The sequence below is a fragment of the Winogradskyella sediminis genome (assembly GCF_003387355.1).
In the GTDB taxonomy this organism is placed as follows: Bacteria; Bacteroidota; Bacteroidia; order Flavobacteriales; family Flavobacteriaceae; genus Winogradskyella; species Winogradskyella sediminis.
The window spans coordinates 387,634-502,976 of sequence record NZ_QUNH01000002.1 but is presented as its reverse complement, the minus strand read 5'-3'; the positions used below and the strand labels follow the sequence as shown (position 1 = coordinate 502,976).

At 34.1% G+C, this 115,343-nt stretch carries 89 protein-coding genes and 6 tRNA genes (2 of these 95 only partly in view); 25 read left to right on the top strand and 70 right to left on the bottom strand.

Translation table 11 applies throughout. The features are described from left to right. The 25 genes from rpoB to C8N41_RS09430 form a co-directional block, all read right to left on the bottom strand. On the bottom strand, nucleotides 1-1,939 hold the 5' portion of the coding sequence (gene rpoB, locus C8N41_RS09550) for a DNA-directed RNA polymerase subunit beta (RefSeq protein ID WP_115839096.1). 1,874 nt of this gene lie to the left of the window's left edge; the window shows 1,939 of its 3,813 coding nt (coding positions 1-1,939); its start codon is at nucleotides 1,937-1,939; its stop codon lies beyond the left edge, outside the window. Nucleotides 1,940-2,061: 122 nt separating this feature from the next. Further along, a complete protein-coding gene (rplL, locus tag C8N41_RS09545) occupies nucleotides 2,062-2,436 on the bottom strand; it encodes a 50S ribosomal protein L7/L12 (protein WP_092446939.1) in 375 nt (124 codons plus the stop codon). Between the two features lie 58 nt (nucleotides 2,437-2,494). Next, the gene (gene rplJ / locus C8N41_RS09540) at nucleotides 2,495-3,016 is read right to left on the bottom strand and encodes a 50S ribosomal protein L10 (protein WP_092446938.1); all 522 of its coding nucleotides are present in this window, start codon (nucleotides 3,014-3,016) and stop codon (nucleotides 2,495-2,497) included. A 19-nt stretch (nucleotides 3,017-3,035) separates the two neighbouring features. Continuing rightward, nucleotides 3,036-3,725, bottom strand: coding sequence for a 50S ribosomal protein L1 (rplA, locus tag C8N41_RS09535; RefSeq protein WP_092446937.1), 690 nt, complete (start codon nucleotides 3,723-3,725; stop codon nucleotides 3,036-3,038). Between the two features lie 10 nt (nucleotides 3,726-3,735). Next, nucleotides 3,736-4,176, bottom strand: a complete 441-nt coding sequence (gene rplK, locus C8N41_RS09530; protein ID WP_092446936.1) for a 50S ribosomal protein L11 — start codon at nucleotides 4,174-4,176, stop codon at nucleotides 3,736-3,738. A gap of 66 nt (nucleotides 4,177-4,242) precedes the next feature. Then, nucleotides 4,243-4,788, bottom strand: a complete 546-nt coding sequence (gene nusG, locus C8N41_RS09525; RefSeq protein ID WP_092446935.1) for a transcription termination/antitermination protein NusG — start codon at nucleotides 4,786-4,788, stop codon at nucleotides 4,243-4,245. 20 nt (nucleotides 4,789-4,808) lie between these two features. Continuing rightward, nucleotides 4,809-5,003 (bottom strand): preprotein translocase subunit SecE, encoded by a 195-nt coding sequence (gene secE / locus C8N41_RS09520; protein WP_092446934.1) that lies wholly within the window; start codon nucleotides 5,001-5,003, stop codon nucleotides 4,809-4,811. A gap of 53 nt (nucleotides 5,004-5,056) precedes the next feature. Beyond that, nucleotides 5,057-5,129: transfer RNA gene (locus C8N41_RS09515), tRNA-Trp, on the bottom strand. 114 nt (nucleotides 5,130-5,243) lie between these two features. Beyond that, entirely contained in the window at nucleotides 5,244-6,431 is a 1,188-nt protein-coding gene (tuf, locus tag C8N41_RS09510) for an elongation factor Tu (RefSeq protein WP_092446933.1), read from the bottom strand. 72 nt (nucleotides 6,432-6,503) lie between these two features. Beyond that, nucleotides 6,504-6,575 (bottom strand) — tRNA-Thr (locus C8N41_RS09505). A gap of 73 nt (nucleotides 6,576-6,648) precedes the next feature. Then, nucleotides 6,649-6,721, bottom strand: a tRNA-Gly gene (locus C8N41_RS09500). Between the two features lie 150 nt (nucleotides 6,722-6,871). Further along, nucleotides 6,872-6,953 (bottom strand) — tRNA-Tyr (locus C8N41_RS09495). Nucleotides 6,954-7,013: 60 nt separating this feature from the next. Continuing rightward, a tRNA-Thr gene (locus C8N41_RS09490) sits at nucleotides 7,014-7,087 on the bottom strand. A 111-nt stretch (nucleotides 7,088-7,198) separates the two neighbouring features. Beyond that, nucleotides 7,199-7,501 carry a ribosome hibernation-promoting factor, HPF/YfiA family gene (gene hpf / locus C8N41_RS09485; RefSeq protein ID WP_092446932.1) on the bottom strand — a complete coding sequence of 101 codons (303 nt, stop codon included), beginning with the start codon at nucleotides 7,499-7,501 and terminating at the stop codon, nucleotides 7,199-7,201. Nucleotides 7,502-7,575: 74 nt separating this feature from the next. Beyond that, nucleotides 7,576-8,466 (bottom strand): tyrosine-type recombinase/integrase, encoded by an 891-nt coding sequence (locus tag C8N41_RS09480; protein WP_115839095.1) that lies wholly within the window; start codon nucleotides 8,464-8,466, stop codon nucleotides 7,576-7,578. A 114-nt stretch (nucleotides 8,467-8,580) separates the two neighbouring features. Next, nucleotides 8,581-9,747: an acyl-CoA dehydrogenase family protein gene (locus C8N41_RS09475; RefSeq protein WP_115839094.1), complete on the bottom strand. Its 1,167-nt coding sequence runs from the start codon at nucleotides 9,745-9,747 to the stop codon at nucleotides 8,581-8,583. Nucleotides 9,748-9,760: 13 nt separating this feature from the next. Beyond that, a complete protein-coding gene (locus C8N41_RS09470; RefSeq protein WP_115839093.1) occupies nucleotides 9,761-10,648 on the bottom strand; it encodes a ComEA family DNA-binding protein in 888 nt (295 codons plus the stop codon). A 16-nt stretch (nucleotides 10,649-10,664) separates the two neighbouring features. Further along, entirely contained in the window at nucleotides 10,665-12,290 is a 1,626-nt protein-coding gene (locus tag C8N41_RS09465) for an alanine/glycine:cation symporter family protein (protein WP_092446928.1), read from the bottom strand. Between the two features lie 110 nt (nucleotides 12,291-12,400). Next, the gene (locus tag C8N41_RS09460; RefSeq protein WP_092446927.1) at nucleotides 12,401-13,423 is read right to left on the bottom strand and encodes a potassium channel family protein; all 1,023 of its coding nucleotides are present in this window, start codon (nucleotides 13,421-13,423) and stop codon (nucleotides 12,401-12,403) included. 15 nt (nucleotides 13,424-13,438) lie between these two features. Next, the gene (locus C8N41_RS09455; protein WP_092446926.1) at nucleotides 13,439-13,666 is read right to left on the bottom strand and encodes a PspC domain-containing protein; all 228 of its coding nucleotides are present in this window, start codon (nucleotides 13,664-13,666) and stop codon (nucleotides 13,439-13,441) included. A 96-nt stretch (nucleotides 13,667-13,762) separates the two neighbouring features. Continuing rightward, complete coding sequence (locus tag C8N41_RS09450) at nucleotides 13,763-15,040, bottom strand: DUF2851 family protein (RefSeq protein WP_115839092.1); 1,278 nt, start codon at nucleotides 15,038-15,040, stop codon at nucleotides 13,763-13,765. Nucleotides 15,041-15,191: 151 nt separating this feature from the next. After that, nucleotides 15,192-16,922, bottom strand: a complete 1,731-nt coding sequence (locus C8N41_RS09445; RefSeq protein WP_115839091.1) for a PAS domain-containing hybrid sensor histidine kinase/response regulator — start codon at nucleotides 16,920-16,922, stop codon at nucleotides 15,192-15,194. After that, nucleotides 16,916-18,043 (bottom strand): FIST signal transduction protein, encoded by a 1,128-nt coding sequence (locus tag C8N41_RS09440; RefSeq protein ID WP_115839090.1) that lies wholly within the window; start codon nucleotides 18,041-18,043, stop codon nucleotides 16,916-16,918. Before C8N41_RS09440 ends, C8N41_RS09445 begins: the two co-directional genes overlap by 7 nt. Before the next feature lie 287 nt (nucleotides 18,044-18,330). Continuing rightward, nucleotides 18,331-19,308, bottom strand: coding sequence for a PLP-dependent cysteine synthase family protein (locus C8N41_RS09435; protein ID WP_092446922.1), 978 nt, complete (start codon nucleotides 19,306-19,308; stop codon nucleotides 18,331-18,333). Between the two features lie 208 nt (nucleotides 19,309-19,516). Continuing rightward, nucleotides 19,517-20,749, bottom strand: a complete 1,233-nt coding sequence (locus tag C8N41_RS09430; RefSeq protein WP_115839089.1) for an ABC transporter permease — start codon at nucleotides 20,747-20,749, stop codon at nucleotides 19,517-19,519. Nucleotides 20,750-20,758: 9 nt separating this feature from the next. On the opposite strand from C8N41_RS09430, the gene C8N41_RS09425 reads away from it, so the two are divergent. Continuing rightward, nucleotides 20,759-22,036, top strand: a complete 1,278-nt coding sequence (locus tag C8N41_RS09425; RefSeq protein ID WP_115839088.1) for an exo-beta-N-acetylmuramidase NamZ family protein — start codon at nucleotides 20,759-20,761, stop codon at nucleotides 22,034-22,036. An 8-nt stretch (nucleotides 22,037-22,044) separates the two neighbouring features. Here C8N41_RS09425 and C8N41_RS09420 read toward each other — a convergent pair whose 3' ends face one another. From C8N41_RS09420 to C8N41_RS09405, 4 genes are read right to left on the bottom strand one after another with little or no spacing between them, the layout of a single operon-like run. Continuing rightward, complete coding sequence (locus C8N41_RS09420) at nucleotides 22,045-22,908, bottom strand: glycerophosphodiester phosphodiesterase (RefSeq protein WP_249033262.1); 864 nt, start codon at nucleotides 22,906-22,908, stop codon at nucleotides 22,045-22,047. Beyond that, a complete protein-coding gene (locus tag C8N41_RS09415) occupies nucleotides 22,895-23,737 on the bottom strand; it encodes a sterol desaturase family protein (RefSeq protein WP_092446918.1) in 843 nt (280 codons plus the stop codon). Before C8N41_RS09415 ends, C8N41_RS09420 begins: the two co-directional genes overlap by 14 nt. 5 nt (nucleotides 23,738-23,742) lie before the next feature. Beyond that, nucleotides 23,743-24,642 (bottom strand): hypothetical protein, encoded by a 900-nt coding sequence (locus C8N41_RS09410; RefSeq protein WP_147298948.1) that lies wholly within the window; start codon nucleotides 24,640-24,642, stop codon nucleotides 23,743-23,745. A gap of 50 nt (nucleotides 24,643-24,692) precedes the next feature. Continuing rightward, nucleotides 24,693-25,187 (bottom strand): YkgJ family cysteine cluster protein, encoded by a 495-nt coding sequence (locus tag C8N41_RS09405; protein WP_115839085.1) that lies wholly within the window; start codon nucleotides 25,185-25,187, stop codon nucleotides 24,693-24,695. A gap of 65 nt (nucleotides 25,188-25,252) precedes the next feature. On the opposite strand from C8N41_RS09405, the gene C8N41_RS09400 reads away from it, so the two are divergent. Next, complete coding sequence (locus C8N41_RS09400; RefSeq protein WP_115839084.1) at nucleotides 25,253-25,951, top strand: class I SAM-dependent methyltransferase; 699 nt, start codon at nucleotides 25,253-25,255, stop codon at nucleotides 25,949-25,951. On the opposite strand, the gene C8N41_RS09395 is transcribed toward C8N41_RS09400, so the two are convergent. The 4 genes from C8N41_RS09395 to C8N41_RS09380 form a co-directional block, all read right to left on the bottom strand. Then, the gene (locus C8N41_RS09395) at nucleotides 25,948-26,571 is read right to left on the bottom strand and encodes a hypothetical protein (protein ID WP_147298947.1); all 624 of its coding nucleotides are present in this window, start codon (nucleotides 26,569-26,571) and stop codon (nucleotides 25,948-25,950) included. The genes C8N41_RS09400 and C8N41_RS09395 overlap by 4 nt on opposite strands. Nucleotides 26,572-26,634: 63 nt before the next feature. Further along, on the bottom strand, nucleotides 26,635-28,299 hold the full coding sequence (locus tag C8N41_RS09390) for an amidohydrolase (protein ID WP_115839082.1): 1,665 nt from the start codon (nucleotides 28,297-28,299) through the stop codon (nucleotides 26,635-26,637). A 147-nt stretch (nucleotides 28,300-28,446) separates the two neighbouring features. After that, nucleotides 28,447-30,171: a porin family protein gene (locus C8N41_RS09385; RefSeq protein WP_115839081.1), complete on the bottom strand. Its 1,725-nt coding sequence runs from the start codon at nucleotides 30,169-30,171 to the stop codon at nucleotides 28,447-28,449. Nucleotides 30,172-30,228: 57 nt separating this feature from the next. Further along, on the bottom strand, nucleotides 30,229-33,249 hold the full coding sequence (locus tag C8N41_RS09380) for a tetratricopeptide repeat protein (protein WP_394364701.1): 3,021 nt from the start codon (nucleotides 33,247-33,249) through the stop codon (nucleotides 30,229-30,231). Between the two features lie 286 nt (nucleotides 33,250-33,535). Between C8N41_RS09380 and trpA the strand changes: the two genes are divergently transcribed. From trpA to C8N41_RS09355, 5 genes are all read left to right on the top strand, one after another. Then, a complete protein-coding gene (gene trpA / locus C8N41_RS09375; RefSeq protein WP_115839079.1) occupies nucleotides 33,536-34,306 on the top strand; it encodes a tryptophan synthase subunit alpha in 771 nt (256 codons plus the stop codon). Between the two features lie 98 nt (nucleotides 34,307-34,404). Continuing rightward, nucleotides 34,405-34,548, top strand: a complete 144-nt coding sequence (locus C8N41_RS16945; RefSeq protein WP_170137110.1) for a hypothetical protein — start codon at nucleotides 34,405-34,407, stop codon at nucleotides 34,546-34,548. A gap of 62 nt (nucleotides 34,549-34,610) precedes the next feature. After that, on the top strand, nucleotides 34,611-34,835 hold the full coding sequence (locus C8N41_RS09365) for a hypothetical protein (protein ID WP_115839077.1): 225 nt from the start codon (nucleotides 34,611-34,613) through the stop codon (nucleotides 34,833-34,835). Beyond that, nucleotides 34,825-35,277 (top strand): tRNA (cytidine(34)-2'-O)-methyltransferase, encoded by a 453-nt coding sequence (locus tag C8N41_RS09360; RefSeq protein WP_092446907.1) that lies wholly within the window; start codon nucleotides 34,825-34,827, stop codon nucleotides 35,275-35,277. Before C8N41_RS09365 ends, C8N41_RS09360 begins: the two co-directional genes overlap by 11 nt. 117 nt (nucleotides 35,278-35,394) lie before the next feature. Continuing rightward, on the top strand, nucleotides 35,395-36,285 hold the full coding sequence (locus C8N41_RS09355) for a YitT family protein (RefSeq protein WP_244266668.1): 891 nt from the start codon (nucleotides 35,395-35,397) through the stop codon (nucleotides 36,283-36,285). A 34-nt stretch (nucleotides 36,286-36,319) separates the two neighbouring features. Here the strand turns inward: C8N41_RS09355 and C8N41_RS09350 are convergent, their stop codons facing one another. From C8N41_RS09350 to C8N41_RS09335, 4 genes are all read right to left on the bottom strand, one after another. Beyond that, nucleotides 36,320-36,547, bottom strand: coding sequence for a VF530 family protein (locus tag C8N41_RS09350; protein WP_092446906.1), 228 nt, complete (start codon nucleotides 36,545-36,547; stop codon nucleotides 36,320-36,322). A gap of 88 nt (nucleotides 36,548-36,635) precedes the next feature. Then, nucleotides 36,636-36,851: a DUF6500 family protein gene (locus tag C8N41_RS09345; protein WP_092446905.1), complete on the bottom strand. Its 216-nt coding sequence runs from the start codon at nucleotides 36,849-36,851 to the stop codon at nucleotides 36,636-36,638. A 3-nt stretch (nucleotides 36,852-36,854) separates the two neighbouring features. Then, entirely contained in the window at nucleotides 36,855-38,141 is a 1,287-nt protein-coding gene (locus C8N41_RS09340) for a DEAD/DEAH box helicase (RefSeq protein ID WP_115839076.1), read from the bottom strand. Nucleotides 38,142-38,253: 112 nt separating this feature from the next. After that, complete coding sequence (locus tag C8N41_RS09335; protein ID WP_317124576.1) at nucleotides 38,254-39,054, bottom strand: tryptophan-rich sensory protein; 801 nt, start codon at nucleotides 39,052-39,054, stop codon at nucleotides 38,254-38,256. A gap of 184 nt (nucleotides 39,055-39,238) precedes the next feature. Here C8N41_RS09335 and C8N41_RS09330 point away from each other — a divergent pair, with 184 nt between their 5' ends. After that, a complete protein-coding gene (locus C8N41_RS09330) occupies nucleotides 39,239-39,805 on the top strand; it encodes a hypothetical protein (RefSeq protein WP_115839074.1) in 567 nt (188 codons plus the stop codon). Between the two features lie 63 nt (nucleotides 39,806-39,868). Here the strand turns inward: C8N41_RS09330 and C8N41_RS09325 are convergent, their stop codons facing one another. From C8N41_RS09325 to C8N41_RS09310, 4 genes are all read right to left on the bottom strand, one after another. Beyond that, nucleotides 39,869-40,588, bottom strand: coding sequence for a hypothetical protein (locus C8N41_RS09325; protein WP_092446901.1), 720 nt, complete (start codon nucleotides 40,586-40,588; stop codon nucleotides 39,869-39,871). Nucleotides 40,589-40,603: 15 nt separating this feature from the next. Continuing rightward, nucleotides 40,604-41,362 (bottom strand): peroxide stress protein YaaA, encoded by a 759-nt coding sequence (yaaA, locus tag C8N41_RS09320; protein ID WP_115839073.1) that lies wholly within the window; start codon nucleotides 41,360-41,362, stop codon nucleotides 40,604-40,606. 182 nt (nucleotides 41,363-41,544) lie between these two features. Beyond that, on the bottom strand, nucleotides 41,545-42,579 hold the full coding sequence (locus C8N41_RS09315; protein ID WP_092446899.1) for an RluA family pseudouridine synthase: 1,035 nt from the start codon (nucleotides 42,577-42,579) through the stop codon (nucleotides 41,545-41,547). 9 nt (nucleotides 42,580-42,588) lie between these two features. After that, the gene (locus tag C8N41_RS09310) at nucleotides 42,589-43,137 is read right to left on the bottom strand and encodes a PASTA domain-containing protein (RefSeq protein ID WP_092446898.1); all 549 of its coding nucleotides are present in this window, start codon (nucleotides 43,135-43,137) and stop codon (nucleotides 42,589-42,591) included. Nucleotides 43,138-43,286: 149 nt separating this feature from the next. On the opposite strand from C8N41_RS09310, the gene C8N41_RS09305 reads away from it, so the two are divergent. Then, a complete protein-coding gene (locus C8N41_RS09305; RefSeq protein WP_092446897.1) occupies nucleotides 43,287-44,264 on the top strand; it encodes a D-alanine--D-alanine ligase in 978 nt (325 codons plus the stop codon). A gap of 63 nt (nucleotides 44,265-44,327) precedes the next feature. Next, on the top strand, nucleotides 44,328-44,783 hold the full coding sequence (gene coaD, locus C8N41_RS09300; protein ID WP_092446896.1) for a pantetheine-phosphate adenylyltransferase: 456 nt from the start codon (nucleotides 44,328-44,330) through the stop codon (nucleotides 44,781-44,783). Here the strand turns inward: coaD and C8N41_RS09295 are convergent. The 6 genes from C8N41_RS09295 to alaS form a co-directional block, all read right to left on the bottom strand. Further along, nucleotides 44,776-45,426 (bottom strand): response regulator, encoded by a 651-nt coding sequence (locus C8N41_RS09295; RefSeq protein WP_115839072.1) that lies wholly within the window; start codon nucleotides 45,424-45,426, stop codon nucleotides 44,776-44,778. The two genes, coaD and C8N41_RS09295, sit on opposite strands and share 8 nt — an antisense overlap. A 167-nt stretch (nucleotides 45,427-45,593) precedes the next feature. Further along, on the bottom strand, nucleotides 45,594-47,534 hold the full coding sequence (locus C8N41_RS09290) for a tetratricopeptide repeat-containing sensor histidine kinase (RefSeq protein WP_170137109.1): 1,941 nt from the start codon (nucleotides 47,532-47,534) through the stop codon (nucleotides 45,594-45,596). A gap of 186 nt (nucleotides 47,535-47,720) precedes the next feature. Then, entirely contained in the window at nucleotides 47,721-49,634 is a 1,914-nt protein-coding gene (locus C8N41_RS09285) for an outer membrane protein assembly factor BamB family protein (RefSeq protein ID WP_115839070.1), read from the bottom strand. 10 nt (nucleotides 49,635-49,644) lie between these two features. Then, nucleotides 49,645-50,187, bottom strand: coding sequence for a DUF6252 family protein (locus tag C8N41_RS09280; protein ID WP_092446892.1), 543 nt, complete (start codon nucleotides 50,185-50,187; stop codon nucleotides 49,645-49,647). 108 nt (nucleotides 50,188-50,295) lie between these two features. After that, entirely contained in the window at nucleotides 50,296-51,249 is a 954-nt protein-coding gene (locus C8N41_RS09275) for a GSCFA domain-containing protein (protein WP_115839069.1), read from the bottom strand. A gap of 126 nt (nucleotides 51,250-51,375) precedes the next feature. Beyond that, nucleotides 51,376-53,988 carry an alanine--tRNA ligase gene (gene alaS, locus C8N41_RS09270; RefSeq protein ID WP_115839068.1) on the bottom strand — a complete coding sequence of 871 codons (2,613 nt, stop codon included), beginning with the start codon at nucleotides 53,986-53,988 and terminating at the stop codon, nucleotides 51,376-51,378. Nucleotides 53,989-54,209: 221 nt separating this feature from the next. Between alaS and C8N41_RS09265 the strand changes: the two genes are divergently transcribed. The 6 genes from C8N41_RS09265 to C8N41_RS09240 are packed head-to-tail and all read left to right on the top strand — an operon-like array spanning nucleotide 54,210 to nucleotide 57,940. Next, the gene (locus C8N41_RS09265; RefSeq protein WP_092446889.1) at nucleotides 54,210-55,181 is read left to right on the top strand and encodes a M23 family metallopeptidase; all 972 of its coding nucleotides are present in this window, start codon (nucleotides 54,210-54,212) and stop codon (nucleotides 55,179-55,181) included. A gap of 1 nt (nucleotide 55,182) precedes the next feature. After that, nucleotides 55,183-55,512, top strand: a complete 330-nt coding sequence (locus C8N41_RS09260; RefSeq protein WP_115839067.1) for a MerR family transcriptional regulator — start codon at nucleotides 55,183-55,185, stop codon at nucleotides 55,510-55,512. 11 nt (nucleotides 55,513-55,523) lie between these two features. Next, on the top strand, nucleotides 55,524-56,120 hold the full coding sequence (locus tag C8N41_RS09255; protein WP_115839066.1) for a LemA family protein: 597 nt from the start codon (nucleotides 55,524-55,526) through the stop codon (nucleotides 56,118-56,120). Between the two features lie 12 nt (nucleotides 56,121-56,132). After that, nucleotides 56,133-56,570 carry a TPM domain-containing protein gene (locus C8N41_RS09250; protein WP_092446886.1) on the top strand — a complete coding sequence of 146 codons (438 nt, stop codon included), beginning with the start codon at nucleotides 56,133-56,135 and terminating at the stop codon, nucleotides 56,568-56,570. Beyond that, nucleotides 56,570-57,409, top strand: coding sequence for a TPM domain-containing protein (locus tag C8N41_RS09245; RefSeq protein WP_092446885.1), 840 nt, complete (start codon nucleotides 56,570-56,572; stop codon nucleotides 57,407-57,409). The genes C8N41_RS09250 and C8N41_RS09245 overlap by 1 nt, the downstream gene beginning before the upstream one ends. Before the next feature lie 24 nt (nucleotides 57,410-57,433). Continuing rightward, entirely contained in the window at nucleotides 57,434-57,940 is a 507-nt protein-coding gene (locus C8N41_RS09240; protein WP_115839065.1) for a TPM domain-containing protein, read from the top strand. Here C8N41_RS09240 and C8N41_RS09235 read toward each other — a convergent pair. From C8N41_RS09235 to der, 3 genes are all read right to left on the bottom strand, one after another. Continuing rightward, nucleotides 57,937-60,717, bottom strand: a complete 2,781-nt coding sequence (locus C8N41_RS09235) for an outer membrane beta-barrel protein (protein WP_115839064.1) — start codon at nucleotides 60,715-60,717, stop codon at nucleotides 57,937-57,939. The two genes, C8N41_RS09240 and C8N41_RS09235, sit on opposite strands and share 4 nt — an antisense overlap. Before the next feature lie 91 nt (nucleotides 60,718-60,808). Beyond that, on the bottom strand, nucleotides 60,809-63,247 hold the full coding sequence (locus tag C8N41_RS09230; RefSeq protein ID WP_115839063.1) for a T9SS type B sorting domain-containing protein: 2,439 nt from the start codon (nucleotides 63,245-63,247) through the stop codon (nucleotides 60,809-60,811). 14 nt (nucleotides 63,248-63,261) lie between these two features. After that, nucleotides 63,262-64,566 (bottom strand): ribosome biogenesis GTPase Der, encoded by a 1,305-nt coding sequence (gene der / locus C8N41_RS09225; protein ID WP_092446881.1) that lies wholly within the window; start codon nucleotides 64,564-64,566, stop codon nucleotides 63,262-63,264. Nucleotides 64,567-64,928: 362 nt separating this feature from the next. Here der and C8N41_RS09220 point away from each other — a divergent pair, with 362 nt between their 5' ends. The 5 genes from C8N41_RS09220 (at nucleotide 64,929) to C8N41_RS09200 (ending at nucleotide 76,516) form a co-directional block, all read left to right on the top strand. Continuing rightward, nucleotides 64,929-67,106, top strand: coding sequence for a muramidase family protein (locus C8N41_RS09220; protein WP_115839062.1), 2,178 nt, complete (start codon nucleotides 64,929-64,931; stop codon nucleotides 67,104-67,106). A 351-nt stretch (nucleotides 67,107-67,457) separates the two neighbouring features. After that, nucleotides 67,458-73,133, top strand: a complete 5,676-nt coding sequence (locus C8N41_RS09215) for a gliding motility-associated C-terminal domain-containing protein (protein ID WP_115839061.1) — start codon at nucleotides 67,458-67,460, stop codon at nucleotides 73,131-73,133. A 15-nt stretch (nucleotides 73,134-73,148) separates the two neighbouring features. Beyond that, nucleotides 73,149-74,087 carry a PorP/SprF family type IX secretion system membrane protein gene (locus C8N41_RS09210; protein WP_115839060.1) on the top strand — a complete coding sequence of 313 codons (939 nt, stop codon included), beginning with the start codon at nucleotides 73,149-73,151 and terminating at the stop codon, nucleotides 74,085-74,087. Between the two features lie 9 nt (nucleotides 74,088-74,096). Beyond that, nucleotides 74,097-75,983 (top strand): OmpA family protein, encoded by a 1,887-nt coding sequence (locus C8N41_RS09205; protein WP_115839059.1) that lies wholly within the window; start codon nucleotides 74,097-74,099, stop codon nucleotides 75,981-75,983. Nucleotides 75,984-76,012: 29 nt separating this feature from the next. After that, nucleotides 76,013-76,516 (top strand): GTP-binding protein, encoded by a 504-nt coding sequence (locus C8N41_RS09200; protein ID WP_115839058.1) that lies wholly within the window; start codon nucleotides 76,013-76,015, stop codon nucleotides 76,514-76,516. On the opposite strand, the gene era is transcribed toward C8N41_RS09200, so the two are convergent. From era to proS, 4 genes are all read right to left on the bottom strand, one after another. Continuing rightward, nucleotides 76,507-77,388 carry a GTPase Era gene (gene era, locus C8N41_RS09195; RefSeq protein ID WP_115839057.1) on the bottom strand — a complete coding sequence of 294 codons (882 nt, stop codon included), beginning with the start codon at nucleotides 77,386-77,388 and terminating at the stop codon, nucleotides 76,507-76,509. The genes C8N41_RS09200 and era overlap by 10 nt on opposite strands. A 283-nt stretch (nucleotides 77,389-77,671) precedes the next feature. Then, nucleotides 77,672-77,923 (bottom strand): 30S ribosomal protein S20, encoded by a 252-nt coding sequence (gene rpsT, locus C8N41_RS09190; protein WP_092446874.1) that lies wholly within the window; start codon nucleotides 77,921-77,923, stop codon nucleotides 77,672-77,674. Nucleotides 77,924-77,947: 24 nt separating this feature from the next. Beyond that, a tRNA-Glu gene (locus C8N41_RS09185) sits at nucleotides 77,948-78,019 on the bottom strand. Nucleotides 78,020-78,129: 110 nt separating this feature from the next. Beyond that, a complete protein-coding gene (gene proS / locus C8N41_RS09180) occupies nucleotides 78,130-79,608 on the bottom strand; it encodes a proline--tRNA ligase (protein WP_115839056.1) in 1,479 nt (492 codons plus the stop codon). A 101-nt stretch (nucleotides 79,609-79,709) separates the two neighbouring features. On the opposite strand from proS, the gene C8N41_RS09175 reads away from it, so the two are divergent. Together C8N41_RS09175 and C8N41_RS09170 are read left to right on the top strand one after the other, a co-directional pair. Next, nucleotides 79,710-80,768, top strand: coding sequence for a hypothetical protein (locus C8N41_RS09175; RefSeq protein WP_115839055.1), 1,059 nt, complete (start codon nucleotides 79,710-79,712; stop codon nucleotides 80,766-80,768). A 28-nt stretch (nucleotides 80,769-80,796) separates the two neighbouring features. Continuing rightward, on the top strand, nucleotides 80,797-82,314 hold the full coding sequence (locus C8N41_RS09170) for an OmpP1/FadL family transporter (protein WP_115839054.1): 1,518 nt from the start codon (nucleotides 80,797-80,799) through the stop codon (nucleotides 82,312-82,314). Nucleotides 82,315-82,649: 335 nt separating this feature from the next. On the opposite strand, the gene C8N41_RS09165 is transcribed toward C8N41_RS09170, so the two are convergent. From C8N41_RS09165 to C8N41_RS09105, 13 genes are all read right to left on the bottom strand, one after another. Then, nucleotides 82,650-88,604 carry a T9SS type B sorting domain-containing protein gene (locus tag C8N41_RS09165; RefSeq protein ID WP_115839053.1) on the bottom strand — a complete coding sequence of 1,985 codons (5,955 nt, stop codon included), beginning with the start codon at nucleotides 88,602-88,604 and terminating at the stop codon, nucleotides 82,650-82,652. Nucleotides 88,605-88,890: 286 nt separating this feature from the next. Then, nucleotides 88,891-90,762 carry an OmpA family protein gene (locus C8N41_RS09160; protein WP_115839052.1) on the bottom strand — a complete coding sequence of 624 codons (1,872 nt, stop codon included), beginning with the start codon at nucleotides 90,760-90,762 and terminating at the stop codon, nucleotides 88,891-88,893. A gap of 18 nt (nucleotides 90,763-90,780) precedes the next feature. Further along, a complete protein-coding gene (locus C8N41_RS09155; RefSeq protein ID WP_115839531.1) occupies nucleotides 90,781-91,716 on the bottom strand; it encodes a PorP/SprF family type IX secretion system membrane protein in 936 nt (311 codons plus the stop codon). Between the two features lie 33 nt (nucleotides 91,717-91,749). Continuing rightward, complete coding sequence (locus tag C8N41_RS09150) at nucleotides 91,750-99,069, bottom strand: choice-of-anchor J domain-containing protein (protein ID WP_115839051.1); 7,320 nt, start codon at nucleotides 99,067-99,069, stop codon at nucleotides 91,750-91,752. A gap of 158 nt (nucleotides 99,070-99,227) precedes the next feature. Beyond that, on the bottom strand, nucleotides 99,228-100,385 hold the full coding sequence (locus tag C8N41_RS09145; protein ID WP_115839050.1) for a tetratricopeptide repeat protein: 1,158 nt from the start codon (nucleotides 100,383-100,385) through the stop codon (nucleotides 99,228-99,230). Beyond that, complete coding sequence (locus C8N41_RS09140; RefSeq protein WP_115839049.1) at nucleotides 100,386-101,969, bottom strand: helix-turn-helix domain-containing protein; 1,584 nt, start codon at nucleotides 101,967-101,969, stop codon at nucleotides 100,386-100,388. Between the two features lie 331 nt (nucleotides 101,970-102,300). After that, the gene (locus C8N41_RS09135; RefSeq protein ID WP_115839048.1) at nucleotides 102,301-105,309 is read right to left on the bottom strand and encodes a T9SS type A sorting domain-containing protein; all 3,009 of its coding nucleotides are present in this window, start codon (nucleotides 105,307-105,309) and stop codon (nucleotides 102,301-102,303) included. Between the two features lie 439 nt (nucleotides 105,310-105,748). After that, nucleotides 105,749-106,198: a hypothetical protein gene (locus C8N41_RS09130; protein WP_092443669.1), complete on the bottom strand. Its 450-nt coding sequence runs from the start codon at nucleotides 106,196-106,198 to the stop codon at nucleotides 105,749-105,751. Nucleotides 106,199-106,376: 178 nt separating this feature from the next. Beyond that, nucleotides 106,377-107,219: a universal stress protein gene (locus tag C8N41_RS09125; protein ID WP_115839047.1), complete on the bottom strand. Its 843-nt coding sequence runs from the start codon at nucleotides 107,217-107,219 to the stop codon at nucleotides 106,377-106,379. 142 nt (nucleotides 107,220-107,361) lie between these two features. Beyond that, a complete protein-coding gene (locus C8N41_RS09120; RefSeq protein WP_115839046.1) occupies nucleotides 107,362-107,748 on the bottom strand; it encodes a hypothetical protein in 387 nt (128 codons plus the stop codon). A 12-nt stretch (nucleotides 107,749-107,760) separates the two neighbouring features. Continuing rightward, nucleotides 107,761-108,600, bottom strand: a complete 840-nt coding sequence (locus tag C8N41_RS09115) for a universal stress protein (RefSeq protein WP_092443675.1) — start codon at nucleotides 108,598-108,600, stop codon at nucleotides 107,761-107,763. Nucleotides 108,601-108,743: 143 nt separating this feature from the next. Continuing rightward, nucleotides 108,744-109,802: a response regulator gene (locus C8N41_RS09110; RefSeq protein ID WP_092443677.1), complete on the bottom strand. Its 1,059-nt coding sequence runs from the start codon at nucleotides 109,800-109,802 to the stop codon at nucleotides 108,744-108,746. Then, entirely contained in the window at nucleotides 109,799-111,304 is a 1,506-nt protein-coding gene (locus tag C8N41_RS09105; protein ID WP_115839045.1) for a sensor histidine kinase, read from the bottom strand. The genes C8N41_RS09110 and C8N41_RS09105 overlap by 4 nt, the downstream gene beginning before the upstream one ends. 144 nt (nucleotides 111,305-111,448) lie before the next feature. Here C8N41_RS09105 and C8N41_RS09100 point away from each other — a divergent pair, with 144 nt between their 5' ends. Continuing rightward, the gene (locus tag C8N41_RS09100; RefSeq protein ID WP_115839044.1) at nucleotides 111,449-111,835 is read left to right on the top strand and encodes a hypothetical protein; all 387 of its coding nucleotides are present in this window, start codon (nucleotides 111,449-111,451) and stop codon (nucleotides 111,833-111,835) included. A 173-nt stretch (nucleotides 111,836-112,008) separates the two neighbouring features. Here the strand turns inward: C8N41_RS09100 and C8N41_RS09095 are convergent, their stop codons facing one another. Then, on the bottom strand, nucleotides 112,009-112,197 hold the full coding sequence (locus C8N41_RS09095) for a hypothetical protein (protein WP_115839043.1): 189 nt from the start codon (nucleotides 112,195-112,197) through the stop codon (nucleotides 112,009-112,011). Between the two features lie 209 nt (nucleotides 112,198-112,406). Between C8N41_RS09095 and C8N41_RS09090 the strand changes: the two genes are divergently transcribed. Further along, on the top strand, nucleotides 112,407-113,156 hold the full coding sequence (locus C8N41_RS09090; protein ID WP_115839042.1) for a hypothetical protein: 750 nt from the start codon (nucleotides 112,407-112,409) through the stop codon (nucleotides 113,154-113,156). A gap of 777 nt (nucleotides 113,157-113,933) precedes the next feature. Here C8N41_RS09090 and C8N41_RS09085 read toward each other — a convergent pair. Both C8N41_RS09085 and C8N41_RS09080 read right to left on the bottom strand, forming a co-directional pair. Continuing rightward, complete coding sequence (locus C8N41_RS09085) at nucleotides 113,934-114,428, bottom strand: heavy-metal-associated domain-containing protein (RefSeq protein WP_115839041.1); 495 nt, start codon at nucleotides 114,426-114,428, stop codon at nucleotides 113,934-113,936. 32 nt (nucleotides 114,429-114,460) lie between these two features. Further along, nucleotides 114,461-115,343 carry the 3' end of an efflux RND transporter periplasmic adaptor subunit gene (locus tag C8N41_RS09080; protein ID WP_115839040.1) on the bottom strand. The gene runs 896 nt beyond the window's last position, so 883 of the gene's 1,779 nt are visible here — the last part of the coding sequence; its start codon lies beyond the right edge, outside the window; its stop codon occupies nucleotides 114,461-114,463.

The following is a 115,343-nucleotide window of genomic DNA, read 5'->3' as shown; positions in this document are numbered from 1 at the left end:
TGTTAGATCCCATTAATGCACGGTTGGCATCATCATGTTCCAAGAATGGAATTAAAGATGCTGAAATTGATGCAATTTGGTTTGGAGCAACATCAGTATAATTAACACTTGATGGATCAATAACAGGGAAATCACCTTCTTGACGAGAGATAATTTTATCTGCTAATATTTTTCCATCATCATCAACATTAATCGTTGCTTGTGCAATTAACATATCTTCTTCCTCTTCAGCACTAAGATATGTTGGAGTATTTTTAATATCAACAACACCACCTTCAACTTTACGATATGGAGTTTCAATGAATCCCATAGCATTCACTTTCGCGAAACAAGATAAAGAAGAAATTAAACCAATGTTTGGTCCTTCTGGTGTTTCAATAGGACATAAACGTCCGTAGTGTGTATAGTGAACATCACGTACTTCGAAACCTGCTCTTTCTCTAGATAAACCACCTGGTCCTAATGCTGAAAGACGACGCTTATGCGTAATCTCAGCTAAAGGATTTGTTTGATCCATAAATTGAGACAACTGGTTTGTACCAAAGAAAGAATTAATTACAGACGATAAGGTCTTTGCATTAATTAAATCAATCGGAGTAAACACTTCATTATCACGAACATTCATACGCTCACGAATAGTACGTGCCATACGTGCTAAACCAACACCAAACTGAGAAGATAACTGCTCACCTACTGTACGTACACGACGGTTAGATAAGTGATCGATATCATCAATCTCTGCTTTAGAATTGATAAGTTCAATTAAATATTTTATAATAGTAATGATATCTTCTTTAGTAAGCACTTGCTTATCCATTCCGATATCTAACTGTAATTTCTTGTTCATTCTGTAACGTCCAACTTCACCTAAAGAGTAACGTTGGTCAGAGAAGAATAATTTGTCAATTATACCACGTGCCGTTTCTTCATCTGGCGGCTCAGCATTACGTAATTGACGGTATATGTGCTCAACAGCTTCTTTTTCAGAGTTTGTTGGATCTTTTTGTAATGTATTATGAATAATTGCGTAATCTCCTTGTTGTGCACTTTCTTTATGTAAAAGAATCGTTTTAACTTCTGCTTCAAGGATTTCTTCAATATTATCTTTATCGATAATAGTGTCACGATCTAATACAATTTCGTTACGCTCAATAGATACCACTTCACCTGTATCTTCATCAACGAAATCTTCGTGCCATGTATTCAATACACGCGCAGCTAATTTACGACCGATAACTTTCTTTAATCCAGATTTTGAAACCTTTACTTCTTCTGCAAGGTCAAAAATCTCTAAAATATCTTTATCACGTTCAAAACCGATAGCACGGAAAAGCGTAGTAACTGGTAATTTTTTCTTTCTATCAATGTAAGCATACATTACTTGATTGATATCAGTAGCAAATTCTATCCAAGAGCCTTTAAAAGGAATTACTCTGGCAGAATATAATTTAGTTCCATTAGCATGAAAAGACTGGCTAAAGAATACACCAGGTGATCTATGCAGTTGAGAAACTACAACACGTTCTGCTCCATTAATACAAAACGTACCACTTGGAGTCATGTAAGGAATTGTACCTAAATAAACATCTTGAACAATTGTTTCAAAATCTTCATGTTCAGGATCTGTACAGTACAACTTCAATCTTGCTTTTAAAGGCACACTATATGTTAATCCCCTTTCGATACATTCTTCGATAGAATATCTTGGTGGGTCTATAAAGTAATCTAAAAATTCTAGTACGAATTGATTACGCGTGTCTGTTATTGGGAAGTTCTCCATGAAGGTGTTGTACAAACCTTCAGTACCTCTTTCTTCTGACTTTGTTTCTAATTGGAAAAAATCCTGGAAGGATTTAATTTGGATATCCAAAAAGTCTGGGTAATCTGTTCTATTTACAATAGAAGAGAAATTAATTCTTTCAGCCTTTTTTGCTAACATTGATGAACGAGATTTTATTAAAATAAAAACTAAAAAATGTATATAACGTTTATATACACAAAAGGGTTTAGGTCTTAGAGTACGACTCCAGACCTAAACCTTGTATTGTTGAATGAGTAAGCTTATTTAAGCTCAACCTCAGCTCCAGCCTCTTCTAATTGAGATTTTAAAGCTTCTGCTTCATCTTTAGAAACACCTTCTTTAATTGCACTTGGTGCATCATCAACTAAACCTTTAGCTTCTTTTAAACCTAAACCAGTTAATTCTTTAACTAATTTTACTACAGCTAGTTTAGAACCACCTGCTGCTTTTAAAATAACATCAAATTCAGTTTGCTCTTCAGCAGCGTCTCCACCACCTGCAGCTGGACCTGCCATAGCTACTGCAGCAGCAGCAGGCTCGATACCGTACTCATCTTTTAATATTGTTGCTAATTCGTTAACTTCTTTTACTGTTAAGTTAACTAATTGTTCTGCGAAATCTTTTAAATCTGCCATTTTTCTATTGTTTAATAATGTGTGTTATAATATAATTTTCTATTGTGTAATTTTAAAATTATCCTTCTCTTTCGGATAATGTTTTAACGATACCTGCGATTTTACCACCACTAGATTTAAGTGCTGAGATAACATTCTTAGCAGGAGACTGCAGTAAGCCTACAATTTCACCAATAAGTTCTTCTCTTGACTTGATCTCTACTAATGTATCTAATAAATCGTCACCAATGTAAATTGACTCCTCAATAAATGCTCCTTTTAATAAAGGTTTTTCAGATTTTTTACGGAATTCTTTAATTACTTTAGCTGGTCCGTTTCCTGTTTCAGAATACATTACTGATGTATTTCCTTTTAAAGTCTCAGGTAAATCACCGAATTCTTTATCCGATGCCTCCATTGCTTTCTCTAAAAGTGTATTCTTTACAACTGCTAATTTTATGTTAGCTTTAAAACAGGCTCTTCTTAAATTTGAAGTGGCTACTGCATCTAATCCAGAAATATCAGTTAAATAGATATTTGTATTATCTGCTAATTGAGCAGTCAACTCTTCAATTACTTGGGATTTTTCTTCTCTTGTCATAATATTCTAAGTTTAACTACTATCCTATTTTTGTATCAACTGATATACTTGGACTCATTGTACTAGACATATAAATGCTCTTTACGTAAGTTCCTTTAGACGCAGTTGGTTTTAACTTCATAATTGTAGATAATAATTCTTGAGCATTCCCAACAATTTTATCAGTACTAAACGATGCTTTACCAATTGGTGCATGTACAATACCTGTTTTATCTACTTTAAAATCTATCTTACCAGCTTTTACTTCTGCAACTGCTTTAGCTACATCCATAGTTACTGTACCAGTCTTAGGATTTGGCATAAGACCTCTTGGTCCTAATACTCTACCTAATGGTCCTAACTTACCCATTATGCTTGGCATCGTAACGATAACGTCAACGTCTGTCCAACCTTCTTTAATTTTCTGTAAGTATTCATCTAACCCAACATAATCAGCACCTGCTTCTTTAGCTTCTGCTTCTTTATCTGGAGTTACAAGCGCAAGAACCTTCATGTCTTTACCCGTACCGTGCGGTAATGAAACTACACCACGTACCATTTGATTGGCTTTACGTGGATCGACACCTAATCTGATCGCTAAATCTACAGAAGCATCAAACTTTGTATATGTAATTTCTTTTAGTAAAGCTGAAGCTTCTTCTAAAGAGTAAGTTTTGTTACTATCAACCTTTGCTCTTGCTTCTTTCTGCTTCTTTGTTAATCTTGCCATTTCTAAAAATTTAGTTTGGAGCTTCTCCTCCTTTAACAGTGATACCCATTGATCTTGCTGTACCGGCAACCATTTTCATAGCTGAACCGATTTCAAAGGCATTTAAATCTGCCATTTTGTCTTCAGCAATCGCTTTAACTTGGTCCCAAGTTACTTTTGCTACTTTACGTCGGTTTGGTTCTCCTGATCCTTTCTTTAGTTTGGCCGCTTCTAATAATTGTACTGCTGCTGGAGGAGTCTTAATTACAAAGTCAAATGATTTGTCTTTGTAAACAGATATTGCAACTGGTAAAACTTTACCAGCTTTATCTTGAGTTCTAGCATTAAATTGCTTACAGAACTCCATGATGTTAACTCCAGCGGCACCTAAAGCGGGTCCTACCGGTGGCGATGGATTCGCAGCACCTCCCCGAACTTGTAGTTTAACTACTTTGTCTATTTCTTTTGCCATTTCTTAGTGTTTATTACGATTATCTATTATGGAAGCATAGATAATACGCTCTTTATGTAACAATTATTAAACTTTTTCTACTTGCATATAGCTTAACTCTAATGGTGTCTTTCTTCCAAATATCTTAACCATTACTTCAAGCTTACGTTTTTCTTCATTAATTTTTTCGATTGTACCATCAAAACCATTGAATGGACCATCGATAACTTTAACAGTTTCTCCTTTAGTAAATGGAATTGCTACATTAGCATCAGCTTCGACAGACAATTCATCTACCTTACCTAACATTCTATTAACTTCAGACTGTCTTAATGGCACAGGATCTCCACCTTTAGTTTCGCCTAAGAAACCAATAACATTTGTTATCGATTTAATAATATGAGGTATCTCACCACTTAGGTTGGCTTGTACCATAATGTAACCAGGAAAATATACTTTCTCCTTGTTTATTTTTTTTCCGTTACGGATTTGAATTACTTTTTCGGTTGGGACTAGAACTTGATCTACAAAATCATCTAAACCTAATCTTGAAATTTCATTTTCAATGTAGGCTTTAATTTTATTTTCTTGACCACTTACCGCTCTAACAACATACCATTTTTTATCAGACATACTCTCTTGTTGTATAATTGTTAGTGAATAAAATCAAAATAAGCTTTTACCGCTCTACTAAACACAGTATCCACTCCCCAAATAGCTAAAGAAAATATAATTGAAAACACAGCAACAATCACTGTTAATCTTTGAGCTTCTGGCCATGGTGTCCATGACACATTGTTCTTTAACTCGCCAAACGATTCTTTTATATATGTTACTAATCCTGCCATTTGATTATTACTTTTATTAAGGATTAAAAAATAATCCAATTCTATTATTTTCGCACGGGTTGAGAGACTCGAACTCACGACACCTGGTTTTGGAGACCAGTGCTCTACCAACTGAGCTAAACCCGTATTATAATTTTCCTCTATAAATCTAACTTACACCAGAAGAGAAAAACGTATAAACAATAATCAAGGCGTCCCGAAATATCGAGACACCTTAATTAATTATTTCAACTATATAGTTTAGTCTAAAATCTCAGTTACCTGACCAGCACCAACTGTTCTACCACCTTCACGGATAGCGAAACGTAAACCTACGTTCATTGCAATTGTGTTAATCAACTCAACAGTAATTGTTAAGTTATCACCAGGCATTACCATTTCAACTCCATCAGGAAGCGCAATGTTTCCAGTTACGTCAGTTGTACGTACGTAGAACTGAGGACGGTAGTTATTATGGAATGGAGTATGACGTCCACCTTCTTCTTTTTTAAGGATATATACCTCAGCTTTAAATTTAGCGTGTGGTGTTACAGATCCTGGCTTAGTAATTACCATACCTCTAGAGATTTGAGATTTCTCAATACCTCTTAATAAGATACCAGCGTTATCACCAGCTTCACCTCTATCTAAAATCTGACGGAACATTTCAATACCAGTAATAGTAGATGTTAATTTCTCAGCACCCATACCAATAATTTCTACAGGATCACCTGTATTAGCTACACCAGTTTCAATACGACCAGTTGCAACAGTACCACGACCAGTAATTGAGAATACATCTTCGATAGGCATTAAGAAAGGCTTATCCATATCACGAGTTGGCTCTTCAATCCAGTTATCAACTGCTTCCATTAATTCCATTACAGTATCAACCCATTTTTGCTCACCGTTAAGTGCTCCAAGAGCAGAACCAGAAACAACAGGTCCATTATCACCATCGTATTCGTAGAAGTTTAATAAATCTCTAACTTCCATGTCTACTAACTCTAAAAGCTCTTCATCATCAACCATATCAACTTTGTTTAAGAAAACAACGATACGAGGAATACCTACCTGGCGTCCTAACAAGATGTGTTCACGAGTTTGTGGCATTGGCCCATCAGTAGCAGCTACTACTAAAATAGCACCATCCATTTGCGCAGCACCAGTTACCATGTTCTTTACGTAATCGGCGTGACCTGGACAGTCAACGTGAGCGTAGTGACGATTAGCTGTTTGATATTCTACGTGAGATGTATTAATTGTAATACCTCTTTCTTTTTCTTCTGGAGCGTTATCAATTGTATCAAATGATCTTGCTTCTGATAAACCTGCATCAGCTAATACTTTAGTAATAGCAGCAGTTAAAGTTGTCTTACCGTGATCTACGTGTCCAATAGTACCTATGTTTAAGTGTGGTTTTGAACGATCGAAAGTTGCCTTTGCCATGTTTAATTTATTTTAATCTTAATTATATTATTAGTGTTCAATTATTATTCTAATCTATTCTTAGAAAAAAAGAGCCAATGACGAGATTTGAACTCGTGACCTCTTCCTTACCAAGGAAACGCTCTACCCCTGAGCTACACCGGCTTTTCATTTACGATTACCGATTGGTTAGATTTACGAAGTGAAAATCACGCGTCTTAATTCGCAAATTTTTTAGAGCGAGAGACCGGGTTCGAACCGGCGACATTCAGCTTGGAAGGCTGACGCTCTACCAACTGAGCTACTCTCGCATTTCTTAATTAATCTTACTTAATTAATGGGTTTCAATATTTCAAAAACAATTACTTTACAATACGCAAAACAATTACCAAATCTAATTATTTTTTACTTTCAGCATGCAAAGATAAAACTTTTATTTACTAATTATAAAAAATCTTTTGTGGGGAGAGCAGGATTCGAACCTGCGAAGACGTAGTCAGCAGATTTACAGTCTGCCCTCGTTGGCCGCTTGAGTATCTCCCCAAAACTTTAAATTCAAAATTTCAACATTTAAAAGCTAATCTATGAATTAACTTCTAAAAGAGCCGATGGAGGGACTCGAACCCACGACCTGCTGATTACAAATCAGCTGCTCTAGCCAGCTGAGCTACATCGGCTTTTTCTTACTTTTTTACCGTCAAAAACGAACCATAAAAAAGCCCGCTATTTCTAACGGACTGCAAATGTAAGATTTTATTTTTCTAAACAAAACATTTTTTAAAAAAAATTTAAATATGTGCTCTTAATTTTTCTTTACGCTTTTTTATTTGTCTTTCTAAAGATGCAATTGCAGAGTCTGTACCTTCTTCAAAAGTTTTGCATTGCTTCTTTACTATAAAACTATCACCTGGCACACTGACCTTTGCTTCAAATATTTTATTTTCTTTATCACTTGTGTTTTCTACTTTTAAATACACATCGGATTGAATGATTTTATCATAAAACATATCTAACTTATCCATACGTTTTTGAATAAAGTCAATGAGCTTACTATCTGCTGTAAAATTTACGGATTGAGTGTTTACTTTCATTTAGTTATTTTTTAAGTTAAACATATGTGTTAAGAATTTAATCTAACACGGATTTATAAAAAGCTAAGCCTAGCTTAACGTTGACTTCTTGGGTGTGCCTTGGCATGTACTTTTCTTAATTCAGCTATACTATTATGTGTATATACTTGAGTTGCAGCTAAACTGGTGTGACCAAGAAGTTCTTTTATTGCATTTAAATCTGCACCTTGGTTTAGTAGATGCGTTGCAAACGAATGCCTTAAAACATGAGGACTACATTTTGCTTTTGTAGATGCTATACTAAAATACTTATTTATTATTCTGTAAACAAGCTTTTCGTAAATTTTAAGTCCTTTTTTTGTTAAAAACAAAACCTCTTTATCATCAATCTTCTCTAATTCACTTCGATACCTTAAATAGCGCTTTATGGACAGAGATATTGATTCTAGTAAAGGAATGTAGCGTTCTTTATGACGCTTACCAATCACTTTTATTTGACGGTTAGCATTATCTATATCGGATAGTTTTAAATTTACAAGTTCAATACGTCTAATTCCTGTGGTGTAAAACAATTCTACGATTAAATGATCTCTAGCACTTTCAAAATCTTGAACGATAATAGCACTTTCAAGAACCAATCGTAATTCTTGTTCTGAAAAAGGAAGCTGCACCTTCTTCCCTACTTTTAAAGCCTTATGCTTTTTTAAAGGATTAGTATCAATATCTTCTGTTTTCAATAAAAATTTAAAATACGTATTAAGCGATGATACTTTTCTATTTATAGTTCTATTAGAAATCTTTTGATCTACCAATGCTACAATCCATTGCCTCAACTCCGAATACCCTACATCTTTTACACTAAGCCTATTATGGTATTTATTTAAGAACTCTTGAAAATTTTCAACATCACTAGTATAAGCCAAAACAGTATGCTTAGAATAGGACTTTTCTAATAATAAATAATCTGAAAACGACTGAAGACTCATTCTACGTATTTGATGAATTTTAAATATAACTATTAACTTCTACTTATATTGAATAGAACCATAAAAAAATCCTGCTAAGTGCAGGATTTTAATTTTATGAAAGATAATAAGTCTTTATGTCGATGGTTTATAATCTTTATTATCAATTACCATTTTTGCAATAATTTCTTTCAATATCTCAGAAGTTCCACCTCCTATTGGTCCTAAACGACTGTCTCTAGACATACGAGCTAAAGGGTATTCTTCCATATAACCATAGCCACCTAAAAATTGTAAACATTGATAAATAACATCATCTGCCATTTTTGTGGATTGTAACTTAGACATTGTTGCTTCTTTTACCACATACTCTCCCATATCTAATCGCTTAGCAACATAGTAGTTAAATTGTTTGCAAATTTCCATTTGCGTTTCGCAATCTGCATAAGTGTGTCTTAACGCCTGAAACTTATCTATGGTTCTTCCAAAAGCGGTTCTTTCAGACATATATTGTTTCGCATATTCTAAGGCATATTCTGCTCTTGCATGCGCATTGACTCCCATGATTAATCGCTCTAAAGCAAAATGTTGCATAATATATGGAAAACCTTGATTCTCTTTTCCCATAAGGTTTGAAGCCGGAATCTCTACATTATCAAAAGCAATTTCGCCCGTATCTGAAGCTCTCCAACCTAACTTATCTAATTTTGTTGCAGAAATACCTGGTGTATCTCTATCCATTACAAAAATGCTAATTCCTTTATTTCCTAATTCTGGATTTGTTTTAGCAGCGACAACCAAATAATCGCTATAAACTCCATTTGTAATAAAGGTTTTAGAACCATTGATAACATAAGTATCACCTTTTTTAATTGCTGTGGTTCGCATACCTGCGACATCACTACCACCAAACGGCTCCGTTATACAAAGACAACCAATTGCATCACCAAGGGCACTTGGCGTTAAGTACTTTTCTTTTTGCTCATGGTTTCCTTCTTTATTTAAGTGCGTCATAGCCAAATAAGTATGTGCCCACATTGCTGCAGCAAAACCTCCAGAGTTAATACGCTGCATCTCTTCTAAAAAAATAACTGTATAAAATAAATCTAAATCTAATCCACCGTAAGCTTCTGGTGTAGCAAGGCCAAAGTAGCCCATATCGCCAAATTTTTTCCAGATGAAACGCTCAATATGACCCGTTTCTTCCCATTTATCAATATGTGGTACAACCTCTTTGTTTAAGAAATCCCTGAGGCTTTCTCGGAATAAATTGTGCTCTTCTGTGAAATATAGTTTAGACATAAATTAGTGTTTATTAAAGTTGCAAATATAGCTTAATTATCTCGATCTTTTTAACCGGAAAATCTTCAACTTTTAATAATTCTTCCAAGGATTTAAATCCATCTCTAAGGGTACGTTCTTCTATAATATGGTGGGCAATTTCATAGTCTATATACTGAATATTTACAAGTTGATCTCTTGTCGCCGTGTTGAGATGAATCTTCTTTATGACTCTAGGTGTTTTTACTGTAAAGTCATTTTGAATACGTGTTATGACTTCGGGCGACAAACCATAGACTTCACTGAGTTCAATATCCGCAATAAAACCTCCTTTAAACTTGTTTCGATAGGCTACAATACGTTGAGAAAGTTTTTCCCCAACACCATACACTTTTTTTAGCTGAGCAGCCGTTGCAATATTTAAATCTATTTTTTGTTTAAAACTTTTCCGTTTTGTAAAGTTGGCATATGCGTTTGAATATGCCTTGGTTTGAGATTGAGATTGGTTTACCCAACTAGGAAATTTAAAATATGGAGAAATTATTTTTAATAACGAATCAGATACTTTCGTCACTTTTTGAAATTGGCTTACAGAATTCACCCATTGATCAGTAGCTCTAAATGCATGAAGTCTATCTATTTCTTCATTGGTCATTCCTAAAGTATAACCTTTATAATCTGTAATATAATTTGGATTAAACGGATAAATGTTAGGTTTACTTTGTGCTATTTTAATTAAACGAAGTGAGTCTAATTCTTTTTTAAAAGCTTCTAATTGATTTTGATTTTGGGTAAAGTCGAAACTTGTATTTGAAAATAGATTCGGAACAAACCAATAGACACACTGACTTGTAATTATAACAAGTAACAATAAAAAAATCCCATTCCGTTGTTGATTAGAAAACTGGAAATGGGATTTCATATTTAATTATGTTTGGTTATAGAATTTCATTTAAATCGTCCGCACCTTCTTCAATAGCATCTTCTTTAACATTAATGGCCTTGTAGTATTTTTTTAATTCCATTTTAATTATTGGAGATAAAATAACAACACCAATAATGTTTGGCACTACCATAGCAAATATCATGGCATCCGAGAAATTAATAACGGCACCCAAACTAATTGAAGCACCTACGACTACAAAGAATAAAAATAATACTTTATAAGCTAAATCTGATGCTTTACCTTTTCCGAATAAAAATACCCAACCTTGCATACCGTAGTACGACCAAGATATCATCGTTGAAAATGCAAATAATATTACAGCAATAGTCAGTATTACTGAGAAATGCGGAATTACAGAATCGAAAGCTACTGCAGTAAGTTCTACTCCTTCTTTTATCTCAACACCATATTCCATAAAATGACCATCAAAATTTGTAATTACGATAACTAATGCTGTCATTGTACAAATTACAACCGTATCTACAAAAGGCTCTAAAAGAGCCACAATACCTTCTGACGCTGGGTACTTTGTACGAACAGCAGAGTGTGCAATTGCCGCAGAACCCACACCTGCTTCGTTAGAGAACGCTCCTCTTCTTATTCCTTGAATCATAACACCTACAAGTCCACCTGCTATTCCTAATCCTGAGAAGGCGCCTTCAAAAATCAATGCAAAAGCGTCATCAATTAGTGTAAAATTAGCACCTAAGATTATTAAAGCAGCTAAAACATATATACCTGCCATAAAAGGCACTACTTTTTCCGTTACTTTCGCTATACGCTTAATTCCACCAATAATAACGACAGCTACAAGTGCAGCCATAACTAATCCGAAATACATACCTGCATTAGACGATGGATCTAATTCAAATAGTTTAACAAATTGTGCAGCCGCTTGATTAGCTTGAAACATATTTCCACCACCAAACGAACCACCAATTACAAAAATGGCAAATAACACCGCTAATACTTTACCGAAGCCGCCCATGCCTTTAGACTTTAAGCCCTTGGTTAAGTAATACATTGGACCACCATATACAGTACCATCTTCACCAACATCTCTATATTTTACACCAAGGGTACATTCTGCAAATTTTGAAGCCATACCTAGTAGACCTGCTACAATCATCCAAAATGTAGCTCCAGGACCACCAATAGATAAAGCAACAGCAACACCAGCAATATTTCCTAAACCAACAGTTGCAGACAAGGCTGCCGTTAAAGCCTGAAAGTGCGACACTTCACCATCAGCACTGTCATCTCTTATTGTTTCAATTAGATTTTCTCCTTCATTTTCTGTATTATCTCCGTAAAGCGTATCTGCGCCATGCTTTTCAATATCTTCATATTGCCCTCTTACTACTTTAATGGCCATTTTAAAACCAGTAACATTAATAAACTTAAAATAGATTGTAAAAAATAAGGCTCCACCAATTAATACGATAAGAACCCAAGGAATTTTATATGTTTCTGAAAATGGAATTTCATAGAAAATGGCATCAACAAACCAACCTGTATATTCCTTAAAAATGATATCAATTTTTTCGGAAGTTGATTCTTGAGCAAAGTTTAAAAGCGGTAGTACTATTGCAAAAATTGATAGAAGATATTTCTTCATGAGTAAATGTTGTTAGTTAGTTTCAGAGTTAATTATTCAATTTTAAAGTTGACAAGATGCAAAAAAAAAATGAGCCAATAAAGTCTCAGCTCATAAAATGAAGGTTTTAGTTATTCAATTTTGTACTCAGAATTCAATTTTATTATTTGTTCGGGACGTCCTAAAACAATAATTTTAGATCCAGAAACGAGCTTAGTATTCGCTTCTGGATTAACAATATACTCTCCCTTAACATCCTTAAAACCAATAACAGTACAGCCTGTTTTTTTACGCAAATCTAAATCCCTAATGGTTTTAACTTCTTGAGCATTATAAAGCTGCTCTACCTTTACCTCTTCGATATTAATATTTCGTTGTCCTACAATACCTAAATTATCAATAAATTCTACTAAATCTGGAATTACCACTAAAGATGCCATGTGATCTCCCCCTATACGATCTGGAAGAATGACGTTATTAGCACCTGCTAATTTTAGCTTATTGTAGGATGTTTCTTCAGATGCTCTACTTATTATAGTTAAACTAGAATTTATCTGTCTTGCCGACAAAACCACAAACAAATTATCGGCATCATTTGGCAACGCGCTAATGAGTGTACTGGCATTTTTTATACCCGCAGTAAAAAGCGTTTCATCTTCATTTGCGTTTCCTAAGACAAAAGCCAATTCTTCATCTTGAAATTTTTCTATAACCTCTTTATCCCGTTCAATGATAACAAAAGGTTTATTATAAGCTAGTAATTTCTTGGCGGCTTGTTTTCCATTTCGTCCATAGCCACATATAATTATATGATTGGTCATGGCATCAATTTTCTTTTGCATCTTACGTTGTTTTATGTCTTCAAAATTATTTCTACTGAGAATATAATCGGTTATGATAGAAATAGCATAACCTACAATAACGACACTGGCTAAAATTAAAAAAATAGTAAAAATTTTAGATTGTGGATCTAGCGGTATTACCTCTGCAAAACCAACTGTTGTAACCGTTATTACAGTCATGTATATCGCATCGAGCCATAAATAACCCGAAATGTATCTGTACCCTAAAACTCCGATACAGAGTAATAACACCAACATCATTATGGCAGTGTATATTTTGGATCTATAAAGTCTTAAAAGTGGATTATCCATAGGGTTACTGCATCATTATAAATCGAAAACCGAAGAGCGTTTGGTATAAATAATATCCTTAATACGCATCCAAAACGCTAAAAATAAATACAGTGCAAATCCGAAACCTACGGTAACAAAAGTGAGATATATAAACGACGTCCTTACAATTTTTGCTCTAATACCTAAACGATCAGCAATACGTTGACACACATAGTATCCACGTTTTTGAAAGTATAATAAGAGATTATAAAACCATTTCATGCGAGTATTTCTAACTTTTATTGTGAAGCGTCATTGATTTCTTTATGGATAAGTAGTAATCAAACACGTTATAACTTATTTGTATAATTGTGCAAGTTACTTATTTTTTGTGATAAAGTTATTACCAATAGCACATTGTAAGCACTTATTCTTATCGCAATACTGAAGTTTTAATTGTAATAAAGCCTGAGAATTTAAGGCATGTTTTTCAATGGGTTTTAAATCTAAAAACCGAGATACAATACTGTTATTTTCCATTTTAATAGTTTTTAAAAGTTGAAAAACACTCTCATCAATTGGTTTTCCTTGTGCCCTGGCATAACTAAATTTTAAAGGAATTAGTGTATTAATTATGAGTAAATCTATAAAGGCTTTTGTAATACCTTTTTTAAAAGGCTTGGAGGTTTTAGAAAAGGTATAATGCGTCATCCAAAATTGCGTTACTCCGATATCGAAAAATTCATAAAATTCATCTCGTGTAGTTAAACGCATCATTTTTGAAAACAAATTAGATTCTAAACTATACAAATTAGCAAATTGCGATAAACGTATAGTAGGAAAATTGGGTGGTCGTAATCTAAAAAACTGTAACGGTATCACGCCTTTATTATCTAAATTGAATTTGTGTTTAAGAAAGTGATAACGCTGTTGAAGTCCTTTGAAATAGACATCCTCGACATCACTGCTCTCTAACAACTTCGATTGTCCAAAAAGCAAGGCCTCAAGATTTAAAACATCTTTTTGCAATTTTCTTATGATTGAAAAATCAAAGGAATTTGCTAAACTCATAAACGCATCACCATTGACCTTTAAACCAAAATTTTTAAGTAACATTTTAAACAACACCGCCTCCCAATCGTTATGAGACGCTGTTAATAATTGCTGAATGGTTTCCGATTTTTGCTCTAACCGATCTATATATAAACGGTCTAACCAATTGTTAAGTAAAAAATCATCAACAATATTAAAATCAGACTCACAATTAATCCAGGATTTTGATAGCATCAGTTTTTGATACGAATGTCTTAGAGTTTTATCGACGTAATGTTTTAATTCTAAAGTTGGAATTTCAGAATTATCCCGTCTAAAAATTTCGGTGTCGTGCTCCCAAACCACATGTAGAATTACGTTATCATAAGCACTATCTGTTTCGTGATTGTGCACATACCAATCGGAAGACTTGATATGAATCTCCACATTACCAGCCCATAGTTGATCTGCAATACGTAGTTGTGCATTAAAGAAATCTGGACCAGCATTATGGTTGTGCTGTCCCAACTTAATAATCTCAATGTTTTCGTCGTAAGTCGATTTTAACAACGTGACATTAAAGGCCTTGTGTTTCCATATATAATGAAGAAAATCTTCTTGCATCCTCTAAAATAGAAAATTCTATTTTAATTTTTGTCTTTATATTAGTATTAATGACTGTTTTAGAAAAAAAAACAAATATCCTAAAGGTCGTAAAGAAGGTAAGAGTTTATATACCTTATTATTGTCTGAATACTTATAGCACCATGTAAAATTAAACAACCTGCTGTTTTTTATGACTATAGAACTCCAAGAGGTTATGTAGCTCGTTAACTTTAAGTGGTTTACTCAAATAGCCATTCATCTTATAACGTGCTATTTTTTCACCAACTTCAGCTTCTGCAAATGCTGTTAATGCTATGATGGGTATGTTAGATTTTAATTCATCATCCATTTTTCTAATAACCCTTGCGGTTTGATATCCATCTAAAATTGGCATCTGTAAATCCATAAGAATAAGGTTAAAATCATCTGTTGTAAACACGTCTAAAAGTGCTTCACCATTTTTAGCTATAACAAAATCGACATTCCATTTATTAAATAACTTTTTTAACAAAAGTGCATTTAGGTTATTATCCTCAGCAACTAAAACCTTAATATCAATAGGCGCTGTTTTAGATATTGTTTTTTGTTCATGAAGCAGTTCTGATTTTGAGTGTTTTAATTCAATATCAAACCAAAACTTAGCCCCTTCACCTTTTTTACTTTCTATCTGTAACTGACTATTTTGAATTTGCAACAATTCTTTACTGATATATAAACCTAAGCCAGACCCTCCATACAACTGTGAGGTATTCTCATTGGCTTGAACAAAACTCTTAAATATATTTTTTTGTTTGTTATAAGATACTCCTATACCTGTATCTTTAACACTAAATCTTAATAAAGAACTGTGCTCTTTGCGTTCTAACAACTCCGTTTGAAACGTGACTCCTCCACTATCTGTAAACTTAAAAGCATTACTTAAAAGATTTTTAATCACCTGAGACAACTTAAGACTGTCTCCTTTTAAAATTTCTGTGATGGCTGTATCTAATATAACATCGAAAAATAGGTGTTTATTGAGTGCTACTTGTTTGAAATGCAATTGCATATTTTGTACAAATTCCGATAAATTAAAATCTTCAATTTTCAGACTAACTTGTTTAGATTTATATTTATTAAGGCTTAGTAAATCGTTAATTAGAGCCAGTAAATGTTCACTAGAATATTTTAAGACTTGAAGATTTTCTGCTTGCTCGGGTAAAAACTTTTCCATTAACAGTATATCGGACATACCAATTACGGCATTAAGCGGCGTTTTAATCTCATGAGACATCGTAGATAAAAATTCATCCTTTATTTTATTGGCTTGTTTTAATTCTATCTCAGTGTCTTTAAGTTTAGTGATATCCATCATTGTACCAATTGCACCATCAACAGCACCAGTAATATCATGCGAAGGTTGCAACCTAAGTTCTACCCATATTTTGTCACCTGAGGGTTTAATGAATTTAAAAACTGTATTAAAATCGGATTCGTTTCTTATAAAAGCTTCCAAAATTTTTAGTCGCTGCTTCCCTTTAATCCCTTCTAATAATTCGGTGAAATTTTTATTCAATAATTCATCAACAGGAATACCAAATAATTCTTCTGACGCTTCATTGAGATATTCGAAAGTGCCATGGGTATCGGTCTTAAATATGACTCCTTCAATATTATTAACAATGGCATTTAGTCTAAATTCCACATTGAGAATTTGTGAACGCAGCAATTTATTACTTTTATAAAGTTCGTTAGAACTTTTTTCTAAAATAGTCTCAATATGCTTTACATCATTATCAAAACTTTGATAGGCATCATCTACATCATTAAAAAAATTCTGAAATTTCACCAAGTCTTCATTAGTAAATCCAGCTTTTTTAATCTGCCTTCTTAACAATCTATGTTTATGTGGGTTTAACATTCTGATAAAGTTGTAATGGTCATGGTTTGATTATGTAATTCGCAACGCGAATATTGGTCTGCAGGTGCAATTTCACCAAAGGAATAAAAGCCTGTAACTTTAACATCATCTCCTAATACTTCGCCTACAGCTTCAATTTCTTCTTCTACTAATTGCTTTAAAAGGAGTCGACGTCCAATACAACTTACCAATATTGCTAATTTCGGTTTATGTTTGGTTTGCGATATTGCCTTTACTGCAGAGTCACCCGCTCCCTTAATTAAACGATCTACATTAGATTTCATAAGACGTAATGTTGCCCCCTTAGGAACATTAGTCGCAAAAACTAAACTTTGATCTTCTTCTACAATCTTTCTTACCGTACGTACCACTGTGCCATCATATTCGTTTACACGCATACTAAAGGGAAACGACAAACCTACATCTGGAATATTGTAACGATCTTCACCTAAAAAAGATTTATAAATTGCTAAAGCAGGAGTTCCATCTAACTCGTAGACAATATTTTTATTCGATTTTGTAACTAAGCGATCTATACCAAAACTATCCCAACCACCATTGGACCCATAGCCTACATTTAACGCATCTCCATAGAGGCCTACACCCACTATTTGTCTTGAAGCCATACTTGTATTGGCGATGACAAACGAATCTTTAGTATCTACATTGTAACCAGCTAAACCACCAGTTATACTTGTGTTAGGCAACTCACTTTTTAAACCTGCAACAATTTCAGAGCCATTGACATCCACTCCATGACTAAATACTAATACATGACTCAAATCCTTATGTGCCAACTGGGTTGCGATGGCTCTACCGGAATCATAGCTCTCGCTAAAATCAGACAAATTATGTGAAGCTAATTTACACGTTACTTTATTAAAAGTAATGGCTGTTAATGAAACAGTACTATCATTTACATAATCACCGTTAATCTCCCCTGCCGTAGAACAGCCAATGATACAAGCTTCAGGAAATCTTTTATTTAATTCTGTTAATAATAATGCTTTGGATTTGAAAGTTAACGAGACAAATAATAAAATTAAGGTAGGCTTAATTTTAATACGATCTATATCTGTACTCCAGGAATCATCTTTGAGGGATAATTGTTCTACTTCCATAGAATTTAGGTTTTATTAGGTAAATCAGGGAACTTTATCGTTAAATTAAAGCATTTTAACGAATATATACTATTTTTTCCGAAGGTGCATAATTGAGTTTCATAAAATTTACTTTTAAGTTAAACTTAAGCGCTTCTTTTTGAAGTGCATAAAAGATGGTTTAAGCACCTAATCAGAATAATTATTAACACAAAAAACAATTTTTTAACATTTACAGAATATGCTTATTCAAAAAAAATCCTGAGCGATACTCAGGATTTCTTTTATATTAACTCATACGTTATTATCTATAGATATCCCATATCACGCATCCAATCATCGTTAAACATTTTACCAACATATCGACTTCCATGATCGTGAAATAAAACGACAACCACATCGTCTGGTTTAAACTGATCTTTTAATTGTAACACGCCTTTTATTGCAGAACCTGCCGAGTTACCTAAAAACATACCTTCTTCTTTAGCTAAACGCTGTGTATACACACATGCATCTTTGTCGGTAACTTTAGTAAAGCCATCGATAATATCAAAATTTACGTTCTTTGGTAGTATATCTTCACCAATACCTTCAGTGACATAAGGATAAATTTCGTTTTCATCAAAAATACCCGTTTCGTGATATTTTTTAAATACAGAACCATAAGTATCTACACCCCAAACTTTAATATTAGGATTTTGTTCTTTTAAATATTTTCCTACACCAGAAATGGTTCCTCCTGTACCTACTCCTACCACAAAATGAGTAACTTTACCTTCGGTCTGTTTCCAGATTTCTGGTCCTGTACTTTCGTAATGTGCTTTTGTATTACTTGGATTATCGTATTGGTTAACGTACCAAGAATTTGGTGTTTCTTCCCCTAATCGTTTTGAAACAGAATAATAACTTCTAGGATCATCGGGTTCTACCGCTGTTGGGCAAACAATAACTTCTGCACCTACAGCACGCATAATATCAACCTTTTCCTTAGATTGTTTATCTGCCATTACAAAAATACATTTGTAACCTTTAACTATGGCAGCTAAGGCTAATCCCATTCCGGTATTTCCAGAGGTCCCTTCAATGATTGTCCCTCCTGGTTTAAGACGTCCATCTGCCTCTGCATCTTCTATCATCTGTAAAGCCATTCGGTCTTTAACAGAATTTCCTGGGTTAAAAGTTTCGTATTTGGCAAGTACTAAACAAGGTAAATCTTCCACCAATTTGTTCATTTTAACTAGTGGTGTATTTCCTATTGTACCTAATATATTTTCTACGTAGTCCATAAATTAATTTTATCGCGGCTGCAAAGTTACGTTAAATGTTATGTTTAATAAATTTTCGATTTATTAATCTTTTGTTATTATATTTCTAAATATGTTAAACTAAAGCACACAACCAGTTCTAAAACATCGGTCGTTATAATGTGCTATTGTTTTAATATTGTATACCTTTTTAGGTTATACATATCTCAATTCTGTTGCTTACTTTTTATTAATCGAATCGTATTGCTTTTACTGGCGAAATTTTAGAAATAATAACCGAAGGAATTAGAAGCATTAGCAAACATGCTATAAACGTGCCAATATTTAATATGAATATATAATCCCAACTAATATACACAGGTGCGTTATTAACATAGTACGTATCTGGATTAAGCGGAAATAGCTTAAAATATTTCTGAGCGAATAAAAGTCCTAAACCTATTATATTTCCCCAAAGCAACCCTAAACCTATTAAGTAAGATGCATTATACAGAAAGACTTTTCTAATCGTCCAGTTACTGCTACCTAAGGCTTTTAATATACCAATCATTTGGGTACGTTCTAATATTAAGACAAGTAATGCCGTAATCATATTAATGCCTGCCACAATAATCATAATAGCAATAATGCCATATGTATTGTTATCAAAGATCTTAATCCATTCAAAAATTGTATAGTATTTTCTCGTAATGGATCTTGCATTCATTAAAGAAGGGATTTCTTTAAAAACTTCTACGGTTTTTTCATCTATCTCAGCGAAGTCATTAATATACACTTCAAAACTTCCAATCTGATCAGGTTCCCATTTATTGAGGCGTTGAATGTGTCTTAAATCGGCGATACAAAATTTTTCATCGAGCTCTTGAAATCCCGAATTATAGACACCAACAATTTCAAAACTCATAACGCGAGGTCTATCATTTAATGGATTACCAAATAAGGTTTGAAATTTATCGCCTACACTAAATCCTAATCGATTAGCCAAATAGTTAGAGATTAAAATCTCTTCGTTTCGCTCTTTGGTATAGTCAGGTAGTCGACCATCAACTAAAAATTCTTGAAAATATTCCCAATTATAGTCGGCACCCACTCCTTTCACTATCACACCTTCAAAATCGGTTTCGGTTCTAATAACAGCAAATTTTTGAGCTACACCTTGTATATGTTTTACCCCTTCTACCGAATTAAAATCGGGATAAAAATCTTGATTTATAGAAATTGGCACCTGCGATTCGTCTGAGGCATTAGTATCGTAATTGGTAATTTCTATATGGCCATTAAACGCCACAACTTTGTCTCTAATCTTTTGTTGCAAACCGATACCTGTAGCAATCGCTATTAGCATTACAATAATTCCAATAGCAATTGCAGCGATTCCAATTTTAATTATTGGTGCCGATACACTACTTTTATACGTTTTATTGCCAATTATACGTTTAGCTATAAATAACTCGAAATTCACTACTATAATATGCTTTTAAAGGTTTTCAAAAATACAGTTTTATTCTCTATAATTATTGGGATTTCCGCTGGAACATTTTCATGTAAAAATAATGGAAAGCAAGAAGTTGAACAGAATACTGTAAAGCATATCGTAGATCACAGTAACACGTTAGCTCACTACGTGGACAACGACAGCAAAAAAACTATTATTGTTGGTGCTAATAGAACAGCACACTATATTCCAATGTTAAAGCATAAACGCGTTGCTGTTGTGGCGAACCAAACTAGTGTAATTTTTAAACCTGAAGGTTATACGCATTTAGTTGATTCGTTATTAAGTTTAAACATTAGTATCGAAAAAGTATTTTCCCCAGAACACGGGTTTAGAGGCACTGCAGATGCTGGTGAATTGGTAAAAGATGGCAAAGACACCAAAACAGGACTGCCGATCTATTCTCTACACGGTAAACATAAAAAACCGACTACAAGTCAGCTTCAAGGTGTAGATATTGTAGTTTTTGATATTCAAGATGTTGGAGTACGCTTTTATACCTACATTTCTACATTACATTATATAATGGAGGCTTGTGCTGAGCAAAATATTCCGGTATTACTTTTAGATCGTCCAAATCCTAACGGCAACTATATTGATGGTCCGGTTTTAGAAGAAAAACACCGTAGCTTTTTAGGCATGCATCCTATTCCATTGGTGCATGGTATGACTATTGGTGAATATGCAAAAATGATTAATGGACAAGGTTGGTTAAAAAATGACGTTACTTGTGATATTACAATTATAGAAATGCAAAATTATAATCACAATAGCACTTACAGTTTAGCAATAAGACCGTCTCCGAATTTACCAAACGACAATTCCATTTTATTATACCCTAGTTTAGGTCTGTTTGAAGGCACTAATATTAATGCTGGTAGAGGAACGGAATTTCAGTTTCAACGCTACGGAGCTCCATTTTTAGACAAGAAGCATTACACATTTAGTTATACTCCTGAACCTAACTTTGGATCTAAACATCCAAAACATAAAAATGAAATGTGTTACGGTGTTGATTTATCTCACGTGAATGCAGAACGTCATTTCACATTAAAATATGTAATAGATGCATACCACAATGCCACTGATAAAAGCAAAGTATTTAATACCGATAACTTTACGAAGCACGCTGGCACTGCCACTTTACAAAAACAAATTGAAGCTGGTTTAAGTGAAACTGAAATTAAAGCTACTTGGCAAGAAGACCTCAACAAGTATCAACACATACGACGTTTATACCTGCTTTATAACTAAAATGTCTCTCATAATATTTTTATAAGTCTATCTGGATAATCAGTAATAATACCATCAACTTGCCATGATATCATTTGTTTCATATCCGCTTTTTCGTTAACGGTCCATGGAATAATCTGATAACCTTGCTCTTGATACTCCTTTACCAAGTTTGCAGATAATAACTTGTAGTATGGACTTATAATTTCTGGCTGAAAGGATAGTAATTTAAGTTTTTCTTCTATGGTTTCGTTTTCATCAATAAGCAAGGCCAAAGCCATGTTTGGGGATTGATGTTTAATTTCTTTAAGAATAGTAACATCAAAAGATTGTAGGTTAACGCGGCTATACATGCCGTGCTTTTCAATTTCGTCTAACACCAATGACACATAAGTTTTGGGTTCTGGTGTAAATATGCCATAATATGAGGGCTCTGATTTAATTTCAATATTGAGTTTAACATCAGAATGCTTTCGTTTAACTAAATCAAAAACTTCAGATAATAACGGTTTATATGTTTCTAACTTTTGTTGTTGCGGATAAAGCGGATGAAATTTTAAGCCACAATCAAATTGTTTAATATCAGCATAATTTAGGGCGTATAGATTATAGTGCTCTTCTGAATTATTAGGTAATACGTCACCGTTTGAGGCTACACAAATTGTAGGATTTAAATAAGGTTCATGAGAAACTACAACTTGGTGGTCTTTAGAAATCACAATATCTAACTCCAAGGTATGTACTCCTAATTCTATTGCTTTTTCAAACGCTGGTAAGCTATTTTCTGGCAGTAAACCTCTACATCCTCTGTGACCTTGAATGTCAATTTGTTTGTTAGCATTACAACTTATAAATAACACTAGTAATGGTACCATTATTTTAGTTTTCATCATCTACAGAAAGGGTTGGTTTTTCATATTTTTGAAAGGGTTGTTTAAGCAACTCTTTAATGTTTCCATTTTTAACTTCATCAGGAAACACATCAACTCCATAAATCAACTTTTCACGATCCATGTACATATATGTTCCTAAAATCCGATCCCAAATACTAAATATATTTCCAAAGTTAGAGTCTGTATATGGCAATCTATAATGGTGATGAATTTTGTGCATGTCTGGTGATACAATCACATAACTTAATGCTTTATCTAAACCTTTGGGCATTTTAATATTGGCATGTGTTAGCTGCGTAAAAATAAGTGACATGGCTTGGTAAATCATTACTAAAGCAATAGGAGTACCCACTACAAAAACACCTAATAAGGTGAACGAAAAGCGTATAACACTTTCTATGGGGTGATGCCTATTTGCAGTTGTAGTATCAACACTGTGATCTGTATGATGAACGATGTGCACCATCCACAGTGGCTTCACTCTATGCTCTACATAATGTGCTAAATAAGCGCCAAAAAAATCGAGTAATAACACACCTAATAATGCATATAACCACAACGGCATTTGCGGTAACCAATTAATAATTCCAAAATTATGAGCAGTAACCCAATCTGACATCCATAAAAGTAAAAACGCCAACGCAAAATTTATAATTATGGTTGTTAGTGTAAAGAATAGGTTGGGTAAAGCATGTCTCCATTTTTTATATTTAAATTTAAATAATGGAATTCCCCCTTCTAACAACCAAAAGAATGTAAGTCCGCCTACTAAAATAAGACTTCGATGAGACGAAGGAATGGTTTCGAAGTATGAGATAATGCTTTCCAATACCTTTAAGAATTAAGATTAATAAGCATTTGTGCTTTCTTCAAATTTACAGAAGAAATTTTAGATTTCCATAATTTAACTTCTGTTTCATCTTCTAATATACTATAAGCGGTGTAATATAAAAACGCTACAAAAGACTCATTATTAGGCTCAATACCGTCCTTCTGTATTTTTTTTAATTGCCTCAAGGCTTTTTTAGGACGTTTTAATATAAAATATTGCTGAAGATCCAAAAGCGCAACACGTTGGTTTAAAGCTTTTTGGTCTTCATTTGGTTCTGCAACCACTAAATTAGAGGCTTCTTCTAAATACAACATACCCAAATCGATAAATGCTGATCGATTATTTTCGCTCATATACATAGAAAAGTCAAGATATTTTGAAGCCAAGTAATAGGCAGAATAGAAGTCCTTTTCGGTTCTATAACCCATTAACTCTGGTGACAAAAACTTTGTATTTACGCCATAATTATTAATAATTGTTGTGATATTTTGAAATTGTTCTGGGTGACTCGTCAGGTTTACAATGTTACCATTAACATCCATTATTTTTATAGAATCGTCATTAAATTTATTCATATACTTATTAGAACGTTTCCCTTCGATGTCCGCATATAAATCTGCATATTGAGATTCACTAACTATTACAGGTACAAAATATTCCCATACAATAGGACTTATAACTTCGCTTTCAAAAAGACTTTCAATAAAAACTAATTTACCGTTTTCATCATTAGCCATAACACCATATGGATAGGTTGTACTTTCTTCCCAAACCATTAACACCATTTTATTTTGGGTTAGAGCTAATTTTTGAGCAATCTCAAGATTTGTCATCCATGCTTGGGCATTAGAGACATTAGAGACCAACAAAAGAAATAAGCATCTTATAATTATTTTATACATCGTTTTTTATCTGTTTAATATCAAAAATTATTCCGAAAAAAATAGACCTTTTAAAATTGAATTTTCTTTTTCATGGCTTCAACTATATTGTACGCCGCCGGACATATGGCAACATTTTTTAAAGTTAAATTAGAGATTTGTTGAAATTTTTTTCGATCTGTATGCGGAAATTCGCTGCACGCCTTAGGACGTACATCATAGATAGAACAATAGTTATCTGCTCCTAGAAACGTACATGGTACGGATTGTAATACATAATCGTTTTCTTCATCTAAACGCAAATAGGTTTCTATAAATTGCTGCTCTTTCATTCTAAAAAACTTAGCAATTCGCTGAATATCCTTAGACGTAAATAACGGTCCTGTTGTTTTACAGCAATTGGCACATTCTAAACAATCCGTACGTTCAAATTCTTCAGCATGCAACTCTTGCATTATATAATCTAATTGTTTGGGAGGCCTCTTTTTTAGTTTTGTAAAAAAGGTTTTATTTTCCTTATGCTTATCTTTGGCACGCTTAGGAAGATTATTAATTTGGTCTTGCATAACACAAATCTAATTAAAGTTCTCGATACAATTTAGAATAAAATTAATAGAACTGATAAACAATTATGACTAAAGACCTCTTTGGAAAAGCACTATTAGACTATCAGAATGGAAAATATTCTGAAGACATTATTACGTCTACTAACATTTCGGATGAAGATACCTTACCGCTTCCGTATCTATTTAGAAAGTATACTGAAATGCCTAAATTAGAACAAAAGGCACTTCAATTATCTAAAGGCCATATTTTAGATGTAGGCTGTGGTGCAGCAAGCCATGCGCTTTGGTTACAAGAAAAAGGCCTAAATGTAAAAGCCATTGACAACTCTAAAGGAGCCATTGAAGTGGCCCTAAAGCGTGGTATTATCAATGTTAAACGCATACCACTTTTAGAAGAGACAGAAACGTTTGATACCATTCTATTATTAATGAATGGTACGGGAATTTTTCAAGAGCTATCTCAAGTTTCAACATATTTAAAACATTTAAAATCGTTATTAAAATCAGAAGGGCAAATTCTCATTGACTCTTCAGATATTTCATATATGTACGAAGATGAGGATGGTGGTATGTGGTTAGATCTTAATCAAGGTTATCCTGGTGAACTAGATTATTTTTTGTCTTATAAAGGGGAAAAAGAAACACCTATGAAATGGTTGTATCTCGATTTTGAAACGTTAAAAACAGCCTGTTTAACCGTTGGTTTAAAGTGTGAAAAGATTATGGATGGTGCCCATTTTGACTATTTAGCAAAACTTTACTAATTACAATTAGCGTTGTAAAATCTTACAATAGCTTGCAAATCGACTTTCTTAAATTCCTTGGTTTCAATTTTAGTTTGAAGTGCCGGACAATCGCTAAAATACTCCATAGCTCTTTTTCTAAAGGATTTGGTTAGACTTACATGGTTAAAGATTTCTGGAGTTGTACCAGGTCGTAATATCATCACTTGGTTATGGACACCCATATAACCAGGAATATAAACCGGAACACTATTGGGAGCACCAGTTGCAGGCGTCCAACTACCTCCTGACTGTACCATTATTGTGCGCCCTACCAACTTTAATTCACCATCGACTAATATTTCAGCAAAACCCATTTTGCTTTGCTTTTTATTGAGATAGATAGGAATGTAGGTTTCAATACGTGTTTTCTCTACACGTTTACCATCAATACGTTCTTTATAAGTAACAGTAAAAATTATACTATCAATGTCTTCGGGCTTATATTTAGATTTTTTAGATTTTTTGTCAGCCTTAAACTTTAGTTGTTCTTTTTTTAGATTTACAGTACCATACATCATAGGTATAGATGCGAGGCCTTTTAATACCTCATCGTTTTTTAAGAATACTTCGGCTTCCGTCCAGCCGTATTGTGCAAACATAAAATTTGAACAAAACACAAAAATCACAGAAAAATAAATCGCTTTTACAATCATAATTATAACTTATTGAATTTCGCCACCCACAACTGTTTTCACCACTTTAATCTCTGGAATCTCAGCAACTGGAACAGACATTATATCCTTATCTAACACAATAAAATCTGCAAATTTACCAACTTCGATACTTCCTTTTTCGTGCTCTTCAAAATTAGAGTAAGCAGCCCAAATGGTCATTCCTTTTAAGGTTTCTTCTCTACTTAATCCGTTTTCTATTTGAAAACCACCTATAGGAAACCCTTTTAAATCTTGCCTTGCTACAGCCGCATAAAACGTTAAGAAGGGACTCACCTGCTCTACCGGAAAATCTGTTCCTAATGCCACTTTACCGTAAGCATCTAACAACTGTTTGTTGGCATAAGCTCCTTTTAACCGTTCTTCTCCAATTCTTTCTTCTGCCCAATACATATCGCTAGTGGCATGTGTCGGTTGAATTGAAGGCATTATGTTTTTATACATTTCAAAATCTTGTTGAGATACAATTTGTGCATGTTCCACGCGCCAACGTTTATTTTCTTTTCCTTTAAGAACTTTAGTATATGTCTCTAAAACAGCTTTATTTGCTGAATCACCGATAGCATGCGTATTCATTTGAAATTCTGTATCTGCAATTCGTTCTGCAGAAGTTTTTAAAGTTTCTAAATCTGTAACCATTAATCCTAAATGACCTGGTTTATCACTATAAGGAACTTTGAGCATTGCGCCTCGAGATCCTAAGGCACCGTCCGCATAGAACTTAAAAGAACGAACATTTAAACGTTCTGTTTTTGTGATTCCTTTATCTAAAAAGTGATCTAAATTAGACTCAGAAGCAGAAACCATAGCATAAATACGCATTTTTAAATCTCCAGCTACTTGAAGACTGTCTATAATTTTAATTGTTTCTTTATCTAATCCTGCATCATCTACCGTTGTTAATCCCAAGTCAAAACAAATTTTTTGTGCTTCTAGCAAGGCATTGACCATTTCGTTTCTATTAGGATTTGGCCAATGATTCATCACCAAGGATTCTGCATTATCTATTAATATACCTGTGAGTTCTCCATTTTCCACAAGCACTTCTCCTCCTTCTATTTTTGAATTTACAGTGACATTCCCTAAGTCTAAAGCGGCTTGATTTGCTAATAAAGCATGACCATCGATACGCAATAATACGATGGGTGTTTCAGGATATAATTTATCTAATAAACGTTTGTTTGGATACGCTTTGTCTTCCCAATCATTCTGATCCCAACCTCCACCGTAAATAAACTCCTTGTTATTTTCATTCTGAAAGTTTAAAACGCGTTTTACCATATCTTCAAAACTCTTAGTACCTACCAAATTTACAGCTTGTTGATTAAGTCCTAAACCTAAAAAGTGACAATGTGCATCTATAAATCCTGGCACAATAGTTTGGCCTTCTGCGTTTAAAGTATCATTGGCTTTATATGTTTCACTAATTTCAGACGTTGTGCCGACTGCAATAATCTTTCCGTCTTTTACTACAAATGATTCTGCTTTACTGAATGCTTCATCTACAGTGTAGATATTGGCATTAGTAACTATTAGGTCCGCTTGCTGTTTTTCCTTTTCACATGCGCATAAAACACAAATAGTGCATAATAAAACGGTTTGTCTACTTTTTTTTAGAATATTTATAAACGTTTGTTTGTAAGACTGAGATTTCATGAGTTGTTAGGTTTAGTAATACGTAAAAATAAGAAAAGCGCTCCGAAATGGAACGCTTTTCTGTTATTACCAGACTTTGTCTATAATTTTACTAGCTACTTTGTTGTACTTAGCCGATATACTTACAAAGTCCGTGGTGGTTGTTTCTTAAAAATCGAATTGATAAGTTGCACCTGCTAAAACTTGTAATCCTTGCACCGGAAAGTTTAACCAACGCTCATAATTCTGACTCGCAATATTGTTGGCTTTAGCAAAAACAGACAATTGATCGTTTATCTTATAACCTACATGTGCATTGATATCAAAATAACTGTCTAAAGAGACTGTTGTAACTGTATTATTTAATTCGTTTAGTTCATCAACATACATGCTTTGATCTTTACGTTCTCCTACAAAGAAGATACTAGAACCAGCAAACCATTTCTCCGAAATCTGATAATCCATAAATAAAGATGCTGTGAGGTCTGGCATATTCCAAGCTTCAGATTGATTATCTGTACTATATGTAAAAAATTCACCTTTTACACCTAAAGTAAAGTTTCTATTAAAGTCCACATTTAATTCACCTGCTATTGAAAAGGTGGTCACATCATCGTAAGCTACATTGAACGAATTTCCAAACTGATATTCTGTTAATGGATCATTTGAAGCCGGATTAGATGTATACATGGCTTTATTCTTTTCTGAAGTATAGTTCGCTTTTAAGTTATACCCGATACTATTTGTCAGTTTTCCTTTTACACCTACAAAAGTTTTATACTGCTGATCGGTTGGAGTAATAAATAACGAAGGTGATACAAACGGATTTTCATTTGCAAAATCGTAATAAGAATTCTGAATTAAATCTCCTTTAAGTCCACCATAAGCAATTAATATTTCATCAACCAAACGGTAAGACGCCTCAATATTTGGATATATAAAAAATTTACTATCACTATACTCTGTATCATTAAAATATACAAACTTCACACCTAAGTCTAATGTTAAATCCTCTTGATGCATTTGGTACGAAGGCGCCAAACCTAATGATACATTTCCATAATTAATTTCACTTATATTTTCTAAATCTCTATCGAAAGAACCACCTAAGTAATCGATGGATACTTCAGCATTAATAAGCTCTCCTTGCACAGGTACATCTACACTAGATTTAGCCACTAATCTATTTTCGGCAGAATCGTGATTATCACCAAAACGTCTAAAACGCAGACTTGCATCTTTTACAATGGCATCTTCAAAATCAATTTTACCACCAAAGTAAAGGTCGTTGTACGTTTGGCCTGCATCCATACCATCTAAGTCATTTGCCTCATAATATTCTAGTGGCACACCGTACCAATTGTAGGTTTGTAAATTAAATCCACCATCAACTTGCCATGTATAATCTCTGTCGCTTTTTTTGTAATAGGCATTTAATTTGGTCTTAGAAAAATTATCATCTAATACTACATCATCGATGCCACCTTGCGACGAGTGGTGACTAAAATAACCTCCAATATTTTCGTCTCTACTTAATTCATGATTAAGGTACACTTCGCCCAAAATAGTGGTGTAAGAGCCAATTCCCAAAGAGGCATAATTGTCGTATAATTTTACAGCTTTAGCTCTCTCTACCGTTGCTGCCTTTCCTTTTGCTGGTGTAAAGGTTGAGGCTACAGGAATTGAAAAAATATTATACTTAATCTCCTTCTTCTTTACCGCATTTGAATCACTCAACTTTGGATTGTCCTTAATTTTAAAAGCATCCGAAATTGTTGGTGTATATGGTTTTATAACGTTAACAGTTTGGTTTGCTATAGTGTCTTTTTCTTGAGCATGACTAAAAGTTAAACTTAAAGTGAAAATTGCTAAAATTATATGTTTAATTTTCATGTGTATTTATTTGATTGCACTTCGACTGCGCTCAGTGTGACATATGTCTATCTAGCACTAATTGTCGTCTGTTTCGATTGATGAATTTGTTTTTGCTTCCTCTGCTTTTATTTTGCTTAATTCTTGTTTTGCCTCATTTACAACCTCTGTAAAATCTGGAAAGTTGCTTATCACACTTTCTAATATATATGTGGCTTGAAACGCATCGCCTAAGGCATAAAAATTCTTAGCCATAACCACTAGACCTTTGGCACTATAGAGCTTATAACTTCCGTAATCCTTAACTAATTTTTGAATAGTTTCATTTGAAACTTCATACGCTCCTTCTTTATTTTTAAAGTAGCCATTGTAAAATAAAGCTTCAGCAGCAACACTTCCTGTGGCAATTTTTTCAACCTCCTCATAGGCGGTTTTTGCTTTCGATTCGTTTCCTGTTTTAATAGCAGAACGTGCAATGGTCAATTTTGCATCACTTTTTACTTTGTTATCTAATTTTGCATTGCTTAATACTTTTTCAGCATAGCTTTCTGCCTTAACGTAATCTTCCGTTTGGTAATAGGCATTCATTAAATTAGATTGTGCATAGATGACATTCTGCGGATAATCGGCTTCAATTTCTAATCGTTGTAATACCGGAACGGCTTTTTCCCAATTAGAATTACTCAAGTAAATTTCACTAAGCTTTACTACAGCTTGTTCTGTGTATTCAGATTTTGGTGACTCAACAACAGCCTTATAATGCGGCAGAGCATTATCGTATAAGTCCTTCTTGTAGTACAATTGCGCCACATAGAAATGTGCTTTTAAACTGTGAATACCATTAGGAAACTGATTTAAATATTTATTAAATTGACGAATCGCTTTATCCGTTTCGTTATCTAAATATGGTTTTTCTGCAGCCAAATAGGTGGTGTTGTCTAATTCTACATCCGAAACTTCAACATAATCTAACGTTCGTACCCAATTTGCGTATTCTTCAACACGACCTAGATCGATATAAATTAAGCGTACTGTTGAAACCGCTTGCACAGCTTCACCAGAACCAGGAAAATCTGTTGCTACTTTTTTAAACTTTGTTAAGGCACGTGTATTATCATTGTCATTGTAGTATACCAATCCTTGTCGCAACAAGGCTTTAGACGTAAATGCACTCGCTTTATATTCAGAATTTAAACGATCGTACATTTGCATGGCTTTGTCCGTATCATTAGATTTTACATATGAATTTGCCAATTCGTACATCGCATCATCGCGTAATGCTGATTTTGGATAGGTATTGATAAACGATTTTAATTCAGCTATTTTTTCAGAACCTTTTCCTAAATACCCTTGACTCATCGCTTTTTGAAATGCAGCATAATCGGTTTCAATTTCATTAATCTGAATCGCTTTATTATAAGCCTCAATGGCATCATTATAATTACTCGATACAAAATATCCATCAGCCAATCTTAAATAGGCATCATTTTGGCGCAACTTGTCGTTAGGTTTTTGAGAAATAAACTTTTCAAAATAGAGCGACGCATTGGTATAGTCTTTCAACTTAAAATAAGTGTAGGCTAAGTTATAGTTTAGGTTTTCATTTTCTGATAACCCTGAAGATTCACTAAACCCATTAAACTGTTTAAAACCAATTAAAGCATCATTATAATTAGATAAATTATATTCGGTTTCAGCTTTCCAAAATGTCGCTTTTGCCACAAAAACAGGATCTATAGGTTCCTTTAAAGAGCCTTTAAAAAGTGATAAAGCTTCATTATATTTATTTTCATTATAAAACTCTACAGCTCTAAAAAAGGCGACTTTTTGATAAGCTGCTTTGTTCTCAAAACTATTTTTGCCCTTTAATAACTCTAACGCCTCCTTATAATTTTTTGAAGTTATATAAGAATCGATTAGCAAGGTCTCAATTTCATCTTTATAATTGGTATTAGGGTATTGCTCTAAATAACCGGTTAGAACTTGTGGCACGGATTGGTATGGGTTTCCAATATCGTAACTAATCTTTGCATAGTTTAACCAAGCATCTTCTTGAATTTTTAAATCAAACTCCATCTGAGACGCATTTCTAAAAGCATTTAAAGCTTCTTGTTTTTTATCTAAGTTAATATAACTCTCACCCAAATGGTAATACGCATTTTGTGCCACAGCATTGTTTCCTCCAATTATTTTGTTGAATTCTGAAATGGCACTTTCAAAATCATTTTGCTTATAATGTGCATAACCCAATTGGTAATAGTCCGTATTATTCCATTTGCGTTTTTTGCCTTTATAAGCTTTTAAATACGGAATTGCTTCAGCATATTTTCCGAGATTAAAATAGCTTTCGCCAATAATTTTTGATAATTCAGACTGCTCTGCTGCCGTGCTTTTTGGTAATTGGGCTTCGGCTAATTCTATCGCTTTTTCAAATTTTCCGAGTTTAAAATTTAAGTCTGCCTGATAATACGATAACTTTTCCTTATATTTTTCGTTATCGCTAACTTGATCAAAATACTCATTTGCCGTATCATAATCATCACCTTGATACGCCATAAAGCCAATATAATATTTAGCCTGAGAACCGTACTCTTTAGAATTTACAACCCGATTTAAATATTTTGTCGCTTTCTTTTCATCTTTTGTAGAATACAAGGCATAACCATAATTAAAGTTAAAACGCTCCTTTTCGGCTAAAGCCATATTACGTTCATCTACTTTATCGTACCATTTGCGCGCATAGGCATATTTTCCGTTATTAAAATAATAATCTGCGACATCTAAAAACGCTGTATTTTTTTTAGTACTTGTGGGATAGTCCTCCACAAACTCAGTAATAAGGTTATCAGCATTGTTCTGATTTAGCCTTACGGCACAATTCGCAATATAATAGGCACAATCCGATTCTATTGTAGCATCATTTGTTGTAGACTTTACATCGTCGAATAACGCCTGTGCGGCTTTAAATTGTTTATTATTGTATAAAGTTAACGCCTTTTGATAGTCTTGCAAATCACTAGTATAAATCGCTGATTTTTGCGCCATACCAACTGAAGATATAATAAGAAAAACGATGATTAACTGTTTTTTGATGCACATCATTTGATAAGTGTTTTTATGGATGATTGTATATTGTTACAAATATAATTCAATACCAAATCTATAACGATAGAATTTGTTTATAATTATGCACGGAGTTATTAAATATACCACGTGGTGTTTAAGACACACACCCTTAAGATACACATTGGTATTCTATAGAAGATAACATCAATAAGTGATAATGTTGCTACGAATGCTTATAATCTCTCAGTTTTTCTGTAAATTGGCTGCTTATTTAGTACTTAGAATCCTGATCATTATTCAGATTAATAAAACATAAATTTTGAACAGAATAAACCAAAAATTAAACGAAGACCATAAGCTTTTATCTATATATTTTACTGCAGGCTATCCTAACATTAATGATACCGTAAGTATTATTGAAAATCTTGAAAAAAGTGGTGTAGACCTATTAGAGATTGGCTTACCGTTTAGTGATCCTCTTGCTGACGGCCCAACTATACAAGCAAGTTCTACAAAGGCATTGCAAAACGGCATGACGAGCGCGCTGTTATTTGAGCAATTAAAAGATATTAGAAAAACGGTTTCCATTCCTTTGATTATAATGGGTTATTTTAACCCAATGTTGCAATATGGTGTGGAGGCTTTTTGCAAAAAATGCCAAGAAATTGGAATTGATGGTCTTATAATACCAGATTTACCAGTAGATGTCTATCATTCCGAATACAAATCAACGTTCGAAAAATATGGCTTAATTAATGTCTTTTTAATTACACCTCAAACCTCAGAAGAGCGCATTCGCTATATAGATTCGGTATCAAATGGATTTATTTATATGGTTAGTTCAGCGAGTGTTACAGGAAGTAGCTCTGGCTTTGGCGATGAGCAAACCTCATATTTTAAGCGCATTGCAGATATGTCTTTAAAGAATCCTCAAATAATAGGATTTGGCATTTCTAATCACGAAACCTTTACACAAGCTACGCGCTATAGCAAAGGTGCAATTATAGGAAGTGCTTTTATTAAACACTTAACTGAAAAAGGTACAGAACATATTGACGATTTTGTAACGTCTATACGTCGTAAATCCTAAAACTATTTAACATTTATCTACCTGATTTTATGAAAGCCTTATGACATAAAGTGCCCGTTGTTTTTTATCTTATTGCTGAACCTAAAAACATAGAAATCATGGGAATTATAAAAGATAAAAAAAAGTTTAAAACTACAAAAACTCAAAACAATCCGACCAATCCTACGGCCAACGTAAATCAGGAAACCAATGAGTTTGACATTGATAAAGACACTATAAAAAGTCAGCAGAAAAAAAAGTAATTGCTGAAAACTAAAAATTGAAAAGTCTATTCATATCTTTGAATGGACTTTTTATTTATACGATGAAATTACTCAACGATTGGAAATTAATAATCTTACTCTGCTTAACTTTAGGCTTAGCACCTTTTTTTCCAGAACCACATCTTTTAGGTAAAATACGGTGGATTGCAGGAGGTGCAGTCGCAATGGCTTTTAAAGATTGGTTAGATGTGGTATTTCATGGCTTGCCATTTGTATTATTAATCCGATTAATATTTATTAAACTCACACAAAAAAATGCCGCTTAATATTGTACTCATAGAACCTGAAATCCCAAATAATACAGGAAATATAGGTAGATTAGCATTAGCTTCAGGGTCTACATTACACTTAGTAAAACCATTTGGATTTGAAATTGATGACAAACGCTTAAAACGTGCAGGACTCGATTACTGGCAGCACCTAGAAGTGATTTATTATGACAATATGGAAGCGTTTTTCCAAAAAAATAAAAATGCTAAAATGGTGTTTTTATCAAGTCATGGCACACAGAATCATTGGGACATTAAATTTGAAGATGACATGTTTTTGGTATTCGGTAAAGAATCAGTTGGCTTACCAAAACCATTAATAGAACGTTATGCCTCTCAACTTTTTAAAATTCCTTTATATAGCACATCTATTAGAAGTTTAAATTTAGCGAATGCCGTGAGCATTATTGTCTACGAAGGTTTAAGACAGATAAAATAAGGAATTGCAGCTTTTAGAAAGTTGATATTTCGGTTTTAATAAAATTCGAAATATCTCCTTCAAACATCATCTAGTTAAAATGGTTTTTGTAACTTTTCCTGAACAAAACCTTCAAATTTGAAACACTCCAAGCGGTATAATTTTTTTTCAGAATTAACTCAAATTGTCCTTGGCATCATTTTAGCCAGCATTGGCTTAAAAGCTTTTTTACTACCTAATGGTTTTATGGATGGTGGAGTTACAGGAATTGCACTACTCGTAAACAGGCTTATTGGTGTAGACATCTCTTTACTACTCATTATTTTTAGTTTACCATTTTTAATTCTTGGCTACTATACGGTTTCTAAACGCATTGTTATAAAATCGGTACTGAGCATTCTCGGTTTTGCCTCTTTAATCCACTTTGGTAATTATGATACCATAACCGATGATAAACTACTTATTTCTATTTTTGGAGGTCTGTGTTTAGGAGGTGGAATTGGTATTGCAATTAGAAACGGTTCCGTCTTAGATGGATCAGAAATCTTAGGAATTTATCTCAACGACAAATTTGGCTTAAGCATAGGAAGAGTCATTTTGATGTTTAATATTATCTTATTTAGTATTACAGCGCTCGTGGTCTCTTTAGAAATTGCACTGTATTCCATTCTTACCTACATTGTAACTGCTAAAGTAACGGATATGACCATTGAAGGTTTTGAAGATTTTATCGGTGTTACAATAGTGTCTAATCATTATGCAGAAATAAAGCACGCAATTATGATTGAATTAGGTGTAGGCCTAACCACTTACAAAGGTTCTAAAGGATTTGGTAGCAAAGGACCTCAACAAGATTTTGATATCATTCACACCATAATTAACCGAATTGACATTAAAAAAATGCATCGTATTATCGAAGACATTGACGAAAACGCATTTATTGTTGAGTTTGATGTAAACAATGTTAAAGGAGGAGTCTTACGCCATTATTTAGATAAGAAAAAAGGAAAGACATTACCCATAATGTGATTGCAATAAAGTGATAACCTTTAAAGGCTATTATCTATTTCGGGTTCTTTTTTAAATATTCTAAATACATACGCTCAACTTTAGTGCGTGCCCAAGGTGTACGTCTTAGAAACTTTAAACTCGATTTAACGGAAGGGTCGTGGGTAAAACAGCGAATGTTAATTTGGTAACCCATATACTCCCACCCATAGTGCGCTTGTAAATCAGTGATAATCTGTTCAAGCTTTACTCCGTGAAGTGGGTTGTTAGGTTGTGTTGACATCGTTTTTCTTTGTCATTCTTGCGAAAGCAGGAATCTGTTTTTTTTTAATACTTAATTGAATCCCTGTCTGCACAGGAATATCAACAAACTAATAATTTTGCATCAATTCCTTAATCTTTACTGCTTTTTCAAAATGGTCTAATTGATGCGTTTCTATCCACCATGTTGCGGCTTCCATTAACATTTTTGGATTATCATTTTTATTCTTAAAAAACGCATAAAATGAAATTCCAACATTAGCCCCTTTCTGAGCAATCTTTTTATCGCAAACTTCTATAATTTTATCTTTTAAAGCTGATGTCATAGCTTAACGTCTATTACTACTATTTTTATTTCGACTTCTACTTTTGTTACGATCAGAATTAGAGTTTCTGGAATTATTAGAACTCTTAGTGTTAGAACTTCTACGACGTCCCTGATTTCTATTTTGCCCAGGTTTTATAGGTTCTGTAGAAGCATTAGGATCGGGTTCAAAACCTTCAATTATTTCAACGTTAATTTTCTCACCAATTAATTTTTCAATACCTTTAAGATATAACGTTTCATCAGCACTAACCAGAGACATCGCCTCACCTTCTGCACCTGCTCTTCCTGTTCTACCAATTCTATGTACATAGTCTTCGGCAATATTTGGTAATTCGAAATTGATAACATGTGGCAACAATGGTATATCTAAACCTCTCGCTGCAATATCTGTAGCTACAAGCACTCTAATAGAGTTGTTTTTAAAACCGGCTAAAGCTTTTGTTCGCGCACCTTGGCTTTTATTACCATGAATCGCTGCGGCAGTAATACCAGAGCTAATCATTTTTTTACACAGCTTATTCGCTCCGTGTTTTGTTCTTGTAAATACTAAAACTTGTTTCCAGTCTCCTTCAGCAATTAATTTAATAATTAAACCTGTTTTTTTACCCTTAGCCACACGATATACCTTTTGCTTTATCACTTCAACAGCTGTATTTTCTGGAGTGGCTTCAACTTGCACAGGATTATTAAGGATGGAATACGCTAATTTCTTGATGTCCTTAGAAAACGTTGCAGAGAACATAAGATTCTGTCGTTTTTTAGGAATCAATTTCATAACGCGTTCAATATCACGCAAAAAACCCATATCTAACATACGGTCAGCCTCATCTAAGACAAAAATTTCAACTTTATTTAAAGACAATAGTCCTTGGTTTTCGAGATCAATTAATCGTCCTGGTGTGGCCACCAAAACATCAACCCCTTGACGTAATTTATTAACCTGTGGTTTCTGATTCACACCACCAAAAATAACGGTACTTCTAATGTTTAGAAACTCGCTATACTCTTTAACGTTGGCAAAAACTTGAGCGGCCAATTCTCGTGTTGGAGTTAAAATTAAGGCTCTAATTGGTCTGTGTCTTTGCTCTGCACCTTGTGATAATAGATGGAGCATCGGTAAGGTAAAGCCTGCTGTTTTTCCTGTTCCGGTTTGAGCCGAAGCCAAAACATCTTTTCCTTCTAGTACTGAAGGAATGGCTTTTGCTTGAATTGGAGATGGTGTTTCGTATCCTTTTTTCTGGATAGCTTGTAGTAAAGGCTCAGATAAGCCTAATGATTTAAATGACATAAATAGTGTTTATGAAGCAAACGCTATTTATTTAGGTCACTCCTTTTAATTTGGCGCAAGTTACGTCTATTTTAAGCCTGACTCTAGTAAAATGCTTATTATCTTCTAAATCCTATGATTTCTTCCATTCCTGAAATTTAATAAGCGGACTGGTATCACGGTTTTTAAATCCATGAATACTACTACTTATAATCAACAAAGCAGCACTGAAAAAAGCTATATACATTAACAATTCATTGTTTAAACTATTAGCATTTCCTATACCTATTAAAGCCCATGCACCAACAAGGGCAAACTCTCTCATATTTCGTTTCCAAGTGACGATGACGTTAATAACGACGGCTATTAAGACCAGCAAAATAGTCCAAATGGTGGCTGAAATACCAAAACCATCCCAACCTATTTTTACTAAATAGGTAGCGACATTTGCTATACTCGCCACAGTAACCCAACCAGAATATATTACAAATGGCCACCAAACAAAAGTTATAATGGGTAAAGGCTCATCATCTAACTCCATTCTATTATTCAATACAATTTTTAAAAGTGAAAACAGTAAGAGAAAAATAAAAACACAAGACAATAAGGTATATTCGTAAATCCAAGCAAATACCCAAAGCGAGTTATATATACATGAGATAATGAACCACCAACCTGTTCTCATAACTACAGCATCATTATTAACCTTTACAAATAAGCTTCGCCCTTGATAAATCGCAAATCCAATAAGTAGTAGGTAAATAATTCCCCAAATTGCAAAAGTATATCCTGCTGGAGTAAATAAAGAGCTATAAGTATTAGAGACTTCACCAATGGTAGTGTTATTTAAAACACCAGTGTTAGACAGGTAATTAACAGCAATAGTTAAAATTAGCGCAATAATATTTCCAATTTGTAGTGTTTTTTTCATCATTAAATTTTGCTCTAATTTAAGATTTGTACAGCATTAGTTTAACTTATTTTCTCTATTCTTTAACCTAAACACGATTATAGTGCAGTGTAAAGATGCTTAAATATGAGTCCGTGGTCTCTATCAGATAACTATTAAGAATTCATGTATATTAGCTGGGCTTACAATTATTTACCAAAATGTTATTATGAAAACCTTAATTTTCCTTTTACTTCTATTTCCTTTACATGGATTAGGCCAAGAACAAACCAATTCTGAAATTTTCTGGGAGCAATTAAAAACGCATTGCGGAAAAGCTTATGAAGGTGTTGTTACAGCAGGAGGTAAAGAAGGAGACGGATTTACAGGAAAATCTTTAGTAATGCATGTGCGATCTTGTGATACCGACACCATTAGAATTCCTTTCTTTGTAGGAGATGATAAATCACGAACTTGGGTCTTGCATATAAATGACGATAAAATACTAGGTCTTAAACACGATCACAGACATAAAGATGGCACTGAAGAGGAACTTACACAATATGGAGGTACTAGTGTTAATCAAGGATTACCATACTTACAAATGTTTCCTGCCGATGTACATACTTCTAGCATAATACCTGCAGCTTCTTCAAATGTCTGGTGGTTTACTATTGATGACACTAGCTTTACATACAATCTTCGTCGTATAGGAACTGATCGCCTATTTTCTGTACGTTTTGACATAACCAAGACCATTGAAACACCAGAAGCTCCTTGGGGAATAGAAGATTAACCCAACGTAGTTAGAAATTAAATTTCACTTTTTAATTAACAAACTTAGACATAATTTAAAATACTATAGTTTAGACAACAGACGCTGTACCTCAGCAATAGTTGAACCATAAAGTTTTCTATTGGGCTTCGTTAAACGTTTAGATTCTGTTGAAATCTCTTCTAAAAGCGCCTTCCCTTCTCTATTTCTATCATTTTCTAGATAAAATTTCGCAAGCTCTAGACGCTCGGCATAGTTAGAGTACGGTCTATCTATTTGCTTAAGCTGTATTTCGGCCTCATCAGTTCTTCCTTTTCTATTTAATGCTAAACCATAACAGAACTGTGGTATAGACCCTTTAAATTCTGAACTTTCTTTTATATACTCTGCCTGTTCAATTACACTTTCATAATCATTGATTTGAAAATAACATTGTACTAATTTTTGCCTTGCATAATAGTCATCCTGAACAGTATCATCTAAGGTTTGTTTATAATTTAAAATAGCATTCGAAAAATCTTTAAACTTAAAATATGCATCGGCTAACGCCATTCTATTAGCATATGTATCTACAAATTGTAGCCTCTTTTCTAAATCTTTAATCTGTTTTGTGGGATTGAGAACTGTTGTAATCCCTTCCTGAATTTTTTCAGCATCACGCCTGTTATATATCTGAGTAATGATATAAATTAAGGATCCTATGGCAGGAATAAAAAAGATAAGAAAATACCAGTAGTAAGGTTTACTATTTTTATAAGCATGGTATAGACAATACACCTGAACAACTATAAGTAAGTAATACATATTTACGGTTATCTTTTATCTTGTAAACACCAATTCGTGTTCAGAAGATAATGCTTCACTAAACCCGTAGTTTTCATAATTAAAGCCTTTAATATCCTCTATGGTTTTGGCATTTGTATCAATGATATAACGCGCCATTAATCCTCTAGCTAATTTAGCAAAAATGGCTATAATTTTATATTTATCATTTTTAAATTCTTTAAAAGCCACATTTATAACAGGCACCTTTAAAGCTTTAGTATCTATGGCTTTAAAATATTCATTACTAGCCAAGTTTAGAAAAATCTCATCTTCTTCTAACTCGTCATTTAAGGCTTTGGTCACTTTCTTTTTCCAGAATTCATATAAATTTTTATTTTTTCCCACAGGCATTTTAGTTCCCATTTCTAAGCGGTAAGGCTGTATTAAATCTAACGGTTTTAGAACACCGTATAAACCAGATAAAATTCTAACAGTGTCTTCTACTTTATCTAGTTTTTCTATAGGAATGTTGTACGCATCTAAGCCTCTATACACATCTCCACTAAAGGCATATATTGCAGGTCTGGCGTTATCTTTTGTAAAAGGTAATGCCCATTCTTGGTTACGCTGATAGTTTAACTGTCCTAAATTATCTGAAATATGCATTAGCTTAGAAAGACTCTTAGCGGACTTCTTTTTTAATATTTTATTTAAACGTTCTGCTTCATCTAAAAAAATACCATCTGTAGTTTTTGTCGTTGGCAGTGTAGTTTCGTAATCTAAAGATTTTGCTGGTGATAGTGCTAGTTTCATGCTTTGCTGAATTTATTTCAGTAACGACATCCTGCACAAACAAGATGACATTAAAGGTTCTTCTATTATTTTCTTTCTCTATGTAAAAATACGATGATAAAGAAAGAGTTTCAAGTATTAATGAGAACTAATTGTGATAGTGATATAAGTAATCTCTATATAAAATAAGAAGCTAAAATTAACTAATCCATGTGCTTGGCATAGTGTCTCCACTTCTCAACGCACTGTGCTATATCTTCAGGAATATCGGATTCAAATTTCATAAATTCTCCCGTCGTTGGGTGAACAAACCCTAGTGTTTTTGCATGTAGTGCTTGCCTTGGTAAAATTTTAAAACAGTTATCTACAAACTGCTTATATTTTGTAAAAGTGGTCCCTTTTAAGATACGTTCGCCTCCATAACGTTCATCATTAAATAAGGTATGACCAATATGTTTCATGTGTACACGGATTTGATGTGTACGCCCTGTTTCAAGCTTACAACTTACTAAAGTTACATACCCTAATCGCTCTATTACTTTATAATGTGTTACTGCTGGTTTTCCATGTTCTTCATCATCATCTAGGAATACCGTATTCTGCAATCTATTTTTAGGATGGCGTCCAATATTACCTTCAATAGTACCTTCATCATCTTTCACATTTCCCCAAACTAAAGCCACATATTCACGTTCACTTGTTTTTTTAGCAAACTGATCGGATAAATGCGCCATAGCCTGTTCCGTTTTAGCTACAACCAATAAGCCACTGGTATCTTTATCTATACGATGTACCAATCCTGGTCTTTCACTAGAATTGTTGGGTAGATTTTCAAAATGAAAAATTAAACCATTAATTAAAGTTCCAGAATAATTGCCGTGACCTGGATGCACCACCATACCTGCTGGTTTATTAACCACAAGTAAATCGTCATCTTCGTATACCACATCAATAGGAATATCTTCAGCAACTAGAAGGTTCTCGTGTGGTGGATGCTCAAACTTTACCGTAATATAGTCGTTGGGTTTTACCTTGTAATTAGATTTTACAGGAACGTCGTTCACAAAAATACTTCCATCTTTAGCGGCAGCCTGAATTTTATTTCGCGTAGCGTTTTCAATAAAATTCATTAGGTATTTATCGATACGAAGCGGTTGCTGACCAGCCACAACTCTAAAGGCGTGGTGCTCGTATAATTCGTTTTCGTCTTCGTTTGAAATATCAGGAATATTTGGCATTATGTTTATTTATAGTTTACCGTTACCTAATACCAAGTCTATCTTAGATGTTAAGGGTAATAATGTACCAGGTGTTAAAGGCTTACCTTTGTGAGACATTGAGATGACTCCTTCTCCAATAGCATCTTTATAGGTGATTTCACCGATTTCAAATTCTAAAGCCTCTAACTGAGGTTTGGCTTGTCTAAAGGTACGTTTCAAAATGTTTGGCACTTCGACCTTACGGTAACCAGAAGGGTTTAATATTAAATAAATGGTTCTGTTTTCTTTTACATGAGCTCCGGCTTTCGGACTTTGTTCAATCACAGAAAACTTAGGATATTTTGGGTTATAATTAGCTGAATCTTGTATCTCCATAGCTAAATCATGATCCTTTAATTCTATCCCAACTGTTTCTAAGGATTTCCCTTTTAGGTCTGGTACCACCACAAACTCTCCGTGATTTGTAGTAATAGCTAGCCATTTTAAAGCTATAAAACCTAATACAACCAACGCTACAATAGCTAACGCCAATTGTTTAAAAAACACTTTACTGGTAAGAAACTTAACAAAACTCATATGCAAATAATTGTTGACAAAACTAAGAAATAATAACGACACAAAAATAAAATACGTATGAATTAGAGAATTAGATTATTGAAAATAAATGATACTTTTACGCTACGGCTTTTTAAACTTAAAAGACACCCAATTTTTGGGCCTAATAGATGAAGAAAAATATTGCAATTATAATGGGAGGCTATTCTAGCGAATACAAGATTTCCCTTTTGAGTGGCGATGTAGTTTACAACACACTTAATAAAGATAGCTATAATGCTTATCGTATACATATTTTTGAAAACAAATGGGTATTTGTTAATGATAATGATGAAGAATTCCCAATTGATAAAAACGATTTCTCAGTTGTAGTAAATGAAACTAAAATACAATTTGATTGCGTTTTTAATGCTATCCATGGTTCTCCAGGAGAGGATGGTTATATGCAAGGCTATTTTGAATTGTTAAAGATGCCACAAACAAGCTGTTCTATGTACCAAGCAGCATTAACGTTTAATAAACGCGATTTATTAGCCACTTTAAAACCTTATGGCATTAAAACAGCAGAAAGTTACCACCTTAATCTTGGTGACCCTCTTAATGAAGAAGACATAATCGCTAAAGTGGGACTACCATGTTTTGTTAAAGCAAATAAGGCAGGAAGCAGTTTTGGAATCTCAAAAGTCTATAAAAAAGAAGATTTGAAAGCTGCAGTAGAAAAATCCTTTAAAGAAGATAACGAAATTATTATTGAACAATTTTTAGATGGTGTTGAAGTTTCCGTAGGTGTTATTTCATATAAAGGTGAAACTCTTGTGTTACCTATTACCGAAATTGTTTCAGAAAATGATTTTTTTGATTATGAAGCTAAATATCTAGGACAATCGCAAGAAATTACTCCAGCTCGTATATCTGAAGAGTATGCTAATAAAGTAAGATTAGAAGCTAAAAGGATTTTCGAAATTTTAAAAATGAAAGGATTTTCGCGAAGTGAATTTATTTTTAAAAATGACGAACCATATTTATTAGAAGTAAATACTGTACCAGGTTTAACCAAAGAAAGTATTTTACCACAACAAGCAGAAGAAGCCAATATTAGCCTAGAAGACTTATTTGGGAACGCTATTGAAGAAGCTTTGAATAAATAATAATTATATTTGAAACTCATACAAGTATCCACTATTTAGCGTGGAAACTACAAAATTACTGTAATGAAACGAGCACTATTTCCTGGATCATTTGACCCTATAACAAATGGCCATTTCGATATTATAAAACGTGGTATTAAATTGTTTGATGAAGTGGTTGTGGCTATTGGTATCAATGCCGAAAAAAAATATATGTTTTCTCTAGACCAAAGAAAAAAGTTTATTGAAGACGCCTTTAAACACGAATCTAAAGTAAAAGTTGTGACTTACAAAGGCTTAACAATTGATTTTTGTAAAGAAATTGATGCCGAATTTATATTAAGAGGCTTAAGAAATCCTGCGGACTTTGAATTTGAAAAAGCCATTGCGCATACCAATCGAAAACTCTCTAAAATTGAAACTGTCTTTTTACTCACCGCTTCTAAAACGTCTTTTATCTCATCATCGATAGTACGCGATGTGATTAGAAACAATGGTGATTATACCGTTTTGGTTCCGGAAAGTGTTAGGGTTATATAATATTGTTTCGCCTCGCTTTTTGTACGGCTTCTAATTTATTGTGAACTTGAAGCTTTCGGTATATATTTTCAATATGTTTTCTAATAGTGCCCGTAGAAAGAATAAGGTTATCTGCAATAGCATTATAACTTAAGCCTTTGCTTAATTGCTCTAAGACATCAATTTCACGCTCGGTAAGTTTTATGGCCTCTATATCTGTTGAATTTGTAGACACAAATGGTTTTCTTAATAATTTTAAAGTCTTTAGAGCAATTGAAGGATTCATAGCAGCACCACCATTTAAGGTTTCTAAAATTCCTGAATGTAAATCTCTTGCATTAATTTCTTTTAGCAAATAACCATCCGCACCAGCTTTTATGGCATTAAAAATATGTTCGTCATTATCAAAAACAGTGAGCATTATAATTTTTATATGAGGGTATTTTTGTTTGACTATCTCTGTAGTTTCAATACCATTTAGCACTGGCATTTCTATATCCATTAAAATTAAATCGAGATTATGGTTGCGTTTTAGTTGTTCTAATAAATCAGATCCATCTAAGGCACTGAACTTTACATTTAAATCGTCAAAAAACGACAACTTTTCTTCAACGGTTTTAATTAAAAACGAATTATCATCTACTATTGCTATTTTTATTTTCAAATCTTTTGCTTTTTAGTTATCACTTGTCAACCTCTTTTTATTCTTAGATCAACAAATTGTTAGTTTTTAAGTTTATGCCCACCTTTTTTAAATTGAACTTAACTCGATTCGCTACGATTCAAATCAGATATTCTGTATAAACCCAAATAAATCTTCATTTACGCACCTTATAAATATAAGGTTACCTCCGTACCTTTCTGTAATTCTGATGCTATCTTTACATCACCACCAATATCTTGTGCGCGTTTTTTCATATTACGCAATCCATTTCCTAAGGTTACCTGAGAGACCATAAAACCTATGCCATCATCAATTATTTTTATAATAAACCGGGACTCTTTTTGAGAAATTGACACTGTTATTCTATTGGCTTCTGCATACTTTAAAGCATTATTAATAGCTTCTTGAGTAATTCTGTAAATATTCATACCATCGGTAGAAGTAAAAACATGATTTGTATCTACCAATTCGTTCACCTTAAAATTAAATAGAATATTTTGAGAGGCAAGATTAGCTTTATCGATAAAGTTAGAAATACGCACCTGAAGATCATCTAATGAAATTTCAGTTTTATTAAGAGCCCAAATAGTATCTCGTAATTCATAAATGGTATCGGATGCAAAATCACTAATAGCCGTTAATTTATTATTTAGATTAGGATTTTTTATATCAAAAACAAATTTCAAATTGTCAATAGAAGAAATTATAAACGTGAGTTGCGCCCCTATATTATCGTGTAAATCTCTGCTAATTCTTAAGCGCTGTTCTTGCAACTTATTCTGAGTTTCTATTTTTAATAAAGCGTCTTTAAGTTCATTCTCTTTTTGCAGCTGTGCATTTTTTATTTTTTGCTGATTGTAAAACAGCCCGCCAACAATACTAAGTAAAACAGCAAAGCCTATGAGACTCCATAATTGATAATTCCGTTTTTGAATTAATAAATCACGCTCTGCAATTTTTGCACGTTGTAATAAAATTTCTGTTTCTTTTTTTTCAGTTTCGTATTTTATTTCTAAGTCTGCTATTTTTTCCGCATTAACTTCTGAGAAAATAGAATCTTTTAAGACGATATATTCAGATTTTAAATGTCTTGCTTTTTCAAAATCGTCTAGCATATAATGGCTTTCTGCACTAGTTAAATACAAATCGGCTGCTACCAATTTTATATCGGGATAGGTATCAGTAAGCGCAAAGCCTCTTTCTATATAATTTAGGGCTAGCTTAGGTTTATTCTTTTCATTGTAGAGACTAGCAATATTATTATAAATAGATAATAAACTCTTCTCATCTGCTTTAAAATGACTTGCTCTATCTAAAGCTTTTAAATATGTTTTTAAAGCTAACTCATGGTTGTTTTGTATGTAATACGCATTGGCCAGATTATCTAAAAGCCTATAATAATCTATTAAATTATTTGTTTTCTTTGTCAATGCTATGCCTTGTTTGAAGTAAACAATAGCTTCCTTTGTTCGCCCTAAATCCTTAAGATTTATTCCTATATTATTTAAAGACGCTATTTGATCGTTTTCTAATTTATATTTCTCTCTAACAGCTAAAGCTTTTTTATGATACTCTAAGGCTTTCTCACTAAGATTCATCTCTTGGTAAATTAAACCAATATTATTGAGAGCCGCACCGGTAGACTTTTCATTGTTACGAGACACATCTATGCGATAAGATTGAAAAAAATAATCTAACGCTGTATCGTAATTACCTCGGTTCCAATTAAACATCCCTAAGTTGTTAACACACATAGATTCGATATTTTGAAACTTATGCTGCCGACTTAACTGCAGGGCTTTTTCAAAATAATATTTAGCCGAATCTGACTGCCCTGTCACATCCATATAGATACCTTGCGTATTTATAAGTTCTGTGAGTCCAAAATTGAATTTAGCAGTATTAGCAAGCGCTTTACCTTCTCTTATAATTTCTATGGCTTTACTAGGTTCATTGAAAATATAACTAAAAGCCACTTTATTATACAGTCGTATCTTAATAGAATCGTTAGGGTTTTGTTTTGCGTTAAGAAGTAAACTATCTAAATTTTGAGACCAAACAATATTTGTAAATAAACCCAAAACTAGAAATCCAATAATTTTATTCATATAATAGAAGTTTTGTGTAATAGTATCACAACCCAATACTGACCTTAATAAGCTATATTTTAACATATTACTAATGAAATATAACATTTATTTATCGTGCTACACTTTTTTTCGATAAACAAAGTCATAAAAAGATAAAGCGTAATGGATAATATTACGCTTTGTCTGTCTATAGTATTACATCTTCTATTCGTTTAAATTATATGTGAAAATTGATTTGTCAGTAGCTTGGTAAAACAAATACCCTCCATAATCGTCGACCTTATATTCTGGTTTTTTATTATTTAAAATAATCTCTTTTTCTATGTTACCTGTATCCTTATTCACTTTTACTAAACCAACATTTTTGCCAATTTTAGTTAAAATAAACTGTGCATCTTTGGTTGCAGAAGTCGCTTTAAAACGTTGGGACATCATTTTAAAAGACGCATCACTGATAGACGCAAACATTTCTGAAGCACGTTTAGCTTCCTTACCATAATCGTTATAATTACGTAGGTTATTGGTACCAATGCCATTATTATTAGCACCAGCAGCTAAGGCTGTAGAAGCAGTAGCCACTAAAGACGCAGCAGCCACAACACCACCTACGACTTTCATAAAACCACTTTTCCCTGGAGCTTTATGATAACTATGATAAATTTCTTTGCCTTCTTTGCCTAAAAGCATCATATTCTGAGAGGCTGCTAAAAAGATATTATCGTCACGTATATCAATTGTATTTGCGGCTTCTTTTTCTTCAAATTTTATTTGTGTCAATTCCGACACATCTCCAGAATTAGCATCAATAGCATAAATTTTATTAGCTGCTGCTATTAAATACCGATCATTCTCAGTATCAAAAGTAGAAGCTACTGAAGCCGAGTTTTTATATTTTAATGGCTTTTTCCATACTGATTCGCCAGTAGCTAAATTCACGATATTAGCATCCTCACAGGTAATGTATATAAGGCCTTGTGGAGAATGTGCCATGATTAAGATATTTTCTCCCGTTTTTAAAGGTTTCTTAAACAACGGGTTCCCATCAAATGAAATTTTGTTAATCCCACCAGATTGTATCCCAAATAAAATACCGTCTTCCATAACATAAAAATGCTGTACGTACCCTTTGGTTTTAGGTGCTTTATCCCACAAATCTTCACCCGATGCTGCACTTAAAAAAGCTATTTCAGATTCATCCTTTGTTGCAAAAACACTAGTATCTCCACCACTACTTTTATTACTTACTACAGCTAACCCTTGAGGCAGTATTTCAAATTTAGAAACTGTACCTTTTATTTTTCTGTCATCATCCCACAGCGCTTTACCATTCTTATCAATTTTATGAATCCGCGTATTTTTACCTGCGTTTACTGCCTCAAAACCGTAAATTTCATTTTCTGAAGCATCAGCTATCATCTTACTAACATTTTTTATTTTGGCAGTCCATAGTTCCTTTCCATCATGAGATTTTGCGATTAAACCTTGTGCCGTTGGAATAATTAAAAACTCTTTTAACAGCAATGGTGTTCCGGTAACACTAAAGTCTTTAGCCATGCCTACTCTACCCGGTTTATCTAAAAAGAAACTATAGTCTAAAGTTGAACTAGACAAGTCATATACCGCAACTTTAGGAGTCATTTTTTCAAATTTATCTCCTACTTTTTGAATACCACTTATGATAAGTTTATTCTGCGGTAAAATGACATTACAGGTATATACTTGATTCCATTGATCCGCTTCCGAATTAAAAATAACACGACCACTGACATAGTCTATGACAGCACGTTTTGTTTTAGCGATACCTGCCAATTTAGATCCGGCACCTTGAGAAACTATGACGTAAGGTGAGCCTGGAATAAATTCCGTTTCTTCTGGTTTTAACCTTCCAAAATTATTGAAAGTAAAAACAGGGTGTTCTTCTGAAGGTTTTATACCCACAAGACCATCATTAGTAGCTACAACAAGTATACCACCAAGTGTCAATGTCATTTCATTTATTTTAGACCCCAACTCGTAGCGGTGCTCTGGCCCAATTGATTGTTGCGCGTTCATGGGATGCATAGCTATAATAAGGGAAACCCACACGATATTACAGATGTATTTAAATTGTGCTTTCATAGAATTGCGCTTAATTGTTTTGAATGCCTAAATTAAACTCACCATCTGAAATGGTTTTAACCGACTGATCGCCATTTAAGTTTTTGCAAGTAAACTCAAAAGTACCTTTTAGATGGGTGTCGGTTTCTTCTGAGACACTGAGACTACCTACATAAGAGTTTTCATAAGGAGCCTGCCAAATCTCGGTTGTAGAATTAGCCGGGTTACTTAAATTAACGGCTGTTTCAGTATACGAACCCACATTAACTGCAGAGAGAACAGAGCCATCAAAATCATAGGTGCCAACACCGTCATAGCCAAAAATGGTAAAAGAGAATGCATTACCATCACTGTTGGAGGCTACTATTAGAAGACTTTGGCCCGTTGGCGTACTGGCTATCGTTGCAGAAGAAGAAATTTCCATCGATTGGTAACTTGCTCCATCTACTTTAGCGACAAGCGTCCCTGTAGGAGCATCACCACCATTACCGCCATCATCACTACTAGAACAGGACAGGAACATCATAACTGTTATGATTGTAACACTGAGTATGCTTTGCTTTAATTTTCTCATTGGTAAAAATTTATTGGTTAATAGAACCACAAATTTCTACTATAAGACAACACTATACCATACGATGAATATCGTATATTTTTAATTTCACTATTAAAATAAATGCCTTTACTGAAAGTAAATATGAGGATATTTTAAACGAAGTTCTTCTATTTCCAAGTCTAACTTTTTAAGAAAGTTTTGATGTGCTTCTGAATTAGGATTGAAGGGACGGTGTGCTTTTTTATTTTGAATGGAAGTCACAGCTTCTAAAGTCTTCAATGCCTTAGAAGATATCCACATCGCTTTAAATTTATCCCAAATATACTCTATAGCAAGAGTATTTGGATGAATCATATCAGTTGTATAAAAACGATAATCTCGTAGCTCATCCATCATAATTTCATACGATGGCACATAGTAAATCTGTTTTCTTGGATCAATCAACTCGTGAACCGCAGATAACAAATGTGCTTTACTTAAAGTATTCTCCACAAAACCATCTTTAAGGTGTCTTACTGGAGACACGGTAAACAGAAACACCACTTTTGGGTTGAGATTTCTAATTAAGCTTACCACAGATTGAAGCGAAGCTGATATTTCATCAACCGTCAACAACTCTTTTAAAAACTTTTTTTGAGGTAATTTTTGGCAATTTGCAACAATTGTATCCGATTCAATATGTCTATAAACCCAGCTTGTTCCTAGGGTTATAATAACATGACTTGCGTTTAGTAGTTGCTTATACATCTCATCAATCTGAGCATTTAGCGTTTCTAATAGTTGATGACTCGAGGTTTGATTTAAACGCGAGTGCACTTCTAAACTACTCCACTGCTCGTTATGATAACACAATTCATCCGCCGTATAATAATCCTTATTTATAGAACGTGTAATACTGTTTTCAATAGCTAAAGGGTGAAATAAAATACCAAAAGGATTAACTGCCGTTTGAAACTTAAAATACTTAAACTTCTCTCCAATATGTTCTGAGAAACATGACCCTAGCAACAATAATTTAGAATCATAATCTATGGCGTCATACTGCTGTGCTTTTATTGGTATTTGAGTTTGAAGTTTCATTAGCTATATATTACAATTATATTAAGATTTTAACATGTTCTGCAATACATAATTTCGCAGAAAACTACGAGAAGAACTTGCCTGACTAAACCCAATTAAAAAGACATTAAAGTCCTATAAATCCCTTTATAAATACTCTTTAGCAGCTTCTAAAGCAGCTTCTATGCCTGCCGGATTTTTTCCTCCTGCAGTTGCAAAGAAGGGTTGACCACCACCTCCACCTTGGATATGCTTCCCTAATGCTCTTACAATGTTACCTGCATTCAATCCTTTATTCGCTACTAATTCCTTAGAGATATAGCAAGACAGAATAGCTTTACCATCTTTTTCTGCTCCAAATAACAAGAATAAATTTTCAAACTGACTTCCCAGTTCAAAACAAACATCTTTTATTCCAGAAGCATCTAAATCTAATTTTTTAGCTAAAAATTGAATCCCATTAATTTCTGTAAGCTCGTTTTTAAGTTCACCTTTAATATTTTTCGCTTTATCCTTTAAAAGATTTTCAATTTGCTTTTTTAAATTGTTATTTTCTTCCTGCAGTTGTTCTATTGCTTTTACAGGTTCTTTTGCATTATTTAGCAACCCTTTCATTTCAAGATAAGCCTGATTGTTCTGGGTATAATAATCTTTAGCAGCCTGATTAGTTATCGCTTCGATACGTCTAATCCCTGAAGCAACAGCCCCTTCAGATATAATTTTAAAATGCCAAATATCGGCTGTATTTTTTACATGAATACCTCCACACAATTCTACAGACTGTCCAAAACGAATCGTCCTAACCGTATCTCCATACTTTTCACCAAATAAGGCCATGGCTCCCTCTTCAATTGCTTTTTCCATAGGAACATTTCGCTGTTCCTCTAATGGTAATTTACCTTCTATTCGTGCATTTACAAAATCTTCAATTTCGTGTAATTGTTCTAGAGTTACTTTAGAAAAGTGAGAAAAATCAAAACGTAAAGATTGCGGTTTTACCAATGACCCTTTTTGTTCAACATGCTCTCCTAAAATTGTACGTAACGCCTGGTGTAATAAATGTGTAGCACTATGATTACTCGATGATAATACTCTGTGCTCACTACTTACAACGGCTTTAAAACTCTCGCTAATATGCTCTGGCAATTCTTTTACCAAATGAATTATTACATTGTTTTCCTTTTTAGTATCTAAAATGTAAACAACATCTCCATGTTCGTCTTGTAAGAATCCTTTATCTCCAACTTGACCTCCACCTTCAGGATAAAACGGTGTTAGGTTAAACACCAATTGATACATTTCTCCTTCTTTTTTTGAAGTCACTTTTCTGTACCTCGCAATTTTCACATTTGCTTCTTGCGTATCGTATCCTATAAACTCCTGAACATCATCTTCAAATAAAACTACCCAATCTTCCGTAGATGTTTCACTTGCTGAACGCGACCTGTCCTTCTGTTTTTGTAAATGAGCTTTAAAGCCTTTTTCGTCTAATTTTAGGTTCTTTTCAGATAAAATTAATGCGGTTAAGTCAATAGGAAAACCATAAGTATCATACAATTCAAATGCTTTTTCACCTGAAACGGTGTCTCCTTGAGTTTCTTCAACAATTCCATTTAATAATACCAGTCCTTGATCTAAAGTTCTTAAAAAAGATGATTCCTCCTCTTTAATAACGTTTTCTATTAATACTTTTTGTGAGCGTAATTCAGGAAAAGCCTCACCCATTTTTTTACTTAGTACATCCACCAAGCGATAAATGAAAGGTTCTTTTTTATCTAAAAACGTAAATCCATAACGTACAGCTCTTCGTAAAATTCTTCGAATAACATAACCAGCACCTGTATTACTTGGCAACTGACCATCTGCTATGGAAAAGGCCACGGCTCTTACATGGTCTGAAATGACCCGAATAGCCACATCTACCTTCTCGTTAGTACCATATTTTTTATCGGTTATGGTCTCAATTTCACGAATAATTGGAGTAAAAACATCGGTATCGTAATTAGACTGTACTCCTTGTAAAACCATACACAAGCGCTCAAAGCCCATTCCCGTATCAATATGCTTATTAGGCAATGCTTCTAGAGACCCATTAGCTTTACGGTTGTATTGCATAAAGACCAAATTCCAGATTTCTACCACTTGCGGATGATCCATATTTACTAAGGATTTCCCATCAACCTTCGCTTTTTCTTCAGCCGAACGAATATCGACATGAATTTCGCTACAAGGTCCACAAGGGCCTTGGTCTCCCATTTCCCAGAAATTATCCTTTTTATTCCCTTTTAAGATACGATCTTCAGAAATGTATTGTTTCCAAATATCGTAAGCTTCGGCATCCATTTCTAAGTTATCATCATCCTTGCTACCTTCAAAAACAGTAACGTAAAGAATATCTTTATCAATACCATAAACTTCGGTGAGCAACTCCCAAGCCCAAGCAATAGCTTCTTTTTTAAAATAATCTCCAAAACTCCAGTTCCCTAACATCTCAAATAATGTGTGATGGTAGGTATCGTAGCCTACTTCTTCTAAATCGTTGTGTTTACCAGATACACGTAAACATTTCTGAGAATCGGTAATGCGGTTTCTTTTTGGTTCTGCATTACCTAAAAAGTATTCTTTAAAAGGCGCCATTCCTGCATTTACAAACATTAACGTAGGATCGTCTTTTAATACCATTGGAGCAGAAGGAACGATAAGGTGTTTTTTTCCTTCAAAGAATTTCAAAAATTTAGATCGTATGTCTTGAGACTTCATATATTTAAATTAGAGCTTGTGTTATTAAATTAGCGCAAATGCAAAACATTTTTTTATCTTTACTCACCAATCTTGTAATTTAGATTTTGGTGATCGTGAACCCGCAAATTTAAAGACATTAAAATATAATGTAATATTATTTTTGTAGGTTTGAACGTTACGCTAATATAAGCCACTTACTTTGTGGGCTTATTTGCTGCAAAAATAGCATAAATTCAAACATGGCTAAAGTAAAATATTATTATGATTCTGAAACGCTTTCTTATCGCAAAATAAAGCGAAAGAAATCGACAACTTTTAAATATGTAGCTCTATTTTTAACAGCCGCTGCACTATTTGCCTTTTTAACTGTTTTTATTGCAAGTCAATATATTGAGTCGCCCAAAGAGCGAAAAATGGCAAGAGAATTGCAAAACATGGAACTGCAATACGAATTATTAAATAAACGTATGGACGATGCCATTGCTGCGCTAGAGAATGTTGAAGAACGCGACAATGCTATTTACCGACTGTATTTTGAAGCCAACCCAATCCCAACCGAGCAACGACGAGCAGGATTTGGAGGAATTAACCGTTATAAACAATACGAAGGGTTTGACAACAGTAAATTAATCGCAGAAAGCAATAAACGCTTAGATATTTTAGAAAAAGCGATTGTTGTACAATCCAAATCTTTAGATGAGATTGCCAAATTAGCAGAAGATAAAGAGAAATTTTTAGAAGCCATACCAGCAATACAACCTATTAGCAATGAAAACATGACCCGTATGGCATCTGGTTACGGTTACCGCACAGATCCATTTACTAAGGTGAGAAAATTTCATTACGGAATGGATTTCACCGCACCTCGTGGCACACCAATTTATGCCTCGGGCGATGGTGTTATTAAACGCGCAGATAGCAGATCTACAGGTTATGGTAACCATATAAGGATAGATCATGGTTATGGTTATATTTCATTGTACGCTCACTTATATAAATATAATGTAAAAGTAAATCAGCGCGTAAAGCGTGGAGATTTAATTGGCTTTGTGGGTAGTACAGGACGTTCTGAAGCTCCGCATTTACATTACGAAGTTTTTAAAGACGGAGAACGTATAAATCCTATCAATTTTTATTACGGTAATCTATCTGCAGAAGAATATGATATATTGCTTAAGAAAGCATCATTAGAAAACCAATCTCTAGATTAAGATGCATATAGATTTACCAGAAAAACGCTACTACGGTATTGGCGAAGTTGCCAAAGCCTTTAAGGTCAATGCCTCATTAATTCGATTTTGGGAAAAGGAATTTGATGTTTTAAAGCCAAAGAAAAATGCAAAAGGGAATCGGAAATTTACACCTGAAGACATTAAAAATTTAAAGTTTATTTACCACTTAGTAAAAGAAAGAGGGTTTACTTTAGAAGGCGCAAAAATTCATCTTAAAGAAGAAAAAAAACAAGCTTTAGAGAAATTTGAAATTATAGAAAAACTCGAAAGTATAAAAGCACAACTTAACAAAATCAAAACACAACTTTAAAACTAACTATTATGAAAAAATGGCTAATTCCTGTAATTGTTATTGCTATCATTGGATTCGGAATCTATAATTGGGCTGTAGGATTTAATAATACCGCTGTGGAATATGAAGCAAATGCTAAAACCGCATGGTCTAACGTTGAAAGTTCTTATCAGCGAAGAAATGATCTTATTGGTAATTTAGTAAAAACCGTGCAAGGGGCTGCTGATTTTGAAAAATCAACTTTAACAGATGTTATTGAAGCACGTGCTAAAGCGACCTCAACAAATATTGATGCCAGCAATTTAACAGCTGAAAATATGGCTCAATTCCAACAAGCACAATCGGGTTTAAGCGGAGCTTTATCAAAACTTTTGGTTTCTGTGGAGCGTTACCCAGAATTGAAAGCCAATCAAAATTTTCTTGAATTGCAAAGTCAATTAGAAGGCACCGAAAACCGTATCAATATTGCCAGAGACCGATTTAACGAAAAGGTAAATATTTACGACATTCATACCTCAAAGTTTCCAGGATCACTATTAGCAGGATGGTTTGGTTTTGAAGAAATGCCTCGCTATAAGGCAGATGCAGGTAGCGAAAATGCGCCAGATATAAATTTCGACTTTTAATACCATTTAAGGATGCCACATATTGAACAGTTCTTAACAACTAATGAAGAAGCAGAAATTGTTGAAGCTATTAGACGTGCTGAAGGCAAAACTTCTGGCGAAATTCGGATACATATAGAACAACATTGCGAAAGTGATGTCTACGAACATGCCTTAGAAGTTTTTCATTTTTTAAAAATGGATAATACTGCACAGCGCAATGGAGTACTTATTTATGTGGCTGTAGATAATAAAACATTTGTAATCTTAGGAGATCAAGGGATTAACAACATCGTTGGTGCTGATTTTTGGAACACTACACGCGATAAAATTGCCTCTCAATTTAAATCTGGAAATTTTAAACAAGGCATCATTGATGGTATAACCGAAGCTGGCCAAGCGTTGTCTAAACACTTTCCTTGGCAGCAGAATGACAAAGACGAATTAGACAACACAATTTCTAAAGGATAATGCAAAATATAAAACACATCGTGTTTAGGATTTTAATAACACTCTTTTTGGCAACACCTTTAATTGGGTTAGCGCAATATAATATTCCAGAGAAACCCAAGTTTCAAACAAGTGTTTATGATGATGAAATTAAGTTATTATCTCCGTCTGAAAAAAGCAGTTTAGAACAAAAGCTTATTCGCTATTCAGACTCTACTTCTACCCAAATTGTTATAGCTATTATAAGCTCAACAAATGGAGAGTATATTAATTACTTAGGAGCACAATGGGGAGAAGCATGGGGCATTGGCCAAGACGATAAAGACAATGGCATATTTATTTTACTTGCTAGAGATGACAGAAAAATAAACATCAGCACCGGTAAAGGAGTTGAACACTTATTGACGGATGCTCTTAGCAAACGTATCATTAATAATGATATTATCCCCTATTTTAAACGCAATGATTATTACGGAGGTTTAAATCGTGCCACAGATGTCATTTTTGAAGTTATGACTGGAGAATATCAGGGTACACGACAGACAGCACAAGGTCAGTTTCCTTTTGAAGTCATTGTATTCTTATTCATCGTATTCATTATTTTTATTATTGCGCTCTCTAAAACGCGAGGCGGAGGAGGACATGGTGGTAATGGTGGCAACCGTTCTGATAGCAGAAGTATTCTTGAAGCTATAATTTTAAGCAATATGGGACGCGGCAGTTACTCTAGAGGCAACTCTTCGGGAGGCTTTGGTGGTGGCTTTGGAGGTAGCTCTGGTGGTGGCTTCGGAGGAGGAGGTTTCGGTGGAGGCTTTGGAGGCGGAAGCTTTGGTGGTGGAGGTGCTTCTGGAGGTTGGTAAAATTTATTTCAAAAATCTTTATATATGAGATTTAAGCACCTTTTATACATTTTATTCTTTTATCTAGGTTTAAGCTGTAAAGAAAACCCACAAGAATATCCTATAAAAATAACTTCAATTCCTTTAAATCAATCTCAACAACATGTTGTCGATTTATCACATCTATTTTCAGAAGCAGAAACAGATTCTTTAATTAAAAAAATTCTTCATTATGAAGAAAGAACCACCAACCAAATCGCTGTTCTTACCATAGATTCGTTACCTAAGCATACCTCTATTCAAAAGTATGGAACTGAAGTTGCTAATAACTGGGGAGTAGGCACCAAAGAAAAGAATAACGGCTTATTAATAACCATTTCAAAATACGATAGAAACTTAGCGATTTCAACAGGTATTAGAACAGCACAAACCATTTCTGATACGGAGTGTAAAGCTGTAATAGACCGTATAATGATTCCTCAATTTAAAAATAAAAACTATTATAAAGGTGTTGATAAAGCTTTAGACTCATTAATTTTTCTTTGGGATTAATCAAAGAAAATTACACCACCATCATTAGATTCACCTTTACTTCCTAAGCTATTAAATTTATAACTTAAGCTGAGCATAAAATATTGTCGTAAAACAGTACTCTGTTTATCTTCAATATAATCTTGTGTCGCAATGCGTCTTGCATTAGTATTTTGATTTAATAAATCGTATACTTTTAGTGTAATAACGGCTTTATCGTTTAGTAAGCTATAGGCCAAAGTTGAATTCCAAAACCAAGCACTTTTCTGAAAACCATCGGCAACATTAGGATTATAATTAAAGTTTACGTCATTTCGCCACTCAAAGTTTTTAGGCAAAAAAGTGGCTGTTCTTACTCCAGCATTATGACTTGTAAATTCACGGTCGTCAAAAGCCTCAATATCATAGGCAGTATTAGTAAAGCTTAACTGATAATATGGTTTAAATTCTAATACCTTATCCCATATAAAATCGATACCTAATCTTGGTGAAATTCTATCCGACTTGCTAGCGTATTTTACATCGTTATTAAAATTAATACTTTTAAACGTATTATAACTTGCTCGTAACTTCAACTTAATTGTTCGTAAGGTATCGAGCTTAATATCTTTATTGTAATTTAACCAAGAACCTATATTATAATTACCATCAACATTCACATAAGTTGTGGTTCGTTTAAGGGTTTCTTCGTCTACAGTAGTTTTAGCTACCACTTGATTATTGACAACACTAGCATTAGCTCCCACATAAAAGCCGGTACCTTTTTGCCAATCAAAGGCATTATACCCTAAGTAAAAGCTATGATTATTTGAAGGCTCTAAATTAGGATTACCAATCACAGTTTGCAGTGGATTGGAAACATCTTCATAAGCTTGTAATTGCCTTAATCCTGGAGGTCTATTTTCTAGCCAGTAATTGGCATAAATAGAAGACTTGGGACTAAACTTATAGCTGATATAAGAATTAGCTTCTATATTTTCAAAATCGCGCTTTACATTGTATTGTGGGCGCAATAAATCTTCATTTTTTAGGGTTCTAATATTGTATCCAATATCGAAACTTGTAGATAGTTTTTCGCCTCTATAAGATAACCCAACAGACGGAATACTTCTATAATCGGTATATTGAAAATCTGTACTTAAATCCGAATTAAAATCTGTAAAACCCTGAGATCCATCACTAAAATCAAAGGTGCTTTCTCTGTCATTATCTTTATCTCTAGCGTATTCATACTCTAAATTCAAAAATAACTTCTTAGTTATAATTGGCAGTCTATAAGATAATTTTGCAGACACACCATAACTATTTTTTTCACCATCTGTAAATTGATTTCTATCTATAATTTCTGAATTGGTACCAAAAACCTCCGTGTTAGAATTTAAAAAGTCATCGCTTTCTTGCTGATTAATACTCGTTTCTAACTCGGTTTTAATAAAAGCACCTCGATTTCCTAATCGTTTAGTTATAGCTATTTCATTAGAAAAACGTTTTACATAACTCTCTACATTAGAGTTGACGTTAGATTGGTTGGTTAACACAAAGTCTTCGTCTAAAGTTTCCTCAAAACTATTAAAAACGGTCCTTGATTTCGTATACCCAAAAGACGGTTCAATATTAATTTGAAAGGTTGAGTCTGTTTCAATGGCAAATTCTAAATTAAACGAATGGTTATCCGTATCGTTATCAGATTTAGAATCTGAATTGGTAAAGTATCGAGAATCAGATAAAATCGTTTCGCGTTCAGTTGACGTTTCGTTTTCAGAATTGCTTGATGAGAAAAAATAATCTGCGGCTACATCTGTTTTTTCTCCTATAACATCTGCATAATTAACACCTGCATTTTGAGATGTTGTAATCCCTTCTCCTCCTCCAAAAGAACGTCCACCTATAGAAAACGAACCGTTACTATTGAACATGACACCTCCGCTATTTCCAAACATTTTAGAAATTTCACCAAAACTAAATCCTGGAGAATTGGTATTGTTTCCTCCGGCAAGCACACTTACTCTTCTATCGTTATCAAATAAGTTGACCATACCTGCAAATTCGTAACGTTCGTCGGTTCCTGCTCCTGCTGAAACCCGTCCAAAAACTCCTTTATTGTTTTCTTCTTTAATGGTAAGATTTATCGTTTTATTTTCTTTATCACCTTCCTCACCTGTAAAAGCTTCAGACTTGGTTTTAGTATCTACAACCTGAATTTTTTCAATAATATCTTTAGTTAAATTCTTTGTTGTAATGGTAGGATCGTCTCCAAAAAAAGGTTTACCATTCACTAAAATTTTATTCACGCTTTTACCATTCACAGTAATATTACCTTCTTCATCTACTTCGACTCCTGGTAATTGCTTCAATAAATCTTCAACATTGGCATCTTTTTTAGTTTTAAACGATTTAACGTTAAACTCTAATGTGTCCTTTTTAATCGTAATTGGAGCTGTAGACTTTACTAAAACTTCGCCCAACTGATTATCTAAAGGCATTACGATGGTACTTAGATCAATCCTCTCCTTATCTATTTTAATTTCTTTATAATACGTTTTATAGCCTACATAAGACACGTAGAAATTAAGACTCTTATCATAAGTTGAATTTTCAATTTTAAAATTCCCGTTCTTATCAGTAATGGTATAAGTGACAACAGAACTGTCTTTAACACGTTCTAGGTAAACCGTTGCAGACTCTAAAGGTAAGTCGGTATCCTCAGCTTTTAAAGTTCCTATGATTTCGAATGATTTTTCTTGAGAGAATGATTGTAATGCACATAAGAGTGCAAAAACTAAGGTGAGTTTTTTCATATTGAGCGGTTGATTGATTGATTGATAATTAGCAATTTAAAAACGCAAGAAAACTAGAAATCGTATGAAATTTCTTAAAATTATTATAAAATTAGCGTTTCAGCGTAAAATGACCTGTAACTGTTCGGCCATCTATAAACTCGGCAACAAACCAATAATCGTCTGTTGGTAGTACTTTACCATTACTCGTTCCATCCCATTTGTGGTTTGTAGAATTTACTACAGCCACAAGTTTACCATAACGATTAAATATCTCAATATAAACCGTATCTGCTATATCTGAAGAAAACCCTTTAATCTGCCAAGTATCATTAACAGTATCTCCATTGGGCGTAAAAAATTTAGGAAAACCTAAAACTGAAATCGTTTGGGACACTATTCCACAATCTCCTTTTAAATCCTTTACATATACTGAGTGAAGTCCTGCTGAAACATTTTCAAAAGTATTGGAAGATTGATAAGCTCCATTTTCATCATCGAGAGCAAAGACATAGTCTCCTTGGCCAGACACCAATACAGAAACTGAATTATTTTCAGATATATCTACAATTTCAACAGTCTCAAAAGCTGCTGTCTCCGAAGGCAATACTGTAATAGTTCGTATGTTAGTACAGCCTAAAGGTTTTGTAACTTCAACAGTATATACACCTGGTGCATTAACTTCAATAGTCATTGTGGTTTCACCTGTAGACCAATGATAATAAAAGTTATTAGGAGTATCGTCTACGATTCCTCCTTCCAAAGTTATAGTATCTGGAAAACTATTTAAACAATAATATAAGGTTTCATCTTCGCGTAAATTAGGAATAGGCTCAACATTTAACTCAACCTCTGTAATACTGTAACAACTTCCATTTTGCTCTAACCTTGCGTAAATAATTTGATTATAGGCCTCGCTGTTAGTAAAATTGGTATTCAATTGATTTTCCTGAAGTAATGCGTCACTATAGGTTTCAAAATAGCCCAAAACATTTACATCTGGTGACAAGGCATTTAAAATTTGGTCTTCTGCTTCTAATAAATCGAAGCTAGCCAAGCCTGTCTCCTCCAAATCATCACAGGCTGTTAAATAAGCATAATTTGAAATATTAGTATTAACAGAAAGCGTAAGTTCGGCAACAGCACTACAATTTGTGCTGACGTCTAAAACCTGAGCATACACCACTTGATTATTGACAGTATTTGTGTAATTATCTTCATCAATAGGGATTGAAAAATCCATTGATTCATAAAATTGAACTTCAATATCAGTTAAATCACCATTTACAATGACATCATTAAAAGCACCAAGATTAAAATTAGAAAGCCCATCCATAATGTCATCTTCGCATTGCCAAATGGTAATATCATTAACACTAGGAATATCATTAATAGTCACAGTTATAGGATACCTTTCTATATTTGTTGTACAACCAAGCACAACAGGTTGCAGCCAATAGGTTGTTGTGGTATTAATTTGCACCTCGTAAATAGATTCTTCGTGAATAGGAGTTGTAGACGTTGAAGTGTTAAACCAACGTACCTCTGGAGTTGAAGCATCAGCATATAAATTAAATGTGCCTGTTCCACAGACAGTGATATCATTACTTGAAACTCTAGGCATAATAAGCGTGCTACTTGCAGACAGTCTAATTTCTGGTTCATTAGACATACCACCATATTCTACAATATACCCTTGTGGGTGATAAGGATCATCAGGATTTAACGCACCTGTATTTCCCAAATCGTTCCATGAACCTAATACGCCTACAGAAGGATCTGTAATATGTGCATAATGTTCTTCATTAAAATTATTAGGCTCATAATCGTTCCAAAAGGTATACATATTATTAGGAGCATATCCGTTTGAAGTACCTTGCCAAAACACCTGTCCTGCTTCTGGTCCAGTCTCCCAAATCCAGATGCCTTCATTTTGCCGATCTGAACCACCAATCCAACCTGTACCTGCACTTTGCTCGCCAGCTAATTGAGATTCTTCTTCTGAGGTTAAAGTTGCTAAATAGCCTTGAAGACCATAAAATGTTTGTGCTGCTGCTGCATCTTTTGCTTCCGTCCATGTTATTCCTGGGCTAGACACATAAAAATAATAGTGCCCTGTGCTTGGTAAATAATTGGCGTCTCCTAAATTGATTGAAAACTGCTTATCTTGAGTGAATGATGTTTGAGTGGTTTGAAACACAATATTTTCAACCGCATTACTAAATTCATCAAATGTCGCTGGTCCGGAAAGTGTTAAAAGCCCTTCAGATGCATTCCAAGATGATGTGATATTAGGATTTACTCCAATTAATTCTAAGGTATCAAATCCATATTGATACCCTTCGGATATTTGCACATAAATCTCTGGTAAAGTTGTATCGCCAGGATCGGGATCTGAAATAGATACAGAAGTTACAATTGGCATTTGTGTTTGTGGACAATATATCTGCCCTCCCGAAACCGTTATTTCAGGCGGCATATTTTGAGTAAATCCGTAGACAGCGTATAGCCAAAGACCTAAAATAAGAATAAAGCGCTTTTGTACTTTCATAAAAGTTAAAGCTACTATTTTTTTCTCATATACACGCTTATTGGCACACCATTAAAATCAAATTGTTCTCTTAATTTATTTTCCAAAAATCGTCTATACGGATCTTTAACATATTGTGGTAAATTACAGAAAAATGCGAATTGCGGTTGTGGTGTTGGCAACTGCATAATGTATTTAATTTTTACAAACTTACCTTTATTTGCTGGAGGTGGCTGATGCTCTATAATTGGCAGCAAGGCCTCATTAAGAACGCTCGTTTTAATTCGTTTTGTTCTGTTTTTATAAACCTCAACAGCGGTTTCAATAGCTTTAAAAATACGTTGCTTATTAAGCACAGATATAAAAACGATTGGCACATCTGTAAAAGGAGCAATTTGTTTTCTAATGTGTTGCTCAAACTCCTTAGCTGTTTTGGTGTCTTTATCAACTAAATCCCATTTATTAACAAGAATCACAATACCTTTTCTATTGCGTTCGGCTAACCAAAATATATTTTGGACTTGTCCATCAAAGCCACGTGTAGCATCTAACACTAAAAGACATACGTCACAGTGCTCTATCGCTCTAACACTACGCATTACAGAATAAAATTCTAAATCATCTTTAACTTTCGTTTTACGTCGTATACCTGCAGTATCAACTAGGTTAAATTCAAATCCAAAACGATTATATTTAGTGTCTATAGAATCTCTTGTTGTACCAGCAATATCTGTAACGATATAACGATCCTCACCAATAAGTGCATTAATAAATGACGATTTTCCTGCGTTAGGTCTTCCAACCACTGCAAATCTTGGTAACTCGTCTCCTTCAATCTCTTCCTTTTCTGGTAAAGCCTCTACAACAGCATCTAATAAATCACCAGTACCACTTCCATTAATACTTGCAATGGCATAATAATCACCCAAACCAAGGGAATAAAATTCAACAGCATCCTCTAAACGCTTGTTATTATCAACTTTATTAACGACTAAGAAAACAGGTTTTTTGACTTTGCGTAATAACTGAGCTACATCTTCATCCATACCAGTTACTCCAGATTCCACATCGACCATAAAAATTATGGCATCAGCTTCATCTATGGCTAATTCTACCTGTTTATCTATTTCAGCTTCAAAAACATCATCACTACCAACAACATATCCGCCAGTGTCTATTAAAGAAAACTCCTTTCCATTCCAATCTGTTTTACCGTAATGACGATCTCTTGTGACACCACTTACAGCATCAACAATAGCTTCTCGCCTCTTTATTAGACGATTAAAAAATGTCGATTTCCCTACATTCGGACGACCTACTACAGCTACAATATTGCTCATTGTTTTTAATTTAAGGCTACAAAGATACTATATACTTACGTGTTATGGTGAACTATTATTAGACTTTTCATCACATAACTCAAAAACATACCAAAGCTAAAAAAAATATGATAAAATAGAGCAACCACATTGTTAACATCCTGTTGATAACAAGAAAAAAAATAGCGTAAAAAGGTTTTATTTTTAGTAATTTTATCCTGTGTATTAAATAGGATTTTATTTACATTTTTGTAGTATGTTAATTAGGTTTCTTTTTCAAGAATAGCCCCTTTCTTATAGGCTTTTTTAGTTTACAAAAAAACACAAATAAAACACGCAAAACATATAAAACACAAGACTTTACAATTAAATTTCTACAAAGAATGGGGAAATATTTTACGCTTATATTACTTTTATTATTCGGATCTAAATTTAGTTTAGCTCAGCAAAACTACATTGACCATACCATTAAAAAAGGGGAAAGCGTTTATATGATATCTCGACGTTATGGAGTTAGTGTTAATGCAATCTTTAATCTCAATCCTGGTTCGGAAGACGTTATTTACGCTGGCCGTACCCTACGTATCCCCAAAACAGATAATACAACCACCACACCTACTAATGCGGTAATTAACGATACTATTGTAAGAAACTACATTGTAAGACGAGGCGAAACAAAATTTGGATTATCGCGTCGTTTTGGAGTGAGTATTAATCTTTTAGAAGAACAGAACCCTCATATCGTTAGTATGCTACAAGAAGGCCATACTATAAATTTAGATATCAGTTCTGAAGTTGCTCAACCTAAAGCAACGAAAGGTCAGCATATTGTTGTTAAAGGTGAAACGCTTTGGGGAATATCGAGACAATATGGTATTAGCCTTGACCAGCTTGAAGCCGCAAATGCTAATAGGTTATTCGAATTTTTGCAAATCGGACAATCTTTAGTGATTCCGGACAAAGCTTCAGAAATTACAGTAGAAGGCGCATACATTGTACAGCGTGGTGATACAAAATTTCAATTGGCTAAACGTTTTAATATGACGATAGCTGAACTTGAAGAAAAAAATCCACATATTGTAACAATGCTAATGGCAGGCCACAGGCTTAATATAGATTCTACCGGTTCTAATCAAACTGAGGATATTGTAGATATCCACCAAGCGACTAATAACGACTTGGACTCAACAAGCACCATAGATTCCACAAATACCGTTACTAAATACAAGAATTACGTTATAGAACCAAAGGAAACATTGTTTGGCCTAGCAAAAAAAGCGGGCATGACGATTGACGAATTAACGACGCTAAACCCAAAACTTCTAACGTCTGTAAATGCGGGTGACATTATTAAAATGCCTGTTGGTGTGTCGGGCACCACAATAAACACAATACCGAAACCTGAAGTTGAAACAACAGATAGTACTAAAACACAAGACGTTGTCGATTCTAACACGGTAGAGTCAACCATCCCAACTAGTTCTCATAGAAATGACGCTTTATTTGCCAATTTAGCCATAGAAAATTCTAGCGGCATATATTTCTATACACCATTTTCTAGTGAAGAATTAATTTCTCCAGAAGAAAGACAGAAAATGATTAGCATAAACTCTGATTTTCAGAAGTATATAGATTTTTTCCAAGGAGCTCAAATAGCTATTGATTCAGCAAAAGCATTACATCTTAACTTTGATGTTACGCTAATTAAAAAAAATATTGCTAAATCAAAAATAGCCATTGAAAGTCCACACAATAAAAATGCAATCCTAGTGCCTTTTTCCGAATCGAGTTCAACATTTCCTCAAATTCAATCAAATACACCTATTTCTATAGTAGATATAGAATCTGACATTAGATCTAACGATAGCATCAATATTTACAGATCCATCACACCAGAGACCATTCAAAAAACTAAAACTTTAAATTATTTAGCAAAACAAAATGGTAATGTTGTCGTTATTAGTGACCTCGATGAAGCTCGAAATAAGGATTTAATTTTAAATATTCTACCTGAAGCAACATTTTTACAAGTTGATAACGCTGGTTTCTTTAAGTCAGATGATTTAAACGAAGTTCTAGATAAAACCAAACATAATTTTATTGTATTTGATAGTAAAAAAACCATCGTTCTTTTAAACACAACAACCGCTTTAATGGGTAAACTATCAGATCACAAAATTCAGTTAGTGATGCTAGAATCATCGTTGTTACCAAAGCAAACTGAGGTTTCTAATATGAGATTCAGAATTCTGCAACTTATTTATCCTTCGATGACAGACCCTCAGAATCAGAATGACATTCTTAAATTTGAAAACCAATACGAAGAATTATACGGTATAAAACCAACTAGGTATGCTACTTTAGGCTTCGATGTAACCTTTGATACTTTACTACGAATCTCTCAAAACACTTCATTTGAGGATACAATAAATACCATTCTGTCAGAACAGCCACATTTAAAGTTTGACTATCAAAAAACTAACGATAAAACCTATCTAAATACTGGTATGTACCTAATGCAATACAATTCTAATAAGGGAATGATTGAGCTAAAAGAATAAACTATTTTAGAATATACTTAAAAGGAAACGCTTAAAACCATAAATAATTGTCATTTATTTTCTAGAATTATTATATGCAAAACGTTTTTAGTATCGCTATAAAACAAATAATTACAAGGATTTATCATCAAAATAAAACATTATTAAACATCAAAATTTATTAAACATTTATTGCCATTAAAAAAACTGTAAAAGTGTCGGTTTTTATTTTGCTATGTATAGGCTATTTACATATATTTGTTTTCCCTCTATCTCTCATTTTTTTTGCAAGTCAATAGTTATATTACGAACTTGCTGTTCTTAAACACGTGGCATTGATTTCAACAAAAGCAATTATATTAAATTTTTTTAATGAAAGCCAAACAGTATAGTTTTAAAAGATATCCAATACGATTAGCAGTTCTACTTATCTCAATTTTATTTGGATTTACTACTGTTAATGCACAATGTCCTACCGTTACTAATAGCACACAATCATTTTGCGATATGCAATCTGTCCTTGTTGGAGATTTACAAGCTACTGATAATGGAGGTGGCGTGGTTTGGTATGACTCTGCTGCCTCAACGACTCCACTTTCAAATTCTGACAGTCTAATAAATGGTGAAGATTACTATGCCGATGATAGCTCAGGTTCTTGTGGTACAAGAGCCAGAGTCGATGTTACTATTTATGGACCACCTGTTGGCGATAACTTTCAGGGAGTTTGTTTAGACGATCCTTCTCTTGCCACAGTAAGTAGTTTGGTTGCTATCGGAAATGATGTACAATGGTATTTATCCCCTTCTGGAGGTACGCCTCTAAACGATACAGATCTATTAATGGATAACACCATATATTATGCCGATCAAGCTAGTTTAGATGGCAGTTGTAGAACATCAAGATTATCAGTGTTGGTACTTGTAGGTGCTACGCCTGTTCCTACTGGTGATATGATTCAAAATTTTTGTGTCACTCCCGAATTTACCCCAACAGTAGGGGATTTAGTAGCAAGTGGCACCAATAATTGGTATATCTCGTTATTTTCAGCTTTAGAATTACCGCCTTCTACTCCATTAATAGATGGACAAACTTATTATGCAACAACTTTAGACCCTCCTTGCGAAAGTGTCGGACGGTTAGCGGTTTTAGCTATTTTAGATGAAGCTCCTAATGCTGGTGAAGATGCTGTATTAGGTTTATGTAGCAGTATCAACTCTACCATCGATTTATTTGCTGAACTTGGAGGCAATCCTGATTCTGGCGGTACGTGGTCTCCGGCTCTAAGTAGCGGAACGGGTATTTTTGACCCAGCCGTTGATTCTGAAGGTGTTTATACTTACACAGTCCGATCCAATAATAGTTGCCCAGATGATTCTGCAACAGTTACGATTACTGTCGTCCCTGAACCTAATGCTGGTACAGATGGAATTTTAGACATATGTAGTACTAATGAAACTACCGATTTATTTTTAAGTCTAGGTGGTAGTCCAGATGTTGGTGGTACTTGGAGTCCTGCACTTGCTAGTGGTACAGGAGAATTTGACCCTTCAGTAGATGCCGATGGTTTATATACATATACCGTTGGTGGTATATCGCCTTGCAGTAGTGCTTCTGCAACTGTAAATGTTACAACAACTCCATATAAAGATGCTGGAGAAAATGGAAGTATCGGCATTTGTAATACAAGCGGCTCCATTGATTTATTCAACAGTTTAGAAGGTACTCCTGATATTGGTGGAACATGGTCTCCTGCTCTTAATAGTGGTACCGGAGTATTTGACCCTACAGTGGATAGTCCTGGTGTTTACAACTATGAATTTACAGGAAACGGCTCTTGTCCTGATACATCCGCCTCAGTTACTGTCATTGTAAATCCTATACCAAGTGCTGGTGAAGATGCTATGTTGGAAATTTGTAGTAATGATTTAGCCACTGTCGATTTATTTGAAAATCTAGGAGGCTCTCCTGAGTCCGGTGGAACATGGCTGCCTGCACTTAATAGTGGCACAGGTGTTTTTGACCCTACAGTGGATTTACCAGGTACCTATACATACACCGTTGCTGGTATATCTCCTTGTCCTGATGCCTCAGCAAATATCACGGTTTCCTTTATACCAGAACCAAATGCTGGTGTGGATGCTACTATTGATATCTGTAGTAATAATGGAACCTTTGACTTATTTAATTATTTAGGAGGAACACCCGAAGCTGGAGGAACTTGGTCACCTACACTTGCTAGTGGAACTAGTATTTACAACCCTTTAGTTGATACCAGTGATACCTATACTTATACTGTAGTAGGATCAACCCCTTGTAACGATGCCTCTGCTACCGTTTCTATAAACGTGACTCCTTTCATGGATGCAGGAATTGATGGGTCTGTCACCGTTTGTACTGCAGATGGAACTATTGATCTTTTTGATAGTCTTGGTGGTACACCTCAACTTGGAGGCACATGGTCACCAGCACTTGCCAGTGGAACAGGAGTATTTAATCCTAGTATCGACTCTGAAGGTACTTATACCTATACAACTTCAGGAGTAGAACCGTGTTCAGATGATTCCGCAATTGTTGTCGTAACAGTAGAGCCGTCACCAGATGCTGGAAGCAATGGTACATTACTTTTATGTAGCCTTTCTAATACAACCGATTTATTTGAAAGTTTAAATGGCACACCTCAACTTGGAGGAACATGGTCGCCAACTCTTACTAGTGGTTCAGGGATTTTTAATCCCAATATAGATCCCGATGGTGTATATACATATACCATAAGTTCATTATGTGGTGATGTTTCGGCAACAGTTTCGGTAACCACTATTGACGCCAATAGTGCTGGCTTAAATGGTAGTGTTGAATATTGCAGTTTAGATAATACACCTATAGATTTATTTAATAGCTTAGGAGGGACACCAGATCTTGGAGGTATATGGTCTCCAACACTAGCTAGTGGCACTGGAATATTCGATCCAACCCAAGATTCAGCTGGAACTTATACTTACACCGTTTCAAATAGTACTACACTATGTCCGGATGATTCTGCTACCGTTGTAGTATCCATATTACAAGGCCCTAATGCGGGAAATGATGGTACGTTGAACTTATGTAACTCCACAAATACAGTTAATTTATTTGATAGTTTAACTGGAACACCAGATGCCGGTGGAACATGGTCTCCTACACTAGTCAGCGGAACAGGTATATTCGACCCTAACACTGACCCAGAGGGCCTCTATACCTATACTGTAACTAATTCATGTGGCTCGAGTTCTGCCTCAATAGATGTATCACTTTCAGGTACAAATAATGCGGGAGAAAATGGCTCAATTAATTTGTGTGATACTGATGGAACTGTTGACTTATTTGAAAGTTTAGGAGGTACTCCAGATATAGGAGGCACTTGGTCGCCAACACTGGCTAGTGGTACGGGTGTTTTTGATCCGAGTACCGACGTTGCAGGTTCTTACACTTATACGGTTTCAAGTGCAATTTCTGCTTGTCCTGATGACACAGCTACAGTTGAAGTTGCTGTTCTACAAGGCCCTAACGCTGGAAATGACGGTACGCTTAATTTATGTGACTCCACTAATTCAGTAGATTTATTTGACGGCTTAGCTGGCACACCAGAAATTGGTGGAACTTGGTCACCTGCTCTAACAAGTGGTTCTGGAATTTTTGATCCTAATACAGATCCTGAAGGTCTATATACTTACACTATTACAAGTTCGTGCGGCTCTAGCTCTGCTACCGTAGACGTTTCCTTATCAAATACAAATAATGCCGGAACCGATAGCTCAATTAATCTTTGTAGTACAGATATAGCCGTAGATTTATTTGATAGTTTAGGAGGCTCACCAGATATAGGAGGTACTTGGTCACCTACACTTGCAAGTGGATCAGGACTGTTTGACCCAAATATTGATGCTGCTGGCTCATATACCTACACAATTTCTAGCGCCAGTCCTGATTGTCCTGATGCTACAGCTACTGTTGAAGTTACTGTAATAAACGGTCCTAATGCAGGTAGTGATGGCACGCTTAATTTATGTAATAATATAAATACAGTAGATTTATTTGATAGTTTAGCAGGTTCTCCGGAAACCGGAGGTGTATGGTCTCCAGCCCTAACTAGTGGTACAGGTATTTTTGATCCTAATACAGATCCCGAAGGTAATTATACTTACACCGTAAGTAATGCCTGTGGAACCAGTTCTGCAACCGTTGATGTATCATTTTCAGACACCAATGACGCTGGAACTGATGGAACAATTACGTTTTGTAGTACGGATACAGCTGCCGATTTATTTAATAGTTTAGGAGGTGCGCCAGATATAGGTGGTACTTGGTCTCCAGCACTAACAAGTGGCACAGGTGTATTTGATCCGAGTATAGATGCTGCTGGTTCGTATACATATACAATTTCTAGCGCTGGTGCTGCTTGCCCTGATGCATCCGCAATAGTAGAAGTTTTTATAATACAAAGTCCAAATGCAGGTAGTGATGGCACGTTAGAATTATGTTCAAACGATACAGGTTTAATCAATTTAATCGATAGTCTAGGTGGATCACCTGATACGGGAGGAACTTGGTCACCTGCTTTAGCTAGTGGCTCTAGTATATTTGATAACACTTTGGATACTGCTGGAATATATACTTATACAGTTAGCAATACGTGTGGTACAAGCACTGCAGAAGTAACAGTATCAATTTCTACTGCAAATGATGCGGGAATCGATGGTAGTATAGAATTATGTAGCAATGCTAGTTCAGTAAATTTATTTGACAGTCTAGGTGGCACACCACAATCAGGAGGTACATGGTCTCCGGAATTAACTAGTGGTACTGGAATTTTTGACCCAACTGTTGATATGGAAGGAGTCTACACATATACGGTTTCGGATGATACATCGTCTTGTCCTGAAGCGACAGCTGCAGTAACAGTTACCGTTTCTGAAGAACCAAATGCAGGTAGCGATGGAATTCTTAATCTTTGTATCGACCAAACAAATTCTATAGATCTTTTTGATAGCCTTGAAGGGGCACCAGATACAGGAGGAACATGGACACCTGCTTTAACAAGCGGAACTGGAGTTTTTGATCCAACTTTAGATATAGCAGGTAGTTATACCTACACTGTGACGTCAATTGAATGTAATATAACGAGTTCAGCTAGCGTTACCGTGAGCATAATCGATCTTCCTGACCTTACGGGTCTTACCATGTCTATAGAAAATAATCTTATTTGCCTTGGTCTAGGAGATTTCACAATTGATATTACAGACGCCAATCAACTACCAGATGGTGATTACTCTATTGTATATACGCTTTCAGAAGCTAACAACTCTGTCAATACAATAGCAATTTCTATCGTTGATGGTAATGCCACATTTGTAATTCCGCAAACATTACTACCTAATCCTGGCTTAACGCTTGTGACACTTTCTCAATTATTCGTTTTAGGCCAAAATTGTAGCGCAATTACTACTGCAGTAGAACCTGCTAAAATTTTAGTTGAAGAATTATCTACACCAGAACTTATAGTTGATGGCCACGAATTTTGTTCTGAAGATAACCCAACAATAAGTGATTTATCTAATAATATCATTGATGAAGGTATGGTGATATGGTACGATAGCCCAATCGATGGTACGGCTTATAGTGAAACGGATGCTTTACAAGAAGGCATACTTTATTATGGTGCTTTAGTATCTGAATACGGTTGTGAGAGCACCACTCGATTAGAAGTTTCTATTAATTTTATTTCTTGTGTAGGAGAACTTTTAATTCCTGATGGGTTCTCTCCAAACGGAGATCTTATTAACCCAGTGTTTGACATCATCAATTTAGATATTTTATACCCTAACTTTAAGCTAAGTATATTTAACCGCTATGGAAATATAATTTATGAAGGAGATATAAATTCTCCTAAATGGGATGGAACATCTAAAAACAGTAATACAGTACTTCCTGCAGGTGTTTATTTCTATATTATAGAATTTAACGATGACCAACGCGAACCACAACAAGGAAGAGTTTATCTGAATAGATAATTATGACATTTTAAAATGATAAGTAAATTAACTACATATAGTATTGCGATTGTAATGTTATTTATAACGCTATCTTCACATGCCCAACAAGATCCTCAATACACCCAATATATGTATAATATGAGTGTCATTAACCCAGCATATGCCACTGATGATGAGTCTACAATGAATGTGGGCTTACTGTATCGATCTCAATGGGCTCGGTCTATTGGAGGACCTACCACAGGATCTCTGTTTGTTCATTCTAAAATTACGGATCGTTTAGAGGGCGGGATTTCTTTTGTACATGATGAAATTGGTGATGTGGTAAAGCAAACTGGTGCTTTCGCAGATATTGCCTATGTTTTACCTCTAGGAAAAACGTCTAAACTATCATTTGGAATTAAAGCTGGAGCCTCATTTTATAGTACCAATTTTGATGGTTTTGTATATTCAGACCCGCTACCAGACCCTGCATTTGCTGAAAATATAAATAGAACGTTCCCTAACGTTGGAGCTGGCCTATATTATTTTTCAGAACATTACTATTTAGGTTTATCAGCACCGAATTTACTGCAATCTAAACATCTCGAAGAAGATAGCGGAGTCATTTCTGAAGCTGCAGAAAACATGCATTTATTTTTTACTGGTGGCTATGTTTTAAACATTGGAGATAATTTTAAGTTTAAACCAGCCTTTATGGCAAAATATGTAAATAACGCACCGCTTTCGGTAGACGTTACCGCCAATGTATTAGTCTATGATAAAGTGGAATTTGGCTTAGGATATCGTTATGAGGATTCTCTTACCGGAATGATTAATTTTTCAATGTCTTCAGCCGTTCGTATTGGTTACGCCTACGACCATACACTCTCTAATTTAGGGAGATTTAATTCTGGATCTCATGAATTACTTTTATTATTTAATATTGGTCAACTCGGCAAAGGCTACGACAAATCCCCAAGATTTTTCTAATTAAGACATATGAAAACGTTACAACTATACATATCACTTACAACTTTAGTCATAGGGTTTCTAGGGTTTTCTCAATCAGCAAGTAAAGCGAATATACTTTATGAAAATAGAGCTTATGTAGAAGCTGCTGAGATTTTTGTTAGCCTTCCTAAAACTGCTGATAATTTAGAAAAATTAGGAGACTGTTACTATTACAATTCTGAATTTGAAAATGCTTATAAAGCCTATAAACAAGTTTATGATTTAAAAATTAGCACAGAACTTTCTAAGGATTTCTATTTCAAATATTTTCAAGTTTTAAAAGGCACTAAAAACTATGAAAAAGCAGATGAAATTTCAACAAATCACTTAAAAGACACTATAAATACAAAAGAATTAAAAGCCTTATTGAAGAAGATAGTTCCATATAAATATGAATTAAAAAATCTCACTGAAAATGTCGGTGGTTCTAGTTTTGGCGTTGGACTTTACAATGACAAAATTATTTTTGCTTCTACTAAAAACATCGAAAATCCAAATTACAAATGGAATGGTAAACCGTATTTGGATTTATACCAAGGAGTCGTTTCTACAAAAGATGACAATATTACTTTAGACAGTATTCAACCGTTAAATGACGAAATTAATGCCATTAAACAACATGAAAGTAATGCCGTGTTTACTAAAGATGGTAAAACAATGTATTTTTCACGAAATTTAAAAAAACGTATTGATTTAGATTCTACTAAGATTGCCGTTGTTAGTATTTTTAGAGCAGAACTCATTGATAATGAATGGACCAATGTTGAGCCCGTTTCTTTCTCTAGCGAAACGTATTCTACGATGCATCCAGCTTTAAATAGTGATGAAACTAGACTCTATTTCTCGAGTGACATGCCTAATTCCTTAGGTTCTTTTGATATTTTTTATGTCGACGTGTACGCAGATAACTCATTTGGCACACCAATTAACCTTGGTGAAAAAGTGAATACCATTCGTAGAGAGCAATTTCCATTTATAGCCAAAGATAGTACATTGTACTTTTCTTCAAATGGCAAACATGGGTTTGGAGGTTTGGACATTTTTGCTAGTGGTGTTAAAAATAATACCTTTTTAGAAGCCCTCAATTTAGGCGAAACTATAAATAGTGAAAAGGATGATTTTGCTTTTGTAGTTATAGATTCAATAAATACAGGTTACATCTCTTCAAACAGATCTGGATTAGATAATATCTACACGTTTAAGCGCATTGAAAATGAAAGAACGTATTACATCGAAGGTTTAGTTACAGATAAGGTTACAGGTGAAATTTTACCTAATACCACTGTAACATTATTTGATAAAGATGGAAATGTTATTGCCGAACAATTAGTAGGAGAAGACGGCAGATATAGGCTACCAACACAACCTAGTCAAGAATATTCGGTGGAAGGTTTTCAGCCAAAATATATTCCGCAAGTTGAATTCTTTGACACTAATGACAAAGGTAATATTGAGTTTAATATTGAGCTAGAAATTGAATCTTATAAAGATGCTGAAGACATTGTTACCGATGATGATAAAGGGAATACTTTTATAGAATTAGAGAATATCTATTTCGATTTTGCCAAGTGGGATATAAAGCCGCAGGCAGCGAGAACCTTAGATGTATTAGTAGCCTTACTTACTAAATACCCAAGAATGGAAATACAACTAGGAGCTCATACCGACTCTAGAGCGAGTTATGAATTTAATATGGATCTCTCAGAAAAACGAGCAGCTGCCACTTTAGAATATTTAGTTGAAAATGGTATCTCGAGGGCACGTTTAACTTCTAAAGGCTTTGGAGAAACACAACCGATAGTGCCTTGTGGTGATAATTGTACAGAAACGGAATATTCCATTAACAGACGTTGTGAATTTCTAATATTAAAATAGAAATTAAACGTGTTACTTCTTCCAACACTATGTCACTTACTAATGAAATTGTATTAAGACCGCGCTTTACATTTGAGGTCCAAACACACAACGAAATATTATTAAAGGGTTTTGAAGACCAATCTGACTTCGCAGAAAATAATTATATTGTCACTAGAGTTGACAATCACATTTTTATAAAAATTAATAAAAAGGATCAACACTTTTGGTCTCCTCAATTACATTTAGAAATTACAGATAATGGAGATAATAACTCAATTGTTAAAGGATTGTTTGGTCCAAACCCAACGGTATGGACCATGTTTATGTTTTTTCATTTTGTTGTAGCAGCACTATTTTTTGGTCTTGGTGTATGGGCTTATACCAATTTTAGTTTAGGCAACTCGTATGCTATACAAGTATTTCTATCCTTACTGATGATAGTCCTTTGGTTCACTTTATATTTTGCAGGAAGAATAGGCCGTACTAAAGGCATGCCAGAAATGCGCCAACTACACCATTTTATGAAAGAAACAGTTAGAACTTATCGTTGATTATAACCAAAGCGCCTCAACTGATTCTGATTGCTTCTCCAGTTCTTGTTAACCTTAACATACAATTCTAAATGTACTTGCTTGCCAAAGAATTTTTCTAAATCTTTACGTGCTTCTACTCCAACGCGTTTTAAAGCAGATCCTTTATGACCTATAATGATTCCTTTTTGAGTCTCGCGCTCTACCATAATTACAGACCGCATTCTAATTATATTCTCTTCTTCAAAAAACTCTTCAGTATCCACTTCTACGGCATAAGGAATTTCTTTCTTGTAATGCAATAAGATTTTTTCTCTAATAGCTTCATTAACAAAAAATCGTTCTGGTTTATCTGTTAATTGATCTTTAGGATAAAAAGCTGGAGACTCTGGGAGTAACTCAATAATTCTATTAAATACATTTTGAACATTAAACCCTTCAGTTGCAGATATAGGGAAAAATTCAGCATTTGGTACCTTCTTTTGCCATAATTCAGATTGCTCTTCTAGTTGTTGTTGATTAGAAGTATCAATTTTATTTAATAATAATAACACAGGTATTTTAGAATTAGTGATTTTCTTAAAGAAAGCTTCGTCTTTAAGTTCCTTCTCACCTATTTCTACCATGTATATTAATACATCTGCATCTTCAAAAGCTGACTTCACAAAATCCATCATAGATTCTTGAAGCTCATAAGCTGGCTTAATAATTCCTGGTGTATCACTAAGAATCGCCTGAAAATCTTCACCATTTACTATTCCTAATATTCGGTGTCTCGTTGTTTGTGCTTTAGACGTAATAATTGATAGTTTTTCACCAATAAACGCATTCATCAATGTTGATTTACCAACGTTAGGATTTCCTATAATATTTACAAAACCTGCTTTGTGCATCTTTAAAAATTTAATACAAAGTTACAATCTTTAACTCATTATGTCATAAAAGAGTTGAAATAGAATTTTTCACAAGAATAAATACGTCATTTACACACTTTATTACTTGTATTACTAGCCATTACTTCACGATAATTACAATAGAATAAGTTAATTATAATATTACCATTAAAAGTAAATAGCAGATATAGTAGTTCTAAATTCTATTTTAGAATATGGGTACAAAAAAAGTCTTTCCATAAAAGGAAAGACTTTTTAATATCTTAGTAGAAACAACAATTAATTAAATTGATGCAACATGTTTAGTTAATTTAGACTTTAAATTACTAGCTTTATTAGAATGAATAACATTCTTCTTAGCTAATTTATCTAACATACTAATAACAGAAGGCAACATTGTTTGTGCTTCCTTAGCATCAGTCATCTCACGTAATTTCTTAATAGCATTACGAGTTGTCTTATGCTGATATTTATTAAGCACGCGTTTCTTTTCGTTACTTCTTATTCTTTTTAAAGCTGACTTATGATTTGCCATTATATTCTTTCTTATTAAAAATTGTAGCCCGTAGGGGAATCGAACCCCTCTTACATGGATGAAAACCATGCGTCCTAGCCGATAGACGAACGGGCCATTTAGGTTATTAAATTATTTAAATGAACCAACAATGTTTCCATTGCGGGTGCAAATATACAACTAAATTTAACTTGTGCAAGACCTATTTTTATTTTTTTTAAAAAAATTTAATATGCCTTTGCAAAAAGCACCCTTTGTTTAGATGGTTTTCCGCTGTAAACACACGTCCCTTCTAGCTTTTTACTAGTTAAAGGAATACATCTAATAGTTGCTTTTGTTTCCTCTTTTATTTTTTGTTCTGTTTCAGCTGTACCATCCCAGTGCGCAGAAATAAAACCAGTCTTGGTTTCTAAAACATTTTTAAATGTTTCAAAATCGTCTACTTCTGTAGTGTGCTCATCTCTAAATTTTAAAGCTTTATTAAATAACTCGTCTTGTATAACCTCTAGAAGATCTTTAATAGTGGACGCTATCCCATCGATTTGTACCGTTTCCTTGGATAACGTATCACGTCTAGCCAACTCAACAGTATTATTTTCTAAATCTTTTGGTCCAATAGCAATACGTAATGGTACACCTTGCAATTCGTGTTGTGCAAATTTTGCTCCTGGTCTATGCGTTGTTCTTTTGTCGAACTTACAACTTACACCTAATGCTTTAAGTGCTTTAATAATACCTTCTGCTTTCTCAGAAATCATTTCTAATTGCTCTTCGGTTTTAAAGATAGGAACAATTACAACTTGAAATGGCGCTAAGTTTGGAGGTAAAACTAAACCTTTATCATCACTATGGGTCATAATTAAAGCTCCTACTAATCTCGTAGAAACTCCCCAAGAAGATGCCCAAACATGATCTAATTTACCTTCATTATTAGTAAACTTTACATCAAACGCTTTAGCAAAATTTTGACCTAAGAAATGTGATGTACCTGCTTGAAGTGCTTTTCCATCTTGCATTAAAGCTTCTATACAATAAGTCTCAATAGCACCTGCAAAACGTTCACTTTCAGTTTTCACTCCTTTTATAACAGGGATAGCCATAAAATTTTGAGCAAATTCTGCATATACATCATTCATTTGTTCTGTTTCCTCTAATGCTTCAGCTTTTGTGGCATGGGCAGTATGCCCTTCTTGCCATAAAAACTCAGCAGTACGCAAAAATAATCGTGTTCTCATTTCCCAACGTACCACATTTGCCCATTGGTTGATCTTAATAGGTAAATCTCTATAACTTTGAATCCAGCCTTTATAAGTATTCCAAATAATAGCTTCACTGGTTGGTCTTACAACTAATTCCTCTTCTAGTTTTGCCTCTGGATCCACTCTAAGTTTTCCTTCATTATCAGGATCATTTTGCAACCTATAATGTGTTACAACAGCACATTCTTTCGCAAAGCCTTCAGCATTCTTTTCCTCAGCTTCAAATAAGCTTTTAGGTACAAATAATGGAAAATAAGCATTTTGATGGCCTGTTTCTTTAAACATTCTATCTAATTCTGCCTGCATTTTTTCCCATATTGCATATCCATATGGTTTGATAACCATACAACCTCTAACGGCAGAATTTTCAGCTAAATCAGCCTTAACAACTAATTCATTATACCATTTTGAATAATCTTCAGCTCGACTCGTAAGATTTTTACTCATTTTCCGTGTTTTGGCACAAATATTGTGCTTATGTTAAATGTATTAAATAATACAGCAAAACTAACTATTTTTGCTATGTTCAACAATAAAATAAAAGAGATATGCAATTTAAAACCATTTTAACTCAAAAATTGCCATTTTTTGTTGCACTCGGTTTTTTAACCGTGTTAACTTCTTGTGGTTCGTTTCAGTATGCTGGTTACGATAATGACGGGATTTATGCTACTGAAGATTACGATATTGAATCAGAAGAAGCTGTTGTTAGTACATCGACCACGGATTCTAATTATTATAAAAATTACTTCTCAGAAAACTCAGCTGAAGTTGAAGCAATTAACGAAGAATCAGAAATCTTTACTGATATTGATTCTTACGAAGGTAATTATACTGAACAAGCTGTAGATACCTTAGAGCAACAACCTGCCTATGGCGGTTGGGGACAAAATAGCAATACAGTTACCATCAATTATATAGATAATGGTTGGTATGGGTATAATAACCCATGGCTGTGGAATAGCGGATTTGGCTATGGCTACTACGGATGGCATAGACCTTGGGGCTATAACTATGGATATGGTTGGAACAACCCATGGATTTATGGTGGCTATTACGGCTACGGTTATGGTGTTTATGCTCCATGGAGATATAACTATGGTTATGGATATAACCGCTATGGTTGGAATACTGGTTATTACAGAAATAATCGATATGCTTTTAACAACACAAGACGAGGTTCGTTACTTTCTAACAATAGCTTAAACCGTAGAAACACTTCGGCTTTATCTAGAAGTAATTACTCTACACGAAGATTATCAAATACTTCAAGGTTATCTAGAAATAGTAGTGTACGTTCAAATAATTCTACTATTAGATCAACTAGAAGCACTCGTCCGACGCGTACTTTAAGAAGCTCCACTACAACTAGAACCTCTAGATCTAGATCTACAACAGTAAGACCTTCGAATAGAACAACAACGCGATCATCTACTGTGAGATCTACTACTCCAACAAGAAGTACAAGGTCAACACGAACGGTTCGATCTAACTCTAGCACTTCTAGGTCTTCTGGGAGTACTGTACGATCATCTGGGAGTACTAGATCTAGTAGCGGAAGCAGCAGATCTTCTGGTAGCAGTAGTAGACGAGGCGGTAGAGGTTAAACTTAAATAAATTCTAAAAATTTTACATATGAAAAAGTTACTTATGCTAAGCATAGGATTATTAAGCACGTCTTATATTTTAGCACAAGATATGACAGATGCACTTAGATATTCTATGGACGAGATTCAAGGAACAGCACGTTTTAGAGCTATGGGTGGAGCATTTGGTGCCTTAGGTGGCGATATGTCTAGTGTTAGTATAAATCCTGCTGGTTCGGCTATTTTTAACCACGGACATGCTTCTATATCCCTAGGTGTATTTAATACTAATAACGACATTAGCTATTTTAATGATACTAATACAACTTCAGATTCTAGCATAGATTTAAATCAATTAGGAGCTGCATTTGTTTTTAAAAACATGAATGAAAGCTCAGGCTGGAAAAAATTTTCGTTAAGTTTTGCTTATGATCGTTCTGCTAATTTTGATAATGAATGGGTGGCGAATGGTGTAAACAGTTACAATACTATCGGCTCATATTTTGTTCAGTATGCCAATGGACTACCTTTAGAGGACATTTCTGCTTTAGATGGAGAGTCCATTACACAGGCGTATTCAGAAATTGGTTCAATATTTGGCTACCAAAATCAACAAGCATTTTTAGGTTACACTGGCTATATTATTGACCCAGTTGAAGATAATACTAGTGATAATTACGTGTCAAATATTACTGGTGGTGATTATAGCCAACGCTATGCTTACACTAGTAGAGGATACAATGGAAAAATGGCCTTTAATTTTGCAACGAGCTATAACGATAAACTATATTTAGGATTAAATCTGAACTCTCATCTTATAAATTTTGAACGAAGCACGTATCTTAACGAACGTAATTCTAACACAGATTCAAATATTAGTGCTGTAGATTTTGAAAATAATTTATTAACCACAGGAAGCGGTTTTTCATTTCAACTTGGTGGTATTGCTAAAATAACTAACGAGTTACGAGTGGGCTTATCTTATGCATCACCTACGTGGTATAGAATATCTGACGAAACTTCACAGTATTTAGCCTCTTCCAGAAAAGATAATGGATCTAACATCACTCAAATTGTTAATCCTAATGTAGTTAATATTTACGAAGAATATAAGCTAAAAACACCAAGTAAACTTACAGGTAGTTTGGCGTATGTTTTTGGTCTCAATGGTTTACTAAGTTTTGATTACGCAGTTAAAGATTATAGTAAAACAGAATTTAAACCTTCAACAGACGCTATTTTCTCTAATTTAAATACTACTATCAGTAACGATTTAGATACTGCCGTATCTTATAGATTAGGAGGAGAATACAGATTTAACCGATTAAGCTTTAGAGGTGGCTACCGATTTGAAGAAAGCCCTTATAAAAATGACAATTTTTATGGTGATCTAAATGGTTATTCTTTAGGATTAGGTTATAATTTTGGAAGTCTTAGCTTAGATCTTGCTTTTAGTCAATCTCAACGTGATTATAATTATCAGCTCTATTCCGTAGGTTTAACTGATGCTGCTCAGATAGAATCTAAGAATACAGATTTCATTTTAACTTTAGCTTTTGACTTATAATTAGTGTGATCAACAACAAAATAAAAGAGACCTAAACACTTTATTGTATTTAGGTCTTTTTTTTGAACTATATTATTATCGAAGTAATTTGATATACTAAGAATAATAAAAAGACGTGCTAGTGTTTAATCTTAACTCTATAAGGAGTTATAGCCCCTTCTTTAAATATTACCTTAATTTAGTTTGAAATATTATACATAATATGCACACTTTTGCACCATGTACAAATACTGAAACTAATTAATATTCTTAGGTTATGCCTATTCCATTTTAAATGAAATAAAAAAGCCTGAACATAATTTTATGCTCAGGCTTTATTTTAATCTATTGATATATTATCGTTTTAAAGCAAAATGCGCTTTAAACTCTTTACGTTGACCTGTACTTGGTTCGTCGTATTCTACGGTAAACCAGTAATCGCTTGTTGGCATGGCTTTACTATTATAGGTACCATTCCAGCCGTCTCCTTCTGGACTGATTTGCTTTAACAGTTTGCCGTAACGGTCAAAGATGTAGATAATAGCATTACTTCCAATACCTTCAATATTCCACGTGTCATTAGTTCCATCTCCATTAGGGGTAAAGTACAATGGGTAATCAATAACAAATATAGACTCTGTGGTAATACCACAACCGTTCTTGTCTCTTGCTGTGATCTCATGTTCTCCTGTAGATACATTTGTGAACACTCCTTCATCTTGCCAAGGTCCTCCATCTAAACTGTATTCATAGACTCCTATTCCGGTGGCTACTGCCTCTAAAACGTGGTTATCTGCAAATGCTTGGGTCAATAATTCTACACTTAAACTTGGTGGTGCACTCTCTATAACGGTAGTAATATCCATATTAGTACAATTGGTCTCGGTAGATGTGCTCATATCTGTAACTAAAACACTATAGCTTCCTCCTTGGCTTGGCATTATACTCGGCCCTGTGGCTCCTGCTATTATGGTTCCTTCATAACTCCATTCAAAACTATAGTCTGTTGCTGATAGGCCTGTATCGATGACTAATGGGTCTAAGACTTCTGTTCCATTAGTATTTAAACAGAGTGTATAACTGTCACCTAAATCAAACTCTGGTAACGGATTAACTTGTAAGGTTAATGGCGCAACTTCATAACAAATCGATGTATCTGCTCCTGTGCCATCTGGTGTGTCATTATCTACCCTTGCATAGATGATTTGTGGGTTCGTAATGTTTTCATACAACGTTGGTAAAGGATTTACATTTAAGTCGGCCTCTTCTTGTGTTGCAAAATATGTTACTATATAATTTAGTGGGTTTTGGCCATCTAATACTTCCGCATCCACGGTGGTTAAATCAAATTGCGCACTATCATTGCTTGCATCACCATCTGTTTCCATTTCATCATCACAAGTTTCATAAAGTATAGGATCCATATTCGGGTTAGCCTGTGCAGCTTCTTGAACTTCAATATAAAAACTTTGTGTACTTATAGAACAACCCGTAACATTGTTTGTAATCGTCACAAAAATTTGTTGAGGGTTACTTGAATTAGTATATAAACTAACTAATCCATTCATTCCTGCTTCAGCATCTGCCAATTTATCGTGATAACTTACTATAAATTGTGTTGGATCTTGACCATTTAAGACTTCTTCATCTTTAGTTGTTAAGTCAAAATTATCAAAGCCATCCGTAAATAATTCACATTGTATAAAATCTGTTACAGCGACTACCTCTGGTAATGGGTGAACAACAACTGTGAAATCAACTATTGTATAGCAACCTGTAACATCATTCGTTACTCTTACAAAAATCTCTTGTTCTGGTGTCTCTGTATTTATGTATTGGGTTGGGTCTGGAATGGCATTATTACCTGAATTGGCATCAATAAAGCTTTCGTAGTAACTTGCTGTAACTCCAGATTCACCATTGAGAATGAGGATTTCATTTTCAGTTAAATCAATCACTTCTACTCCATCTCCTGTATTTAAATCATCACACACTTCTAAGTTTGGTAATTGGTCACTTGGTGTTGGTGTTGGATTTGGCATAACTCGAATAGTTAATGTCACTATATCTGTACAACCTGAATTTGTATCTGTTACAACCGCGAATAATGTTTGTGGATTTGCCATGGCACCCAAAACCGATACATTGGTGTAAGCTTCATCATCAACAGCATCTATTCCATTTTCAGCAGCTGCTAAAGTTTCGTAATAGGCAACACTCCAACCTGCTTGGCCACCGGTAATTTCGTCATTTTTAACAGTTAAATCAAAAACAGTAATTTCATCTGCAACGTCATCATCACAAACTTCTAATGGTGTTGGCTGAATTGCTTCTGGTGGAAGCGCAACACTAATTTCAAAATAACCTGTATCGAAACAAATGTTATTATCATTCTCTAATCGTACCCAAATGGTTTGTGGATTACCAGAATTCGTAAAACTTCCAGGTGTTGAAATTGGGTTATTTCCAGACAAGGCATCGGCTTCGTTAACATGATAGGTTAAACTGACATCGGTTTGACCTCCTATGATTTCAGAATCTTTAGTTGTTAAATCAAATTGAGCGTATCCATCTGCATCCGAATCGCAAATTACATATTCTGTTAATGTCACAGGAACTTGTGGTGTTTCCAAAACACGCAGCGTTAAAGTTCTTGAAATATCATAACATCCTGTAATGGTATTTGTTGCTCTAATATAAATCGTTTGTTGATTCATTACGATGTTGGTGTATGGACTTGAAAAAGCATTACTACCTGTATTAGCATCTTCTAAAGTTTCATGATAGGTGATATCAACATCGAGCTCTCCACCTATGATTTCGATGGTTCGTTCTTCCAAATCAAAATTTGTAAAACCATCTGTATCATCATCACAAACTTCTAAATCTGCAGGTGCTGCTGGTGAAGGAATTGGATTAACTCGCAACGTTAATGTTATTGTATTTGAACATCCTGTTTCATTATTTGTGGCTTTTACAAAAATGGTCTGTGGATTCGCAATATTAGAATACGGACTAAAAATTGGATTGATATTATTATCCGCATCGTCTTGAGTTTCAAAAAATGTTAAGCCAATACCTGATTGTCCATTTAATATCTCATCCGCAGCATCTTCTAAAATAAAGGTTTCAATCTCATCACCTGGATTATTATCATCACAAACTACCAAAGGAGCCGCTTGCACTAATACTGGAATTGCGTTTACAATCAATTCTAATGTGGTTAACTTATAACAACCTGATACATTATCTTCAACTCTAACCCAAATCACCTGACTAAAATCATCACTATTTGTATAGTTAGTAGTATTTGTAATTTCATTTAGGCCATTATCAGCATCCGTTTCATTCAAATAAAAAGTCACATTGTATAATGTTGGATCGGCTAAATTCTCTAGAATCTCTGATATTTTACTTGTTAAATCGAACTGTCCGAAACCATCTGCAGAACTATCATCACAAATCGCTAGCGGCTCTGGTGCTGTAGCACCTAACTGCGGAGTTGGATTCACAGATAAAAGTAAAGTCACAATAGAATCACAATCCGTAGCAATTGTAGAACTCTCTACACGAGCATAAACGGTTTGCGCATTAATTACAATATTAGAATACGGACTTGTTATTGGATTGACATTATTATCTGCATCTGCCATGGTTTCATGGTAACTCACCGTTAAGGTAGCATCACCTCCAGTAATCTCATCATCTTTTAACGTCAAATCAAAAACCCCAAAACCATCACTATCTGGATCACAATAATCTAACGGTGTTGGACTATTAGCTACAGGAGCTTGTTCTACAACTAATTCTAACGTCGTAAAATTATAACAGCCTGTAATTATATTATCAACACGTGCCACAATAATTTGACCGTTACTTGTATTAGTATATAGTATTGGCAGCGGATTATTTTCAGATTCAGCATCACTCAGATTTAAATAATAATTTACAACATAATTAGGATTGCCTCCTGTGATTTCAGAAGTCTTTAAGCTTAAATCAATCTCCGTTAAACCATCTGGTGCACCATCGTCACATACTTGTAACGGAGTTGGTGTAATGGTTGTTGGTAAAGGATTAACTATCAATGTCAATGTTGTAATTTCAAAACAATCAACATTAAAATTATTTTCTGCACGAATAAAAATGGTTTGTGTACTGCTCGTATTTGTATATAATCCAGTAATAGCATCTATTCCATCTTCTGCATCAGCTTCGGATTCATAATATGTTACTGTAACATCAGTAGCTCCTCCTAAAAGCAAAGGGGTTTGAGACTCTAAATCGAATTGTGTAAAACCATCGTTGACAACATCATCACAAACCTCAAAAGGTTGTAAAGTGTTCACAGTAGGCGTATCAAATACTTCTAAACTTAAATCTGAAATATTATAACAGTCTGTTCCATCAGTATCCACACGTACATAAATGGTTTGATTGTAGGCATCGGTATTTTGAAAAAATGTTGGATCCGTTATTTCAGGAGTTCCTGCTTCTGCTTCAGCTTCAGATAAATAATATGAAACTTGAACAGGTTGGGTATTTCCTGCAATTATTGCAGCTTCGGCTATGGTTAAATCAAACGTTCCAAAACCTTGACTATTAACATCACAGCTCTGTAATGCTGGAACTGTATTTGCAATAGGTGCACCAACAACTTCTAGACTAAGTGTTGTATAATCTACACAACCTAGATCCGTTTCTACACGTACATAAACTGTTTGATTTGCAGAGGTACTGTCATAAGGAGAAAGCAATGCGGTTAGCGGATTTCCAGCTTCAGCTAAAGCTTGAGTTTCATAATAGGTTACGCTAACATTAGTTTCAAAATTGGAAATAGCAGCACTTTCTGCATCCAAATCAAATGATGCAGAATTAGGGTTTATACCATCGTTACAAACTAATAAAGGACTGGGAGCGATAACAGTTGGTAACGGATTAACCGTTAGAGTTTCTATCGTATTTAAGGTTTGTACACAATTAGGAATAACGCCACTTGTAACGGAGATTATCTCTACGTTGGTCGTTGTTGTCAAAGTTGGTAAGACTAATGTGAAATTTCCTGTAGTATCTAAAGTTAAAGTTTGTAAAGCACCATTATTTATAGCGTACGTTATCGTTGCATTTAGATCACCTGATATCACCAACTCCCCATCTTCACCTTCACAAATTGGTGCGTTATTAACAATTATTGGGGTTGTATTTGAGGATACCGTTACGGTCTCAGAATCTGATAAACTCTGAGCACAAACTACAATCCCTGAGTCATTTAAAATTTGAGCATCCTCTAAATTTATGGTCATATCACTGGCAGGTGATTGTGTTAACGTCGCCAAACCAGAAGCGCCTAATAATATGGATTCGGTTGTACCACCATCTAAATTATAAAGTATTGTTGCATTGGGAGTACCCGTGATTGTAAAAGTCACAGCTTCACTTTCGCATATGGCGGTACTTGAAACATCTACTGAAGCATCTGGAATTGGCGTCACAATTAAATCAAAATCAATAATAGAATAGCAATCGGTTCCTGATGATTTTACTTTAGCATAAATAGTTTGCGGGTTGGATGTATTGGCATAAATTCCTGGTAGTTCGTTAATATCGTCCGTAGCATCTGCCAAACTCTCATAAAAATCAATAGTGTTTAAAGGGTCTGAATTAATACTAGACTTTAAACCATCTAGCCCAAATACAGCAATATCTGAATTACTACTACATTGTAAAACATCATCAATTTCATTAACTGTCGGTGGTGCAGGAAAAGCTCCTGAACCTTCGGTAGCAGTACCTGTCCACTGAATTTCAAAACCACCATCTCCTTCAGGTCTATCAATAACAATAAAATAAGATTCTCCTACATTTACATCTAGCCAATATACGTAACCATTACCATTGGCTCCTGGTCCCGATTGTGTTAATGTAGTACTTCCGTTGATTCCTGTATAATTATTTGGAAGTCCAGCTGCATTAGGGTTAGTTGTAGCACAACGAATAGGACTGCCAAGGTTAGAACATAAACGATTGGGACCGAATACCCAAAAATCATAATCCACCATGATATCTGGATCTATTGGAATCAAATCAAAGCCAAGGGTCCCAGATTGAACGATATTTACCTCTAACCAAAGAGAATTATGCTCAAACCCACCACAAGCATTTATTTCAAAATCATTTCCTGATCCTGTAGCATTAGATATAAATGTCCCATTACCACATACTGTAATTGCATTTACACAATCATTGGGTTCTTGCGCATTTATTTGATAAAAAAATACATTAAAAATTATTAAAATTATATATCTATTCATTTTTCCCTTTCAACATAAAAACTAATAATCAATAATTTAATGCACCTCAGTATTTATACGTTAAATTATATGATATAATTAGTTATTTTAATTTTTATTCTTAGACATTGCTATTGAATTCACAATAATAAAACAATTATATATAACCATTCCCTACACCATTAAAGGTAAACAACAATCTAGTTAGTCATTATTTAAGCTTGACATTAACTTACTCTATATAACTTATTTCTCTAGTAACTAATTTGTTATTTAAAGATTACCTCAAACATATTGTTTGTCTTATTTAATCCTTCACAATCAAAAACTCAGAGCGTCTATTTTGTGCGTCTTCCGCTTCTGTACAATTAGATTTACAATCGATCTTTGGTGCTGTTGCTCCCATACCTTTTGCTGATAATCTATCTTTACTGATGCCTTTTGATATGACATATTGCATGGTAGATTGTGCACGTCTTTCGGACAATTTTAAATTGTAATCTGCATTACCTTTTGAATCCGTATGTGATCTTACCATGATTTTCATCTCTGGGTGATCTTTCATGATTTCTACCAATTTATCTAATTCTAAAGCTCCTTGATTGGTAATGTTACTTTTATTGAACTCAAAATAAATGTTATTTAACTTGACTTCAGTCTCTGTAATCATCTCGTTTATGGGTTTTAAATCCGCATGAACCGTAACATCCTCACCTTCTGAAGCTGCTACTTTAAACGATGCCGTTTCATAGCCATCCATTGATACATTTATTGTATACGTGTTCTCACAGTTCACATTAAATCTTGTTTTTCCACTTGTATCCGTTGCTTGTGCTGCTATTTCATTTAGCTGAGCATCTAAAATGGTAACTTGAGCTCCTGAAAGTATCGTGTTTTTGATTTGGTCTTTTACAAGCGCGATAGCTTCAAACTGACATATAGGAATGGCCTGATAAATTTGATCTACTCCTGTTTTATTTGATGTAAAATAGCCGATTTTTAAAGTGGTATTAACACTAAAAGCAAAATCGTCTCTAGTAGTGTTAATGGCGTTTCCCAAGTTTACGGAAGTCTCATTCGTTTTTAAGTCGTATTTAAAAATGTCTAAGCCTCCAAAACCTTGTCTTCCGCTTGATGCAAAATATAATATATTATCTTCACTAATATAAGGAAAACCTTCTTTCCCTGAGGTATTCACTTTGGGACCTAAATTTACTGGGTCTCCATAGCTGTTACCATTTACACTGATCTTCCAAATATCTGAGTCCCCTAGTCCATTAGGCATATTAGAGGCAAAATACAACGTCTTTCCATCACTACTAATACTTGGGTGACTAACTGTATAGTCTATGCTATTGATTGGTAAGGCTTCGATGTTGCCCCATTTTCCATCAACTAGCGTCGCTTTATAAATCCCTTGCTGAGCGACTTTGACGCGTTTGCTTTTTAACTTTTTAAAGGTGCCATCACTATGACCATCTCGTGAGAAGTACATCGTTTTGCCATCAGCACTTATCGTTAAAGGACCATCATGGTAGATTGTATTTAACTCACTGACTTCTTCTGGTGTTGATAAATCACCGTTTTCATCTCTAGTGGATTGGTAAATATCTAAGTACGGTTGATTGGTCCACGCATCTTCTTTGCCTGAGGTTTTTCTTGTACTTACAAAATATAAGATATTGTCATTTGATAATACCGCTCCAAAATCACTGTGTTCTCCATCGTTAATGTCAACACCTTCTACTTCAAAAGTTTTGGTGATATCGGCTAATTCTGGAATGTAATTTGGGTTTGCTAAATGGGCTTTAGCGCGTTGGTCGTTTGGTGCCAATTTTGCAAATTCATCCATTTGTGCATTCGCTTGGTCGTAGTTGCCTTCTGACTTTAAAACTTGGGCATATCGAAAATAGGTTTCCGCATCTTGTGTCGTTTCTAAAGCTTTTTTATACCAAATTGAGGCTTCCTTGATGTTAAACAAATGGTAATAACTATCAGCGAGTTGCTTATACACATAAGCATCTGCTTCATTATCGTCAACCACTTCGAGGTACGCATCTATCGCATCTACATATTGATAGCCTTGGTAAAGCTTATCCGCTTTTTCGGTGTGTTTATTTTGTCCGTAGCCTAAAGTTACAAGTAAAAAAAGGCTGAAAAGACTGTATATTTTTTTCATTTTGAAACGTTTATTTTGTTAGAAGAATCTAGGTGAAATGGATACTTTTTTAGAGAAATTAAGGTCGAATAACAACATGATCTCATGGGAACCTGAAGACTTTATATTTAAATCTGAGGTCGTGTAATCATAAGCATAGCCGATTCTAATTTCTGGGGTTACCGCAAAATTGGCCATCGCTCCTACTGAGTCGTCTAAACGATAGGTCGCTCCCACTTCAAACTTGTCATGAAACAAAAAGTTTGCTGAGACGTCTATTGAGGTCGGTGCTTCAAAAGCAGATTTCACTAAAAATGAGGGCTTGAATTTGGTATTGGCTGATAAGTCAAACACATATCCTGCGGATAAAAAATAATGTAAGACTTCTGATCCGTATTCATATTCTTGTCCATTATTAGTCACATCTAAATACGTACTCTTTAACATGTTTGGTACCGATAAGGATACATAGTACTTGTCTGTATAATAAAAGGCTCCGGCCCCAATGTTTAGATAGGTATTGCTGGTGTTTTGGCTAAAGGCTTCATCACTAGCATCTGGTACATACCCATTACCTATATCACTAAACAAACCGATATTTTGGAATGTGGCTCCTCCTTTTATTCCGAAAGCTAAGCGATGTTCTCCTCCTAAATTTAAGGTATATGAGAAATCGGCATACACGTTATTCTCTTCTACGGGTCCTATTTTATCTGAAATGACTGATAATCCCAATCCTACATTTTTACCTACTGGACTGTGCAGCGAAAGGGTTGCTGTTTTTGGTGCATCTGTAATACCAACCCATTGTGAGCGGTACAGTAATCCTATGGACAAAGCTTCATTAGAACCTGCATACGCCGGATTTACAACATTCATATTATACATGTACTGCGTGTACTGAGGGTCTTGCTGTGCGTTGGCACTCACTAAGATCATAAGTGTAAAGGCGAGTGTAAAATATACTTTTTTCATTTGTATTTTATATTGCTGTGTTTTCATTTATGATTACTGTGCTCTGTTTATAAATACCCATCCGGTTAAAGAACTGCCATCTTCTTTATGAATGGTATAGAAATACGTGCCATCTGGTAAGTCGTCTCCGTTGTTGGTTTGTCCGTACCATTGGTTGGTATATGTACCATTAAAGTTATACACCTCTACTCCATGACGGTTAAAGATGTTGAGTTCTTTAACTCCATAGCCTAATAAATCGAAGGCATCATTTTTACCATTGCCATCTGGTGAGATCCCTCTTGGAATATCACGACAAGATAATCGCTCGGTGGTGTAGCTCGTAGTTACAGAACAACCTCCGAAGTCTACAGTGACTGAAAATTGTAGAGGCACTGTTACATCAGTGTTTTGACTTGCATAATCCGAAACATTAAATGTTTCTGAATTCTCACCAACAATAGTACCGTTGGCATCTTTCCAAATATAGTCTGCTTCATTACTTTCGAATGAACCATTTAATGGTGAAGCGGTAAGGATATAGTCTGAATCGTTACACTCACCTTCTACTCCGACTTCAATCGCATCTAAAATGGTGATGTTAAATGTGCTTGTGTTATTTTCTATACAGTTTGAAATATCTTCTGAAATTTCATAGGTCACATTATAATTCCCTAAAGTACTAGATGCGACATTTATTTCTCCTGTTGTTGGGTTGATAGCTAACCCACTTTCTGCACTAAACGTGCCGCCTATGGTAAAGCCAGCAGATAGTTCTGGAAAAATAGAACTGGTATCAGCACAGTAAACATCTTCTACATAACTAAAGTCCGTTATTGGTGTAGTGCTTGCTGTAATTTCTATTGTCGTGGTTGTAAACCCTGTATCTGAACAGTTCATCTCATCGGCTTCAACTGTGTAAGTCACCTCATGACTTCCGGCTGTGGCTGTAGCTAAATCAATAGCTCCGGTAGTGGCATCAACCGTTAAACTTGTGGCACTAAACATACCGCCTGTTGTAAAGCTTGGATCTAGTGTTGGTGTAATTATACTAGTTGATAAAACACAATAGGCAGTGGTGCCGTAATCAAATCCGGTTACTGGTACCGAGGCTGCTGTGAATTCTATTGTCGCTGTATAGGAACCTGATGATGTACAGGTATTTTCATCTCCATCGTAAGTGTAAATTACATCATGTTGTCCTACACTAGCTGAAGTCATATCTACAGCTCCCGTTGTGGCATCTACTGTTAATGTTGTGGATGTGAAAGTACCTCCCGTTGCAAATTCGGTGCTTAAACTTGGCACAGGATTTACCGTTGACACCACACATGTAGTATCGTAGGTGAACGTGAGTTCTGGTGTAAAGGACTCACTCACGACCACTTCTATTTCTGCACGTGGACCTTCACAACCTTCGGTATCTGTATATGCAACATAATAAATGGTTGTGTTTGCTATTGAGGCGTCCGGTGTTGGTGCTGTTGCACTACCTGTGCCTCCGGTGGCTTCCGTATACCAAACTAATGATAAGGCATCAGCTGGTGTAGCTACTAAAGGTACTGCTACATCATTTAGACAGTATTCTACCGGAGACTCTACCAATGGTGTTTCAGAAACACCATTATAAATAATTTCGATATCATAGAAACAGTAACCAGACTGCCAAGTGAATATATAAGTTCCATTTTGCACAAAATTAATAACATCAGTTGTACTATTATTAGGGTCAACAATAGTTACTGGACCTGGATTGTTTTCGTCAGCGATCCATGTTCCTGTTCCATTTGCCATAATTGTAGCAGAGGCATCTGTACAATCAACAGTGAAAGATGTTGTTACAATTTCATTATTTGCAACGATATGAACGGCATCTAAGACGTTACCTATGGCGTTATCTTTTGATCTAAATATAAATCGTGTTATTTCTTGTCCGGTTGGTACACTATATTGACCTGTAACTACAGTCCATGCTTGGGTGACGCCTAAATGTTCATTGATTAATGTATAAGGACCACCAATTGGACCAGCAAATAATTCAATTGAATTATCATCAAATCTTGCCAAATGCGCGTAACTGAAATCCATTAAGCTAATTTCAGATGTATCAAAATCTCTATAATAGCCTTTTACATTAATATTATCATTGGGATCGATTGATACACCTTGATCTGATAAAATTTGTACACACTGTCCGCCTTCATATGGCTGAAAACCTGGTGCGTTTAAAGATTCCCAATAAAAAATATCATTTGAAGAATCTAAATTAGAACGCCATCCTGGAACCGTATTCATAGAAATAATGGTATTCACTCCACTTAAACCAGCCAAATTAGGCTCTTCAAAACCACCGTTTATCGTACTAACATTACATAAATCATCTGGTGTTTTAAGGCATATGCCAAATCTATATGCTGTAGAATTATTACTATTTAAGGTTAACCTTAATTTATAATTTTCACCAACAATCAACTCTGAAGCATACATTGCTACTAAGGCATTGTCATAGGTACAAATTATTTCTTCAAGATTACCTCCACCATTGTCTTTATACAAGGTCATAGTAAGTTCTGGATATAAAGGATCTCCGTTGCTATCTCTAAAGCTTCCACTATAACTATTAACTTCTATGGTATGGATTAAGGATTCCGCTGTAAACTCGAACCAAACATCACCTCCATTTGTACCATCGCAACTCATAGTTTCCGCTGACACCGTAGCTCCGATGAAGGAAGCTTCAACAATTGCTTCGTCACAAATTTCATTAGTATTAATTGGAATTGCTATAGCATTAGAAATATCATCATTTCTAACAAACTCGAAAGGACCAGACCAAAAACTTTCATCATCTGTTCCACAAATAGCTCTCACAAAGTATTCATACGAGGCTGCATTAGGATCATTGAAATCTGAAAGTACTGGTGTGTAAGAATTTGTAGAAACAACAGTTCCTGATTGTGGAATTGTTCCATTTTCAATAGATTGAATCGCTACTTCCCATTGTGTTTCACTACCACCTGCAGTCCATGAAAAAACCGATTGGTCATCAATTGATAAATCCGTTGGTTGTGGACAAGTAATAGTTCCACATATTGATGTACCTGTATATACCGTAGTTCTTAAAGCTATCCCTGAAGGACTAGAATATACCAGTACTCCTTCGCTATCTAATACATCGAACTGATAACTAGAATATTGTGCTTGGTTACTTCCTATAGTATCAAAATATGCTGAAAACTCCGCACCAGAACATAAAAACACTGTAAATGATTCTGCATCATTTCCTTCGAATGGCAATGATTGTACGACTTGATTATTTTGAGTAATATCTAAGGTTGCAGAGACATCTGTTTCGCTAGTCAGTAAAAAGGTATATTGACATAGGTTTTCGAAACTACATTTCGTAGTGACGACTACTGGACCTGTCCAATGATCATTGTCACCATCACAAACGGCTCTTACATAAACATCATACATCGTAGAAGCTTCTAAGCCTGTTACGGTAAAAGGATTTGTACTTGCGTTATTTAAATATGCAGGATCTGTATCGCCTATTGGTGTAGGAGTTCCTGTAGGTTGCACTGATATTTCCCATGCGGATTCAGAACCATTTGCTTCCCAGTTAACCTGCACTTGAGTATCTGTAATATTATCTATAAATATATTAGTTGGTTCAGCACATTCTGGTACGTCTTCAATATTTACATTATCTATTGCTAATGTTTGCCCTCTGTAAGGCATTGTACTTTGAAAGAAAGGCACATGAAAAGCAATATTGATATCACCAGAAATACCTGCTGGAAAATTAACAACCTTTACCTTATACTCAACATTGTTTATAATAACAGGATCTGCATCAGAATCGTACAGTAACGTTGTAAATTGATCTAAAGCCGTGCCATTAGTTGAAAGAAGCACATCTAAATCTTCTGTAAAGAAACTATCATTTACTCTATAATAATATCGTAATCGTTGGTTTTCTGTAATAGTGATGGTTGGCGAAATTAGATAATCGTCATTTTGACCATTAGAACCAGTAAACATTACAGCAGCTTGGTCTCCTTCATAAGTAAAACCTGTAGTATTTAACTCCCAACTCTCGTCATCATTATTATTATTTATAATTGTCCAACAACTTTCAGACTCTGAATCAGAATTAAAGGTTTCAACAAACGGAGATGTAAATGCATTACAAAGCGTTCTGAATGACATTGGACCAACCCACTGACTAGTACCATCACCACAATCCGCCATCACATAAAACTCATAAGCTGTATCTGCAGATAAATCTTCTGCTGTATAACTCGGCGTGGTGACTGCGGTGCCTGAATTGGAGGGCACACCCGATTCTTGTGGCTGTACAACAATATTCCAATTGGTTTCTTGGAAACCAGGAGTCCATGATAGCTCTGCACTCGTTGTTAATAAACCATCAACCATTAACCTTGTAGGATTAGGACAATCTGGAGCATCTGTAATACTTACATCTTCTATACTTAATATAGACGCAGGGTTCGAAAATTCTGGAGGTACTCTAAAGGCGATATAAATAGTACCTGTGCCTTCTATGACAACCGAATTTTCAACATAATTAGAATTTGTGTAAACCTCTAAAGGAATAATTTCAGTAAAACTCGTTGGGTTAGTATTTGTCGTCGACATAAGCACTTGGAGTCCAAAACGAGGAAAACTAGAAAAGAAAGAAAATTCAGACCTGTACTTATATTTTAATAATTTAGGAGTGCCATCTAAATTAATAGCAGGTGAAATTAAATAATCATCATAATCGATTGCTGCATTGATATAGGCATCTGTGTCATCCATAATCCAAGTACTGCCGTCATTATTGTTATCAGTAATCTCCCAACAAAATTTTTGGGTTTCAGCGTCATCATCATTAAAACTTTCGAAGAATGGTGTATCGTAGGACTCACATAACGTTGTAAATGGTACTGGGCCAACCCATTGACTTTGATCATCTTCTGAACAATAGGCTCTCACATAAAATTCGTAACGTCTACCTGCATCTAATCCAGATGCTATATACGGTGCATTATTATCAACCAACACACCGTCTGTTGTCGGAACACCAGCACCTAAATCTTGTATTGCTACTTCCCACTGTGTTTCTTCATCACCAGCCGTCCATAGTAACCATGCTGAGTTGGTAGTGATTTGAGATTCAAGTACAAATGGGTTTAGTGGATCTGGACATGTAGGTTTATCTTCAATATAAACATCATCAATTGAAAGTCTTAAAGCCGTTTCTGTATCATAAGGTTCAATGACAAAAGCAATATTAACATTACCTGTAACTCCTTCTGGAATATCAACGATGTTTTCAATAAATCCTGTATTATTTATGGTTGTTTCTGGTAGAATAACTGTAGTAAAGTCTTCTACACCAACACCACTTGTAGATAGCTTTATGGTATAGGTTGAAACCCCTTGAGTAGCTCTATGCTTATAACGAATTCGTTTTTGAACACCATCGAAATTAATTTGAGGAGATACATAGTAATCGTTACTTAAACCATTAACATTGTTCACTCTTGTTTGCAAGGTGGCATAACCACCAATAAAAGCCCATTTTGTTCCATCTCCATTCGCATCAATGGTTGTCCAACACGGTTCAGGGTTCTCATTAGTAGCCGTAGCAAAATCTGTGAAATACGGAGTATCAAATACGGTACATTGGGTAGTAAAAGTTATTGGCGCACTCCACACCCCTGGCGAACCACTGCATATAGATCTTACATAAAAATCGTAAGTAGTTCCTGGTGCTAAACCTGAACTAATTTGGTTACTTGTGTTTGTTGAAGTAGCAGTACCTGACCCTGTTGGTTCGCCTGCTTCCGTTGGTACAATACTATATTCCCAAGAATCCGAAAAACCACCAATATTATCCCAAGAAAAATTAACACTATTTTCAGTTAGACTATTATAGGTAATATTTCCTGGAGGTGCACATGTAGGTGCCGTTATTTCAAGCTCAAAACAAATACCTGCAGAAGCAGTTAACTCGGAGGACACCACGATTATATACGTTTGTCCTGCTTGTACTAATAAATTAGAAATAGTTTTAGGATCGAATGCACTAGTCGTTATAACACCTGCAGTACAATTGACACCAACATCCGCACAACTATCGTAGACAAATAATGAACTTCTGCTATTATAACAATTGTTACCATTTGCTCCTCCGTCGGTTCCTGTTTCTTGTGTTAAACTTAACAAACCACTTTGAGTTGGTGTATATGATAAAAATATTTTATTTCCGTTTAGGTAATTGGAAGTTGAAGAACCTGGAACACAATTGGTACCTTGGGTTGAATACGTTACATCTGGATTACTCCAGTTATCTAAATTGTCTGTTAAAACATATGGTGTAGTAGAAATATCACCTATTTCTATAGGAGCTTCACAAGAAAGGCCATACTTTAAGGTTTTAAACGTATAAGGCCCTGTAAAAGCACTTTCTGTATCGTTATCACAAACTGCGGAAATATAAATATCAAATTCGGTATCATCATCTAAATTGGCTAGAGCATATGATGTTCCTGCTACTGGTATACCACTATCGGCAGGTACTCCACCTTCTGGTAAAATTTGAATTTCAAAGTTAGTTGCTGTAGGATGCGACCATGTTACTAATGCTCCATCAACGGTAATATCTTCAACATTTACATCGTCTTCTTCAATTTCAAAACATCCTTCTAAAATAGCTACATCATCAATAAACCATTCATCACCTGTAGGTGTGGCTCCATTCTGAGTATTAATGGCTACAAACGCAATGTATATATTTAATCCTGCCGGAATTGATGTTGGTATTTCAATGACCTTTTTTTCATAACTAGTCTGAGCACCCACATTTAAATTTGATTCTGTATATGATTGAATTACTATATTAAAACCATTAACATCTGGTTGTGCTGCGGTTGATAATCTCACTTCATATTGTGTACCATTATCGTCTTCACTACCTTGTTTGGTATAAAATTGAATTTCTCCATTTTCTGGAACAACAATTTGAGGTGTAACTAAAAAATACTCAGCCGTGTTTTGATCTCCAATATTTTCGGCAGCTGGATTGATAGCGGCTCCATTTGTTCCTAAATAGCCATCTGTAGTCGATGACCAATTTAAGGTTCCTACTCCATTATTTATAAGTGTCCATTCTGAAGGGTTCGTTGGAATTCCACTATCAAAGTTTTCTGATAATTGTGCAAAACTAATGCTTGAACAAAGCCATATAAAAATGAGCGTTAAGATCCACCCTGATTTCGTTTTCTTAAAACTTAGATTCTCATTCTTGCGATGATTAGAAAAAAAGTGATGATTCATTACTTCGGGCTGTAACTCAGTTTTCATGCTATAATATTTTCTGGTTGAATTTCTATAAATATACAACTAGAATTAGTGTATATAAAGACTATACATTTGATAATTACGGAAATTCGAAAGTTCAAAACTGACCCTAAAACATTTATTAACAATAAGTTAACAAAAAATTAACTTTGTTTTATTTTCTAGGCATCTGTTTTTTGATTTTGCAGTGTTTTTATTCTTTTTTGAAGTAAACCAATCGTTTTTCTGTTCTTTTTTTCAATAAAAAAGACACTAACTAAAATAAAAATCAATAGCAGAATGACTACTTTTAGTCGATTTGAAGTTTGATTTTGAAGCTCTGCTTGATACTGATTTTTACGAATTTCATTATCCTCTAAAGAATCACTTACGGAATTTCGCTCTGCGATTTTAATTTCTAATTGACTCTTGGAATAAAGCTCGTAATATTTTTGATATGCTTCCCATTGATTTAATGCGAGATGATTTTCTAATAAACCATTATAAATACTTGAATTAAGAACAATATCTCCAACATTTTTAGATTGCTCTAAAGCTTCGTTTAAATAATCAATGGCAGATTGATATTCACCTTGCTCTGTAAATACAGCAGCCAAACCTTTTTTAGCAAACGCAATAAGACTTTTTGCTTGTGATAATTCGGCTAAGGCAATAGCTCTATTAAAACTATTTTTAGCTTTACCATACTCAGATAGTAAAGTATAACAGTTGCCTTTATTATAATACACAATACTAAGATTTGTATTGATTTCACCATTGTTAACATTATGGTATTCGGCTATACTTCTATCAAAAAACTCTAAAGCAATATCACAATTAAGATTATCCTTATAGATAAATCCTTTAACCGCATAACTATTAGCAATATAACGACTTACCGCTTTTCGATCTGGATAAAGCAATGCCATTTGTTCCGTTTTCTCAAGGTATTCAATAGACTTATCAAAAATTTTGAGCTGTTGGTATAAAATTCCTATTTTAAAAAGAATTTCAATTTGTAGTTTTTTATCCTCTAATGGTTTAGAAAGTTCATCGGCTTTTTTTATATATTCTAATGCTTTTTGATAATTTCGTTTAGATGTATAAGCCAGTGATAAAAGCATTAAAGCTTTCACTTTTGTATTTGCAGTATATTCGGCACTTTCATATACAGAAAGTGCGAGATCTATAGATTCGTTTGGGTTATCGTACACCAACTGGCTACTTTGTTCTAGAATACTATCTATTTTCTGACTTTGCGGATATGATGGCGAAGCAAAAGAAAAAAGAGGTACTATGAGTACCAAAATGAGACTAATATATAATCTTCTTTCTTTCATTTAGTTACTAGATTTCTGTTTTGATTCTGCCCGTTCTTTTTGAATCAGTTTAATAAATGTTACAGGGGACATACCTACTATAGACTTAAAAACTGTGGCAAAACTACTATGCGAAGAATAACCACTTTCTTCAGCAAGGAAACTAATTTTATAATTTATATAATGCGGATCGGATTTTAATTTATCTATTACATAATTGATACGAAGCTTATTTATAAAGGTATTAAAATTATCGTCGTAGTGCTTATTAATCACTCCAGAAAGATATTTTGTGTTCGTATCAAATTGTCCGGCCAATACTGCAAGTGAAATATCTTTATTTAAAAATTTACTAGACGCTTCAAAACGTTTAAGCTTAGATAGTATTAACTGTTCCGTTTCTTCTGGTATTGAAATACGTTTAGGTTTTGTTTTTTTAACGGGTTTCGCTTTAACATCCTTGTGTCTTACTATTTCTAAGTAATTAATAATTTCTTTACGACGCTTTTTTCTAGTTTCTCCCTTTATAACGATATAACCTCCTACGAAGAGTGCTACCAATAAACCTGCTATTAAAAGATATAAGTAATTGTTATGTGTTTCTTTTTCAGTTTTAAAAAATTCTTCATCTTGATCTGCTAATATAGAGTATAAGGAGTTTACAGCCAGTTGCTCTGTTCTTTCTACCTCAGCATTTAAACTTATATATTTCTCATTAAAAATTTTATGTTTTGCATTTTGGTTAGACGCTAAATAATTAATGGATAAATCTTTATTTATCTCCATTAAAAGTATGGGATTATTAATTATTTCTGCAAACCGAGACGCGATTATAAGTGATTCTTCACTCTTATTAAACTCTTTTTTTTGAAGGTGTAAATATCCCAATTCCCTATAAATTAAAGCCTTTTGATAGAGGTCATTAAATTGAGATGTATTTAAAAGTTTTAACGTTTTTTCTATATAAACAACAGCAGAATCATATTGTGCTAAATTATTATACGCACGCTCTTTAGCGAGAAACAAAGCGCGTTTTTCAGTGATATTAGTTTTTAAAAATGAATTGAATTCCCGCTGAGTCTGTTCAATTAACGCTATAGCTTTGTCACTATTTCTACGTTCATTTAACGTGTAAATTTCTTCAAGCTTTATGAGACACTGCAGTGAATCTTTATAAGAATTCTGTGGTAAATTTTTGAGCAATTCTTTTCCTTTATCTAAAACGTCTTGAGCTTGTGTATCTAAATAAACCCGTCGCAAAAGTTGAGATTTAACGAGGTTTAGTTCTAACTGTGTGTTCTTAGTTATTGATTTGGTATGGTTAGTTTTATCAAAAGCAAAAATGACTGCTTTGTTATAATCCCCTTTAACAATTTGAGCTTTTGCTATTAATAGATTAGAAATAGCTATTTGCTCCGGATCCTCACTAGTGTTTAGTATATGTTCTGCTATCTTAATGGATTCATCGGGATCAGAGTACACTAATTCTTGAGCTTTAATGATGAGATTATGCTCTTGAGCATAAGAACAGAAGCTCAGCAATAGACCTATCCAAATCACTATGGAATGTACTATTTTATAACAATGATGGTCTTTTTGTTTCATTTTAGCTAGGCAAACGCTGTTTTCATAACTTAAAGCATAACAATAGTTAAACTTAAAATAATGCGTTTTCAACTCTTGTAAGATAGTAAATATACTAAACTTTCTATAAGAACAGCGGTATACAACATGAAAGAGAACATATAAAAGAGATGCTAACCTCTCTTAAATATTTGATACTATTAAATAAAGCATCCTAACTTTGCTTAATATCTTTTTAATACATTTAAAAAACTGAAATTTTTAAATATTTAATAATTTTTACTTTTTAGAAATAAAAAAAGAGCAACATTTTCATGTTGCTCTTTATAGCTATTAATCAATTCACATATAATTATTCCTTAATAACTCTAATTGTATTTTTAGAATTATTAATCATAACCGTTACAAAATAAACACCTGTATTTAATTCGTTCATGTTAATTGAAGTCATTACACTGTTTGGTGTGAATTCCTTTACTTTCTGACCAACGATATTATGAACACTAACATGAGAGATAGCACTTTTAGCTTCCACAGTTAACTCGTTCTTTACCGGATTAGGATAATATTTAAATGAATCCATTTCGTTAGATGCTAAACTTAAAGCTGGATCTGGATACGCAAAAAATTCAAATTCTGCAGCACTACTTGCTTGTATACTTACTAAGTAAGTTGTACCAGCTTCTACAGGACCAGAATCGGTACCAGATTCGAAACAACTATTAATATCACCACCTAAATAATCTAAATCCGTTGAACACACATTAGAATCATACACCGTGTAATATGCAGAACCAGAAGTTCTAATTAGTTCAAAGTTGTAAGTCCCAGTTAACGATGGTGTAAACTCATACCAAATAGTTGCATAAGTACTACTACATGCTCCTTCTGGTGAATAATAAGCATTATCTAAATTTCCAGAAATTCTATTAGCACCTGTGGCATCTGGGGATTCATTAAATGAAATAGCTGCAGAACAGTCACTGTTAACTTGTGCAGGTGGTAATTCTGTAACACATAAATCGAAAGTAATACCTTCTCCAACTTGACTCGATTGAACCATTACGTAATACGTTGAAGTACTATCTAACAATGCAACTTGTTCTGAATTTGAATTACAAGACGTTGTGATTTCGGTAAATGATCCACAAGTTCCTTCATAGATAGAATAATATGTTGATGGAGACGTCTCACCTCTCGTTAGCACAAATTCATAATACGCTGTTGCTGTTGGATTAAATACATACCAAACGTCACCATATCCTTCTGTATTACAAGAATTATTTGAAGATAACGTTGCACCAACTGTAGTACCAGTCACAGCATTGTTACATGTTTCATCTGTAGATGTTGTTAATACTGCTGCATTTGCACACTCATCATTAGCTGGTGGTGCAGGAGCATTTCTTAAGCAAATATCATAATTCTGAGCATATTCTCCAGATAATCTTGTATTGTTACGGATGTAATACGTATTTCCAATGGTTAAACCTGTAAACGTAACATAGTTTGTTGTGTAACAGCTAAGACTTGTGAGTTCTCCACATGTACCTTCTAATAATTCGGTAGCTTGGATAGTTCCGCCTGTATTAAAACCTGGCGCAGTTTCTATATTCAAATATTCTAAAATAGTTGTTTCACTTGCGGCCACAAAACTAAACCAAACATCGTTAGTATTATTAGTTGTTGAGGCACATACATCTGGATCTGCTGAAGATTGCGTTGCACCAGCATTGCTTGCACTTGTAAATATTGTGCACGTATCATCGGTATTAACCGTTAAGCTAATTGGCGCTCCACACTCATCATTAGTCGGAGGACAATAAAAATACGCAGAGTCCGCATAGAGACAAGCACTATCATCATCATTAGTTAAGGTAAAATTTACCAATGTACCAGAGGCATAAGGACCAGCAGTATAAACACCTGTGGCAGTAATGTTAGTAATATCTGCCGACGTTGTATCGTCATCAGATAAAGTTAGAGACGTTGCACTACCTAAGTAAGATACATCTACATCTACTGTAAACTGTCCGTTATCACAATCTGAAATTGCAGTTACTGAATTAATCGTCGGATTAATACAACTGTTTTGTGTAATACTTAGAATATACTCAAAAGTATTGCTTGCATTAGACGTACTTAATACTACAAAATAAGTATTACCTGCAAGTAGCACAACATCTAATAAACTTCTTGAGTCACCGGAAAAAGAAGTATCAGAAGCCAAACATTCTGTTGCTGAATCAGGACAATCTTTAAATACCATTAAACCAGCCCTATTACTTGTCGCCGGTGTTATTCCATTAACCTCAATGTTTACGGATACATCAGTTGTTGGTGTAATTTCATAAAATACATCGTTACCGTTCATGTAAGAAGAACTACACGGATTATCATCAATATTATTTTCAAAGTTTGCTGTGTTACCCGTAACGTCAATAAATGGGTATGAAGTAACTTCTATTGGACTACTACAAGTAGCTCCGGCTATTGGTTCTGCTCGTGTTGTAAAGCTTTCTTCTGTACAACCAGTTGCATCACCTTCGTCATTAAAAGGTACAATCGTTACAAAATATTCTGTTACATAATTTAAACCCGATAATGCATAGCTTGTTTCAGTAGTTATTGCCGCATCTACAATATCCGTACCTCCAGAAGTTGTACCAACAGAAACCTTATAACCAGTTGCTAAACCTGTAGCAGGCTGCCAAGTTAAAGACAAATCCGTATCTACATCAGTAACACCATTTAAAGGAGAAGTTAAAATTGCATCACAGTTTGGAACTGTATCAGCAACCTGCGTGATAGATACGTTATCAATAAGAACAACGGTTCTAAATCCTGTAACATTAACAATGTTAGTCGCAAATCTTACCTGAAAATCACTTCCGTCAGCAATAGAACCGACAGAAACGTTTACATTTTGGCATGTCGTTGCGTCCACAAATGTATAATTAGAGCTATCTATTGTAGAGATGGCTGTCCAGTTTGTTCCACCATCCGTAGAATATTCTAATACCAAACTTCCCCAATCTGCCGCAGGTGCGGTGCTCTGTGCTCCTGGAAACTGACTTGTTCTTTCAAAAATATTATATGAAAAACTTGCTGTAAGAGCCGTGCCATTTGATATGGCGGAGTAATTTTGGGATACTAAAGACGCTGATTGTCCTGCAGGTAAAAATGTCCAAGCTGTTAAGCCTGTACCATCACAAACGAAACTAATTCCAGCTTCCATATCACCTGTCCAGTTTGACGGTACAGAATTGTTAGATTCGTTGTCGAAATCGTCAACAATCTCAATTTGAGAAAATGCTGTAATACTAAAAAGCATCACAAAATAAAATGTAATTTTTTTCATTGGTTAAAAGGTTTAATTAAATTAGTTAGTACCTGTTATATTCTAGCGAACACAACCTTGTTTCTGACTCCTAATATAGAATAAGAAATATGACATTAAAAGAATCTATATTTGGTATTTACGGAAATTTGAAACAACAAAATAAAACTCAAACAACTAGAATACAAATACTTAACTGTAAATCTAAAATTTAAAAGGAAAAAACAGGATTATTTTTATAACGGTTTCATTTTCATACTTCTTAGATGTTTTTAAAACACGTAAATAGAATTTAAGGTGAAAATAAAGCACAAGCAAAAACAGCCAAATTAGAATGCATAACATTCCTTTTTAGTAAATAGGTATAAATTATGTAATTGAAATAAAATAGCAATCGAAAAAGGTGATGCGCCTATAAGAACACTCAGGCATTATATAAATAAGCATAAGGTAAAAGACCTTATTCTCTTTCTAATAAATGACTTGTCTTTTCTTCTTTTCTAATATGTTTTATAATATTATAAAGTTGCATTTTTAATGACTTATACTCTTTTAAAAAATCTGAAATAGCCACGGTTAAATTTTGATGTTCTTTAGTATATGCTTTTTCAACTTCTTTTTGGTCAACACCATCTACCATTACATATAATTGGTTTTCATGGCGTTTAACAGCATCAATAAGCTGATTGTTATACTTTTCTGATCTATTTATAGCATCTACAATCTCTTTACTATCCGCAAATTTTTCAGTGGCTAATAATTGTGACGTAAATTTTGTTACCAAATCTTCAAAAAACAAATGTTCATCTTTAATGAAATTTAATTCAGACAACCACTCTTTTGATAAGGTGTGCATTTCTTCTGCACTCAACCATTCTGTATAAGCTAAGTTTTTTTTTGTGGTTTTCATAACGTCTATTTTTAAGTGAACCTTAATTTTACTACTAATTTAGTAGGTATAACGGACAATTAAAATGACAAATATCAGCTTTTCAAATAGGTATGATAGATTTTTTTTACCTCGTAAGTTTATAATTACGGAGTACTCTGATTTCTTATTAAAGACTAAAGAAAATACGTATAAGCACTTACTTTGCTGATGGTAATACTAAAAAAGGAATATTTAAATGGAAGCCAATTTGATTAATCGTCTTTCTAAAGAATAAATTTTCAAAAAATGAATGTTTATTATTCACCATCACTAAAAGATTAATTTTGTGTTTTACTTGAAATTCATTTATAGCATGGGTTAATTCCATACTCTTATACTGATGAAATAGAAACGCTGTGTTTTTAAATATAGAACCTAGTTTTTCTTTATTTAAATTTTGTTTTTCATTCAGCTCAAATCCTGCAGATACATTTAAGACATTTAATCTCGCGTGATTTGAAGCCACTAATGTTTTTAAAAATGTAAAGTTCTCTTCCTTATAAGCCACCTCTAAATCTGTAGGAAATAAAATTTCGTGTGGAGTTTCAAAAGAAAATTTTGAAGGTACAGCTAACACAGGGCATCTTACTTCGTTAAAGACATGTACCGTATTAGAGCCAAACAACACCTCTTTAGCGCCAGTAGCACCTTTGGTTCCCATAACAATTATATCAATATGGTGCGCTGCAACAAATTCTTTAATGCCTAACACAAGCGTATCAAATCTTGCATAACTTTTAAACTGATGTTTATTATTTTTATACGTAGCATTAAGTTTAGAAACTAAATCATCTAAGTTTTTTTGAGCTGTATCTCTTACTGCATCGCCTAAGCCAAATTGAGCAGGATAGCCAAGAACATATTCTACGTGATAGATAACTGGGGTATACGCATTAAACACATAAAATGTACATGCTTCGTGCTCTAATAATTGAACAGCGTAATGGATAGCGTTCTCAGCATTATGAGAAAAATCTGTGGGAAGTAAAACGGATAACATAATATTTGGTTTTAATGACTTCCTTAAAGTTAATTATTAACCAAACCTAAAACTATGATAAATATCAGAAACAAGTTTTATTAACAAACTGACCACCAATACATTTTACCACAAAAAAAATATATTCTTTTTACAATAAAGACTACAGTGGTACAATGTTATAAGCCACATTTAACAGAAAAATACCTAAAAAAAACAATAACGTATAGATGACTTGGACCATTCTAATATTTATAATTTTTAACCAATATACCGTTGGCTTAGGAAACATAAATAGTGACAAGCCAAAAAATAATGCGCACCAACCAATTAAGGTAATAATAAGTTTATAGTTAAGTACCCAAATATTATGAAACAGTACATTGAGTAATCCTATTATAATAGCTACAAAAGAAAAAATAATTAAGAACTTTTGGTCTTTAAGATCGTTAAAAATTTGTTTAATGCGTTTGGGGTTAAAACTCAAAATTAGAAAGAAAATTAAAAGGTACCATCCCCAGAACTTTGCTAAAAAAATTGAATTTCCCATAATTAAACTATTTTATTCGTGTAAAACCAAGAATGGTATATCTGTGTGATATGTTATTTTTTCGACATTAGAATGAAATAATATACTCTGAAAATAATTGAGGTTCTTAGCTACCATAACAATCATATTAATATCTCTACTCTCTACAAAACACTGTATAGCATCCTCTACTTTGCCATTTGTTAGAAAATGAAAACTCGGTTTAAATTCTTCAAAATAATCACTTAATACCTCTTTATTTTCTATTTGTTCAGTATTAAGCTTTGCGCCTTCTTTTTGAATATGAATAACATGCAAACTCGCGTCGACAGTTTTTAAAATATCTGTAAATGGCTGAAGCGATAACAAATCATAAGTTAAATTAAAATCTGTAGGAAATGCAATTTCTTTTAACGCCTTATATCTAGCATCTTCGGGTACAACTAAAGTGGTACATTTTACCTTTGTAATAATGTCTCCTGTATTGCTACCTACGATGTATTGTTTAAGACCAGAGGCACCCTTAGTACCCATTACTAAGAGGTCTATTTTTTTCTTATTTACGTATTTTCTAATAGACTCTAAGAAAAAACCATAATCTGTTAAGGTATAAAACTTATGATTTTTATTTGGTTTATGATGTTCTCCAATATCTTTAAGTAATGTTCTTAACCTAAGCTTTGAAGGTTTTAAATATATATCATCAATCTGTTCGGCTGTTGGCACGTAACCACTATCACCTGCCATAAAAGTATCTACTCTATTGACATGAAGCAGGTAAAAGTTACATGCTACAGGTTCAAAAAAGTTAATAGCATAAGAAATAGCATTCCACGAGTTTTCAGAAAAATCTGTTGGTAATAAAATGTTCATCGTATAAATTTCTTAGTAGATACAAATCTAAATCGATGAATAGTATTAAAATATGATATCGGTCATATTGGCCGTATTTGACCTAATTTAATCATTACGACAAATAAAGCGAACGGAATTTTGAAAAAAAAATACGTTGAAATTTATGCGATATCTTGCAATCCTTCAAGGTCTAAAATTTTAACATTTCTACCTTCCATTTTAATGAGGCTTTTTTTCTTAAAATCGGACATTGTTCTAATCAATGTTTCTGTAGCAATACCTGCAACACTTGCCAAATCACTCCTAGAGATTACAATGGGATCCCCTGGTTTTACATTTAACTTTTTAGCAAATCTTAAAATGGTGGCTGCCGTTTTACGTTGTACCGAACTATAAGCCATCTGTAGTAATTGATCCTTAATACCAGTAATATCTTCTGTTAATAATTGAATGACTTCTAATGTTAGTTTATGATTGTTTTCTAAAACATCAGTCAATTCCGCTTTTGAAACACCAGCCAATTCAACATCCTTCATGGCAATTGCTGTTTCTCGATAAGGAATATTTTGAGTAAAGGAAGTGTAACCAAAAAGATCATCTTCAGAATGCAGCGCAGTAGTCAATTCCTTTCCGTTGTCATCAAACTTATAACATTTAACTACTCCTCGGAGAATTAAATAAATATAGTTAGAGTTATGACCTTCTTTGTATATAATCTCATTTTTAGCAAGATTAAAAATTTTACCATTATCGTCAAAAAAATTTTTTAAGTCACTTAAGGTTCTTAATTCATCTTCATTAGAAGCCGTTAATGCTTCATTTTGGTAGGCCTCTTGCTCCTCTTTTAACAATGCTACTTTTGCTATACGACTTTCAATAGCATTTACAATTTCGTCCTCGGTAAAAGGTTTAGTGATATAGTCATCAGCACCTAATTCCATACCTTTCCTCACATCTTGACGCTCAGTTTTAGCTGATAGAAAAATAAAAGGAATAAACTTAGTGTCACTATGTTTCGATAAGCCTTCTATAACACCGTAACCATCGAGAACAGGCATCATAATATCGCAGACAATAATGTCTGGCATATGTTGTTTTGCCATGCTGAGACCAACTTCTCCATTTACGGCTGTTAACACTTCATAATTTGAAAGTTCTAATAATTCGGCTGTATTTTCTCTTAATACAGTATCGTCTTCTATTAATAATACTTTTTTCATTGTTCTGCTTTGTTTGGTAGTTCAATTGTAAACGTAGAGCCTTTTTGCTCAACACTTGTAAATGAAATGCTACCATTTAAATTCTCTAAATGGTCCTTTACGATATTTAATCCAATACCAGTACCTTGCATTAAAAGTGCATTCTCGGCTCTAAAATAGCGTTGGAATATGTTTTTTTGATCTTTTTTTGGTATACCAATACCATTATCTTTAATTATAAAAAGCGTGGTATCCTTGTTTTGAGAAATTTTAATATCTATAATGGTGTTTTCTGATGAATATTTAATGGCATTATAAATTAAATTAGATAAGGCTAATTCTACAATTTTTTCATCTTGATACAGTGACAAATCGTCGATATTTTCTGGGTAGTTAATATGTTGTCCATCCTTAAGTACCATATTAGCATTATAGATGACCTCATTCAAAACCTTACTAATTTTAAAGTTAGAGAACTTATAATTAACTTTTCCTTTCTCAAGCTTTTCTACCGAAAGAAAATCGTTTAAAATAACATTGAGATATTGTACTTTATCGGTAATCGTTGCGATATGTTTTTCTCGCTTATCTTGTTGCTCGGTTAATTTATATTTACCCAACAACATAGAAGATGTTAGAATACCGCTTAATGGTGTTTTAAACTCATGAGACACCATAGATAAAAATTTCGTTTTTAAATCGTTAAGTTCTTTTTCTGCAGCTAGAGCAGTTTTTAATTCATCAGTTCTTATAGCCACTGTTTTCTCTAGTCTTTCAGTATAACTTTTCTGTTCTGTGATATCGAGTATAATAGCAACATAGACATCTCTATCTCCTAACTTAGAACGTTGCAAATGCACACTAACAGGATAGGTACTACCAGATTTTCGTTGATGTAAAGCTTCAAATTCTATTTTTTCAATAGCAACGTCATTAAGCGCTTCGATTTCTTTTCTAAAATCTGCTTCGCTATAATTAGGCTTTATATCTAAAGGCGTCATTGTTTTCAGTTCTTCTAAACTATAACCTATATTCTTTTTTGCACCTTCATTTACATTAATAAATTTTAAGGTTTTGGCATCAAACACATAAATTTCATTGAGTGATTCTAGAAATATTTTAGCTAAATGATTTTTCTCTTGTTCTAATTTTTTTCGCTCAGTAATATCAATAACCAATGCCATGATATAATTTTGACCTTTAAAAGCAAAAGGATTTAAACTCGCTTCAATAGGAAAAACGCTACCATTTTTTTTAGCACCATAGATATCGCGACCATGCCCCATGCTTCGCTGTTCGTGTTCTTTTACAAAACCTTTAAAGTGCGCTCCATGATTAGCACGATAGTTTTGAGGAATTAAAACATTTAGCGGCTGATTAGAGAGTTCATCTTCCTCATAGCCAAACATAATTTCACCCGCTTTATTTACTTCAACAATCTTCTGATGCTCATCTACTATGACAACACCCTCAGAAATAGAATCTAAAAGCACATTAAAAACATCTTGATCTTGTTGAAACATAGTGGTAAATATTATTTTTTTGAATGCGACTAATATAAATATTAATAATGGAAATCTAAAGTTATTAAAGCACCTTATCACCTGATTTTTATCATAAAAACTAGATCTAAAACACCTTATATTTATATACTAAAACAAGACCTATTGAACCAAAAAACCCACATAGAATTTTATAAAAGTCTAGGACATCTTTTTTATGCTATTGCAGCAATAGATAACGTTATTAAAGATGAAGAAATAAACACACTTAAAGCTATTATTGAATCTGACTGGTTAGCATCAAATGAAGCCACCAATTACATTTTAGAAACTTTTATACAATTACAGCATATTAAAAGTACTAATCCAGAAGACAGTTTTCAGCGATTTATTGATTTTAGAAGCACACACCAAACCTTATTTAATAATACTTTAAATTCTAAAATTATAAATACGGCAGCAGCCATTGCCAATAGCTATGCCAAACAAAATAAATCGGAACTTATAGCACTCGCCAAACTTAATATAGAATTAAAAAAAGAACAATCTTAAAACGACCTTTATAAAGCAAAAAAACCTATAACTTTCGCTATAGGTTTCATTATGCGGAGAAAGAGGTAAGTGAACCTCTTTCGTAGTGCCTTTATTTATTACTGTTTCAGTCCTGTACCATTGTTGGGTCACCTAATAGGTCACCTTTATACCTTGTAGTAAAGATAAGGAATTTACTTGATTAATCCTTGTACTTTACTGATTTCAAAGCCCATAAAGTCGCAAAATTCATCGATAGTAACTAATTGATGAGCTTCTTTGTTTAGGCGTTCTTTAATCTTCTTGATTATTGTTCTGCCATAACGCTCACTCTTTCCTGTTACCACTTGCACGTCTTTAGGGTAAATACAGATTCTACTCATTCACTTTAAATTTAAAATTAATACTCTAACTATACTTTATCTATACCGTTGCTATAAAGCACTTATATACAATATACGACTAATATCCCATTGAAAAAACTAACTAAATCGGAAGTTTTGGCAACTTATAAACACTATGGAAGCACTCTAATACATTGACAATCAATAGCTCGTATATTTGATATTCATCATCAAAAAATGTATTAGTTATGGCAAAATTAAAAGGTATTATTAAGTTAGAAGGAACGTTAGACAATCTAACTTTTTACAAAGCAAAAGAGGGTTATTTAGTAAAAACTAAAGGCGGTGTTTCTAAAGAGCGTATTCAAAATGACCCAGCGTTTGAACGTACTCGTGAAAACGGTTCAGAATTTGGAAGTTCTGCATCATCTGGTAAGCTATTGAGAACATCAGTTAGAAACTTAATGATTAGAGCAAAAGACAATCGAGTTTCAAGTCGTGTTACTCAAAAAATGACACAAATTAAAAACTTTGATACAACCTCTGTAAGAGGACAAAGAAATGTAGCTACAGGATTAGCAACACCAGAAGGTAAAGCCACATTAAAAGGCTTGGATTTCAATAATAGAGCCATTTTAAGTGCTGTTTTATTCGCTCCGTTTACTGTAGATGGTGCAACTGGTGAAATTACGATTCCAAATTTAACACCTGCAAATGATATTGCCTATCCAAGTGGCGCAACACACGTAAGTTTAAGTTCAGCATTTCTAAAAGTTGACTTTGATACTACAGATAATTCAATCGAATACAGTCCAACTGTGAATATTCCGATTGATTCAACGTCTGCAACGCAAACACTAACGCCTGCAGGTGTTCCAACAGGCACAGGAAACGATATATTCGTTTTATTGGTAGAGTTCTTCCAAGAGATTAACGGTATTCAGTATCCGCTTAAAAATGGCGCATATAACGTTTTAAATATCGTAGAAGTAGCATAGTTTCATTCTGACCTTTGAAGCTGAAAGAGTCCTATAATTTTTATTGTAGGGCTTTTTCTTTTGCCATAATTTTTTTGAAGAAAAGAAAAAAGACAGCCAATGTTAAAGGTAGCGTGGATGATGCTGTCAAGGTTTTTGGGTAAAAGTTTTTTACTCTAAAATCTTGAAACCTTTTACGAGTGCTTCATAAAAAAGTTTTATTCAAAACCCGTAGGGCTTGACCTTTACAGTATTGAGCGTTGGCTGATGGAAGCTACCTATATTTGCTTTCTTTTTTATTTTATTACCTCATCTTACTTTTCCTAAAATGAAAGTTAACGAAATAAAGCAAACAAAGATTTGAGGTAAGGAATACTTGGACTTAACGATGATTTTGTGCAGTTGAATGAGATAACGTCATTTTCTTTGAAGTTCCAATGTGAGCGTGGGATAAGCGGATATTTTACATAATACCAGTTATAGCTACGAAAATATAAGAATACTGCGTTAGCAAACCCTTGAAAGGATTTTTGCTACTATAACTTGTATTATGTAACATAGCTTGGGTGAGTTTAGGGTTTTATGAGAAAATAATAACAGAATAGCTTATTGCAGTTTGGTTTGATTTTATGAAAACCAAAGCTGTAATATGCTATTACCTTAAAGACAAAAAAACGCTAAACTTGTTAGGTGAGCGGAACAACACAAAAGACAGAGGATTTTGAGGTACGAAAAAACTGGGTTTTGGGTTGTGGGGAATAAAAAAGAGCCTTCCGAAAAAGACTCTTTCATTATTGCTTAATGGTCGTGATTTGAATGGTCATCACTTTTTTCTTCACCAGATTGATTCATCATCATTTCGTGGTCGTATTTACAACAACCTGGTAAACCATCATATGCTTCTTCATCACCTGCTACTTTTTCGGTATCATATCCTGAAGCTGCGATTGCTTTATGGATTGCCATTGCATCGGTTTTTGTATCATCAAAAGACACATCAATCTTCTTCTTATCGACATCCCAATTAGCACTTGCTACACCTTCAACACCGTTAGCTGCTTTTTCGATAGTGTTTTTACACATTCCGCAATTTCCTCTTACACCAAAAGACAGGTCTGTCATTGCCATATCTTTAGACATTTCAGTAGTTGTGGTTTCTGTTTCTTTTTTGGTTTCGTTTTTACAACTTGTTAAACCTAATGCTGCTATTACAGCTACACTTAAAATTACTTTTTTACTCACGTCGATTACATTTTTGTTTTTGTGTTCGTGATTTTTCTTTGAAAAATTCATTGTTTAAAATTTAATTGTTATTACTTGATTTATTATTCTATTACTTGTTTTACTTCACCACAGGTTAGCATTGCTTCGCCAAAATATGGATTGATTACTTTTTCTTCTTTGCTTAACCAATAAGCACCATTATTGTTATCTGCCATTGGACAAAATTCTACATAGACCTTTTCATTGATACCAAATAGTTGTACAGCATTGATTAGATGTGATGATAAATGTTTAAAATGGTCTCTTTGTGATTTTATATCGGACGTTTCAGAAATTGAAGTTGCAGAAGATTTTATTTCGCCTTCTAATGACATCCAATGGTTATGCGCCTTATTATCTGACAACAATTTCATATCTACTTTGTTCAATTCATTTAATAAAGTTTTTGTGCTTGTTGAAGTACTTTTTGAATCTTCTTTTACTAAAGCATCTTTTAAATTGATATACGCATTGAAAACAGCTTTTAACTGCTCTTGAAATTTCGCTGATACTTCCAAACGCTCATTCATATTAGTGTGGTCACTTTCTTTGTTAGATGCATTGTTATCCATACCTAAATGACCTTCGTGTCCAGTCATTACTTTACCACCATCTTTATTCATCATAGACTTTTTCCCTTGTAATTGTGCTGCTGCATCAACCGTAAATGTACCGTTAGTCACTATTTCATTTCCAACAAATAATCCTTCTACAACTTCATATTCATTACCAATTTGATTGCCTAATTTAATTTCACGCATTTCAAAAATAGGTTGGTCTGGATTTGTTTTAAGGTACACCACAGAACGTTCACCTGTCCATAACACAGAAGATGAAGGAATTGTTAATAGGTCATCATTATTAGCTGTACTGCCTTCAATATTTGCGGTTACAAACATTCCTGGTTTAAATACATCGTCCTTATTGCTTAAAACAACACGTAAG

Coding starts and splice junctions, on each gene's coding strand:
- C8N41_RS09385 (WP_115839081.1), bottom strand. CDS start 30,171: ATGAAAATTAAACATATAATTTTAGCAATTTTCACTTTAAGTTTAACT.
- C8N41_RS09260 (WP_115839067.1), top strand. CDS start 55,183: ATGCATATAGATTTACCAGAAAAACGCTACTACGGTATTGGCGAAGTT.
- secE (WP_092446934.1), bottom strand. CDS start 5,003: ATGGCAGGATTAGTAACATATATAAAAGAATCGTTTGGCGAGTTAAAG.
- C8N41_RS09440 (WP_115839090.1), bottom strand. CDS start 18,043: ATGGAAGTAGAACAATTATCCCTCAAAGATGATTCCTGGAGTACAGAT.
- C8N41_RS09280 (WP_092446892.1), bottom strand. CDS start 50,187: ATGAGAAAATTAAAGCAAAGCATACTCAGTGTTACAATCATAACAGTT.
- C8N41_RS09285 (WP_115839070.1), bottom strand. CDS start 49,634: ATGAAAGCACAATTTAAATACATCTGTAATATCGTGTGGGTTTCCCTT.
- rplA (WP_092446937.1), bottom strand. CDS start 3,725: ATGGCAAGATTAACAAAGAAGCAGAAAGAAGCAAGAGCAAAGGTTGAT.
- C8N41_RS09390 (WP_115839082.1), bottom strand. CDS start 28,299: ATGAAATCTCAGTCTTACAAACAAACGTTTATAAATATTCTAAAAAAA.
- C8N41_RS09400 (WP_115839084.1), top strand. CDS start 25,253: ATGACTAAAGACCTCTTTGGAAAAGCACTATTAGACTATCAGAATGGA.
- rplJ (WP_092446938.1), bottom strand. CDS start 3,016: ATGACAAGAGAAGAAAAATCCCAAGTAATTGAAGAGTTGACTGCTCAA.
- tuf (WP_092446933.1), bottom strand. CDS start 6,431: ATGGCAAAGGCAACTTTCGATCGTTCAAAACCACACTTAAACATAGGT.
- C8N41_RS09220 (WP_115839062.1), top strand. CDS start 64,929: ATGGGGAAATATTTTACGCTTATATTACTTTTATTATTCGGATCTAAA.
- C8N41_RS09165 (WP_115839053.1), bottom strand. CDS start 88,604: ATGAATAGATATATAATTTTAATAATTTTTAATGTATTTTTTTATCAA.
- C8N41_RS09150 (WP_115839051.1), bottom strand. CDS start 99,069: ATGAAAACTGAGTTACAGCCCGAAGTAATGAATCATCACTTTTTTTCT.
- coaD (WP_092446896.1), top strand. CDS start 44,328: ATGAAACGAGCACTATTTCCTGGATCATTTGACCCTATAACAAATGGC.
- C8N41_RS09405 (WP_115839085.1), bottom strand. CDS start 25,187: ATGCAAGACCAAATTAATAATCTTCCTAAGCGTGCCAAAGATAAGCAT.
- C8N41_RS09345 (WP_092446905.1), bottom strand. CDS start 36,851: ATGACATCAGCTTTAAAAGATAAAATTATAGAAGTTTGCGATAAAAAG.
- C8N41_RS09170 (WP_115839054.1), top strand. CDS start 80,797: ATGAAAAAGTTACTTATGCTAAGCATAGGATTATTAAGCACGTCTTAT.
- C8N41_RS09085 (WP_115839041.1), bottom strand. CDS start 114,428: ATGAATTTTTCAAAGAAAAATCACGAACACAAAAACAAAAATGTAATC.
- C8N41_RS09460 (WP_092446927.1), bottom strand. CDS start 13,423: ATGGATAATCCACTTTTAAGACTTTATAGATCCAAAATATACACTGCC.
- C8N41_RS09470 (WP_115839093.1), bottom strand. CDS start 10,648: ATGAAATCCCATTTCCAGTTTTCTAATCAACAACGGAATGGGATTTTT.
- C8N41_RS09105 (WP_115839045.1), bottom strand. CDS start 111,304: ATGTTTCAACAAGATCAAGATGTTTTTAATGTGCTTTTAGATTCTATT.
- C8N41_RS09110 (WP_092443677.1), bottom strand. CDS start 109,802: ATGAAAAAAGTATTATTAATAGAAGACGATACTGTATTAAGAGAAAAT.
- C8N41_RS16945 (WP_170137110.1), top strand. CDS start 34,405: ATGGGAATTATAAAAGATAAAAAAAAGTTTAAAACTACAAAAACTCAA.
- C8N41_RS09145 (WP_115839050.1), bottom strand. CDS start 100,385: ATGAAAGAAAGAAGATTATATATTAGTCTCATTTTGGTACTCATAGTA.
- C8N41_RS09380 (WP_394364701.1), bottom strand. CDS start 33,249: ATGTGCATCAAAAAACAGTTAATCATCGTTTTTCTTATTATATCTTCA.
- C8N41_RS09275 (WP_115839069.1), bottom strand. CDS start 51,249: ATGAAACTTCAAACTCAAATACCAATAAAAGCACAGCAGTATGACGCC.
- C8N41_RS09325 (WP_092446901.1), bottom strand. CDS start 40,588: ATGTATTACTTACTTATAGTTGTTCAGGTGTATTGTCTATACCATGCT.
- C8N41_RS09450 (WP_115839092.1), bottom strand. CDS start 15,040: ATGCAAGAAGATTTTCTTCATTATATATGGAAACACAAGGCCTTTAAT.
- C8N41_RS09230 (WP_115839063.1), bottom strand. CDS start 63,247: ATGAAAGTACAAAAGCGCTTTATTCTTATTTTAGGTCTTTGGCTATAC.
- C8N41_RS09350 (WP_092446906.1), bottom strand. CDS start 36,547: ATGTCAACACAACCTAACAACCCACTTCACGGAGTAAAGCTTGAACAG.
- der (WP_092446881.1), bottom strand. CDS start 64,566: ATGAGCAATATTGTAGCTGTAGTAGGTCGTCCGAATGTAGGGAAATCG.
- C8N41_RS09210 (WP_115839060.1), top strand. CDS start 73,149: ATGATAAGTAAATTAACTACATATAGTATTGCGATTGTAATGTTATTT.
- proS (WP_115839056.1), bottom strand. CDS start 79,608: ATGAGTAAAAATCTTACGAGTCGAGCTGAAGATTATTCAAAATGGTAT.
- C8N41_RS09365 (WP_115839077.1), top strand. CDS start 34,611: ATGAAATTACTCAACGATTGGAAATTAATAATCTTACTCTGCTTAACT.
- C8N41_RS09330 (WP_115839074.1), top strand. CDS start 39,239: ATGAAAACCTTAATTTTCCTTTTACTTCTATTTCCTTTACATGGATTA.
- C8N41_RS09410 (WP_147298948.1), bottom strand. CDS start 24,642: ATGTATAAAATAATTATAAGATGCTTATTTCTTTTGTTGGTCTCTAAT.
- C8N41_RS09175 (WP_115839055.1), top strand. CDS start 79,710: ATGCAATTTAAAACCATTTTAACTCAAAAATTGCCATTTTTTGTTGCA.
- C8N41_RS09305 (WP_092446897.1), top strand. CDS start 43,287: ATGAAGAAAAATATTGCAATTATAATGGGAGGCTATTCTAGCGAATAC.
- C8N41_RS09480 (WP_115839095.1), bottom strand. CDS start 8,466: ATGAGTCTTCAGTCGTTTTCAGATTATTTATTATTAGAAAAGTCCTAT.
- C8N41_RS09265 (WP_092446889.1), top strand. CDS start 54,210: ATGGCTAAAGTAAAATATTATTATGATTCTGAAACGCTTTCTTATCGC.
- rplL (WP_092446939.1), bottom strand. CDS start 2,436: ATGGCAGATTTAAAAGATTTCGCAGAACAATTAGTTAACTTAACAGTA.
- alaS (WP_115839068.1), bottom strand. CDS start 53,988: ATGAAGTCTCAAGACATACGATCTAAATTTTTGAAATTCTTTGAAGGA.
- era (WP_115839057.1), bottom strand. CDS start 77,388: ATGCACAAAGCAGGTTTTGTAAATATTATAGGAAATCCTAACGTTGGT.
- C8N41_RS09465 (WP_092446928.1), bottom strand. CDS start 12,290: ATGAAGAAATATCTTCTATCAATTTTTGCAATAGTACTACCGCTTTTA.
- rpsT (WP_092446874.1), bottom strand. CDS start 77,923: ATGGCAAATCATAAGTCAGCTTTAAAAAGAATAAGAAGTAACGAAAAG.
- C8N41_RS09240 (WP_115839065.1), top strand. CDS start 57,434: ATGAGATTTAAGCACCTTTTATACATTTTATTCTTTTATCTAGGTTTA.
- C8N41_RS09255 (WP_115839066.1), top strand. CDS start 55,524: ATGAAAAAATGGCTAATTCCTGTAATTGTTATTGCTATCATTGGATTC.
- C8N41_RS09435 (WP_092446922.1), bottom strand. CDS start 19,308: ATGGACTACGTAGAAAATATATTAGGTACAATAGGAAATACACCACTA.
- C8N41_RS09140 (WP_115839049.1), bottom strand. CDS start 101,969: ATGAAACAAAAAGACCATCATTGTTATAAAATAGTACATTCCATAGTG.
- C8N41_RS09155 (WP_115839531.1), bottom strand. CDS start 91,716: ATGAAAAAAGTATATTTTACACTCGCCTTTACACTTATGATCTTAGTG.
- rplK (WP_092446936.1), bottom strand. CDS start 4,176: ATGGCAAAAGAAATAGACAAAGTAGTTAAACTACAAGTTCGGGGAGGT.
- C8N41_RS09245 (WP_092446885.1), top strand. CDS start 56,570: ATGCAAAATATAAAACACATCGTGTTTAGGATTTTAATAACACTCTTT.
- C8N41_RS09360 (WP_092446907.1), top strand. CDS start 34,825: ATGCCGCTTAATATTGTACTCATAGAACCTGAAATCCCAAATAATACA.
- C8N41_RS09335 (WP_317124576.1), bottom strand. CDS start 39,054: ATGATGAAAAAAACACTACAAATTGGAAATATTATTGCGCTAATTTTA.
- C8N41_RS09445 (WP_115839091.1), bottom strand. CDS start 16,922: ATGTTAAACCCACATAAACATAGATTGTTAAGAAGGCAGATTAAAAAA.
- yaaA (WP_115839073.1), bottom strand. CDS start 41,362: ATGAAACTAGCACTATCACCAGCAAAATCTTTAGATTACGAAACTACA.
- C8N41_RS09120 (WP_115839046.1), bottom strand. CDS start 107,748: ATGGGAAATTCAATTTTTTTAGCAAAGTTCTGGGGATGGTACCTTTTA.
- C8N41_RS09095 (WP_115839043.1), bottom strand. CDS start 112,197: ATGAGTAGAATCTGTATTTACCCTAAAGACGTGCAAGTGGTAACAGGA.
- C8N41_RS09215 (WP_115839061.1), top strand. CDS start 67,458: ATGAAAGCCAAACAGTATAGTTTTAAAAGATATCCAATACGATTAGCA.
- C8N41_RS09310 (WP_092446898.1), bottom strand. CDS start 43,137: ATGAGTTTTGTTAAGTTTCTTACCAGTAAAGTGTTTTTTAAACAATTG.
- C8N41_RS09455 (WP_092446926.1), bottom strand. CDS start 13,666: ATGAAATGGTTTTATAATCTCTTATTATACTTTCAAAAACGTGGATAC.
- C8N41_RS09250 (WP_092446886.1), top strand. CDS start 56,133: ATGCCACATATTGAACAGTTCTTAACAACTAATGAAGAAGCAGAAATT.
- C8N41_RS09130 (WP_092443669.1), bottom strand. CDS start 106,198: ATGAAAACCACAAAAAAAAACTTAGCTTATACAGAATGGTTGAGTGCA.
- C8N41_RS09340 (WP_115839076.1), bottom strand. CDS start 38,141: ATGTCATTTAAATCATTAGGCTTATCTGAGCCTTTACTACAAGCTATC.
- C8N41_RS09235 (WP_115839064.1), bottom strand. CDS start 60,717: ATGAAAAAACTCACCTTAGTTTTTGCACTCTTATGTGCATTACAATCA.
- C8N41_RS09200 (WP_115839058.1), top strand. CDS start 76,013: ATGTCACTTACTAATGAAATTGTATTAAGACCGCGCTTTACATTTGAG.
- nusG (WP_092446935.1), bottom strand. CDS start 4,788: ATGTCTGATAAAAAATGGTATGTTGTTAGAGCGGTAAGTGGTCAAGAA.
- C8N41_RS09425 (WP_115839088.1), top strand. CDS start 20,759: ATGCTTTTAAAGGTTTTCAAAAATACAGTTTTATTCTCTATAATTATT.
- C8N41_RS09475 (WP_115839094.1), bottom strand. CDS start 9,747: ATGTCTAAACTATATTTCACAGAAGAGCACAATTTATTCCGAGAAAGC.
- hpf (WP_092446932.1), bottom strand. CDS start 7,501: ATGAAAGTAAACACTCAATCCGTAAATTTTACAGCAGATAGTAAGCTC.
- C8N41_RS09315 (WP_092446899.1), bottom strand. CDS start 42,579: ATGCCAAATATTCCTGATATTTCAAACGAAGACGAAAACGAATTATAC.
- C8N41_RS09290 (WP_170137109.1), bottom strand. CDS start 47,534: ATGAATAAAATTATTGGATTTCTAGTTTTGGGTTTATTTACAAATATT.
- C8N41_RS09135 (WP_115839048.1), bottom strand. CDS start 105,309: ATGAAAAAAATTACATTTTATTTTGTGATGCTTTTTAGTATTACAGCA.
- C8N41_RS09395 (WP_147298947.1), bottom strand. CDS start 26,571: ATGTTTGCACAATACGGCTGGACGGAAGCCGAAGTATTCTTAAAAAAC.
- C8N41_RS09205 (WP_115839059.1), top strand. CDS start 74,097: ATGAAAACGTTACAACTATACATATCACTTACAACTTTAGTCATAGGG.
- C8N41_RS09090 (WP_115839042.1), top strand. CDS start 112,407: ATGGCAAAATTAAAAGGTATTATTAAGTTAGAAGGAACGTTAGACAAT.
- C8N41_RS09125 (WP_115839047.1), bottom strand. CDS start 107,219: ATGTTATCCGTTTTACTTCCCACAGATTTTTCTCATAATGCTGAGAAC.
- C8N41_RS09420 (WP_249033262.1), bottom strand. CDS start 22,908: ATGATGAAAACTAAAATAATGGTACCATTACTAGTGTTATTTATAAGT.
- C8N41_RS09115 (WP_092443675.1), bottom strand. CDS start 108,600: ATGAACATTTTATTACCAACAGATTTTTCTGAAAACTCGTGGAATGCT.
- C8N41_RS09160 (WP_115839052.1), bottom strand. CDS start 90,762: ATGAAAAAAATATACAGTCTTTTCAGCCTTTTTTTACTTGTAACTTTA.